Origin of the sequence: Bradyrhizobium sp. TM239 (genome assembly GCF_036247985.1) — a bacterium.
Lineage (GTDB): Bacteria > Pseudomonadota > Alphaproteobacteria > Rhizobiales > Xanthobacteraceae > Bradyrhizobium > Bradyrhizobium ottawaense.
The window spans coordinates 115,344-229,836 of sequence record NZ_BTIR01000022.1 but is presented as its reverse complement, the minus strand read 5'-3'; the positions used below and the strand labels follow the sequence as shown (position 1 = coordinate 229,836).

The window sequence follows — 114,493 nt, the reverse complement described above, 5'->3', positions numbered from 1 at the left end:
CCGGCGTCGGCGCGTTGCGCCGCACGCCCTTGGGATGGCCTGTCGTGCCCGAGGTGTAGATCATGTTCATCGGCTGCGGCACGACGGGGCCGTCATAGGGCTCGAATTGCGCGAGCCAGGCTTCGAAATCGACGGCGAAGTCCGGCGCCGTCAGATGGTCAGGATCGATCTTGTAGTTGGACAGGATCTCCGGCGGCGTCGGCATGCTGAGCACGGTGACGCCCTCAGGAATCGCATCGCGCAAGGCGTGCAGCATGTCGGCATGTCCGATCAGCACGGAGGTGCCGGTATCGTTCAGGATGTAGTTAATCTCCTCCGGCTTGAAGTGCCAGTTGATCGGCACGCCGTAGGCCCCGAGCCGCATCGCGGCGTAGGCGGCCTCCAGGAAGGCGATGTCGTTGCGCATCAGCATGCAGACGCAATCGCCTTGGCGGACGCCGATTTTGGCGAGGCCGCTTGCGATGCGGTCGGCGCGACCGGCGACCTCAATGTGGGTGCGGCGGCGTTCGCCGGAGACGATTCCGAGGAATTTTGACGTTTCGCTCATTGTTGTTTTCCGATCTTTCGTCGGGTTGAGAACGTAAGCACAGATCAGGCCGTCATTCCGGGGCGATGCGAAGCATCGAACCCGGAATCCATTTCACAGCAGAAGATGCGGCTCGATGGATTCCGGGCCTGCGCCTACGGCGCATCCCGGAATGACGGCGGAGAACTAATCCGCATATTTCGCCGCGCGCTTCTCCAGGTTGGAGCGCACCGCTTCGGTCTGGTTGGCGCTGCCGATCAGCTTCTGCTGCTCGACCGACTCCGCGAGCAGCGCCGGACCCGGATCGACCGAGAGATTGTTCAGCAGACGTTTTGCCGCGCGGATCGCATCGGGGCTCTTGCCGGCGATCTCGCGTGCGGTCTCCAGCGCGGCGGCGCGCGGGTCGTCGCAGATGCGCGTGGCGAGGCCGTAAGCCATCGCCTCCTGCGCGGAGAAGATGCGCCCCGTATAGGTGAGATCGCGCAAAATGTCGTCGCGCACGAGGCTCGCAAGGATCGGCGTGCCCGCCATGTCGGGCACGAGGCCCCATTTGATCTCCATGATCGACATCCGTGCGTCCGCCGAGAGGAAGCGCATGTCGGCGCCGAGCGAGAGCTGGAAGCCGCCGCCGAAGGCGACACCGTGCACGGCCGCGATCACGGGAACCGGAAGCTGGCGCCAGCCCCACACCGCCTGTTGCGGGAAGTTCGCCTGGCCGTGCGTGCGCTTGGTGAGATCGCGATTTTCGCCACCCGGAATTCCGTTGCCGCCCTTCTCCTTCATGGCGGCAAAACGCCCCATGTCGAGCCCGGCGCAGAAGGCGCGGCCTTCGCCGGAGAGCACGACGACGCGCACGCTCTTGTCCTTCGAAAGCCGGTCCGTTGCGGCGACAAGTGCCTCGAACATGGCCTGATCCAGCGCGTTCATCTTGTCCGCGCGCACCAGGCGCACGTCGGCGACGCCTTCCGAGATCGAGATCGAGACGCGCTCTTCCATGGATGAATTCTCCCCTAGTTCTTGCCTGTTCTTGTTCAGTGCCGCTTTACAGGACGCTGGCGGCCGGATTTAGTCAATCGACCAATTAACTGACAATCCGTACGGGAGAAACAGCCATGTTCAAGGAAAATCTTCTCGCTGGACGGCGCATTCTCGTGACCGGCGGCGGCACAGGTCTCGGCAAGGCGATGGCGGCGCGCTTCCTCCAGCTCGGCGCCGAGGTGCACATCTGCGGCCGGCGCAAGATCGTCTGCGACGAGACCGCGACCGAGCTGATGGATCTCTATGGCGGCCGCGTCACCAGCCACGGCGTCGACATCCGCAACGCGCTCGCGGTCGAGGAGATGGTGGAGACCATCTTCCGCGACGCGCCGCTGACCGACCTCATCAACAACGCCGCCGGCAATTTCATCTCGCGCAGCGAGGAGCTGTCGCCGCGCGGCTTCGATGCCGTCGCCAACATCGTCATGCACGGCACGTTCTACGTGACGCAGGCGATCGGCAAGCGCTGGATTGCCTTGAAGCAGCCCGGCAACGTGGTGTCGATCACCACGACGTGGGTGCGCAACGGCTCGCCTTACGTGGTGCCGTCGGCGATGAGCAAGTCGGCGATCCATGCCATGACGATGTCGCTCGCGGCCGAATGGGGCCGCTACGGCATCCGACTCAATACCATCGCGCCCGGCGAAATCCCGACCGAGGGCATGAGCAAGCGCATCAAGCCCGGCGACGAGGCCGGCGCGCGCACCAAGGCGATGAACCCGATGGGCCGCGTTGGCACCATGGAGGAACTGCAGAACGTCGCAGTGTTCCTGATCTCCGGCGGCTGCGACTGGATCAACGGCGAGACCATCGCCATGGACGGCGCGCAAGCGCTCGCCATGGGCGGCAATTTCTACCAGCTCCGCGACTGGAGCGACGACGACTGGAAAACCGCGCGCGAGAGCATCATGGCGCAGAACGAGAAGGACCGGGCGAAGCGGGGGTAGTACTCTCTCGTGCCCCGGACGCAGTGCAACGCGCCGCCTTCGGCGTGGTGCACTGCTGAGCCGGGGCCCAGATTTCCTGCACGCGGAGAGAATGGGTCCCGGCTCTGCGCAACAGCGCAAGAGGCGCTGCAGCGCGTCCGGGACACGAAACCATCTCTTCACTTCTCCCGTCTTGCCTCCGCCCGCGGATGTCGCCACACTCCCAGGCATAAAAACAAGACGCCACGGGAGAAACATGTCCACACAGCCATTGGCAACTCTTGCCGACATGGTGCGCGAGCGCGCCAGGAGCCGCGGCAACGCCATCGCCTACGAGTTCGAGGGCCGCCTCACCAGCTTTGTTGAATTCGACGCGAGGACCAACAAGGTCGCCAATGCGTTGATTGCGATGGGCGTCAGACACGGCGACCGCATCGCCTATCTCGGCAAGAACAGCGACCTCTATTTCGAGCTGCTGATGGGCGCGATGAAGGCCGGCGTCGTGACGGCGCCGGTGAACTGGCGGCTTGCCGGGCCCGAGGTCGCCTTCATCGTCGACGATTGCAAGGCCGCGGTGCTGTTCGTCGGGCCGGAGTTCGTCACGCAGGTCCGCCAGATCAGGGATCAGCTGCCGGGCGTGCGCACCATCGTCACCACCGAGGGCGGTGCGCCGGAATGGCAGGATTTTGCGGCGTGGCGGGATGCGCAGAGCGGCGACGATCCCGGGGTGCCGATCGATACGAAGGACATCGCGATCCAGCTCTACACCTCGGGCACCACGGGCAAGCCGAAGGGCGCGATGCTGAGCCACGCGAACTTCCTCAACCTCGTGCAATCGGGCAACGCCGAGGACAAGCCGGAATGGAACCGGTGGTCGACCGACGACGTCTCGCTGGTGGCGATGCCGATCTTCCACATCGGCGGCTCCGGCTGGGGCGTGATGGGGCTCTATCACGGCGCCCGCGGCGTGATCGCGCGCGAATTCGATCCGACCAAGGTTCTGGATTTCTTCGAGCAGTCGGGCATCACGAAGCTGTTCATGGTGCCGGCGGCGATGCAGTTCGTGGTGCGGCAGCCGCGCGCGAAGGCGGTCGATTTCTCCAGGCTGAAATACATGCTCTATGGCGCCTCCCCCATTCCCGCAGCGCTGCTGAAGGAATGCATCGAAGTCTTCAAATGCGGCTTCGTGCAGATGTACGGCATGACCGAGACCACGGGCACGATCGTCGCGCTGCCGCCGGAGGATCACGTCGAGGGGCTCGAGCGGATGCGCTCGGCCGGCAAGGCGCTGCCCGGCATCGAGCTCGCGATCCTCGATGTGGACGGCAAGCCGTTGCCGCCGCGGCAGGTCGGCGAGATCGCGACGCGCTCGGGCTCGAACATGGCCGGCTACTGGAATTTGCCGGAGGCGACCGCCGCGACGCTTCGGTTCGACGGTTGGCTGCGCACCGGCGATGCCGGCTATATGGACGAGGACGGCTATCTCTACATCCACGACCGCATCAAGGACATGATCATCTCCGGCGGCGAGAACATCTACCCCGCCGAGGTGGAGAGCGCGCTGTGCGATCATCCTGACGTCGCGGAGGCCGCTGTGATCGGTATCCCCGACGACAAATGGGGCGAGGCGGTGAAGGCCGTCGTCGTGATGAAGCCCGGCAAGGAGGCGAGCGCCACCGACATCATCAACTTCACCCGGACGCGCATTGCCGGCTTCAAGACGCCGAAGAGCGTGGAGTTTTTGCCGGCGCTGCCGAGGAATCCGAGCGGCAAGATTTTGCGGCGGCAATTGCGCGAGCCGTATTGGGCGGGGAAGGACCGGCGGGTGAATTAGGATGCAGTGCCGTAGGGTGGGTTAGCCGTAGGCGTAACCCACCTGTTTGCTGTCCACGCGGATGGAGGTTGGTGGGTTACGCCACGCAATTGCGCTTCGCGCAATCGCACGGCTAACCCACCCTACGGGAGCGGTGCAGGCCTCAATGCTTTCCCGGCCCCATATAGCCGAACAGGAATCCCGCGACCTTGCGCATCTGGATCTCCTCGCTGCCTTCGGTGATGCGATATCTCCGGTGGTGGCGGTAGATGTGCTCGAACGGCTTGTGGCGTGAATAGCCCATGCCGCCGTGGACCTGCATGGCGCGGTCGGCGGATTCGCAGCAGAGGCGGTTTGCCCAGTAGTTGCACATGGAGACGCGGTCCGAGAGCGTGCGCTCGATCTGCTCCTCGGTGAGCTGGTCCATCTCCCAGGCGGTCTTGCGGATCAGAAGGCGCAGCATCTCGGCCTGCGTCGCCAGCTCGACCAACGGAAACTGGATCGCCTGGTTCTCGGCCAGCGCCCGGCCGAACGGCTTGCGCTCGCGCGCGTATTTCACACTCTCGTTGATGCAATAGACCGCCGCGCCGAGCGAGCTTGCGGCTTGCCGGATGCGGTTCTGATGCACGAAGCACTGCGCCAGCGACAGGCCGCGGCCGACCTCGCCGAACAGGGCGTCCTCAGGCACGAACACGTCGGTGAAGCTGACGCGGGGATGATCGGTCGGCATGTTGAAGGTCCACATGTATTCCTCGACCTTGACGCCATGGCTCTTGGCCGGCACCAGGAAACAGGTGATACCGCGGGCATCGCCGTCATTACCGCTGGTGCGCGCGAACAGCGCGCAGTGCGTGGCAACATGCATGCCGGTGGTCCACATCTTCTCGCCGTTGATGATCCAGCCCTTGACGTTGTCGCGGGTCGCGGGCACCGCGCGCGTCTCCATGTGGGTGGCGTCCGAGCCGTGATGCGGCTCGGTCAGGCCGAAAGTGATGCGGTACTTGCCCTTGATCGAACCGTCGATCATCGCCTTCTGGTCGTCGCGGCCGTAGCGGTCGAGCATGGTAACGACGGGGAAGTTGCCGACGACGGAGTGCTCGTTCTGGAGGTCGTTGTGCAGGCCGAGGCCTTTTGCGGCGAAATGCTCGCGGATCACCGCCATCCAGAGATTCGAGCCGTCCTTGCCGCCATATTGCTTCGGTACGGGAAAGCGCAGATGTCCGGCGGCGTCCGCAAGATCCTTGGCCTTGCGCAACAGCGCCTCCCATTCGTGGCGCGGCAGGCCGCCATTCTCGAAATCGGTGCGCGCCCATTCGCGGCGATGATCGAAGAAGCGGATGTTGTCGTCAGCCTCCTCCAGCGGCTTGATCTCGCGTTCGATGAAACGATCGAGCTCCGCGAGATAGGCGACGAGATCGGCAGGCAATGAGAAGTCCACAGGTTCTCTCCCGGATTGATTTTATCGTTTTGCGTTAAGGCGCTAGGCGCGTTTCTGCTTCGTGCGATTAAGCTGAGAAGAGCGCGCGCAAGTCAAGCAAAGCGAGGCGTGTGACGCGCGCAAGGCGCATCAGCGCAATTCGATGGTGCTCCAGCGCCGACGCGCGGTAGTATGCCGCCCATATTCCTTGACGAGAAAATGCGGGAGCGCGCGATGGAGCTGAAATTCTCAAAGGTCGAACGCAAGGGGCCGATCACGATCGTCACGCTGTCGCGTCCCGAGGTCTACAACGCGCTGCACACCGACGCGCATTTCGAGCTGCAGAAGGTATTCGACGATTTCTCCGCGGATGCCGAGCAGTGGGTCGCGATCGTCACCGGCGCCGGCGACAAGGCGTTCTGCGCCGGCAACGATCTGAAGTGGCAGGCGGCGGGGGGCAAGCGCGGTTGGGACAAGGACGGCTTTGCCGGCCTCACCGCGCGCTTCGACTGCGACAAGCCGATCATCGCTGCGGTGAACGGCGTTGCCATGGGCGGCGGCTTCGAGATTGCGCTCGCCTGTGACCTCATCATCGCCGCGGAGAATGCGACCTTCGCTCTGCCCGAGCCGCGCGTTGGACTAGCCGCACTCGCCGGCGGCCTGCACCGGCTGCCGCGGCAGATCGGCCTGAAGCGCGCCATGGGCATGATCCTCACCGCGCGCCACGTCAGCGCCAAGGAAGGTCATGAGCTCGGCTTCGTCAACGAGGTGGTGCCGCAGGGCGAGGCGCTGTCGGGCGCGCTGCGCTGGGCGGAGATGATCACCAAGAACTCGCCGATGTCGATCCGCGCCTCCAAGCAGGCGATCCAGAAGGGGCTCGGCGTGTCGCTGGAGCAGGCCATCGAGGAACAGCGGGAGTATCCGGCGGTGAAGGCGATGGTGGCCTCGCAGGACTACATCGAGGGCCCGAAGGCGTTCTCGGAGAAGCGGCCGCCGAAATGGGTGGGGAAGTGACCGCGCTTTGCGCGGTCATTCCGGGGCGCGCCGACAGGCTCGAGCCCGGAATCCATCGGGCGGCAGAACGCGCGGATCAATGGATTCCGGGCTCGTCGCTACGCGACGCCCCGAAATGACGGCAGCTTCGTAGGATGGGTAGAGCGCAGCGAAACCCATCAATGACGGGACAAGGTGTGAGATGATGGGTTTCGCTGCGCTCTACCCATCCTACGGATTGCGCCCGAGCTCGCGCTTGTACGACGCGTAGCTCGGCTGATCCACCGCGAGCTTGTCCATCGTCGTTTGCCACAGGTGCTCGGCGAGGCCCGGCGTTGCGAGGTCAACCTCGCCCTTGGCGATCCGGTCGGCAAGCGCGCGGTTGAGCTCGGTCACCGAGCCGTGGATACCGAGCAGCGCGCGCAGGCGCTCGACCTCCGCCGCATCGCTTCCCTCCTCCCGCGTCAGCTGCCGCGTCACGAGGTCGAGAATGTTGATGGCGACGCGCAGCTTGAAGGCCTGGTGGCCGGAGATCAGCGGCGTGATGTCGTTGCGCAAGAAATCGGCGACCGATTTGGTCAGCTCGATCGGGGTCGGTTCGTCCTGCATGCCTCAGCTCCCGCGCGGCGCCAACAGCCGCAACAGATCGATCTCGGTCTCGGAGGCGCGGCGGCCAATCATCGCGCGTTCCATGGAATGATCCGGCCCCTCGCGAAACCGCTGCATCATGCCGCCGCACATGATGCCCCAGCGCAGCGTCCCCATCACTTCCCAGAATTTGACGCGCGACGGATCGACCTTGCGGCCCGCGGCCTCATAGCCCGCGAACAGCTCTTCGCGCGAGCCAAAGCCGCCGACGGGCTTGTCGATCTCGCCGAAGCGCCAGGAGTTGACGCAGACCCAGCCGAGATCCTCCATGGGATCGCCGAGATGGGCAAGCTCCCAGTCGAGCACAGCGCGCACGCCATCGGCACCGATGATGAGATTGCCGTTGCGGAAATCGCCGTGCACCAGCGTGGTTTCGGTCGACGGGCCGGGATCGTGGTCGCGCAGCCAGCGCAGCGCCAGCTCGAACACGGGCTTTGGCCAGTTCAGGCTGCGATAGTCGCGCTCGAACTCGGAAATCTCCTGGGTCGCCGACCTGCCGCGAAGCTCGGGCAGCCTGTCCTTTGGCAGTCGATGCAGGCCAGCGAGAATGCCGCCGATCTGCCGCGCGAGATGGGGGCGCGCCGCCGCATATTCGTCATCGCGAAGAATCTTGCGCGCGATGGTCTCGCCTTCGATCCGTTGCATGATGAAGCCGGTCCCGAGATCATCTTCCGGCACAAGCACATGCATCACGCGCGGCGACGGTACGCCGGCCTCATAAGCGAGCTGCATCAGCTGCGCCTCAGCCGCAAGGCCCGCCGCGCGCGTCGGCGCTGCGCCATACCCCTTCGGCGAGCGGCGCAGGATCGCGCCGATCACGCCATCGGGATGCACGATGTCGAAGCGCCAGGTTTCCTGACTGGCGCCGCCGGACAATTTAGCCGCAGAGGTCGCGCTGGTCGCGCCCTTGCACCAGCGCTGGACGCTGCGGGAAAGCTCGACCTCGATCATTTGCCTTTGAACTGCGCGGGCCGCTTCTCCAGGAATGCGCCGACGCCCTCGCGGAAATCCTGGGTGTCGCCGGCGCGGAGCTGGCACTGGAATTCGAGGTTGAGCTGATCCTCGAAGGAATTTTCCGGGCTGTCCCAGTACAACTTGCGGATCAGCGACAGCGCGACCGTCGGACCGCTGGCGAGGTCGCGCGCGAGCTTCATCGCCTCCTCCATCAGCACGCCGTCATCATAGACGCGGTTGACGAGGCCCCATTCCAGCGCCTTCTCGGCCGGCAGCCGCTCGCCCATCAGCGACAATTCGATCGAACGGGCACGGCCAATGAGGCGCGGCAACAGCCAGGTCGAGCCGCAATCCGGCACGAGGCCGATGCGCCGGAAGGCCTGAAGGAAGTAAGAAGACCGCGCGCACAAGATCATGTCGCCGAGCAGCGCGAAGCTCATGCCGGCGCCGGCCGCCGGGCCGTTGACCGCCGTGACAATCGGGCAGTGCAGATTGCGGATGCGGCGCAGGAACGGGTGAAAGCCGGTCTCCAGCGTCAGGCCGGCCTTGGTCTTCTTCGACTGGTTGTTGCGCCCTTGCAGATTGGCGCCGGTGCAGAACGCGCGGCCCGCGCCGGTCAGCACCACGCAGCGCACCTCGTCCTTCTTCTCCTCGATCGTATCGAGCGCTTCGGCGAGCCCGCCCAGCATGTCCACGGAGACCGCGTTCATCACCTCCTGATGGTCGAGCCTGAGGATCGCGACCGAGCCATCGAAATCGAGCGTGACGTGTTTGAACTGCATGGCTTCCTCGTGAGTTGCGGCCTGCGTCAATTTCGCAGACCGGAATTGCTTTTGCCGGGGCGCATATTTGATTTTTGGCGCGGTCTTGTCCATGGTGATCAGAGCATAGCAAGCAATCTTGCGCGCAGCGGCTGATGCGCCGCATCCCAAGATGTCTCGCCCAAAAACAGGAAACGCGGCATGAACCTTTTCGACCTCTCCGGCCGCGTCGCCGTGATCACCGGCGGCAATGGCGGCATCGGCCTCGGCATCGCGCAGGCGCTCGCCGGCCAGGGCTGCAACGTCTCGATCTGGGGCCGCAATCCCGACAAGAACAAGGCTGCTGCCGCGAGCATGGCGGGGTTGTCAGGCAAGGTGGACAGCCGGGTCTGCGACGTCACTGACCCGGCTTCGGTCAATGCCGCGATGAAGGCGACGCTCGACATCTTCGGCCGCGTCGACGGCTGCTTCGCCAATGCCGGCATCGGCGGCGGCGGCCGGCGCTCCTTCATCGAGCGCACCGAAGAAGAATGGCGCACGATGTTTTCGACCAATCTCGACGGCGTGTTTCACGCCTTCCAGGCCGCGGCGAGACACATGACCGATCGTGCCAATGCCGGCGATCCCTTCGGCCGGCTGGTCGCGACCTCGAGCCTCGCCTCGATCTTCGGCACCGCGCGCAACGAGCATTATGCGGCAACCAAGGCCGCGATCAACGCGCTGGTGCGCGCGCTCGGCGTCGAGCTCGCCCGCCACGGCGTCACCGCGAACGCGATTCTTCCGGGCTGGATCAAGAGCGACATGACGTCGGGTCTCATGGCCAACGAGAAGTTCGTCGCCAACGTGATGCCCCGCATTCCGATGCGCCGCTTCGGCGAGGCATCCGATTTCGGCGGCATCGCGGTGTACCTGATGAGCAAGGCCTCGTCGTATCACACGGCGGACACGTTCGTGATCGACGGCGGCTATACCGCGTTTTGATTCTCGTAGGGTGGGCAAAGGCGCTCTTGCGCCGTGCCCACCGTTAGCATTTTCGAATGTCGTGGTGGGCACGCTGCGCTTTGCCCACCCTACGGCTTCTCGTTTTGTCAGCGCAGAAGGGAATGGGCAAATGTTCTCACACATCATGATCGGCACCAACGATCTCGACAAGGCCAAGACGTTCTACGACGACCTGCTGAGCACGCTCGAAGTGCGGCCGGCCAGGGTCGACGGTCACCGCATCTTCTACATCACCAAGACCGGCGTGTTCTCGGTGTCGAAGCCGATCAACGGCGAGCCGGCGACGTGCGCGAACGGTGGCACGATCGGCTTTGCCTGCAATTCGCCGGAGCAGGTCGACAAATGGCACGCAGCCGGTATCGCGGCCGGTGCCAAATCGATCGAGGATCCCCCGGGCGTCCGCCAGGGTCCGGGCGGCAAGCTCTATCTCGCATACTTGCGCGATCTCGACGGCAACAAGATCTGCGCGATGCATCGGATGCCGAACTAGCCACACATCCAGTGTCGTCCCCGCGAAAGCGGGGACCCATAACCACAGGGAGAAATGAGGGCACGACGCTCTCAACTCCGAGTCATCGCCAAACCACTCCCTGTGGCATCGCGACGAGCGCCAAGCGCTCGCGCGGAGGTCCCGGATCTGCGCTTCGCTTGTCCGGGACGACACCGGCGAGGGAGCGCCGCCCTCCACGCCATTCAAACAACATTTCAAACGCCCTCGCCATATTCCATCGCATGGCAAGACTCCGCGTGAAAAATGCGCGCTCGCACTTTGGCCGCGCTGCGACTATTCTTGCGCCCAGAACGAACGCAGCGTCCCCGGGAGGAACAATGACAAAACACACCTACATTCCCCGCACCACCAACTACACCCTCAATCCCGGCGACGAGCTCAACGACCTCCGCATGTCGGACCAGGTCCGGCCGCTCTACGACCACGTCAAGAAATTCATCCGCGACACCGTCGAGCCGATGTCGATCGAGTTCGCCAAGGCCGGTGAAGGCAAGGAGGATCGCTGGAGCTTCACGCCGAAGCAGCTCGAGGTGCTGGAAAAGGCCAAGAACAAGGCCAAGCAGGAAGGCCTCTGGAACTTCTTCCTGCCCGATGACGAGACCGGCCAGGGCCTGAAGAATCTCGACTACGCCTATATCGCCTCGGAGCTCGGCAAGAGCCCGCTGGCGTCCGAGAGCATGAATTGCTCGGCGCCCGACACCGGCAACATGGAGGTGCTGGAGCGCGTCGGCACCAAGGAGCAGAAGGAGAAGTGGCTGAAGCCGCTGCTGAACGGCGAGATCCGCTCGGCCTATGTCATGACCGAGCCGAACGTCGCCTCCTCCGACGCCAAGAACATCTCGACGACGGCAAAGCTCGTCGGCGACGAATGGGTGATCAACGGCGAGAAGTATTACATCTCCGGCGTCGGCGATCCCCGCTGCAAGATCCTGATCGTGATGGTGAAGACCAATCCGGACGCGGCGCCCAGCAAGCAGCAGTCGCAGATCCTGGTGCCGCGCGACACGCCCGGCGTCGAGGTGCTCGGTCCCATGTATGTGTTCGGCCAGGACCACGCCCCGCGCGGCCACATGCACATGCGCTTCAACAATGTCCGCGTGCCCAAGGAGAACATGCTGCTCGGCGAAGGTCGCGGTTTCGAGATCTCGCAGCTCCGCCTCGGCCCCGGCCGCATCCATCACTGCATGCGCACCATCGGCAAGGCCGAGAAGGCGCTGGATCTGATGGTGCAGCGTGGCCTCACCCGCGAAGCCTTCGGCAAGAAGATCGCCCATCTCGGCGGCAACATGCAGATCATCGCCCAGGCGCGCTGCGAGATCGAGGCGATGCGGCTGATGGTGCTGAAGGCGGCCAAGGCGATGGACGTGCTCGGCAACAAGGAGGCCCGCGTCTGGGTCTCCATGGTCAAGGCCATGGTGCCCGAGCGCGCCTGCAAGATCATCGACCAGGCCATCCAGATGCACGGCGCCACCGGCATCTCGCACTGGACCCCGCTCGCGGAGATGTATCAGGACGTGCGCCACCTGCGCTTCGCGGATGGTCCGGACGAGGTGCACTGGATGGTGGTCGGCCGCCACGAGCTGAGCATGGCGTGAACTATCTTCTCCCTCTCCCCGTTCTTACGGGGAGAGGGTTGGGGTGAGGGGCTCTCTCCACACGTGAGATTGTCGAGGGACCTGTACCCCCTCACCCGGATCGCAAGAGCGATCCGACCTCTCCCCGCAAGCGGGGCGAGGTGAAGTGTGCACCGTCCTATGACGCGACGGCCTCGACCTTATCCTGCGTCTTAGTCTCGAAATCGCTGGCATCATGCCGCTCGTGGAGCTGGCTAGCGGGATCGCCGGAGACGCGGTTGACCATGCGGCCGCGCTTCACGGCGGGGCGCTGCGCGATCTGGTCGGTCCAGCGCTGCACGTTCTTGTAGTCCTGCACCGAGAGGAATTCGCCGGCGCCATAGACCAGCCCCTTGGCGAGCGCGCCGTACCAGGGCCACACCGCCATGTCGGCGATCGTATACTCCTTGCCCGCGAGATAGTCGTTGTCGGCAAGGCGCCGGTCCAGCACGTCGAGCTGGCGCTTGGTCTCCATCGCGAAACGGTCGATGGCGTATTCGATCTTGGTCGGCGCATAGGCGTAGAAATGGCCAAAGCCGCCGCCGAGATAGGGCGCGCTGCCCATCTGCCAGAACAGCCAGGACATCGCCTCGGTGCGGCTCTTGATATCCTTCGGCAGGAAGGCACCGAACTTTTCCGCGAGATAGAGCAGGATCGAGCCGGACTCGAACACCCGGATCGGCTCCCGACCGGAGCGGTCCATCAGCGCCGGAATCTTCGAGTTCGGGTTGATGTCGACGAAGCCGCTGCCGAACTGGTCGCCGTTGCCAATTCTGATCAGCCAGGCGTCGTATTCGGCCCCATTGTGGCCGAGCGCCAGAAGTTCCTCCAGCATCACCGTGACCTTCACCCCGTTCGGCGTCGCCAGCGAATAGAGCTGGAAGGGATGCTTGCCGACCGGCAGCTCCTTGTCGTGGGTGGGACCGGCGATCGGGCGGTTGATGCTGGCGAACTGCCCGCCATTTTCCTTGTTCCAGGTCCAGACCTTGGGCGGCACGTAGGCGGGGGTATCGGTCATGCGGGGGGCTCCGGCGGGGAAAGATGCGCCTGCATTAATTGGCCCGGGAACGGCCAATAACAAGGGTACCCAGCGCATTGACCGGCGGGACAACGCTACTTTTTCGTATGGCATCCCCTCACCCGTCATTCCGGGGCGCCCGCAGGGCGAGCCCGGAATCCATCAAGCCTCAGGATTGCTCTGAAAAATGGATTCCGGGTTCTCGCTGACGCGAGCCCCGGAATGACGGCCCACCCAGGACGCCGGGGCCAGCGGGTAGGGCGCGACGTCTACACACAAGATGCCCTGCCGAATCCGGCATGTCATCGATCGGCTAGCGTCACCTTGCTTCGCGAGCGAAAGCAATGAGAACGCGACGGTTGCCGCTGGGGGAGAGAGCCATGAAATCGCCGATCTGCGACATGCTGGGCATCGAGTTCCCGCTACTGGCCTTCAGCCATTGCCGCGATGTCGTCGCCGCCGTCAGCCGCGCCGGCGGCTTCGGTGTGCTCGGCGCCACCGTGCACACGCCCGATACGCTCGAGCGCGAGCTGAAATGGATCGACGACCACGTCGACGGCAAGCCATATGGCATCGACGTGCTCATTCCCGAAAACATTTCGACCTCAGGCGAGAAGGACGTCACCTGGAAGAGCCTGGAAGCGCGCGTGCCGCAGGAACATCGCACCTATACGCGCGAGCTCCTGAAGAAGTACGACATCGAGTTGACTTCCACGGAGGTGGCGGCCGATCAGCCGCAGCCGTTCGACGGAAAGACGGCGCTGCAATTGCTCGAAGTGTCCTTCAATCATCCGATCCGGCTGATCGCCAATGCGCTGGGCGTGCCGCCGAAGGCGATGATCGAGATGGGCAAGAAGCACGGCGTGCCGGTCGCAGCGCTCGTCGGCGCCAAGGAGCATGCGCTGCGCCAGGTTGCGGCCGGCGTCGATATCCTCGTGGTGCAGGGCACCGAGGCCGGCGGCCATTGCGGCGAGGTCTCGACCATGGTGCTGGTCCCCGAGGTGATCAAGGCGATCAAGCCCATCCGCGACGTGCCGGTGCTGGCGGCCGGCGGCATCATGACGGGACGGCAGATGGCGGCCTGCATGGCGATGGGCGCGGCCGGCGCCTGGACCGGTTCGGTGTGGCTTGCGACGGTGGAAGCCGAGACCACGGAGATTTTTCGCGAGAAGATGATCGCGGCCTCTTCCCGTGATGCAGTCCGCTCGAAAGGCCGTACCGGCAAGCCGGCGCGCCAGCTCCGCTCGGTCTGGACCGATGCCTGGGACCGCGCGCCGGACAGCCCCGGCGCGCTGCCGATGCCGCTGCAAAGCATCGTCAGCCGCGATGCCTTCAACTCGATCGACCGCGCCGCCGCGAGCGGCAATGCCAAGGCGCGCGATCTCGTCAGCTATTTCGTCGGCCAGGGCGTCGGCCTGATCGACAGCGTGAAGTCGGCGGGCGCCGTGGTGCAGGAGTTCAAGGAAGATTTCGCCGAAGCCGTCGAGCACATGAACGCGCTGGTGGCGGAGTGATGGCTCTTGGCCGGCATGGTGCTCGTGGCCCATCCTTCGAGGCTCGCGGCGCGATGCTAGCGCATCGTGCCACTCGCACCTCAGGATGACGCCGTATCCGTAGCCGTCATCCTGAGGTGGCCGCTTCTTCAGCGGCCCTCGAAGGACGACGGCGTGCCCCAAGATTTAAAACGAAAAGCAAGAAAACATGACCAATACCCCCGAAGACCGCATCCCCGTCATCGTCGGCATCGGCGAGATCGTCGATCGTCCGAAAGACATCACCGACGGCCTCGAGCCGCTCGATCTGCTCGAGCAAGCGCTGCGGCGGGCCGAAGCTGACGCTAGCGCAAAGCTGCTGGGCGAGGTGCAGTCGCTCGACGTCGTCAACTTCCTGAGCTGGCGCTACCGCGATCCGGAGAAGCTGTTGGCTGGGCGCCTCGGCATCACGCCGTCCCATTGCTATTACGGCCCGGTCGGCGGCGAGAGCCCGATCCGCTACATCCACGAGGCCGCCAAGCGCATCGCGCGCGGCGAATGCACCGTGGCAGCCGTGTGCGGTGCCGAGGCGCAGTCGACCGCGACCAAAGCCGAGCGCACTGGTGCAAAGCTGCCGTGGACGCCGTTCGCCCATGACGTCGAGGAGCCCAAGCGCGGCGCAGCATTCCAGAAGCCGCTCGCCGTGAAGTTAGGGGTGTTCCGGCCCGTCACGGTCTATCCGTTCTATGAGGCGGCTTCCTCCGCGCATTGGGGCCAGACGCCGCGCGAGGCGATGGCGGAATCAGGCACGCTGTGGTCGCGCTATTCCGAAGCCGCCGCGCAAAATCCCAATGCCTGGCTGAAGCGGCGCTATGCACCCGAGGAGATCACGACGCCGACCGCAGACAATCGGCTGATCGCCTGGCCCTACAACAAGCTCATGGTCGCCAACCCCAGCGTCAACATGGGCGGTGCGCTGCTGCTCACGAGCCTTGCCAAGGCACGTGCGCTCGGTATCGCGGAGAACAAGCTGGTCTATCCGCTCGGCGGCGCCTCGGCGGAGGAGCCGCGCGACTATCTGTTGCGCGATCAGTTCTACGAGAGTCATCCGCAGAACGCGGTGCTGAAAGCGGTGACTGATCTCGCCGGCGGCGACGGCAAGTCGTTCGACGCCATCGAGCTCTATAGTTGCTTCCCCTGCGTGCCCAAAATGGCGCGGCGAACGCTCGGGCTCGGCGCCGACGTGCAGCCGACCGTGACCGGCGGCCTCACCTTCTTCGGCGCCCCGCTCAACACCTACATGACGCACGCGGCCTGCGCGATGGTGCGGCGTGTGCGCGACGGCGCAAAACTCGGCCTGCTCTACGGCCAGGGCGGTTTTGTTACCAAGCACCACGCGCTGGTGGTGGCGAAGGCGCCGCCGCGTGAGGCGTTGGCGCAGGAGACCAGTGTGCAGACCGAAGCCGACCGCAACAAGCGCGCGGTGCCGGAGTTCGTTGCCGACGTCTCGGGCAAGGGCCAGGTCGAGAGCTTCACGGTGCTCTATGGCCGTGGCGGTGAGGTCGAGCACGGCGTGGTGATGCTGCGGACGGAAGATGATAGGCGCACGCTGGCGCGGATTCCGGCGAACGATGCGACGACGCTGGCGCATCTGCTGAACATGGATCGTACGCCGGTGGGATCGCTCGGCGAGATCGCCATGGCTGCGGACGGCGTGCCGGAGTGGCGGGTGGCGTGATCTCTCGTGTCCCGGACGCGGTGCGGCGCGAAGTGCCGCTCCGCAGAGCCGGGACCCAGAAAGCGACACTGTACTTTGAGGAGAGATGGGCCCCGGCTCTGCAGCGCATCACTGCGTGCTGCGCTGCGTCCGGGGCACGAGACCGCCCTACCCCTTCGGCGCCTGCTTCTCCGACGCGGTCGCCGGCTTGGCCTTGGCGCCGACCACGCGCACTGCATCGCCGTCCGACAACCCGTCCGGCGGGGCCGTGATGACGCGATCGTCCGCGGCGATCCCCGAGGCGAGCTCGATCTCGCGGCCGAGGTCGCGGGCGATGGTCACCGGCTTGAACAGCACCTTGTCATCAGTCCCGACGGTCGCGACGCGCAGGCCGTTGCTGTTGAAGATCAACGCGCTGGCGGGGATGCTGAGCGGGGCGGAATCGCGCTGGAGGTTGAGCTTCACGCTGGCATAGCCGCCGGGCATCAGCTCTCCGTTCGAATTGTCGAGCCCGAGCTGCATGCGCGTGGTGCCGGAGGCGACGTCGACGGCTTGCGAGGACGCCTCGACCGTCGCCTGGAACGTCCGGTTCGGATACTCCGGCAACGCGATGGTGGCCTTGGCGCCGATCTTGATCGCCGGCACGTAGTTCTGGGGCACGTTGACGTAGACACGCAGCTTGGTGATGTCGGAGATCACGAACATCGCCGGGCCGGAGCCGCCGCCGGCATTGATCAGCGCGCCGACGTCGGTGTCGCGCGCGGTGACGACGCCGTCGAACGGCGCGGTGATCTTCTTGTAGCCGGCCAGCGCTTCCAGCCGCTCGACATTGGCCTTGCCCGAATTGACGGCCGCGTTCTTGTTGGAGAGATCGGCGGTGCGCTCGTCGATCTCCTGCGCGGAGACGAAGTTGGAGGCGACCAGCGTCTTGCGCCGGTTCAGCGTCGCCTCCGACAGCCTGGCGCTGGCCTGCTGGCTGGCGAGGTCGGCTCTAGCCTGCAGCAGCTGCTGATCGAGGTCCGGCGCCTCGATCTCGGCGATCACCTGACCGGCCTTGACGCGGGCGCCGATGTCGGCGCTCCAGCTCTTCAGATAGCCCGACACGCGGGCGAAGATCGGTGCGCGATAATAGGCTTCCAGCCGGCCCGGCAGATCGATGGTGGCGTTGAGCGCCTTGGCGCTGGGCTGGGTCACCGCGACGCTGGGAACGGCCTGATCATCGGTCCATTCCTTCAACTGGGAGCTCTGCTCCTCGCGGGCGCGGATGCCGGTGCCGACGACGAGGCCCGCCGCGATCAGCGCCACCACGCCGAAGATGCCCAGTTTCCGGTGCGACACCGGCGAGCGGGGTTCAGTGGGCGACATGCGGGGTCTCCAGTGGGGCGGCGGCTTTGGCGCCTTGTTTCTTGTGGACCATGCTGAATACCACGGGAACGAACATCAGCGTGGCAAAGGTTGCAAAGATCAGGCCGCCGATCACGGCGCGGCCGAGCGGCGCATTCTGCTCGCCGCCCTCGCCCAGACCCAGCGCCATCGGCGCCATGCCGATGATCATGGCGAGCGCGGTCATCAGCACCGGGCGGAACCGGACGAAGCCGGCTTCCAGCGCCGCGGCGACGGGATCGCCGAGCTCCTCGTAGCGTTCGCGCGCGAAGGAGATCACGAGCACGCTGTTGGCGGTGGCAACGCCCATGCACATGATGGCGCCGGTGAGTGCGGGGACCGACAGCGTGGTCCCGGTCGCGAACAGCATCCAGACGATGCCGGCGAGCGCGGCCGGCAGCGCCGTGATGATCACGAACGGATCGGACCAGGACTGGAAGTTCACGACGATCAGGAAATAGATCAGCACGACGGCACCGAGCAGACCGAACAGGAGGCCGGTGAAGGCGCTGTTCATGGTCTGCACCTGGCCGAGCAGCACCACGGAAGAGCCCTTCGGCACCTCCTTGGCAGTGTCGGCGATCACCTTTCGGATATCGGCGGCGACGGCGCCGAGATCGCGGCCCGAGGTCGTTGCGAAGATCTGCACCATCGACTGGATGTCGTATTGCGAGACGACCGCGCTCGACGTCGAACGCTTGATGTCGGCGATGCCGCCGAGGATCGGCGACTGCGCATTGCCGGCGGCGGTGATCGGCAGCGTCTGCAGCGCGCTGAGCGAATCGATCTGGTATTGCGGCGTCTGCATCACGATCGAATAGGACACGCCGTTGTCGGGGTTGAGGTAGTAGGTCGGCGCCACCTGCGAGGAGCCGGCGAGATTGACCACGAGGCTGTTGGTGACGTCGCGCTCGGTCAGGCCGACATATTGCGCGCGGGTGCGGTCGACATCGATGTTGAAGGTCGGCGCGTTCGGCGACTGCTGGATCCGGGCATCGGCAACGCCGGGAATCCTGCGGACCTTGGCCAGCAGATTGTTGGCGTAGACAAAATTGGCACCGAGATTGGCGCCGCGGATCTGCAGGTCGATCGGCGCCGGCGCGCCGAAGTTCAGGATCTGGCTGACGATGTCGGCGGGAAGGAACGCGAAGCTGACGCCGGGGAACAGTCGCGGCAGCTGCTCGCGCAGCACCTTCACGTGCTCCTCGGTCGGCTTGTGGCCTTCCTTCAACTTGATCTGGATGTCGCCGTCCTGCGGGCCGATCACGCCGGTGTTGTTGTAGGTCATGTTGATGCCGGAGATCGGCATACCGATGTTGTCGGTCATGGTCTCGATCTCGCCCGGAATCAGCTTGCGGACCGCCTTCTGCACGTCGGCCAGCTGGTTGGCGGTCTCCTCGACGCGGGTGCCGACCTGGGTGCGGACATGCATCAGGATGTTGCCGGCATCGACCGCGGGAAAGAAATTGCGGCCGAGGAACGGCACCAGCGCGAAGGATATGCCGACCACGCAGAGGAAGCCGATCACGAACACCGCGCGATGCGCCAGCGCGAGGCCGAGGAAGCCATGGTAGCCGCCGCGGATGCGCTCGAACCGTGCCTCGAAGCCGCGCTGGAACCAGACGAGAGGATTGCGCGATTTCGGCGGCCCGCCTTCGTGATGGACATGCGCCTGCAGCAGATAGTTCGCCATGGTCGGCACCAGCGTGCGCGACAGGATGAACGACCAGATCATCGCGAACATCACCGCTTCCGCCATCGGCACGAACAGGAAGCGCGCGACGCCCGAGAGGAAGAACATCGGCACGAACACGATGCAGATGCACAGCAGCGACACGAAGGCCGGCGTCACGATCTGGTTGGCGCCGTCGAGGATCGACTGCTCGACCGGCTTGCCCTGCTCCAGATGGTAGTTGATGTTCTCGATCGTGACGGTGGCGTCGTCGACGAGGATGCCGACCGCGAGTGCGAGCCCGCCGAGCGTCATGATGTTCAGCGTCTCGCCGATCGCCGACAGCATGATGATGGCGCCCAGCACCGACAGCGGGATCGAGACCGCGATGATGATGGTCGAGCGCCAGCTGCCGAGGAACAGCAGGATCATGACGCTGGTGAGCAGCGCCGCGATCACCCCCTCGATCGCGACGCCTTGAATCGCGCCGCGGACGAACACCGACTGGTCGCCAATGAAGCCGATCTTGAGCGCGTCGGGGAGCTGGTCCTTGACGTCGATGACCTTCTGCTTGATGCCGGCGATGATGTCGAGCGTCGAGGTCGCGCCCGCCTTCAGCACCATCATCAGCACCGAGCGGTTACCGTCGACATGGACGATGTTGGTCTGCGGCGGATTGCCGTCGCGTACGGTGGCGACGTCGCGCACATAGACCATGGCGCCATTGACGGTCTTGATCGGGAGGTTGCCGAGTTCGTCGATCTTCAGTGGCGAGTTGTTGAGCTGGATGTTGTACTCGAACTGGCCGATCTTCTGGGTGCCGACCGGCGTGATCAGGTTCTGGGCGGCGAGCGCATTGGCGACGTCCTGGCCGGACAGGCCGCGGGCCTGCAGCGCGGTGGGATCGAGGTCGATCTGGACCTGGCGCTGCTTGCCGCCGAATGGATAGGGGATCGCCGCGCCCGGCACGGTGACCAGCGGCGTGCGCAGATTGTTGATGCCGATGTCGGCGAGGTTCTGCTCGGTGAGGCCATCGCCCGACAGCGCCACCTGGATGATCGGCACGGTGGAGGCGGAGTAGTTCAGGATCAGGGGCGGCGTCGCGCCCGGCGGCATCTGCTTGATCAGCGTCTGCGAGATCGCGGTGACCTGCGCGTTGGCGGTGCGGATGTCGACGTTGGGCTGGAAGAAGATCTTGATGATGCCAAAGCCGTTGTAGGAATTGGCCGTGATGTGCTCGATGTCGTTGACCGTGGTCGTCAGCGCCCGCTGGAACGGCGTGGTGATGCGGCCGGACATCTGGTCCGGCGGCAGGCCGGTGTACTGCCAGACCACGCCGATCACGGGAATGCGGATGTCCGGAAAGATGTCGGTCGGGGTCCGCAGCGCCGCGAGCGGTCCGATGATCAGCAGCAGAAGCGCGAGCACGACGAACGTATAGGGCCGGCTCAAGGCAATACGGACCAGAGCAATCATGCGCCAGGAAAATCCAGGTCAAGGAGGATACGGAATCTGCCCCCACGGCGATCCCTATTCCCCTTTACCCGAGCACCGCCGGAAACGCTAATAACCAGAACTATCCTGCATTCACTTCCCTGCTACCGCACTGCGAAATCGACATCGCAGCTATGCGGCGGCCTGTCTCAGGCGGCGCGGACCGCGTTCAGGAACTTGCCGACCTCAAGCTTGAGGCGATTGGAATCGCGCGAGAGCATCTGCGCCGCCGACAGCACTTGCGAGGACGACGCGCCGGTCTCGGCGGCGCCCCGCTCGACCTCGCCGACATTGGACGAGGCCTGCTGCGCACCTTTGGCCGCCTGCTGCACGTTTCGTGTGATCTCCTGCGTCGCCGCACCCTGCTCCTCCACCGCCGCGGCAATGGCCGCAGCGATTTCGGACAGCCGCGCGATGGTGCCGCCGATGTCGCGGATCGCCGCGACGGATTCCTGGGTCGCCGACTGGATGCCGGTGATCTGCTGCGCGATCTCACCGGTCGCCTTCGCGGTCTGCGCGGCGAGGGCCTTGACCTCGGAAGCCACCACCGCGAAGCCGCGACCGGACTCGCCGGCCCTCGCCGCCTCGATCGTTGCGTTGAGCGCGAGGAGATTGGTCTGCCCCGCGATCTGGTCGATCAGTTCGACGACGTCGCCGATCTTCGCGACCGCTCGCGACAATCCGTCGATATGCCCGTCGGTCAGCCGTACCTGGTCGACGGCTTCGTTGGCCATTCGCGCCGAATCCTGCACCCGGCGGCTGATCTCGTTGACGGAGGACGACAACTGCTCGGTCGCGGACGCGACCGACTGAACGTTTGCGGAGGCTTCCTGCGAACCGTCGGCGACGGTGACGGCGAGCTCCTGCGCCCGCGCGGCCGTCACGTTCATCGCACCGGCGGAGGCTTCCAGCTCGGTCGACGCCGAACTCACCGCGTCCACGATCTCGCCGACTGCAGTCTCGAACTGACCGGCAAGCCGGTGCATGTCGGCACGGCGCTGTTCGGCCGCGATCTGGTCCTGCCTGATCTTGGCGTCCGCGACCTCATGCGCCTTCTGCTCGGCCTTGACCTTGAACGTCTCCACCGCGTGGGCCATGTCGCCCACCTCGTCCTTGCGGCCAAGCCCGGGGAGAACCACTGCGAAATTGCCGCCGGCCAATTCGTCCATCGCGGCCGTCAGTGCCGCAAGCGGACGCACGATCCTTGAAACCGCGATCCAGAAGCTCAGCAATGTGAGGCCGAGGCTCGCAAGCAGGATTGCAGCACTGATGATCAGGTTGGAGGCGCTCGCCTTCGCCTGTTCGGCAGCCTCCGTATCCGCCGCCGCGCCGATTGCGCCCGCCAGTCCGAGAATGGAATTGATGGCCGTCGTCGCGCGGCCCACATAGTCGTGGCCGCTGATCTTGTATTCGCCGCTCGGACCTGCGGCGAGGATTTCGGCACGCAGTGCGCCATAGGTCTGAAAGTAATCCTCATTCACCGACTTGATGGCCCGCGCGAGCGCCGCCGGAACGTCGGTGCGGTCGGCGATCGGGGCGACCGTCTCCCAGGCGAGCTCCACGTGGCCGCGGAAGGTCGCGATCCGGCCGATGCCGTCCGCGGCGAGCTTCGCGTGCGAACTGATCAACCCGCCGAGAAGCGCACGTTCGCGCCCGGCGTTCTCTGCCATCTCCGCTGTCAGGTGCCGGAGGCCGACGAGGCGTGCCATGGCGGCCGAAGGCGAACTGGTCAGCGTTTCCAGCGTCAGGCGCAGTCTGTTGGCCGCGACCTCGATCAGATCGGTGATCGCCGGGGCAAAGGCCTTGACCACCTCGGCGTCCCGCTCCGACCCAGGCTTGGCCAGATTCGCATCGACCCTGCGGCGCAGGCTCTCGAAGCTTTGGAATGCCCGTTCGGCTTCCGAGATGCGTTGTTCGGCGCCCTTCATCGCCGTGACGCCACGCAAGCGCTGCACAGCATCGCGGAAGGCCCGATCCGACGTCGCGCGCACAGCGTCGATTTCGGAGCGGCGATCGGCCGGAAGCACCTCGGGCGAATTCAACGCCGCATTGGTCATGCCGCGCTCCTTCGCCCATTGCCCGGCGCTGTGCAACAACGATTGCGAAATGCCGTTGAGACCGACGAAGATCTCGGCCTCCTGACGGTCGTGGTAGGCGTGAATGGCCGTGTAGCCGGTGGCCGCCACTCCCATCAAGGCAAGCGCCGAAATGATGACCGGTAGGACCGTGCCAATTCTGAGATGCACCGCTGGCTTCCTTTTCCCGAGCGCCGCTTCCTCCGAATGGAGGGATCGACCCCCACGAGAGATATAAGAAGCCTGCAACGCGATGTTGTCTCACGTCAAAGTGCGGTCTCGCTGCCGGGGGCGCCACCGCATATGCTTATCAAAACGTTGCCCGCGACAACGCGCGATGCAACGCTGCGGCGTCGTGCTCCCCTCAGGCAGCGCGGACGGAGTTGAGGAACTTGCCGACCTCGAGCTTGAGCCGATTGGAATCGCGGGACAGCATCTGCGCCGCTGACAGCACCTGCGAGGACGCCGAGCCGGTTTCGGAGGCGCCGCGCTGGACGTCGCCGACATTGGACGAGACCTGTTGGGTGCCCTGGGCGGCCTGCTGAACGTTGCGGGCAATCTCCTGGGTGGCCGCGCCCTGTTGCTCCACGGCCGCGGCGATCGCCGCAGCAATCTCCGACAGGCGCGCGATGGTGCCGCTGATCTCGCCGATCGCGCTGACCGAATCCTGTGTCGCCGCCTGAATGCCGCCGACCTGCTGGCCGATCTCGCCGGTGGCCTTGGCCGTCTGCTCGGCGAGCGCCTTGACCTCGGAAGCCACGACGGCGAAGCCGCGGCCGGCCTCGCCGGCCCGTGCTGCCTCGATCGTGGCATTGAGCGCCAGCAAATTGGTCTGGCCGGCGATCGCATTGATGAGCTCGACGACGTCACCGATCCGCGACGCGGCCCGCGACAATTCGCTGACGCGCTCGGTGGTGGCCTGTGCCTGGCTGACCGCCTCACCTGCGATCCGGGAGGAGTCCTGCACCTGACGGCCGATCTCGCGCACCGAGGACGACATCTCTTCGGCGGCCGATGCCACCGAGTGGACATTGGTGGACGCTGCTTCCGAGCCGGATGCCACCACTGTGGCCAGCTCCTGCGCCCGGCCCGCGGTTGAGGACAGGGTCGAGGCCGACGCCTCGAGCTCGGTTGCGGCCGACGACACGGTCTCGACGATCTCGCCGATCGCGGCCTCGAAGCCGTCGGCGAGCTTGGTCATGTCGGATTTGCGCTGCGTCTCGGCACGACGCTGCACTGCCTGCACCTCGTCGCGGCTGAAGCGGATGATGGTCTGCACGGTCTGAAGGTTGCGCAGCGCCTCGCCGATCTCGTCGTCGCGCTCGATCACGATGCGGTTGTCGAGCTTGTCCTGCACGAGGTTGACCAGGGTGTCGTTGAGCTGCTGCATCGGCCCCTGGATCGCACGCATGGTTGCAAGGCCAGCGAAACCGACGACGGCGGCGCCAACGACGGCCAGCGCCGACAGCATCAGGCTGGCCGACCCGCCGGAAGCGAGCGCGCCGCCGCTGCCGAGCGCGAGCATGAACAGCGCCTGGAGCGCCATGGTCGTGACGAGGCGCGCCTTCAGCGTGCCGGTAAAGACACTGAAGCGGTCGAGCCACGAGCGACGACGGATGATGCCGGCGTCGACGCGATAGCCGTGCGGCTTCTTCTCGCGGATCGCGGCGTAGACCTCCTCGGCGAGCTTGCGCTGATCGGCCGGCAGTTTTGTGCGGATCGAGGTGTAACCCTTGACCTGGCCGTTCTCCCGGATCGGCGAAGCCGTCGCCAGCACCCAGTAGAAGTCGCCGTTCTTGCGGCGGTTCTTCACCGCGCCGAGCCACGGCTTGCCGGCCTTCAGCGTGTCCCAGAGATTGTCGAACGCCTCCGGCGGCATGTCGGGGTGGCGGACGATATTGTGCGGCTGGCCCATCAGCTCGGCCGATGTGAACCCGGCCGCGGCGAGGAAGTCTTCGTTGAAGTAGGTGAGCTTGCCCTTGAGATCGGTCCGCGAAACGATCAGCGTCTCGTCGCTGACCGGATATTCGACATCAGTGACCGGAAAATTCTTGCGCATCGGGGCCCCCAGCAGACCGCTCTCAGGATGAAATCATTCCAATCGGGACCCGCCATGCACGAGGCTCCGCTCTCTCAACCTTCGTGAATCCGATTTAACCATCGATGAAACGGCCCGCCCGTAAGATTACGGCCAGTTCCCGAGATGACCGCCTGCGGCCGATCTCATGCTGCCCGGCAAGACAAACGAGCGGCGCTTTCGGCGCCGCCCGTGGTTTTGATCGGGCGAAGGTTTACGCCGCGCGGACGTTGGTCAGGAACCTGCTGACCTCGTTCTTCAGCCGGCCCGAGTCGTTCGACAGCATTTGCGCCGCCGACAGCACTTGTGAGGAGGCCGTGCCGGTCTCGGTCGCGCCGCGCTGCACGTCGGTGATGTTGGAGGAGACCTGCTGGGTGCCTTGCGCGGCCTGCTGCACGTTGCGGGCGATCTCCTGGGTCGCGGCGCCCTGCTCTTCCACCGCCGCTGCGATCGCCGACGAGATCTCCGAGAGGCGCTCGATGGTCGAGGAAATCTCCTTGATGGCGCCGACCGAGTCGTTGGTCGCCGCCTGGATGCCGGAGATCTGCTGGCCGATTTCACCGGTCGCCTTCGCGGTCTGCTCGGCGAGCGCCTTCACCTCGGAAGCCACCACGGCAAAGCCGCGGCCGGCCTCGCCGGCACGTGCCGCCTCGATGGTCGCGTTCAGCGCCAGCAGGTTGGTCTGGCCGGCGATGGTGTTGATCAGTTCGACGACGTCGCCGATGCGGGACGCCGCCTTGGAAAGCTCGCTGACGCGCTCGGTGGTGGCACGGGCCTGGCCGACGGCATCGCCCGCCATCCGCGCCGATTCCTGCACCTGACGGCTGATCTCGCCGACCGACGAAGCCATCTCCTCGGTCGCCGAGGCCACCGACTGCACGTTACCAGATGCCTGGTCGGACGCGGTGGCGACGACGGAGGCGAGCTCTTGCGCCCGCTCGGCGGTCGAGCTCAGCGATCCGGCCGAGCTTTCCAGCGCGCCGGACGCGGCGGACACCGTTTCCACGATACCGCCCACCTGCGCTTCGAAGCTGTCGGCCAGCTCGTTCATGGTGCGCTTGCGTTCGCGATCGGCAGCGGCCTGGTCCTGGGCGCGCTGCTCGATGCTGCGCTTGATGTCGTCCTGCATCGAGCTCAGCGACGTCGCGAGCCTGCCGACCTCGTCGGCCTGATCGATCTTGAGCTGCTGGTTGAAGTCGCCCTTGGCGATGCCGTCGGCGAAATTGGCGCAGTCCTGGATCGGCCGCGCGATCTTTCGTGCAGCGAACGAGATCAGGAAGATCGCCGCCAGCACGATGACGAGGCCGACACCGAGCTGCCAGAACGTGCTCGACGTCGCACGGGCACTGAGCGAGGCATCCAGCTGCCGTGCGGACGCCAGCACGACCTCGCGCGGGACCGAGATCACGACCGACCACGCATTCTCGGTGAGCCCGAAGCGGATCGGCGCATAGATATCGATGTTGGCGAACTTCGGATCGTCCTGCACCGCGCTCTTGCCGGCCTTGACGATGGCGAGGCTCTCGCTCCAGCGCGGATCGGCTGCCGAAGCGTTCTTGCCGATCACGTCCTGATTGGCGCTGTTGGCCACGATCAGGCCGGTGTCGTTGAGGATCGCGACCTTGCCCTTGCCCTCGAACAGCGAGGCATTGATCTTGAGGGCCAGCTTCTGCACGAAGTCGAGATTGTAGTCGGCGCCGGCAACGCCGCGGAACTTGCCGCCGATCATGACCGGCACCGACATGGTCGCCAGGAAGACGGCCTTGCCCTGCACGATATAGGGCAGCGGACCGAGGATGTTCTCCTTACCCGTCGTGTTCGGATTGATGTACCAGGCGCCCTTCACCAGACCGTTGGGATGCCGCTCGCCGCTGTCGTACTCGACCAGCGGCTGAACCGCGATGTCGCCGTTGGCATTGCGCGTCCAATAGGGCAGGAACCGGCCGGTATTGTCCGATCCGACCTCCTTGCGGCCCTTGAACGCCGCGTCATCGCCATCCAGCGCGCCGGGCTCCCAGGCCGAGTAGGTGCCGTTGAAGGCAGGATTGAGCTCGAGCACGTGGCGGAGCAGCGCGTTGAACTGAGCGCGCCGGGCTGCGATGGGGGTGCCGGTCTTCTCGTCTGCCAGCGTCGCGAACGCATGCGCGATGGTGCGCGCGGCATCGAATCCGACCTCCAGCTCGGCCTTGATGGCGCTGGCTTCAGTGGTAGCGCGGTTGGTCAGGCTTTCCTTGGTCTGATTGTCGACCAGCTGCATGACCTCGTGGGTCACGTACTGGTTCATGCTCTGCGTGGAGAAGAGGCCGTAGCCGATCAGCACGACGCAGGTGACCGCGAGGCAGAGGCCGGCGATCAGGGCAATCTTCAATTGGATGGAGCGAATGGCAGAGAACGAAAACAGCTTCACGATGGGCCTCCGAAATGCTGCAAGGAGTTAAAGTTCCCCGCGTTCGGAACCCGTAAAGATTTGGAACCGTATGACCCACGTGAAAAATAAGTCCGGGGCCGGGCGGTGCGCCAAAAGCAAAGAGCGGCGCCGATGACGCCGCTCTTGCGTAGTCTGATACCTGTCCGGAAGGATCAGGCCGCGCGGACGTTGGTCAGGAATTTGCTGACCTCGTTCTTCAGCCGGCCCGAATCGTTCGACAGCATTTGCGCCGCCGACAGCACTTGTGAGGAGGCCGTGCCGGTCTCGGTCGCGCCGCGCTGCACGTCGGTGATGTTGGAGGAGACCTGCTGGGTGCCCTGCGCGGCCTGCTGGACGTTGCGGGCGATCTCCTGCGTCGCGGCGCCCTGCTCTTCCACCGCCGCTGCGATCGCCGACGAGATCTCCGAGAGACGCTCGATGGTCGAGGAAATCTCCTTGATGGCGCCGACCGAGTCGTTGGTCGCCGCCTGGATGCCGGAGATCTGCTGGCCGATCTCGCCGGTCGCCTTCGCGGTCTGCTCGGCAAGCGCCTTCACCTCGGAAGCCACCACGGCAAAGCCGCGGCCGGCCTCGCCGGCACGTGCCGCCTCGATGGTCGCGTTCAGCGCCAGCAGGTTGGTCTGGCCGGCGATGGTGTTGATCAGTTCGACGACGTCGCCGATGCGGGACGCCGCCTTGGAGAGCTCGCTGACGCGCTCGGTGGTAGCACGCGCCTGGCCGACGGCATCGCCCGCCATCCGCGCCGATTCCTGCACCTGACGGCTGATCTCGCCGACCGACGAAGCCATCTCCTCGGTCGCCGAGGCCACCGACTGCACGTTGGTCGAGGCTTCCTCCGAAGCGCTGGCAACGGTGGTCGCCAGTCGCTGGGAACGGTCGGCGGTCGAGGTCAGCGTCGAGGCGGAGGCCTCCAGCTGGGTCGAGGCCGACGACACGGTCTGGACGATCTCGCCGATCATGGTTTCGAATTCGCGGGTGATGTTGTCGACGCGGCGGCCGCGCTCGATCTTGGCTTCGGCATCCGTGGCCGCGGCCTCATCGGCGGCCTTCTTGGCGATCAGAGCCTCCTTGAAGATCTGGAGCACGTCGGCCATGGCGCCGATCTCGGTCTTCTCGCCCCGGTGCGGGACTTCGGCGGAGAGGTCGCCCTTGCCCAGCGCCTGCATCGGCTCAATGATCGAGTTGATGCCCTTCGAGACGTCCTGGACGAGATAGAAGCCGACGCCGATGCCGATGATGACGGCAGCGCCGAGGATGATCGAGACCAGCATGAAAGCATAAGAATAGCTGTCCGCAGCATCCTGAGCCGCCTGATCGCCACCCTTGGTGTTGAGTTCGATGTCCTTCATCAGGACCTCATCCGACGCAAGACCGATCTTGTTGACCGTCTTGGTGTTCAGCTCCTGTGCGTCGTGCGGGACCTTGCCGGCCTCCTTGCGCGAGAGCGCCATCACCTCCTCGGTGCCCTTCTTGTAGTCATCCCAGAGTTTTGCCCACTGGTTGTAGAGCGCCCGCTCCTCCGGCGAGGTGATCATTGGCTCGTACCGGCCGCGGATCTTGGCGAGCGCCTCGATCACTGTCACACCCGTCTTCTCGTTGGCGAGTTTTTCGTCCAGCGTTTCGGAAAGCATGTGCTGGCGGACCACGTTGCGATAGGTGATGACGCTCGCACGAAGCTCGCCAAGCACCCGCACGCTGGGCATCCAGCTCGTGGTGATGTCGATGGTGTTGGCGTTCATCGACCGCATTTTCATGACGGCCAGGAGACCCATGCCGGCCATTGCGACCAGCAGGAACGCCACGACACTGATGATCTTGGCGCGGATGGAAATGGTGGCAAGCATAATGGGGTCTCTTTGTGCTGGCGCGGTGCGCTTATTACGAATCAACCAAAGGGAGCAGCACCAACATCCAACACCAGAGCACCTGCGCAGATGTTAACTACGACTCCGTACGAGTACGGAGCCTGAAAGAGATGAACAGGCCGCTAAAAATGCTCTGCGCTTAGCGCATGAGCCTAAGCGCATCGGAGAAAAATTCAGCGCCGCCGAAATTTCCGGACTTCAGAGCGAGCAGCATGTCGGCTTCGGCGCCCACCGAGTGGAGCACCGGGACACCCGCCGCGATCTCCACTCCTACGAGAAATCCGGGGATCTTCAACCGATCGACGACGGCACCGGATGTCTCGCCGCCGGCAACGATCAGTCGCCGCACGCCTGATTTTACGAGGTTTTCTGCAATGTCGGCCATGGCCTGCTCGATCGCGTGGCCGGCCGGGTCGCGACCGTGCCGCGCCTGCAGTGCGGCGACCTGACCAGGCGTCGCGCTCGAGGCGATCAGCACCGGCCCCTCCGCAAGCCGCGGCCTCGCCCAATCCAGCGCGCGCTGCGCTTCGCCGCCCCCCGTAATGATACGGTCCGGATCGAGGTGAAGCACCGGCATGACCCGTTCGGCGTTGACGATCTGCTGAAGCGTCGCCTGAGAGCAGCTCCCGGCGAGGCAGGCCGCCGGTCCGCCGACGGCAATGCCGGTCTCGCCGTTCGCCCCGGCTGATTTGACTTTACCAGTCGACGCCAGCGCACGCGCGAGCCCGAGGCCCATGCCGGAGGCGCCGACCGACAGCCGGTGCTCGGCGGCGACGAGGCCGATGGTCTCGAGGTCGCGGTCGAAGACCGCGTCGATGATGGCGGCGCCGATGCCCTTGGCCGCGAGTTCGGCCAGCCGGGCCCGCACGGCATCTGCGCCGCGCGTGACGGTGGCGAGGTCGACGAGACCGATCTGCGTCCCGCTCTGGCGCGCAAGCACGCGCACCAGGTTGGAATCATGCATCGGGTTGAGCGGATGGTCCTTCAGCGGACTCTCGTTGAGCGGCACCGCGCCGACGAAGAGGTTGCCCTGATAGACGGTGCGGCCGGTCTCCGGGAACGCCGGCGTCACCAGCACGGCGCCCTCGCCGCTATCGGCGCGCAGCGCGTCCATGACAGGGCCGATATTGCCGGCGTCCGTGGAATCGAAGGTCGAGCAGATCTTGAACAATACGTGGCCGGCGCCGCGGCCGCGCAGCCACTGATCCGCCGCGCGCGAACGCGACACGGCGAGGCCGGCCTCGATCGAGCGGCTCTTCAGCGACACCACGACGGCATCGACCTCGGGCAGTGCGAGATCGTCGGCGGGCACGCCGATGGTCTGCACGGTGCGCAGGCCCGCGCGCGTCAGCGTGTTGGCGAGATCGGAAGCGCCGGTGTAATCGTCGGCGATGCAGCCCAACGCAAGCGTCACGGCTTCACTCCAGCGTAAGGCTTGAACCAGGCAAGACCGTCGGTGGTCTTGCCGCGCGGATTGTATTCGCAGCCGACGAAGCCGGCATAGCCGAGCCGGTCGAGCTCTTCGAACAGGAACGGATAGTTCAGCTCCTCCCCGTCGGGCTCGTTACGCGAGGGGACGCTGGCGATCTGGATATGGCCGATGATCGGCATCATCTCGCGCAGCCGCATCGTGACGTCGCCATGGATGATCTGGCAGTGATAGATGTCGAACTGGAGCTTGAGGTTCGGAAGCCTCAGCTCCTGAATCAGGTCGCGGGCGAAGCCGAAGTCGTTGAGGAAGTAGCCGGGTACGTTGCGCGCATTGATCGGCTCGAGCACGATGTCGATGCCGTGCGGGGCGAAGAACTCCGCGGCCCATGCCACCGATTTGTAGAACGCCTCGATCGCGACGCGCTCGCCGCGATTGGCGATGCCGGCCATCAGGTGCAGTCGCTTGACGCCGGTCGCCTTGGCGTAAGGCAGCGCCGTCTCCAGGCCCGCCTTGAGATCGGAGAAGCGCGAGGGGAGCGCCGCAAAGCCCTTCTCACCGGCGTTCCAGTCGCCTGGAGGCAGGTTGAACAGCGCCTGGGTCAGGCCGTTGCGCTTGAGGCGCTCGCCGACCGCCTCGGCCGGATGCTCATAGGGAAAGAGAAACTCGACCGCGGTGAAGCCAGCCTGGGCTGCGGCATCGAAGCGATCGAGGAACGGCACCTCGGTGAACATCATCGAGAGATTGGCGGCAAAACGGGGCATTGGCGTCCTCTTCGTTACTTGTCGCCGGGCAGCTTGACGCCGGTGACCTGCGCATACATCCGCGCCACCGAGGCGTCGTCGTCCCGGCCCATGCCGGCGGCTGATGTCATCAGGAACATCTGGAGTGCGGCGGCGGAGACCGGCACCGGGAATCGCGCGCTGCGCGCCATGTCCTGGATGATGCCGAGGTCCTTGACGAAGATCTCGACGGCGCTGCGCGGTGTGTAGTCGCCGTCGAGCACGTGCGGCATGCGGTTCTCGAACATCCAGGAATTGCCGGCGGAGGCGGTGATCACCTCGTAGACCTTGCGGATGTCGAGGCCCTGCTTGGCCGCGAACGCAATCGCCTCGCTGGCGGCAGCGATATGCACGCCGGCGAGCAGCTGGTTGATCATCTTGAACGCGGCGCCCTGGCCGGCGGCATCGCCGAGCTCGTAGAGCTTCGCGGCCATGGCGTCGAGCGCGGGTCGTGCCTTCGCGAACGCTGTGGGGCTGCCGGAGGCGAGGATCGTCAGCTCGCCTTGCGCGGCGCGCTGAGCTCCGCCGGAAATCGGCGCATCCAGATAATGCCGGCCGGTCGCCTCAAGCTGCTTTGCCAGACGCCGCGCCACGTCGGGGTCCATCGTGGCGGAGGATACGAAGACGCTGCCTTCGGGCATGGTCTCGGCGGCACCATCCTTGCCGAACAGGACCGCTTCAGTCTGCGCGGCGTTGACGACGACGCTGACGACGATGTCCGCGCCCTTGGCCGCCTCGGCCGGCGTTTTGGCACCCGCGCCACCATCCTTCGCGAAACGCGCCACGGCCTCGGCCGAAACGTCGCAACCGGTGACGGCGTGGCCGGCGCGCTTCAGCGAGGTCGCCATGCCAAACCCCATCGAGCCGAGCCCGATGACCGCGATGCGCTGATTTTGTGACGTGGAGGCGGACATACAACTAACCCTTGCGAACGTTTCCCGGACGGCCGGCTTCTGCGGCGGCTCGGCGAACCGATATCACGGCTTGGCCGCGCTGCCAAAGCGTGAGACAAGCGGGCATGACGGCCATGAAACCTGAAGCGAGCAACGAGACGCGGCTGCGCGAGGACATCTGCCGCTTCGGACGGTCCCTGTTCGAGCGCGGGCTGACGCCCGGCTCCTCCGGCAATATCAGCGTCAAGCTGGACGGCGGCGGCTGGCTGGTGACGCCGACCAATGCCTCGCTCGGTTTCCTCGATCCTGCGAAGCTGTCGCGGCTCGACGAGAGGGGCCAGCTGGTGTCGGGCGATGCCCCGACCAAGGAAGTTCCGCTGCACAATGCGCTCTATGACACGCGCGGCAGTGCACGCGCGATCGTGCATCTGCACTCCACCCATTCGGTCGCGCTCTCGATGCTGCCGGAGATCGACCCGCGTGCCGCGCTGCCGCCGATGACGGCCTATTACCTGATGAAATGCGGCGCCACCGCGCTCGTGCCGTACTACCGCCCGGGCGACCCGGCGGTGGCGACCGCGATCAAGGGACTGGCGGGAAAATACTCGTCCGTGCTGCTCGCCAATCACGGGCCTGTCGTCGCCGGCGACACGCTGGAAGCCGCCGTGTTCGCAACCGAGGAGCTGGAGGAGACGGCGAAGCTGTACCTGCTGCTGCGCGGGATGAACCCGCGCTATCTATCGCCGGAGCAGGTGGCGGATCTGGTGAAGGTGTTTGGGGTAACGTTGCCGGAACACGGGCACGGGCATTGAACCACACCCACCGCCGTCATCCTGAGGCGCGCAAGAGCGCACACCTCAGGATGACGGCGGAGATTGCGGCGACGGCGTCAACGCCTACAGCCCCAGATACGCCTTCCTCACGTCCGGATTGCCCCGGATCTCGGCCGCGGGCCCCTGCATCAGCACACGGCCGGTTTGCAGGATGTAGGCACGGTCGGCGATCTCCAGGCACTCGGCCATGCGCTGCTCGACGATCAGAACGGTCATGCCGGCGTCGCGGATGCGCTTCACCGCCTGGAAAATCTCGTCGACCAGCTTCGGCATGATGCCCTGCGAGGGCTCGTCCAGCATCAACAGGCGCGGGCGCGTCATCAGCGCGCGGCCGATGGCGAGCATCTGCTGCTCGCCGCCGGAGAGCGTTTCGGCGCGTTGCTCGAGGCGTTCGGACAGGCGCGGGAACAGCTCGAAGACGAGACCGAGCGGTTCTTCGCGGTTCGCTTCGCCGCGGTAGAGATAGCTGCCGAGACGAAGGTTGTCGCGCACCGAGAGGCGCGGAAACAGACGGCGGTTCTCCGGCACATAGGCGATGCCGGTGGCGGTGATGTGGTGCTGCGCCATGCCGTCGAGGCGCTTGCCGTCGAAGGTTACGGTGCCGGAACGCGGACGCTCGGCGCCGGCGATGGATTTGAGCAGCGTCGACTTGCCCGCGCCGTTGGCACCGGCGACGCAGACGATCTCACCCTTCTGGACCTCGATCGAGACCGCGGAGATCGCGACCAGGCCCTGATAGGCGGTCGTGACTTCACGCACGCTGAGCATGACGATCTCCCAGATATGCGCTGATCACCTTGGGATCGCGGACGACATCGGCGGGCTTGCCCTCGACCAGCACCTTGCCGAGATCGAGCACGATCGCACGGTCGACCAAGGGCATCACGATCTCCATGACGTGCTCGACCATCAACACGGTGATGCCGGCATCGCGCACCTTGCGCACCAGCGCGACACCGGTCTGCGCCTCGGTCGGCGTCAGGCCGGTGAGGACTTCGTCGAGCAGCAGTAGTTTCGGTTCGGTGGCGAGCGCGCGGGCGACTTCGAGGCGGCGCTTCTCGGCCGGCACGAGGTCGCTGGCGAGCACGTCCGCGCGCGCGGCAAGGCCGGTGAACTCCAAGACCTCATGCGCCTTGCGGCGCGCCTCGCGCATCACGGTGTTGCGCACGAGGGCACCGACGATGACGTTGTCGATGACAGTCATGGTCTCGAAGCTCTTGACCACCTGGAAGGTGCGCCCCACCCCGCGCTGGCAGCGTTCGGCCGCCGGCATGTGGGTGACGTCCTCGCCGTCGAAGAGAATCGAGCCTTGCGTCGGCGGCAACACGCCGGCGATGAGATTGAACAGCGTCGACTTGCCGGCACCGTTGGGTCCGATCAGGCCGACGATCTCGCCGCGGCCGACCGAGATCGAGACGTCGCTGTTGGCGACGAGGCCGCCAAACCGCTGCCAGACGCCGCGGGTTTCAAGAAGCGCGGTCATCGGGCGGCCCCCGTCTTCTTCGGGCGGGAGAACAGGCTGAGCAGCCCCCGCGGCAAGGCCAGCGAGATCAGGACGATCAGCGTGCCGTAGACGATGAGGTCGACACCGCGCCCCGAGCCGCCGAACTTGAAGCGGGTCAGCTCCGTCAGCGGGATCAGAATGGCAGCCCCTAACACCGGGCCCCACAGGGTGCCGATGCCGCCGAGCACGGCGGGCAGCGCCATCAGCAACGAAAACTGGAAGCCCATGACGCTTTCAGGATCGATGTAGGAGACGAACTGGGCATAGAAGCTGCCACCCACCGCGACCAGGAAGGCGGAGACGGCGGCCGCGCCCATCTTGGAATTGAACACGTCGACACCCAGGCTCTCGGCCGCGTCCGGATTGTCCTTCACCGCACGCCACCAGAATCCCCATTTGGAGTTCTCCAGCCACCAGGTGACGAACCAGGCCAGGCAGCACAGCGCCAGCGCGAAATAGAAGTACGGCAGCTTGGTGCGCAGGAACTGGAATTTCAGCCAGCTGTCGCCGCGGATTGGAATGGTGATGCCCATCGCGGCGCCGGCCCATTCCCAGTTGTGGAACAGCAGCAAGCCGATCTCGGCGATGACGATGGTGGCGATCACGAAGTAATGGCCGCGCAGGCGGAAGAAGGGATAACCGAGCCCCATCGCGATCAGCGCCGACACCACGCCGCCCGCCAGCATGCCGAACCATGGCAGCACGCCGAACTTCGTGAACAGCAGCTCGGTGGTGTAGGCACCCAGACCGAAATACAGCGCGTGCCCGAGCGAGATCTGCCCGCAATAGCCGGACAGGATGTTCCAGCTCTGCGACAGTCCCGCGTACATCAGCGTCAGGATCAGGATGTTCTGGACGACGACGTCCTTCACGAACAATGGCGTCGCTGCGGCAATCACGGCGAGCACCGCGGCGATGATGAGGTCGCGGCGGCGCCGCGCTGCAAAATCCTTGTCCATCAGATCGATCCGAACAGGCCGCGCGGCCGGATGAAGACGACCAGCAGATAGACCGCGTAGATGCCGACCGATTTCAGCGACGGCGGCAGCACCAGCGCGGTGACCGCTTCGACGAGACCGACGATGATGCCGCCGGCGAAGGCGCCGAACACGCTGCCGAAGCCGCCGAGCGCCACGGTGACATAGGCGATCAGCGCAAAGGACGCGCCGACATCGGGATAGATGTAGAAGAAGCTCGCCATGATCGCGCCGGCGAGACCGACCAGCGCGGCACCAAGGCCCCAGCCGAACGCAAACACGCGGTTCTTGTCGATGCCGACCAGCGCGACCGCACCGGGATCTTCACGAGTGGCTTCCAGCGCGCGGCCGAAATCGGTGCGATGGATGAAGAAGTAGAGGCCGGCAAAGGCGAGGATCGAGACCAGGGCACCGACCAGCTGCGGCTCCGGCAGGAAGATACCGGCGATCGAGATGGTTTTGCCGCCGAGCCAGGATTGCGGAATGCTGCGATAATCCGGCGTGAAGAAGAACTGCGCCAGGCCCCTCATCACGATGGCAAGGCCGAAGGTGGTGAAGATCTGCACCATGCCGGCGTTGGCCTTGGCCCGCATGGCGAAGCGCACAATGAGCAAGTAGATCACCGCTCCGAAGATAAAGAGCGCCGCGGCGACCAACGGCGCCGACAGCAAGGGGTCGATGGCGAAGAACGCGAACAGGAAGAAGGACAGGTACATCGCGATCATCAGGAACTCGCCATGGGCGAAGTTCGTGACATCCATCAGGCCGAAGATCAGCGCGAGGCCGACCGCGATCAATCCGTACAGCAGCCCCATGAGGAGGCCGCTGGCGAGACTTTGAATAATGGCTTGGGCTGTCAAAAGTCCGTCCCCCGAAATAGATCCTCATCCCGAGGAGCGCGCACAAGCGCGCGTCTCGGAGGATGGCCAGCCCCCGTCCTTCGAGACGCGGGCTACGCCCGCTCCTCAGGATGAGGGCGGGAGCTGCATCTAAGCTCCCGCGTCCCAGTCTTACTTCATCGGCCAGACCGCCTCGGCGATCGCGGCCTGCGGCGGGAAGATGGTGACGAACTTGCCGCCGATATATTGCAGCAGCACCGGGTCGGCGTCGTTGTTCTGGCCCATCTCGTCGAACTTGACGCGCTTCCAGGGCATGATGGTCTGCTCGCCCGGGATGTCGGTCGCCGCCAGCGCGTCGCGGATCTTCTCGCCGTCGGTCGACTTGGCGCGGCTGATGGCGTCGGCGAGGATGATCAGGCCCATGAACTGGCGCGAGGTGAGGTCGTTGAAGTCCTTGCCCGACCGCGTCTTGAACATCTCGTTGATCTTGCCGACCATCGGGCGCTTCTGCGCGAGGTCGAGCGAGAACGTGCCGCGCGAGATCACGCCTTCGAGCTTGTCGCCGACGGCATCATAGAGCGCCTTCTCAGAGAAGCCGGCGTCCTGCGCCACGATCGCATTCGGCTTGTAGCCGAGCTCGGCCATGGTCTTGACCAGCAGGATGCCGTCGGTGGTGTAGCTGGAGGGCATCAGCACGTCGGCATTCGCGGACTTGAGCTGCTGCACCTCGGCCGAGAGCGAGGGCGAGTTGGCGCGATACTTGATGTCGGTGACGATCTTGTAGGCGCGCTCACCGGCGATCTTGGCCTGGGCGTTGCCGGAATCGGTACCGAAGATCGTGTCCTCGTGGAACAGCGACAGCGTCTCGATCTTTTTGCCCTTCTTCTTCATGGCGTCGAAGAAGTCGAACATGGCGGCCGAATACATCTCGTCATGCGGCGCGGCGCGGAAATAATACTTCAGGCCTCGGCGGTGCAGGCTGGGCGAGGAATTGTCGGCGGAGACGAACGGGACCTGGTAGCGCTCGCAGATCTGGCTCACCGTGACGGCGACGGCGCTCTGATAGGTACCGATGATGGCGGAGACCTTCTCCTGCGTGATCAGGCGCTCGGCTTCGGCGCGGCCCTTCTGCGGATCGGCCTGGTGATCGGCGAACACGAGGCGGACCTTGGCGCCGCCGAGGCCCGGCAGGCCCTCGCCCTTCGCCAGCGGCAGGTCGAAATCGGTGTCCTTGTTGATGACCTCGAGCGCGGTCTCATAGGCCTTCTGCGCATCGACGCCCTGCTGCGCGCTGCCGCCGGAGAACGGATAGATGACGCCGATCACGACTTCGGAAGTCTGTGCGCGCGCCGCCAGCGGCACCAGTGCGGCAGTCGCGGTGGCTCCCAACAACACGTCGCGGCGAGTGATCGTCATGGCAAAGTCCCCTGTACTGAATTTCGGCTGATCGAATGAAGCGATTGATGGATGCAGTAAAGCCCGAACATGCAGCATACGCTGCCCATTAAATCACGGCCATGGTCCTGTTCTTGAGATCCGTCACCAGCATCAGGCCGGGCGAATGCGTGATCGCGAACGGGAGCTTGGCGGCGTTGATCACCGATTGCGGCGTCACGCCGCAGGCCCAGAACACCGGAATCTCGTCGTCGGCGACCGGCACCGGATCGCCATAGTCCGGCTTGGCGATGTCCTTGATGCCGATCAGATGTGGATGGCCGAGATGGACGGGCGCGCCGTGCACGGCGGGATAGCGCGAGGTGATCTGCACCGCGCGGATCGCATCCGCCGGCTTGAACGGGCGCATCGACACCACCATGGGACCGGCGAACGGACCGGCCTCGCCGCAGGCGATGTTGGTACGATACATCGGCACGCGCACATTGCGCTCGATGTGCCGGATCGGCATGCCCTCGTCGAGCAGCGCCTCCTCGAACGAGAAGGAGCAGCCGAGCACGAAGGTCACGAGATCGTCGCGCCAATGCTTCGTCACGTCGGTCGGCTCGTCGACGACCTCGCCGTCGCGCCAGACGCGGTAGCGCGGCACGTCGGTGCGAATGTCGAGATCGGCGCCGAGCGAAGGGATGTACGGACTGCCGACATCGGACATGCCGATGATCGGGCACGGCTTCGGATTGAGCTGGCAGAAGCGATGAAAGGCGCTGGCATATTCCGCCGGCAGGATCGCCAGATTGCCCTGGACGAAGCCCGGGGCGATTCCGGCGGTGGAGGCGACCAGCCCTTGCCGGTAGGCAAGCCGCGCCTTGCGGCTCGGAAGGGCGTCGGGCGTTTCAGTTTGCTGCACTGCCACCAAAACAGTCATGTAATCGACCTGCCTATAAACTCGACAAAGACAGCCAACACCAAGCGTGCTATAAAGTCTAATCGTCCTTTCTAATCGATATCGATAAATCTATTTTATCGACGAGGAAAATCCTTCCAATGCTGGACTTCAGGTCGATCGAGACTTTTCTCTGGGTCGTAAAGCTCGGCAGCTTCCGCGGCGCCGCAGCACGGCTCAATACGACCCAGCCGGCGATCTCCCAACGCATCGCCCAGCTCGAGCGCGAGATGGGCGTCAAGCTCCTCAACCGCGACCATCGCGTCGCCTCGCCGACACCGAGCGGCCGGCAAATGATGGTCTATGCGGAGAAGCTGATCGGCCTGCGCGCGCAGATGATGGCCGAGGTTGGCGACCGCTCGGCGATGCGCGGCGTGATGCGCCTCGGCGTCGCCGAGACCATCGTGCACACCTGGCTGCCGCGCCTCGTGAAGAGCGTGAACCAGGTCTATCCGAACCTGTCACTGGAGATCGAGGTCGACATCACGCCGAACCTCACCGCGCGCCTGCTCGCGCAGGAGATCGAGCTTGCCTTCGTGGTCGGACCGCTGTCGGCGTCCGGCGTGCATAATCGCGTGCTCGCCGATTACCCGATCGGCTTCCTCGCAAGCCCTTCGCTCGGCCTCGGCAAGGGCCGGGTGACACCGGCGGAGCTCGCGCGGTTTCCGATCATCACCTTCCCGCGCAAGACCAAGCCTTACGAGGTCGTGCGCGAGGTATTCGACCGGCCGGAGCTGCCGCCGATCCGGCTGCACGCGTCCGCATCGCTCGCGACCGTTATCCACATGGCGGTCGAAGGCCTCGGCGTCGCCGTGATCCCCGATGCGATCGTCGAGAACGAGCTCGCCGACGGGCGGCTGCAATTGCTCGACACCGATCTTGCGATCGCACCGCTGACCTTCACCGCAAGCTGGCTCGCCTCGCCTGACGTCGTCGCCGTGGAGCGCGTCGCCGAGCTTGCACGGCAGATTGCGCAGAGCAGCCTCGCAGTTGACGCGCCCGCGCTGGCGCGTCATTGAAAAAGGCGCCGGACAATCGAGAGACCCACCGCATGAGCCGAGCCGCCACCAATCTGCAAATCGATTCCGCCCGCCTCTGGGGCTCCATCCACGAGACCGCGCAATTCGGCGGGACGGCCAAAGGCGGCGTGCGGCGGCTGACACTGAGCAGCGAAGACAAGATGGTGCGCGACTGGTTCCGCAAGGCCTGCGAGGACGCTGGTCTCGAAGTGCACACCGACGCACTCGGCTCACAATTCGGCCTGCGCAAGGGCCGCGACATGTCGAAGCCGCCCGTCGGCATCGGCTCGCATCTCGACACGCAGCCAACCGGCGGCAAGTATGACGGCATTCTGGGCACGCTCGGCGCGCTGGAGGTGATCCGCACGCTGAACGATGCCGGCATCGAGACCGAAGCACCTATCTGCGTCGTCAACTGGACCAACGAGGAAGGCTCGCGCTTCGCGCCCGCGATGATGGCCTCCGCCGCCTATGTCGGCGACTTCACCACCGACGACATTTTGTCGCGCAAGGACGCCGAGGGCACGACCGTCGGCCAGGCGCTGGACAGCATCGGCTATCGCGGCGACAAGCCGGTCGGCTTCCAGAAGCTCGGCTGCTTCGTCGAATTGCACATCGAGCAGGGCCCGATTTTGGAGGCCGAGGGCAAGACCATCGGCGTGGTCGATTCCGGCCAGGGCGTGCTGTGGTATGACGGCAAGATCTCCGGCTTCGAGAGCCATGCCGGATCAACGCCGATGCCGCTACGCCGCGACGCGCTGGCGACGCTGTCGGAGATCGTGCTGGCGATGGAATCCATCGCGAAGAAGCTCGGACCGAACGCGGTCGGCACCATCGGCGAGGCCGTGATCGCAAACCCCTCGCGCAACGTCATTCCCGGCGAGATCGCCTTCACCATGGATTGCCGCAGCGCGGACGGTGCCATCATGGACGCGCTCGATCGCGATCTGCGCACCGCGATTGCGGAGATCGCCGCGCGCCGCAAGGTCGAGGTCAAGATCGACCTGGTCTGGCGCAAGCCGCCGACGCATTTCGATCCCAAGCTGATTGCGGCGGTCGAGAACGCGGCGAAGACGCTCGGCTATTCCTCGCGCCGCATCACCTCCGGTGCCGGTCACGACGCCTGCAACCTCAACACGATCATGCCGGCGGCGATGGTGTTCGTGCCCTGCAAGGACGGCATCAGCCACAACGAGCTGGAGGATGCCACCCAGCCGGACTGCGCCGCGGGCACCAACGTTCTCATGCATACCGTGCTGGCGATCGCCGGCGTCGCGTCCTGACCGGAGAGAGCCATGCGCGGAGTTTTCGTCGACGCCAATGAGGCGCTTGCCGTGATCATGGAACGGCTGGAGAAGCCAGGGGATCCCAAGGTGCGGATCCACAGGGACCCCGATATCAAGCCCGAGCAATACCCTGACATCCTCGACGGCGCTGAGATCGCCATCGTCGACCACACCGCGCTGCCGACCGAGGTCGCAAAGAAGTGCACGGGTCTCAAGCACGTCGTGTTCCTCGGCACCGGCGCGCGCAGCTACATGAATCCGGAAGAGCTCGCTGAGCTCGGCATCTCCGTGCATCTGATCAAGGGCTATGGCGACACGGCGGTGGCTGAATCCGCGATCGCGCTGATGTGGGCCTCGGCCCGAGTGATCGCCATGATGGATCGCGAGATGCGCGGTGGCAATTGGCTGCGCGAGGATGGCATGCAGCTCACCGGCAAGACGCTCGGTCTGATCGGCTTCGGCGGCATCGCCGCCGAGGTCGCGCGGATCGCGTCGGGCAGCGGCATGAAGGTGATCGCCTGGAACCGCTCGCCGAAGAGCCATCCGAATGTGGAGTTCACCGATCTCGACAGCGTGCTGGCCAGGAGCGACGTCGTGTCGCTGCATCTGCTGCTCAACGACGAGACGCGCGGCATGATCACGCGCGAGAAGATCGCAAGAATGAAGCCCGGCGTCATCCTCATCAACACAGCCCGCGCCGCCGTTGTCGACGAGGCCGCCATGATCGATGCGCTGAAGTCCGGCCACATCCGCCATGCCGGCCTCGACGTCTTCAACGTCGAGCCGCTGCCGGGCGATCATCCGCTCACAAAACTGCCGAACGTGACGCTGTCGGCGCATTCGGCGTTCCGTACGCCGGAGGCAAGCGAGAACCTGATTGGCGCGGCATGGGAGCACTGCCGCCGGATCGTGAATTCGTAGGGTGGGTTAGCCCTGCAGATGCGCAAAGCGCATCTGCTTGGCGTAACCCACCTCTTTGGTTTCCGCGGAGACAGAAGTGGTGGGTTACGCCTTCGGCTAACCCACCCTACGCTCCTGCCAAATCGTGAAGGGACAAGAGCAACAACAATGGCCGACTATCGTACCATCAAGGCAGAGCCGCTCACCAACGCCATCCACGCCATCGTCAAGGCCGGCGGCTCCTCGGACCGCGAGGCCGAGCTCGTCTCCACCAATCTCGTCGAGGCCAATCTCAGAGGACACGACTCGCACGGCGTCGGCATGATCCCGCGCTATGTCCAGAGCGTCACCAATGGCGGCCTCGCCGTCAACGCGCACGTCAAGATCGTGCTCGACACCGGTCCGCTCCTCACTCTCGACGGCCTCACCGGCTACGGGCAGGTCATCGGCCATGAAGCGATGGAGCTGGCGGCCGAGCGCGCCAAGAAAAACGGCGTGTGCCTCGTCGGTCTTTCCAACTCGCACCACATCGGCCGCATCGGCCACTGGGCCGAGCAGTGCATCGATCACGGGCTGGTCTCGATCCACTTCGTCAACGTGATCTCGCGCCCGATCGTGGCGCCCTGGGGCGGCAGCGATGCGCGCCACGGCACCAACCCGTTCTGCGTCGGCATCCCGCGCAGGGGCAAGGATCCGATCGTTCTCGACTTCGCCACCAGCCGGATCGCGCAAGGCAAGACCCGCGTCGCCCACAACAAGGGCGTCGAGCTGGATCCCGGCACCATCATCGACAATGATGGCAAGCCGACGGTCGATCCGCGCTACACCGTGATCCCGCCGTACGGCGCCATTCTCCCCTTCGGCGAGCACAAGGGCTCGGGGCTCGCGCTGGTATGCGAAATTCTCGGCGGTGCGCTGTCCGGCGGACAGGTGGTCAAGGGCCCTTCAGACGGCAAGTACAACGTCCTCAACGGCATGCTTTCGATCATCATCGACCCGGGCAAGCTCGGCACCGGCGAAAACCTCGCGCGCGAGGTCGAGAGCTTCGTCGCCTGGCACACTGGCTCTCCGCCAGCCCCCGGCGTCGACAAGGTGAAGATCGCCGGCGACCCCGAACGCGAGACCAAGAGGAAGCGCCTCGCCGAAGGCGTTCCAGTCGACCCGACCACCTGGCAGGAGATCATCGAGGCCGGGAAGAAGTTCGGGCTGGATCAGGCGGCGATCGAGAAGATCGCGGGTTGATCGAGAACGAAATAGAAATCGTAGGGTGGGTTAGCCGCAGGCGTAACCCACCCTACGCATTCTCCGTCAATCCACCATATCCGCAACCGCCTTGCCGCAAGCGGTCGTGTCGGCATTGCCACCGAGGTCCTTGGTGCGAAGCGTGCGTTCGGCGAGCGTCCGCTCGATCGCCTCGACGATCGACTTGCCCGCGACCTTCTCGCCGAGATGCTCCAGCATCATGGCGCCCGACCAGATCGCGCCGATCGGATTGGCAATACCCTGCCCCGCGATGTCGGGCGCCGAACCGTGCACCGGTTCGAACACGGAGGGGAAATCGCCGTCGGGGTTGATGTTGCCGGATGGCGCGATGCCGATCGTGCCGGTGCAGGCCGGACCGAGGTCGGAGAGGATGTCGCCGAACAGATTGGATCCGACCACGACGTCGAACCAATCCGGATGCAGCACGAAGTTCGCGGTGAGAATGTCGATGTGGTACTTGTCCCACTTCACGCCCGGAAACTTCTTGGCCATCGCCTCCACGCGCTCGTCCCAATAGGGCATGGTGATGGAGATGCCGTTGGACTTGGTCGCCGAGGTCAAGTGCTTCTTCGGCCGCGACTGCGCGAGTTCGAAGGCGAACTTCAGGATGCGGTCGACGCCGGTGCGGGTCATCACCGTCTGCTGGGTCACGAACTCGCGGTCGGTGTCGGGGAACATGCGGCCACCGACGGAGGAATATTCACCTTCGGTGTTCTCGCGCACCACCCAGAAATCGATATCGCCGGGCTTGCGGCCCGCCAGCGGCGACGGCACGCCGGGCATCAGCCGCACCGGGCGCAAATTCACATACTGGTCGAACTCCCTGCGGAATTTGATCAGCGAGCCCCACAGCGAGACGTGGTCCGGAATCTTGGCCGGCCAGCCGACTGCGCCGAAATAGATCGCATCATGCTTGCCGATCTTCTCCTTCCAGTCGTCGGGCATCATCTGGCCGTGCTTCTCGTAATAGTCCCACGACGAGAAGTCGAAATGGTCGAAATGCAGGGAGACCCCGTGCTTCTTCGCCGCCGCCTCCAAGACGCGCAGGCCCTCGGGCATCACTTCCTTGCCGATGCCGTCGCCGGGAATGACCGCGATCCGGTATTGTTTCTTGCTCATCGAGAACGTCCTTGGTTGGTCCGGCAGCCGCCGCCTTTTTGACCGCACTGCAATGGACCAAACGCAGCGGCAGCGCAACGCTGCACTGCAATGTTGACCATGGCGCGGCCGAGCGCCTACTGATTTCATCCTGTTCCTATCCTGCGAGTACCCTCATGGATCTGCATCTGCGTGGCAAGCGCGTCCTGATCACCGGCGCGTCCAAGGGCATTGGCGCTGCTGCGGCCGAGGCGTTTGCCGAGGAAGGCGCGCACCTCCTGCTCGCCGCCCGCAACGGCGACCAGCTCAAGGCGCTGGCCGAGCGCCTGCGCTCCGCCCACCAGATCGATGCCGCAACGAGTATCGTCGATCTTCGCAAGGCCGAGGATCTGGCGCGACTCGCGAAGGAAGCCGCCGACATCGACGTGCTCGTCAACAATGCCGGCGACATCCCCGGCGGCTCGATCGACAAGATCGACGAAGCCACCTGGCGCCACGCCTGGGAATTGAAGGTGTTCGGCTATATCAACCTCACGCGGCAAATCTACGCGCAGATGAAGGGACGCGGTGGCGGCGTCATCGTCAATGACATCGGGGCGGCCGGCGAAAAGTTCGACGCCAACTACATCTGCGGCAGCGCCGGCAATGCCGCGCTGATGGCCTTCACCCGCGCGCTCGGCGGAAAGAGCCTCGCCGACAATATCCGCGTCGTCGGCATCAATCCCGGCCCTGTCGGCACCGATCGCCACGTCACCCTGCTCAAGACGCGGGCCAAGCACCAGTTCGGCGACGAGAGCCGCTACAAGGAATTCCAGAAGAGCCTGCCACTCGGCCGTCCCGCGCATGCGCGCGAGATCGGCGACCTCATGGCGTTCCTGGCGTCGGATCGTGCCGGGTATACGTCGGGCGTGATTTACACGGTCGACGGCGGCATCAGCGCTGGCTGGGGCTAACTCTATCCTCGTCATTGCGAGCGCAGCGAAGCAATCCAGGAATGTATCCGCGGTGACAGTCTGGATTGCTTCGCTGCGCTCGCAATGACGACAAAAATGAGCATAGGAGTAGAATAATTGTCTCAAGACCTGATCCACGAAACCGCCTGCGCCGTCGTCGACAAGCTGCGGTCCGGCGATGTCTCGCCGCTCGAGCTCCTGGAGGTCGTGGAGAAGCGCATCAGCGAGGTCGACGGCAAGGTCAATGCGCTGCCGACCCTGTGTTTCGACCGCGCGCGGGACAGCGCCAAGGCCTTGATGCGGAAACCCGCCGGGGCGCGGGGGCTGCTCGCGGGCCTGCCGGTGCCGATCAAGGATCTGACCGACGTCGCGGGCGTCTTGAACACGCAGGGCTCGCCAATCTTCAAGGACAACATCCCCGCCAAGTCCGACCTCATGGTCGAGAACCTCGAAGCCAATGGCGCGGTCGTCTACGCCAAATCCAACACGCCGGAATTCGGCGCCGGCGCCAACACCTTCAACGAAGTGTTCGGCGCAACCCTCAATCCCTGGGATACTTCAAAATCCGCGGCGGGCTCGTCCGGCGGTGCGGCGGTGGCGCTGGCCACCGGCATGGCCTGGCTGGCGCAGGGCTCTGACATGGGCGGCAGCTTGCGCAGCCCAGCGGCTTTCTGCGGCATCGTCGGCATGCGCCCGAGCATCGGCCGCGTCGCACATACCCCCAAATCCGGCATCGATCGCAATCTCGGTGTGGTCGGCCCGATGGCGCGCAACGTCGAGGATCTCGCGCTGCTGCTGGATGCGATGAGCGGCGACTATGCGGACGATCCGCTGTCGCTGCCGGCGCCCACGACCTCGTTCCTGTCGGCGACTCAGGCGGGCAGGAAACCGAAGCGCATCGCCTATTCGCCCGATCTCGGCATCACGCCCGTCGATCCCGAGGTGAAGGCGATCACGCGCAAGGCGGCGGAACGCTTTGCCGAGGCCGGCGCCATCGTCGAGGAGGCGCATCCGGACTGGCGCGAGGCGCACGAATGCTTCCACGTGCTGCGCGCCTTCGATTTCGCGATCACCAAGGCCAATCTGCTGCGCACCAAGCGCGACCTGCTCAAGCCCGAGGTGATCTGGAACATCGAGGAAGGCCTCAAGCTCACGGTCGAGCAGCTCGAACGAGCCGAGGCCCAGCGCGTCGGCATGACTGCGCGGGCGGTCGAATTCTTCAAGAGCTACGATCTGTTGCTGACGCCGACCACGATCGTGCCGCCCTTCCCGATCGAACACCGCTATGTCGCCGAATGCGCCGGCAAGAGGTTCGACAATTACGTCGAGTGGCTCGGCATCGTCTACGCCATCACGCTCGCCTGCTGCCCCTCGCTGTCGTTGCCGTGCGGCTTCACGGCGTCCGGCCTGCCGGTCGGCGTGCAGGTCGTCGGCGCACCAAGGGGCGATGCGCAGGTGCTCGCCGGCGCGAAGGTGCTGGAGGATATTCTGGGCCTGCGCGGCACGACGCCGATCGATCCGAAGGTGAAGAAGTAATCTCACTCTCGTGCCCCGGACGCAACGCAGCGCCTCCTCGGTGGTGCGCTGCTGAGCCGGGGCCCATCCTTCCACGACTTCCCGTGCATCTTCTGGGTCCCGGCTCTGCGGCGCAGCGCTGATGCGCTGCACCTTGTCCGGGACACGAGATCCTCACGTTCGACTCGTCGCCTCGAGGCTGCGGCTGTAGCGCGACATCGCGAAGCAGAAGATGAAGTAGATCGCGGCGACGAAGATATAGACCTCGACCGAGAACTGCTGCCAGGCGGGATCGATGATCGCGGTCTTCGCCGTCGTCAGCAGGTCGAAGATGCCGATGATGAGGACGAGGCTGGTGTCCTTGAAGAAAGCGATGAAGGTGTTGACCAGCGGCGGGATGACGTGGCGGATCGCCTGCGGCAGGACGATCAGCCGGTGCTTGCGCCAATAGGACAGTCCCAGCGCGTCGGCCGCTTCATATTGCCCGCGCGGCACGGCCTGAAGGCCGCCGCGGATGACCTCGGCGAGATAGGCGCCCGCGAACAGGATGATCGCGATCTGTGCGCGCAAGAGCTTGTCGATGTTGAATCCACTGGGCATGAACAGCGGGAACATCACGCTCGCCATGAACAGCAGGCTCACCAGCGGCACACCGCGGATCAGCTCGACATAGAGCACGCTGAGCGAGCGGATCGCCGGCAGTTTTGAGCGCCGGCCGAGTGCGACGAGGATGCCGAGCGGAAAGCCGAATGCAAGGCCGAACGTCGCCAGGATCAGCGTGACCGGCAGGCCGCCCCAACGATCCTGCGAGACGAAGGAGAGGCCGAGCACGCCGCCCCACATCAGCACGCTGATGAGCGCGAGCGCGCCGATCCAGAGAAAGACCAGCTCGCGCCGCCACAGGGCGCGGCGGGTGGAGAGATAGAACAGCGCGATGAACAGCACGACCGACAGTGCCGGCCGCCACTGCTCGTCGAACGGATAGGTGCCGAACAGGATGAAGCGGTACTTTTCCGGAATGATAGCCCAGCAGGCGCCGAGGCCGCGCACCGCGCGGCAGGCGCTGGAATCGTTCGCCGGCGTCAGCCACACGGCATTGGCGATGCCCCACTGCACGAAGCTGACGATGCCCTTGGCGAGGATCGCCAGCAGCACAACCGAGAGAATGCCGTTCGGGATCGACGAGAACAGATTGGTGCGCAGCCAGCGCAGCGCCGGGTTGCCGACCTGCGGTCGGCGGGCGGCGCGGGGCACGTCCGGCATGTCGGTGATCGCGGTCATGCTCAGCGCTCCACCAGCGCGATGCGCGAATTGTACCAGTTCATGAAGAAGCTGATGGAAAGGCTGATGGTCAGGAACACCGCCATGATCAGCGCGATCGCCTCGATCGCCTGCCCCGTCTGGTTCAGCGTGGTGTTGGCGATCGAGACCACGTCCTGGTAGCCGATCGCGACTGCAAGCGAGGAATTCTTGGTGAGGTTGAGATACTGGCTCGTCATCGGCGGCACGATGACGCGCAGCGCCTGCGGCAGGATGATCTGTCGCAGCATGAAGCTGCGGCGCAGGCCGAGCGCGTTGGCGGCATCCCACTGTCCGCGTGGCACCGACTGGATGCCGCTGCGCACGATCTCGGCAATGAAGGCCGAGGTGTAGGTGACAAGTGCGATCAGCAGCGCGAAATATTCCGGGGCAAGCGTCAGCCCGCCGACGAAATTGAAGCCGCGTAGCGCCGGCCACTCGATTGTCCAGGACACGCGAAGCAGTATGGACACCAGCACGGGCAACGCGAGGATGAAGCTCACCGCAAAGGGCCATAGCGGCCGCGGTTTGCCGTCGCGCATCTGCTGCACGATCAGCCATCGCCGGATGAGATAGACCACGGCAAGGCCGAACACCGCCGTGCCGAGCACCCAAAGCTGCGGCGGACCAAGCGGAATTGCCGGGAGGATCAGGCCGCGATTGGACAGGAACACGCCCTCGAGCGGCCGCCAAGCCGCGCGCGCGGCCGGCAGCGCCTGCATCAGCACGTACCAGAACAGGAGTTGAAGCAGCAGCGGGATATCGCGGAGCGTTTCGACATAGACGGCGGCGAGTCGTGACAGCAGCCAGTTGGCCGACAATCGCGAGATGCCGATCAGCGTGCCCAGGATGGTCGCGAGCACGATGCCGATCACGGCGACGCGCAAGGTGTTGCCGACGCCGACAACGAAGGCCCAGAGATAGGTGTCTCTCGGATTATAGGCGAGCAGGCTGTCGGCGATCGGCATGCCGGCCTCGCGGCCGAGAAAGGCAAAGCCGGTCGTGATGCGGCGCGCCGAGAGGTTGGTGACGGTGTTGGACCAGAGAAACGCGATAACCGCGACCGCGATCCCGACCACCAGCACCTGCCAGAACAGGCCCTGCAGCTCGCGGCGTCCCCATGCGCCGAACAGGCGGCGGCGCGGCGGTCTCCGAGCGTCCGTGGTCACAGCGCAAAAATCCTTCTTGAAGAGCGACGATTTCCGGCCAACGCACGTCAACTGTTGCACCAATCTATAATTCGTGCAACAAATGTTTCATGGCCGAGCCCGCGAAATCCTCGCCGCTGAGCGAACTGCGCATTGCATTGCCATCGCTCCCGATGCGACTGCAGGAAGTCGGACGCTTCGTCGCCGCCAACGATTATGACGCCACCACCCGCTCGATGCGTGACCTCGCGGCCGAAGCCGGCGCCGATCCCGCCGCGTTCACGCGCCTCGCCAAGGCGATCGGCTATTCCGGTTGGGACGAATTGCGCGCGGCGCTGACCGAGGCGCGGCGACCATCACAGACTTCGCCTTTCTCCGGCCGCGCCAGAAGCCGCCGGCCCGGCCCGAATGCCGATGTCGCGCTCGTCGCCGACAAGCTCGAAGCCGAGGCCGCCGGTCTCCCGCGCATTCCGGCCCAGCCGATTGCGGAGGCCGCGCGCTCCCTGCATGAGGCCAAGCGGATCTGGATCGCAGGCTATCGCAGCTGCCGCAGCGTTGCCGAACTCCTGAACTACGAGCTGCGGCTGTTCCGTCCCGAACAGGTGCAGCTCGTCGGCGTATCCGGCCCGGACGATCTCGATCTCGGCGCTTTTCGGCCCGGCGAGGCCGTCATCGTCATCGGCTTCCTGCCCTATACCCATGCGAGCGTCCGCGTCGCGCAAGCCGCCCATCACAGCGGCGCAACGCTGATTGCCATCGCGGACAGCCTCTCTGCACCGATGGCCGAGGGTGCCGACCACGTGTTGCTGTTCGAGGCGGCCTCCTCTCCCGGCTTCTTCCCGAGTCTCACCGGCGCGATCGCGATCGCGCAGTCGCTCGCTGCGGTGACGTTCTCGCTGGGCGGCATGGCTGCGAAGAAGCGCCTGGAGACTACCGAGGCGCGGCTCACTGCTGCCTCCATCTACGTTTCGGAGAAAGGTTGACCCATGGCCCCTCGCACCAGCCGCGTGCTGCACCGCTCGTTGCGCGAGACGCCGCCCAAGGCGATCGGCGGCGAAGGCGTCTATCTCTTCGCCGAGGATGGGCGCCGCATCATCGACGCCTCCGGCGGCGCGGCCGTCTCGTGCCTCGGCCACCAGCATCCACGCGTGATCGCGGCGATGGCGAAGCAGGCCTCGACGCTGGCCTATGCGCACACCGCCTTCTTCTCGTCCGAGCCCGCCGAAGCCCTCGCCGAGACGCTGGTCGGGCACGAACCCGGCGGTCTCGCTTACGCCTATTTCGTCAGCGGCGGATCCGAGGCGATCGAAGCGAGCATCAAGCTCGCGAGGCAATATTTCATCGAGCGCGGTGAGCCGCAGCGGCAACATTTCATCGCACGGCGACAGAGCTACCACGGCAACACGCTGGGCGCCCTTGCGGCCGGCGGCAATGCCTGGCGCCGCGCGCCCTATGCGCCGCTGCTCTCGGCCGCCTTCAGTCATGTGACGCCGGCCTTTGCCTATCACGAGAAGCGCGACGGTGAATCCGATGCGCAGTTCGTGGCACGGCTGGCGGCCGAGCTGGAATCCGAGTTCCAGCGGCTTGGCCCTGATACGGTGGCGGCGTTCCTCGCCGAGCCGGTCGTCGGCGCCACCGCTGGCGCCGTGACGGCCCCGGACGGCTATTTCAGGGCGGTGCGCGAGATCTGCGACCGGCACGGCGCGCTGCTCATTCTTGACGAGGTCATGTGCGGCATGGGCCGCACCGGCACCACGCATGCCTGGGAGCAGGAAGGCATCGCGCCCGACATCCAGGCGATCGCAAAGGGCCTTGGCGGAGGCTACCAGCCGATTGGGGCGATGCTCGCCAGCGGCAAGATCATCGACACCATCCGCGCCGGCTCAGGCGCCTTTCAGCACGGCCACACTTATCTGGCACATCCCCTCGCCTGCGCCGCCGCACTGGCGGTGCAGGAGGTGATCCGCGAGGATCGCCTGCTCGACCGCGTCAAGGAGCGCGGCAAGCAGCTCGAACAGCGCCTGACCGAGCGCTTCGGCAATCACCGCCATGTCGGCGACATCAGGGGACGCGGGCTGTTCTGGGCGATCGAGCTGGTTTCTGATCGCGCCAGCCGCAGCTCGTTCGATCCCGCGCTCAAGCTCAATCAGAAGATCAAGGCGGAGGCCTTCGCCAACGGGCTCGGCTGCTATCCCGGCGGAGGCACCGTGGATGGCGTACGCGGCGACCACGTGCTGCTGGCACCGCCCTATATCGCCTCGGCCGACGAGATCGACCTGATCGTCGACAAGCTCGGCTCGGCCGTCGACAACGTGTTGCGTAGTGTCAATCACTGAGGGGAGAGTAGCATGATGAGGAAAGTGGTTATCGCAGCGAGCATCCTCGCGGCATCGACGGTTGTCGCATCCGCCGCGACGCTCGACACGGTGAAGAGCCGCGGCACGCTGGTGTGCGGCGTCAGTGCCGGTTTTGCCGGTTTCTCGGCGCCGGACTCGCAAGGCAATTACAAAGGTCTCGACGTCGATTACTGCCGCGCGCTCGCAGCCGGCGTGCTGGGTGATGCCAACAAGGTACGTTACGTCTCGTTGACCGCGCAGAACCGCTTCACCGCCCTGCAATCGGGCGAGATCGACGTGCTCTACCGCAACTCGACGCAGACCTATCTGCGCGGCGTGACGCTGGGCTTGCGGCAAGGCCCGATCAACTTCTACGACGGCCAAGGCTTCGTCGTGAAGAAGGATCTGGGCGTCAAGGACATCAAAGACCTCAAGGGCGCCACCGTCTGCGTGGCTCAAGGCACCACGCACGAGGTGACGCTCGGCGATTACGGCCGCGCCAACGGCATCGACTGGAAGCCGCTGGTGTTCGACCGCGTCGACACCATGTACCAGACTTTCTTCGGCGGCCGCTGCGATGCCATGACCCAGGACGCCTCCGCGCTCGCGGGCGCGGTGACGACCGCGGCGCCGAACCCGGCCGACTACGTCGTGCTGCCGCAGACCATCAGCAAGGAGCCGCTCGGGCCCTTCACCCGCAACGGCGACGAGGTCTGGAGCGACATCGTCACCTGGCTGCATTACGGCCTGATCGAGGCCGAGGAGCTCGGCGTGACGCAGGCCAATGTCGAGGAGATGGCGAAGTCGCAGACGCCGGCGATCCAGCGGCTGCTAGGCGCCTCCGGCGACCTCGGCTCGCGGCTCGGGCTCGACAACAAATGGCTGGTCACTGCGATCAAGGTCACCGGAAATTACGGCGAGATCTACGAGCGCAATGTCGGCAAGGCGAGTCCGCTCAAGCTCGACCGCGGCCTCAATGGCCTCTGGAGCAAGGGCGGCTTGATGTACGCGGTGCCGTTCAAGTAGGGAGTTCACCTCTCCCCGCCTGCGGGGAGAGGTCGACCACGCAGCGGTCGGGTGAGGGGGGACTCTCCGCGAGTCCAACTCTCACCGTCCCCGCGGAGACTCCCCCTCACCCCGACCCTCTCCCCGCAAGCGGGGCCGAGGGAGACGAGACATCCCATGCGCATCGCCCTGATCCACGCCCTCAAGCATTCCATCGCCCCGATCGAAGCGGCGTTCGCCAAGGCCTGGCCAGAGGCGCGGCTGATGAACCTGCTCGACGACAGCCTGTCGGCGGATCTGGCCCGCGACGGCGCGCTCACCGATGCCATGACCGAGCGGTTCCTCGCGCTCGGCGATTATGCGGCGGCGACCGGGGCGAACGCGATCCTGTTCACCTGCTCGGCCTTCGGCCCCTGCATCGAGGCGGTCGCACGCGCACATGCGCCGATGCCGGTGCTCAAGCCCAACGAAGCCATGATCGCGCGGGCGGTGACAATGGGCACACGGATCGGCCTGCTTTCCACCTTTCCGCCGACCCTGGCGTCGATGCCGCCGGAGTTTCCGGCCTCCGTCCAAATCGTGCCGAAGCTTGCCGAGGGCGCGCTGGCGGCGCTCGACCGCGGCGACCGCGCTACGCACGACCGGCTGATTGTGGAAGCTTCGCGCGATTTGCGCGATTGCGACGTCATCGCGCTGGCCCAGTTCAGCATCGCCTCGACGGCGCCTCTGGTGGCGGAAGCAACCGGCCGTCCCGTCGTGACCACGCCTGATAGCACCGTCGACAAACTGATGACGCTGTTGGCGATGAGAGCTTAGGTGCCGGTCTTTTTCCGACGCCGCTCGCCCTTGATCGCAGCGGCAAGCGCGGCCTTCGTTTCGCTGACGAAATCCTCGACCAGTTCCTCGCGGGTGGCATGCGCGGCCTCGCCGGTGAACAGGCCCTGCTCGGCCAGCATCACCACGCCGTGCAACGCCGCCCAGATCTTGAGCGCCTGGCGTTCGCGCAAATAGCCGACGGCGGGCACTTCCAGGGCTTCGATCACGAGCGAAAAGGTCTCGCGCGTGGCCTCATGCAGCTCACTGCCCTTGGTAGCGCACGACACGGTGCGGGACGCGAACATCAGGCGGTAGATGCCGTTCCGTCGCAATCCGAATTCGAGCATGGCCTGCGCCAGCCGCGACAGTTTCGATTGCTTTGACGGTTTCGCCATCGCCTCCCGAAAGATCCCGCTGAGCTGCCGGAATGCCTCCGCCGTCACCGCCGCGAGCAATGCCTCGCGGTCGGCGAAATGCCGGTACGGCGCGGGCTGCGAGACGCCGAGTTGCTTCGCCAGCGCCTTGATGCTGATCGCCTCGGCACCGCCCTGCTCCGCCTCGCGCAATGCGGCCTTGATCAGAGCATCGCGAAGGTCGCCATGATGGTACGTGTTCGCGGGCTTGCGGGCGAGTTGTGAGCGCATGTTGTAGTCGAGCCTACAAGTTTACCCTTGACAGGGAAAGGCTGGCGCGAATGTAATAGGATATAACTTAAAGCCCGCGGTCAATGCCGCGGATAAAATTGACATGAGGAACGCGCCGCCCTGCAGGCCCCGCGCGCGCACGACCGAGGATGCTGCCATGACAGAGCGACTGAGGGTTCACGTCGATCCCGACAAATGCCAGGGCCACGCGCGTTGCAAAGCGCTCGCGCCGGAACTTTTCGAGCTCGACGAGTTTGGCAACGCACACGAAGCCGGCGACGGCACGGTCCCACCCGGGCTCGAAGACAAGGCCTGGCTTGCGAAATCCAACTGCCCTGAAATCGCAATCGATGTGATCGAGGAGTAGCGCGGCCTTAGCCCGCGTCGTCCTTTCAGCGAACACGAGCAAGAGATCCCCTACATGTCCGACGTCAGCCAGCCCGCCGCCCATCCGCCCGTGACCGACTGGGTCCATGATTTCGACCACACCGATCCACAATGGACGGAGGATCCCTTCCCGATCTGGGACGAGCTGCGCGTAGCGAGCCCGGTCGTGCACACCGAGCGTTTCCTCGGCTGCTACATGCCGACGACCTACGAGGCCGTGCGCGAGATCGCCAACGACACCGAGCATTTCTCCTCGCGCCGCATCATCGTGCGCGACGTCCGTCCCGAGGTGGCGAGGAACGCCGCGCCGCCGATCACTTCGGACCCGCCCGTGCACAAGCCGGCCAAGCAGCTGCTGCTGCCTCCTTTCACGCCGGACGCGATGAAGAAGCTGGAACCGCGGATGCGCGCGATCTGCAACGAGCTCATCGACGGGTTCATCGCCGATGGCAAAGTCGACGCCGCAGCGCGCTACGCCAAGTACATCCCGGTTCGGGCCATCGCACACATGCTCGGCATTCCCGAGAGCGATAGCGATCTCTTCATCAACTGGATCCACATGATCCTCGAGCTCGGCATCAAGGACGAGAGCAAGCTGCTCCAGGCCGTGCAGGAGATGAGCGCCTATTTCAGGACGCATATCGAAGAGCGCAGATCGAGGCCGACCAACGATCTCATCTCTTACCTGATGAACGCCAAGGACAAAGAAGGTCAGCCGCTGGAAGAGTCCCACGTGCTGGGCTCGCTGCGCCTGCTTCTGATCGCCGGCATCGACACCACCTGGAGCGCGATCGGTTCCTCGCTCTGGCATCTTGCTAAGACGCCGGCCGACCGCGAGCGGCTGATCGCCGAGCCCGCGTTGATCCCAACTGCGGTGGAGGAACTGCTGCGCGCCTATTCGCCGGTGACGATGGCCCGCGAGGTGGTCAAGGAGACAACGATCTCGGGCTGCCCGGTCAAGGCGGGCAACATGGTGCTGTTGTCCTTCCCGGCTGCAAATCGCGATCCCAAGATGTTTCCGGACGCTGACAAAGTCGTGATCGACCGTCGCGAAAATCGCCACGCCGCCTTCGGCCTCGGCATTCACCGCTGCGTCGGTTCCAACCTGGCGCGCATGGAGATGCAGGTTGCGCTGGAGGAATGGCTGAAGCGCATTCCAGACTTCCGGCTCGATCCGGCAGGCACCGTGACCTGGTCACAGGGCACGGTGCGGGGCCCCCGCCAGTTGCCATTCTTGTTCGGAAAGGCGATGTAGGCCTTTCCAGACAACGGAGAGGCCGGACGTGACTAAACAAGCAATCCAACCGGCCTCCGACCACATCGATATCGCCGACGCCAAGCGGCGGATCAAGGCGATCTTCATCGGCTCGATCGGCAATCTCGTCGAGTGGTACGATTTCTACGCCTATACGGCGTTCGCGCTCTATTTCGCTCCCGCCTTCTTCCCCGGCAACGACCCCGTCGTGCAGCAATTGAATGTCGCCGTCGTTTTCGCGGCGACGTTCCTGATGCGGCCCCTGGGCGGCTGGTTCTTCGGCTATCTCGCCGACCATTTCGGACGACGCATCTCGCTCACGCTCTCTGTCGTCTTCATGTGCTTTGGTTCGCTGATCATTGCGCTGACGCCGACCTATGCCACGATCGGGTTCGCCGCGCCCGTCATCCTCGCGCTCGCACGCGTCATCGAGGGCCTGAGCCTCGGCGGCGAATATGGCGCCAGCGCCACCTATCTCAGCGAGGTCGCCGATCCCAAGCACCGCGGCTTCTATTCGAGCTTCCAATACGTCACCCTGATCGGCGGCCAGCTCACCGCGATCATCGTGCTGCTGCTCCTGCAAAAGGTCTTTCTCACCCCGGAGGAGCTGAAGGCCTGGGGCTGGCGTATTCCCTTTGCGATCGGCGCAGCGCTCGCGATCTTTGCCGCGGTGATGCGGCGCGGCCTGCACGAGACGGAGGCGTTCGAGGAGGCCAAGAAGGTGGTGAAGCCGACCGGTTCGATCACCAATTTGCTGCGTTATCCGCGCGAGCTGTTGCTGGTGGTCGGCCTCACCGCCGGCGGTACCGCAGCGTTCTACACCTTCACTACCTACATGCAGACCTTCGTCAAGCTTTCGGTCGGGCTGACTGAGGACCAGACCACTTTCGTGATCTTCGGCACTTTGGTCTTCGCGACCGTCCTCCAGCCGATCTACGGCGCGATCTCCGACAAGATCGGACGCAAGCCGCTGCTGATCTTCTTCGGTGTAGCCGGCACGCTCGCGACCGTACCGCTGTTGATGACGCTGAAGGAGACCAAGTCGCCCTTCGTCGCGTTCGTCCTGATCTGCTGTGCCTGGCTGTTCGTCGCCGGTTATACCTCGATCAACGCGGTGGTGAAGGCCGAGCTGTTCCCGACCAATGTCCGCGCGCTCGGCGTCGGCCTGCCCTATGCCATCACGGTCTCGGTCTTCGGCGGCACGGCGCCGGCGATCGCGCTCTATTTCAAGAGCATCGGGCACGAGGAATGGTTCTATTTCTACCTCAGCGGCATCATCTGCCTGTCCTTGATCATCTATGCTACCATGCGCGACACCAAGCACACTTCGGCAATGCACCGGCACGAGTAGACCATGGCTGACGAGACGCCATCCGACAGCAAGCTGACGCGCACCAAGGAGAAATGGGCGCGCGAGGGCCGCTTTCTCACAGGGAAGATCACGCGACCGGAGGATCAAAGGCTGCCGCCCGGCCAGCACCTGACCAAGGACTGGCCTGTGCTCGACCTCGGAGTCGTGCCGCCGGTGTCGCGCGACCGTTGGCGGCTCGACGTCTATGGCGCGATCGAGAGCCCCGTGTTCTGGACATTCGCCGAATTCATCGCGCAGAAGCAGGCGCGGTTCACCTCCGACATCCATTGCGTCACCACCTGGTCGCGCTACGACAACGAGTGGGAAGGGCTCGCCACGCGCGAGCTGCTCGCGGCTTGCCAGCCGCGCGAGGATGCACGCTTCGTGACGCTGCATTCCCATGACGGCTACACCACCAACCTCGCGCTGGAAGACTTTGCCGCCGAGGACGCGCTGCTCGCCCATAGCTGGTCCGGCCAGCCGCTGACGGAGGAGCATGGCGGCCCGGTGCGGCTGGTCGTGCCGCATCTCTATTTCTGGAAGAGCGCGAAATGGCTCCAGGCCATCGAATTCCTGACCGCGGACGCGCCGGGCTTCTGGGAAGTCCGCGGCTATCATAACCGCGGCGACCCCTGGGCCGAGCAGCGCTACTCAGACGATTAGAATACAAGCAGGAACGGGGGAAGCCCATGCCGACGGAACGCTTTCAATTCACGGGCGAAGGCGGCCATCAGCTTGCGGCCGCGCTGGAGCTGCCGGACGGCGAGCCCGCGGCCTACGCGCTGTTTGCGCACTGCTTCACTTGCGGCAAGGACACGCTGGCCGCCAAGCGCATCTCGGTCGCGCTGGCCGCCAGGGGCATCGCGGTGCTGCGCTTCGACTTCACCGGGCTCGGCTCGAGCGAAGGCGATTTCGCCAATTCGACGTTTTCGTCCAACGTCGCCGATCTCGTCCGCGCAGCCGATCATCTGCGTTCGACCCGTAAGGCGCCGTCGCTTCTGATCGGCCACAGCCTCGGCGGCGCTGCCATCCTGGCGGCAGCCGGAAGAATTCCCGAGGCCACAGCGGTCGTGACCATCGCGGCCCCATCCGATCCGGCGCATGTGACCGGCCTCTTCAAGGAGCATATCGACAACATCCGCGCGCACGGCGAGGTCGAGGTCTCGCTCGCGGGACGCCCGTTCCGGATCAAGCGCGAGTTCCTCGAGGACATCGCCGAGCACGAACTGATGAAAGACATCACGGGGCTGCACAGGGCGTTGCTGGTGATGCACTCGCCGGTCGACGACACCGTCGGCATCGACAATGCGACCAAGATCTTCGTTGCAGCCAGGCACCCCAAGAGCTTCGTCTCGCTCGACCATGCCGACCATCTGCTCGCCAGGCCCGCCGACGCGCTCTATGCGGCCGATCTGATCGCGGCCTGGGCCAGCCGCTACATCGACACCGCAAAACCCGCGAAGGCGATGGATCTACCCGAGGCGTCGCGCCAGGTCGTGGTACGGGAGACCCGCAAGAGCAAGTTCAACCAAGTCATCAGCGTCGGCCCGCATCGGCTTGTGGCGGACGAGCCGGTGGCTGCCGGCGGCGAGGACGCCGGCCCCGGGCCCTACGATTTCCTGCTCGCCGGCTTGGGCGCGTGCACCTCCATGACCATGCGTCTCTATGCCGACCGCAAGTCGCTGCCGCTCGACCGCGTCACCGTCACGCTGAAGCATTCGAAAATCTACGCCAAGGATTGCGCGGAGTGCGAGACACGCGAGGGCATGCTCGACCAGATCGAGCGCGACATCGCGATCGACGGCGCGCTGGATGCCGAGCAGCGCAGGAAGCTGATGGAGATCGCCGACAAGTGCCCGGTGCACCGGACATTGACGTCAGAGATCCGCATCGTGACGAAGGCCGTGGATTAGCCGGCTGCGCTAGAAGCAGGATGCCATTGTCCGCACTGCCGCGCTGATCTCGTTCTCGCGCCAGGCCGCAAAACCGAGCAGCAGGCCGTGATCCCGCGGCCGGTCCAGCGCCAGGCTGGACAGCGCCCGCGTTTCGACGCCCGCGGCAGCCAGTCGTTTGACTGCCGCCCGATCGGCGGTGCCGCGTTTGAAACGGGCGACGAGCTGGATGCCGCCCGCGGGCACTTCGACCGAGAGCATCTCGCCCAGATGGCGCTGCAGTCCTGCAACGAGGTGGTCGCGGCGCGCGTGATAGAGCCGGCGCATCCGGCGCAGATGCGCGAGGAAATGCCCGTCAGCGATGAACTCGGCCAGCGCTTCCTGGACGTGACTCGCGGCGATCAGCCCGATGTGCCGCTGTGCGATTTCAAACGCGCCGACCAATGCCGGCGGCACGACCAGATAGCCGAGCCGGATGTCCGATGTCATCACCTTCGAGAAGGTACCGACATAGAACACGCGGCCAAGGGCATCGAGCCCCTGCAGCGCCGGCACCGGCCGGCTGTCATAGTGGAATTCGCCGTCGTAATCGTCCTCCACGATCCAGGTCCTGCCGGGCCTGCACAGCCTGAGAAATTCGGTGCGGCGCGCCAGCGACATCAGCCGTCCGGTGGGATGCTGGTGCGATGGCGTCATGAAGATCAATTTCGGGGCCGCGAGACCCGGCATCCGCTGCATGCCCTGCGCGTCCAGCCTCATGCCGGTCACGCGCGCGCCGGAGGCACGGAACGCGGCGGCCGCGCCGGGATAGCCGGGATCCTCGACCCAGACCTCGTCGCCGGGGGAGATGAGAACAGCCGCGATCAAGGTCAGCGCGGCCTGCGCGCTCGGCAGGATCATGATCTGCTCTGCCGTGGCGCGAACGCCTCTGCCGGCGGCCAGATAATGCGCGAGCGCCTCACGCAGGCGCGTTCGGTTGAGCGGTCCGAGCTCGCGTTTGGCCGCACGCACGGCGCTGCGGCGCAGGCAGCGAGCCCAGATCTCGTTCGGAAACTCCCGCGCATCTCCAAGCCCTGGACGCAACGGTCTTAGCGGCGCCTGATAGGACATCGGCCAGTCGGTCTGCTTGAGCTGCGAGGCCCAGGGCGAAAGCCGCGGCTTGCCGATGCGCACGCGCGCCGCAACGGCCTCCGCTCCTTGACGCCGTTCGCCGCCGTCGACGATGACCACCGGACGGCGGCCGTGCGACGCCTCGAGATATCCCTCCGCGGCGAGCTGCTCGAACGCATAGGTGACGGTGTTGCGGGAAACGCCGAGATCGCTGGCGAGCCGGCGGCTTGACGGGAGCGTGCGGCCTTTGCCGAGGCGGCCCGTCGCGATCAAGCCTCGGAGCTGGCTCGTCAGTTGAGCCACTAGGCCGTCGTCGCCGGCCCGCTTCAGGCCGATCAGGGCCGAGATCATATCATCCGGAACTGGCACCTTGATCCTTTCTGATCTGGCGCTTTTGTGGGTACCAGCGTGGATGCTATCTGCCAGACCGGACTGCTTCAAGGATCTTGCGATGAACTCCCTGTCCCCCCGCGCGGCCGTCGGCCTGTTCCTCATCGTCGTGCTGGCCTGGGGCGTGAACTGGTCGGTGACGAAGCAATTGGTGCAGCTCGTCCCGCCGCTGTGGAGCTCGGCGATCCGGAGCTGGATCGCGCTCGCAGGATTGTTTGTCATCCTCGGACTGAGCAACAATCTCGTGATTCCGGAGCGGCGCGACGTGCCGGTTGTCCTCAGCGTCGCGCTGCTGCACATGACGCTCTTCTCCATTCTGGTCGCGGCCGGCCTGCGCTTCCTGCCCGCGAGCAAGGGCATCGTGCTCGGCTACACCACGCCGCTCTGGGTCGCGATTGCGGCGCCCCTGCTCGGGAAGGACACACTGACCGCACCCAAGCTTGCCGGCGCCCTGCTCGGACTGATCGGTCTCGCCGTGATCCTGAATCCGTCCTCAATAGACTGGAGCAACGCCAACGTCGTGCTCGGCGCCGGCATGGTCATCCTGGCCGCGATCTCGTGGGCTGCGAACATCATCTACATCCGCGCGCATCGCTGGATCGCCTCCCCGCTCCAGCTCCTGATCTGGCAGGTGCTCGTGGCCACGGTCATACTCTCGACCCTGGCGATGGTCATCGACGGGCTGCCGCACGTGGAATGGTCATGGCGGCTGGCCATGCTGTTCCTTTACTCCGGCCTGATCGGAACCGCGCTGGCCTATTGGGCGATGTCGATGGTCAACAAGAGCATCTCGGCGCTGACGACGTCGCTTGGCACCACTGGGACGCCGCTCGTCGGCATCGCCAGTGCGGCGATCCTGCTGGGCGAGCCCCTCGACATGAGCCTCGCCGTCGCGGCCGGATTGATCGTCACCGGCATCGGACTTGCGACGCTCGGCGACCGGCTGTTGCGCGGTCAAGCCATCGCGAGCGGTTGAACCCGCAGCACGCCACGCAAACCTGCGGTCGTGCCGAGCAGTATGCCGGCGAGCGCGACGAACGAGCCCAGCGCCAGCGTCGACACGCCCGTGAGCCCCTGCCCGATCGAGCAGCCGAACGCCATCACACCACCGATGCCCATCAGCGCGGCGCCGCTGCCCGAGCGCAGCATGTGGCGGGGCGAGGAATAGCCTTCAAGCTTGAAGCGGCCCGTGGCGAGTGCGGTGATGAGGCTGCCGGCGAGGACGCCGGCGACCGTCGCAATGCCGAAATTGAGCGCCAGGCCGGTCGAGAGCATGGCATATTGCAGCGCGTCCGCGATCGGCGCGATGAAGGTGAGCGAGGTCACCGGAACCGGATTGAAGTCGTCGGCACCGAGATAGCCGGTGACAAACCAGCCGGCGGCGACGAGCAGGCCTACGACGACGCCCGCCGCGATCTGGCCCGGCGAGCGCCGAAACATCGGATGCGCGAAGGCGAACAGGATCAGCACGACGACGAGCACCGCGGTAGCCAGCGCGCGCGAAAGAGCTTCAGCTGGACCAAGCGTCGCCAACAGGGACGGCAGCGAATTGGCGCTGACGGTGGTTTGCGAGGCCTGAACCAGCGCGATGCGCGCCGGTGCGATCAGACCCTTGAGCGTCATCTGCGCAGCGATGGCGAGCACGATCACGACGACGAAGGAGCGGAGATTGCCACGGCCGAGCAGCACCAGCGCGCGCGAGCCGCAGCCGTTCGACAGCACCATGCCGTAACCAAACAGCACTCCGCCGAGGAACAGCACCGGCACCGAGAACGTCTGCTGCAGGTAGATCGACTTGCCCAAATCGGCCATGCCGTTGCCGGCGAGGAACTGGCTGGCGGCGATCGCAACGGCGATCGCCAGCGCATAGGTCCGCACCAGCCGCCCGTCTCCCTCCGCGAGCCAGCCGCGCATGCTGCTCATCAGGCAGAAGCCGCTGAGCAGACCGACGGCGCCGTAGACAAGGCCGATGGCGAGGCCGGCGAAGGTGACGAGTGCTGCGGACGAATCCATGATTACGGCTTCAGGACCACGCGATCCCGCGAAGAGCCGGCAACCGCGACATACGCCTCCTTGGCGCGCTCCAGCGGATAGACGGCATTCGCCTTGATCGGGAACGGCTTCAGCTGGCCGCTCGCAAAGCCCGGGCCGAGATCGCGCAACACCGCGCCTGTCGCGGCCGACGACAGGCCGAGGGTGTCGATGCCGACATAGGTGTGCTGGCCCCGATAGAATTCGAGGATGTTGAACTGCACGATGCGGTCGATCGCGGCGATCAGTATCTGACGGCCACGCAATGCGAGCGACTTGTGCGCGGCCTGGAAATAGGGATCGCCGACGGTATTGAAGACGATGTCGGCCCCCTTGCCGCCGGTCAATTCGCGCACGCGCGTGGCGACGTCGGTCGCGGACGCGTCGATCACCTCGATGGAAGCGTTGGTGTGGCCTTCGTAAGCCTCTGCCTTGCGTACCACGCCGATGACGCGCGCGCCCTGCCAGGTCGCGATCTGCACCGCGGCCTGGCCGACCTTGCCATTGACGCCGAACACCAGAACCGTCTCGCCGCTCTTCGGCACGCCCGCGCGGCGAAAACCTTCCATCGCGGTGACGAAGGGCACGCCGATGCCGGCGGCCTCCTCCCAGGACACTGCCTTCGGCTTATCGACGACGGCGTCAGCTTCGACGACGAGATGGGTTGCGTGAGTGCCGTCGCGGCGGATGCCGAGATCCCCGGAGGAGCCGAACACCTCGCGGCCGACCGTGCCGGCCGGCCCGTCGATCACCACGCCGGAATAGTCGCGGCCCGGCGTGCGCGGGAACACGGCATAGGGCATCAACCCGGTCGCGGCCTTCACGTCGGAGGGATTGACGGCGGCGGCCTTCACCTCGATCAGGAGATCATTGGGGCCGCGCGTTAGCGTGTGGCGCTCGACCACCGGCGCGACCGCGGCGGCGTTCTCGGCCTTGGCATTGAGGCGCACGCAACGCGCTTCGACGGTTTTGGTATCGGCTGGCGACATGGAAAGACCCGCGATTTCTCGCGGGCCTTGTCGCCTTTGGGGCCGATCAAGTCAATCGGTCAAGTCAATCGGTCAAATCAGTCCTTGGGCCGCTTATCGTAGAGGCGTTTGGCCTTGCCCAGCGAGCGTTCCAGCGTGGCGGGCGCGACCACCTGCACCCTGGAGCTGATGCCGATGGTGTTCTTGATGTGCGTCGAAATCCGGCCGGCGTGGTCGAGGAGACCGCGGCCGTCCCAGCTTTCGGATCGCGCCTCCGCGATGATGGTCAGCTCGTCCATACGGCCTTCGCGGGTCAGTTCCAGGATGAAGTGGCCGCCGCACCAATCGGTCGCGAGCAGCACCTCCTCGATCTGGGTCGGGAACAGGTTGACGCCGCGCAGGATGATCATGTCGTCCGAGCGGCCCGTCACCTTCTCCATCCGCCGCATGCCCGGCCGCGCCGTACCCGGCAGCAGCCGCGTCAGGTCGCGGGTGCGATATCGGATCACCGGGAAGGCTTCCTTGGTGAGCGAGGTGAAGACCAACTCGCCCTTCTCACCATCCGGCAGCACCGCACCCGTTTCAGGGTCGATCACCTCGGGGTAGAAATGATCCTCCCAGATGTGCAGGCCGTCCTTGGTCTCGATGCACTCCTGCGCGACGCCGGGGCCGATCACCTCGGAGAGGCCGTAGATGTCGGTCGCATCCATGTCGAAGGCGTCCTCGATCTCGCCGCGCATCGCATTGGTCCAGGGCTCGGCGCCGAAGATGCCGACCTTGAGCGAGCACTGGCGCGGGTCGAGCTTCTGGCGCTTGAACTCGTCCAGGATCGCCAGCATGTAGCTCGGCGTCACCGTGATGATGTCGGGCCGGAAATCGTTGATGAGCTGCACCTGCCGCTCGGTCATGCCGCCCGAGATCGGCACCACGGTGCAGCCGAGTCTTTCAGCGCCGTAGTGCACGCCGAGGCCGCCGGTGAAGAGCCCATAGCCGTAGGCGTTGTGGATGATCATGCCGGTACGGCCGCCGGCCGCGCGGATCGAGCGCGCCATCACGTCCGACCAGGTGTCGATGTCGGCCTGGGTATAGCCGACCACGATCGGCTTGCCGGTCGTGCCCGAGGACGCATGCACGCGCACCAGCTTTTCGCGCGGCACGGCGAACATGTTGAAGGGATAGTTGTCGCGCAGATCCGTTTTCACCGTGAAGGGGAATTTCGCGAGATCGGAGAGCTCGCGAAAATCGGACGGATGCACGCCGGCCCCGTCGAAGGCCTTGCGATAATGCGCGACGTTGTCATAGGCGTGCTTCAGCGACCAGGTCAGCCGCTGCTTCTGCAGCGCCCTGATCTCGTCGCGCGAGGCACGCTCATGCGCGTCCATCTCGGCGCTATAGGCGCTGCCACCTTCCTTGAGTCTCGTCAAAGCCATCCTCGTTTCCCACCATCGATTTGTTTTTCTTGATTGATTATTGGTCTTGCGTCGGCAGCCACGTGCCGGGAATGACGCGCGAATGTCCGCGGAATTCCGCAATGACGGTGTCGCTGACGGTGACGCGCACGTCATAGATGCCGGAGCGACCGCCGCGCGTGATCTCACGTGCCTTCGCAACGAGGCGATCGCCGAGCTTGCCCGGCTTGATGAAGGTGATCTGCCCCTGCGCGGCGACCACGCGTTCGTTGTGCGAGTTGCAGGCAAAGGCGAAGGCGGAATCGGCGAGTGTGAAGATGAAGCCGCCATGGGCGATGCGCTGGCCGTTGACCATGTCCGGCCGCACCGTCATCGCGAGCGTCGCGAAGCCGGGGCCGATCTCGACGATCTCCATGCCGAGCCCCTTGGAGGCATCGTCCTCCGCCCACATCGCCTCAGCGCAGGCGCGGGAAATATCCTCGGGCGACAGGGCAGCTTTGACGTTCACGCGCTTCTCCCGGCCAGATGTTTGCCCATGATGTTCTGCTGGTTGGCCAAAACTGTCAAATAATGCGACGCATTTGCATCGTCAGCGTCTGACATGCCTGCTCAGACATGGTCATAATCGACCACGACCCGCTCCGATGACGGCTTGGCCTGGCAGGTCAGGACGAACCCGGCCTTCAGCTCCCACGGCTCCAGCGAATAGTTGATGTCCATCGGCGCCTCACCTTCGACCAGCTTGGCGCGGCAGGTCGAGCACATGCCGCCCTTGCAGGCGAAGGGCAGATCGACGCCGGCGCGCAGCGCGGCATCGAGGATCGCCTCGTCCTCGGCGACCGGAACGTCGCGGCGCTTGCCGTCGATGATCAGCGAGGCGATCGCTTTCGGCGGCGCGTCGGGCGCCACCGCCTTCTTCGGCCGCGGCTTGCCGCCGAACTCGGAGACGAAGCGCTCGACGTGGATACGCTCTTCCGCGATGCCGAGCTCGCGGCAGGTGGTCTCGATGTCCTCGCTCATGCCAAGAGGGCCACAGATGTAGAGATGATCGACGCTAGCCGCCGGAACCAGCGAGCGCAGCAGCACCCTCACCTTGTCACCGTCCAGCCGGCCATGCAGGATCGGAATGTCCTGCTCCTCGCCGGAGATGACGTGGAAGATCGACAGGCGATCGATGAAGCGGTCCTTCAGCTCCTCCAACGCCTCGAGGAACATGATGTTGTCGGTGGTGCGGTTGCCGTAGAACAGGAAGAAGCGGCTGTCCGGCTCGCGCGCGAGCGTGCCCTTCACGATCGACAGGATCGGCGTAATGCCGGAGCCTGCGGCGAAGCCGACATGGATGCGTGCACTATCCGCCGGCGGGACTGCACCGAAGCGCCCGGTCGGCGTCATCACGTCGAGCTGGTCGCCGCATTTCAGCTCGTCCGCCGCCCAGTTCGAAAACGCGCCGCCGTCGATCTTCTTCACGGCGATACGAATCTCGCCGTCATCAGGGCCGGAACAGATCGAATAGGAGCGGCGCACCTCCTCTCCGTCGAGCGTCGTGCGGAGCGTGAGGTACTGGCCGGGCGTGAAAGCGTAATCGCCGGCGAGATCGCCGGGGATGGCGAAGGTCATCGAGACGGCGTCGGACGCCTCGCGGCGAAGGTCGCTGACGGCCAGTCGATGGAAGCGGGGTGCGGCTGCTGACATGGTCAATGACACTTGAAATAATCGAAAGGTTCGCGGCAGGCCTTGCAGCGCCACAGCGCCTTGCAGGAGGTCGAGCCGAATTCGGAGAGCAGCTCGGTGTCTCCGGAGCCACATTGCGGGCACGCCACGGCCTGCGCGCCGAACAGCGCGCGGCGCGAGCTCGAGGCTTGCGGCGGCGCGATGCCGTAGGCCCGCAGCTTCTGGCGGCCCTCCTCGGTCATCCAATCGGTGGTCCAGGCCGGCGACAGCACGGTCCGGACTTTTGGACTGCTAAAACCGGCGCGCTCCAGCGCCAGCTCGATCTCCAGCGCGATCATGTTCATCGCCGGGCAGCCGGAATAGGTCGGCGTAATCGCGACCTCGACGTGGTCGCCGGCCAAGGCGACATCCCGGAGCACGCCGAGATCGGCGATGGTCAGGACCGGAATCTCCGGATCGACCACGCTCGCCGCAGCGTCCCAGGCGCGCCGGTGCAGCTCGCTGTCACGGTCGAGCACGCTCACCATGTCAGCCCCGGAAAGGTGCGCTGCATCGATTGCAGCTCGGACAGGAGATGGCCGAGATGTTCGCTGTGCCGGCCCGCGCGGCCGCCCTGCTGCATCCAGTCGTTCTGCGGCAAGACCAGCGTGGCTTCGCTGGCGACACTGGAAAGCGTCTGCAACCAGCGACCACGCAAGGTGCCGGGATCGATCGCGATACCGGCATGGATCAGGGCGCGCTCGCCGTCGTCGACGGCAAACATCTCGCCGGTGAAGGCCCAGAGATGATCGATCGCGGCTTGCGCGCGGGCGTGGCTCTCATCGGTGCCGTCGCCGAGGCGGATGAGCCACTCCGAGGCGTGGCGCAGATGATAGGCGCTCTCCTTCTCCGACTTGGCGGCAATCGCGGCCAGGGTCGTGTCGCGCGAATTCATCATCGCGCGCCAGTAGAGGTCGGCGAACGCGGAATAGAAGAACTGTCGCACCAGGGTCTGGGCGAAGTCGCCATTGGGCTGCTCGACCAGCAGCAGGTTGCGGTACTGCCTGACGTCGCGCAAGTAAGCGAGCTTGTCCTCGTCGTTATCCCCGCCTTCGGTCTTGGCGGCGTAGGTGTAGAGCTCGCGCGCCTGGCCGATCAGGTCGAGCGCGATGTTGGAGAGCGCCATGTCCTCTTCCAGCATCGGCGCATGCCCGCACCATTCTGACAGCCTATGGCCGAGGATCAACGCATCGTCGGCACGGCGCAGCGCGTAGAGCACCAGCGGTGTTTGGGAGACCTCGATGTTGGCGACCGCCATCACATATGTCCCACTTCTTCCGGCACCTCGTAAAAGGTCGGATGCCGGTAGATCTTCGATTCCGCCGGTTCGAACATCATGGCCTTCTCGGCGGGATCGCTCGCGGTGATCGCAGTCGACGGCACGACCCAGATCGACAGGCCCTCGCCGCGGCGGGTGTAGATATCGCGGGCGGCTTGCAGCGCCATGGTGGCATCGCTCGCGTGCAGCGATCCCACATGCTTGTGCGCGAGCCCGTTCCGGCTGCGAATGAAGACTTCCCACAGCGGCGTGTTCGGCGTGGCCATATCGATCTCCCTACTCGGCAGCTTGCGCAGTCTGGCGATGCGCACGTTTGGCGGCATAGGCCGCCGCAGCCTCGCGCACCCAGGCGCCGTCGGCGTGCGCCTTGCGGCGCGCGGCCATGCGGTCGCGATTGCAGGGGCCGTTGCCGGCGAGCACCTGCTTGAATTCGGTCCAGTCGATCTCGCTGTAGCGCCAGTGGCCGTCCGCATCCTGAATCATGCCGGGATCGGGAATCGTGAGGCCGAGATATTGCGCCTGCGGCACGGTTGCATCGACGAATTTCTGGCGCAGCTCGTCATTGGAGAAGCGCTTGATCTTCCACTTCGTCGAGGTGTCGCTGTGCTGGCTCGTGCTATCTGGCGGGCCGAACATCATCAGCACCGGCCACCACCAGCGGTTCAGCGCATCCTGCGCCATCGCCTTCTGCTCGTCCGAGCCGCGGCACAGCGTCAGCATGATCTCGTAGCCCTGGCGCTGGTGGAACGACTCCTCCTTGCAGACCCGGATCATCGCGCGTGCATAGGGGCCGTATGAGCAGCGGCACAGCGGGATCTGGTTCATGATTGCGGCGCCGTCGACCAGCCAGCCGATGGTGCCGATATCAGCCCAGGTCAGCGTCGGATAGTTGAAGATCGAGGAGTACTTGGCTTTGCCCGCGAGCATGGCATCGACCAGCTCCTCGCGCGATGAACCGAGCGTCTCGGCGGCGGCATAGAGATAGAGCCCGTGGCCGCATTCGTCCTGCACCTTGGCGAGCAGCGCGGCCTTGCGGCGGAGGGTCGGCGCACGCGTGATCCAGTTGCCTTCCGGCAGCATGCCGACGATCTCGGAATGGGCGTGCTGGGAAATCTGGCGTGTCAGCGTCTTGCGATAGGCCGCGGGCATCCAGTCGTTCGGCTCGATGCGTTCCTCGGCGTCGATGCGGCCCTGGAACTGCGCAGCTCTGGCCGCGTCCTCAGGGCTGCGGTCATCCGCCTCGGCCGTGTTGAGCGCCTGGGTATACATGCGCATCCTCCCGTTTTATTGGGAGGCAATGTATAACAAAAATCATGTCATGCAAGATATTTCTGTAACATAAAATCAGACCCCGAACCTCCTTTCCAGAAGCTTTCGCGCCGGCGGCAATGGCCCCTTCTCGTTGGTTCCATGTTCATCAAGCCATTGTTCGGAAGAGGCAAGCAGCGCGCGATAGATTTCGCCGCACAGGTTCCGTGCCGCCCTGCCCGGCCAGTTCGTCGGCAGCAGGCTTTCGGGCAATAGCGGATCGCGCAGCACGACGCGGCGATAGTAGTGGATCAGGAGGATGCGCGCCGTGAACGCGTCGGCCTCGGACAAATCCGTGCCGCGGCCGATCGCGGCGCGCAGCGGCTCGAACGTCTTCATGAATTTCAGATAGGCATCCGCGGTGCGATCCAGCGGCCAGCTTGCGCTGAGCAGGCGACGCCCGCTGTCATCCTCGGCCGAGACTTCGAGGCGGATCGCGCCCGAGGCTTCATCCGGCACCGGCAGGCCCGACGGCGCGACCCAAACCCCCGGCAGCGGACTGCCGAAGCCGGCGTTACGGAGCGCTTCGCGCGAGACGTCGCGATCTCCGCCATTGCCGATCAGGAGCAGCTCGAAGCGCCCGGTCCAGTCGGATGGCGGCGGATCGTAGATGTGGCGTGTCGCGGCCTCGAAGGTCTGGCGGCCCTTCTCAGCGAGCCGATAGAAGCTGTTGCGGCCGACCTTTTCCCGCGTGAGCCAGCCATCGGCCGCAAGCCGCGACATCGTGGTGCGCACCACGCCGCTATCGATGTCGAGACCGTCGAAGAATTCGAGCAGCGTGCCGAGCCACACCGAACCGCCGCGGGGCACGATGGCATCGCCGAACACGGTGATGACGATGGAGCCGGTGCGCGACGGTTCACGCTTGAGCTGGTCGATGATGCGGGAAAGCGGATGCGCCATACGCGAGGCATAGCGCGTTTGATGCGGGCGCGACAATGGACGGGTGCGACGCCCTTACTCCCCCACTCCCCGTTCTTACGGGGAGAGGGTTGGGGTGAGGGGCTGCTTCAGCAAACTCGCCGATGGATGGACTCGCGGAGACTCCCCCTCACCCGGAATTTGCTGTTCGCAAATTCCGACCTCTCCCCGCACGCGGGGAGAGGCGAAGAAAGAGCTCACCGATGCGGATCTGGATAGGCCAAGCTGCGCCAGCCGCTGCGGTCGAACGGCCGCCACTGGCCTTCCTTCTGTGCGAGCCGGTCGGCGACCGCATAGACCGCGGCGGGATGATGGCCCATGCCGCAATGGCTGCTCTCGACCTCGATGCTCTCGGTCTGGGCTCCCTTCTTCTCCATGCAGCCCTGCCAGGCGCAGACGCCGTCGGTGCGGCTGAAGATGGCGGTGGTCGGCACCGGCGGGGGCACCGCGAGCTCGCCGCCGAACCGCGGATCGACCTCGTCCGACTTCCGACCGCTCGCCCATTCATAGACGCGCCAGGCATTGGTCGAACGGGGATTGCCCGCGAAGGGGCTGCCAAGCGTGATCACCTGACGCACGCGCTCGGGCATCATCTTGGCGAGCTGGCGCGCATAGAGGCCGCCGAGGCTCCAGCCGACCAGGCTGATCTTGCGGCCATGCGTGTCGCTGAGCTCCTCGACCAGATCGACCATGGCATGCTGCACGCCCTCGCGCAGGCCATAGTTGCGGCCCTGGCGCCAGCCGCTCACCGCATACCCCTTGCTGGTCAGAAACGTGCGTAACGCACGCGTGGATTCATCGGAGGCGACGAGGCCCGGCAGCACCAGCACCGGGTGCCCATCGCCGCGCGGCGCGAGGCTCAGCAGCGGCAGCGCGCCGAGGAATGCACCGAACTCGTGGATCGCGCGCCCTTCCATAAACATCAGTGTTCGGGACGGCGGACGCAGCGTCTGGGCAGTAGCGGTCATCAATGTTTCCCCTGAGAAGGCGCCGGGCGCGATGCCGGCAAATGGGCATGAATTCCAATACGCCGGCTTCTTGATCGTTCCGCAGCGCAACATGAATCAGCTAGGCGGCCGGTTCCCGACATTCAAGCGGGAGAGACGAAAGCCGACAATAGGCCCGCGCGTTAATGCTAACGGCCGTGACGCAAAAGTCACAGCAATCGAAGCAGGAATTCTACGGAGTAGAGCGCAAGCCCGGCGAGTCCACCGATCAGCGAACCGTTGAAGCGGATGTATTGGAGGTCGCGCCCGATGTTGATTTCGATCAGCGAAATCAGCTGCGCCATGTCCCAGGCCTTGACCTGGTCGGAGATGAAGATCGAGACGCCGCTCTTCTGGTCGGCGACGAAGCTGCGCAGCACCGTCACCAGCCCCTTGTTGATCTCGTCGCGCAGCTCGGCATCGCCGGCGAGCGCATCGCCGGCGGAAACGAACATGCCGGCGAGATGATGCTGCAGCACCTGCGTCTCGCCGCTCGCGCTGCGCTCGATGAAGGAGCGTGTGTTGGCCCAGACGGTGCGGGCGAGGTCGGCAAGCTCAGGCCGCGCGAGGAGGTCACGCTTCAAGCCGGCGATGCGGTCGATATAGGCCTGGTCAGTGCCGAGCCGGTCGACGAAGCTCAGCACCATGCGGTCGAACTCGCCGCGGAAGGGATGCTTGGGATCGCTGCGCACTTCATTGAAGAACGCGGTGGCAGAGGCCACGATCTTGTTCACCAGAAACTTGTCGGCTCGGTAGAGCCGCAGCAGGGTCGGCAATTCCGCGCGCACCTTCTCGCGGATCATCCCCATCGTCTCTTTCTGGTTCAGCGTCTCGTGCATCACGCGCAGGAGATCGTCGAACAGGATCTGATGGCGCCCCTCCGCCACGAAACCGCGCAGCGTGCCGGCGGCAAGCGGCGCAAGGTCGATGGCCTGGAGCTGCGATGACATGCGGCGGATGATGAAGGTCATCAGGCCCGAGCTCTCCGTCGCCGAGACGGCCTCAGGCAACAGACGGAGCGCAAAGCGCGCGAGATCGTCGCTGCGCTTGCGGTCGCGCAGCCAGTCGGCAACGAAGGAGCCGAAATCGATCTCCTTCAGCTTGGCCTCGACCGGACCCGCCTCGAGGAAATGTACCTGGATAAATTCGCCGAGCTTGTCGGCGATGCGGGCCTGGTTGCTCTGGATGATCGCGGTATGCGGGATCGGCAGGCCGAGCGGCCGCTTGAACAGGGCAACCACGGCATACCAGTCGGCGAGGCCGCCGATGGTCGCGGCTTCCGCAAAGGCGGCGATGAAGCCGAACACGGGATGCGCATTCAGCAGCAACTTCGCGACGACGAACAGGGCAAGCGTCGAAGCCAGCACCAGCGTCGCCAGCGCTTTCACGCGGCGCAACTCGGCCGCGCGTTCGGCATCGCCGGGGGTGTCGAAGGAGAAGGCGGCGGGAGGGGTCATAGCGGATACTTAGCGTGTCAGTCTCCGCGTGTCCCGGACGCGGTGCAGCGTGCAAACGATGCACCGCAGAGCCGGGATCCAGCAAGCATCCGATGCAGGATGGCCCCCGGATCAGCAGTGCACCACGCCACTGGACGATGCTTCGCATCGCCAGGGGGCGCGCTGCACTGCATCCGGGGAACGCAAGAGAAGAACAAAAGGCCCGCCGAAGCGGGCCTCAAATTCAGTTTTGACTCAGGGCGCCGGATCAGGCGGTCTTGTTGTAGACCTTGGCAAAATTGTCCTGAGCGGACTTCGCACCGTTGGCGGCGAGCTGGCCGAAATAGTCGGCGGTCGCCTTGGCGCGCGAGACGAACACTTCGCCGCGGGCGCGGAGCAGGCTCGACTGGATCTCGACGGCTTCGCTGACCGACTTGGCGGAAGCAAGCTTGTCGATGCCGGCGAAGAACGCCTGGGCGTCGTCATAGATCGCCTGCTGGATATTGCGGCTGATCTTGCCGGCCTCGGTGACGGACTCGGTCACCGCGTTCTCGACGGCGGCGGTCACGCGCTCGGAGCCAGCGAACACCTCGGCAGCACGGTCCTTGGCGGTGTTGGCGGTCTTCTTGACGAACTCGCGGGCGGCCTCGGGAACCTCCAGGTTCTGGATGTTCTTGAAAGCGTCCTTGAAGCCCTCGAAAGCGGTGTTGGTTTCAGTGGTCATGGGGTTCTCTCCATCCTCATTGGTCTGAGCTATGGGCTCACCCCGTCCTCGATGGCCCGGGGCACGACTTATATGGCATAGTTAATTGTGCGATGCAATATTCATATTGCAGTGCGACATCACGAAACTGTGAACAGCCTTAACGGGAAGCAATATGATGCCTCCGTGGCCAGGCCGGTTCCCGGACAACGGTCGGACCGTCTCTCCCCGATGCTGGACGGCGGTCCTGGTGCTGGACGGCGCGTTTTAGTGCTGGACGGCGCCTGGCAGCCCGTAAGCCTCCATCTGGGCCTGGACCTGCGCGATGTTGTGGCCGAGCACGACGATGTCATGGGTCTTGCCGTCGACGTCCCGGACGTGGTCTCGCAGCAACGCTTCGGCCTTGAAGCCGAGGCTCTCGAACACCGCAATCGCCGCCTGCTGATCGACCGTCATCTGGACCGAGAGTTTTTCCAGGCCCGCGCCGAGCGCGAGCGCGAAGGTCTCCTGCGACAGCGCCCGCCCTACCCCCTTCCCGCGCACATCGAGCGAGACCACCATGCGGATCTCGCCGACATGGGGCGACCAGGAATGCGGATCGCGCACCAGCGTGCCGCAGCCCACGACCTTGCCGTCTTTCACCGCGAGCAGGCTCGTGATCGCGCCACGCTCGATCTCCTTGACCCAGGCCGACAGCACCTTCGGCTCGCTGATATTGCGCGGCAGGAACAGCAGGTCGTGGGTCGGCAGCCCCTTGCCGAACGCGAGCACCGCGGCCTCGTCCGCGGGCGACATCAGGCGGATCTCGATATCGCCGGCGTCGGTCTTGACGTGGCGCGGATAGGTACGCTGCTCGCTCATGTCGATCTCTTTCCCAGCCAGGAGTCCAGTTTCGGCCATAGCCGCTTCACCGCGTTGGCGCCGGCGACAAGCGAGACGTGACCGCCCTTCAGCATCACCTCTTCCTTGTCCGCAGAACCAATCTTCGCGATCAGGTGCTTGGCGGCCTCATACGGCACGATGTGATCGTGCTCGGCGACCGCATGCAGGATCGGCACCTTGATGTCCTCGAGCTTCGCGGTGCGGCCGCCGACCGAGATGGTGTCGTTGAACAGCTTGTTGTCCCACATCAGGTCTTTGGTGATGGTGCGGAAATACTCGCCCGCCAGCGGCAGCGTGTCGGTCGCCCAACGGTCGAACATGCGGTAGGACTTCACGAACTCGTCGTTCCAGATGTTCTCCCAGAGCTGGATCTGGCTCACCGTGCGCGAAGCCGGACGCAGCATCTCGAACGAGGACAGGATCATCTCCGGCGGCACGTTGCCGACACTGTCGACGAGACGGTCGACATCGAAATAGCGGCGGTCCGAAAAATTCGAGAACAGCTTCATCTCGCGGAAGTCGATCGGCGTGGTGAAGCAGATCAGATTCTTCATCGGCCCGTTCTGGTGGATCGCGCCGTAGAGCAGCGACAGCACACCGCCGAAGCAATAGCCGATCACGGAGACGTCCTGCTCGCCGGAATCAGCTTGCACCCGGCGAACACAGTCCGGAATGAAGTCGAGAACATAGTCCTCCATCCGCAGGCTCTTCTCCTCCGGCCGCGGCGCGCTCCAGTCGAGCATATAGACGTCGTAACCGCGCTTGAGCAGGAATTCGATGAAGCTCTGGCCGGGCACGAGGTCGAGGATGTAGCCGCGATTGGTGGTGGCCATCACGATCAGCACCGGTATGCGGTAAATCTCGTCCGACATCGGCCGATAGTGATAGAGATTCATGGTGCCGCGTGAATGCAGCACGTCCTTCGGCGTCGAGCCGAGCGAGGGGCCCGAGGTCGAGAAATATTCAACGCCCTTGATGCTGCGCTGGATCGCGCGCTGGACCTCGCTCTGAATGCGCTCCGGGATGGATGCGAAATCAAGTCCGGGAGCTGCATTCATGCCTGCTCTCCGCCCTCAGACGGCGGACGCTTGGTGCGCGGCGGCCGCAATGCGGAATCGGCGCCCTGAGACACGCCGGCGCTTGCAGCCATCTGGCTCAGCAGCGACTTGATCTCACCGATCTGGCCTTCGATAGCTTGCAGCCTTTCGGCAAGGCCAGTGACCTGCTCCCGGCTCGGCAGGTTCATGGAGACCAGATACTTTTCCATAAGCTCGCCGAGCTGCTTCTGAGCACCTGCAGCAACTCCCCCCGCACGGTTCATCGCCTGTGAAAACTCGGGCGACGACATGGCCTGGTTGGCGAAGGAATTGAACCCCTTCTCCATCTCGCCCATCATCTTCTGCCACATGGCGACCGGGTCATTGGTCTTGTCGGTCATCGGCGTCCTCCAGATGTCGAGAGCTGCGATGCCCTTCTTTTTTGCCATACCACACCGTTGCGCCGTGCCGGTCAACCGGCAAGCAGCGGCTCGGTGCCGCGCGCGGCTTTCATTGCAACGGGAAACCGTGCGATACAGCATCAGTCAAACGCTTGAGGGAACGCGCCCGTGAACGCCCATCAGCCGCCCCAGACCGCCCGCGCCAACGGCATCGACATCTGCTACGAGATCTTTGGCAACGACAATGCCGAGCCGCTGCTGCTGATCATGGGGCTCGGAGCGCAGATGATCCATTGGGACGATGCGTTCTGCGAGCAGCTTGCCGCGCGCGGCTTCCGCGTGATCCGCTTCGACAATCGCGACATCGGCAAGTCGAGCCATCTGACGGGCGGCAAGCGGTTGACGCCGCTCGAGCTGCTCAAGCTGCGCTTCCTCAGGATTCCCGTCGCCGCGACCTACAAGCTGATCGACATGGCGAAAGACACGGTCGGGCTGATGGATGCGCTCGGCATCAGATCGGCGCATCTGGTCGGGGCGTCCATGGGCGGCATGATCGCGCAGGAGGTCACGCTGTCGTTTCCGCACCGCGTGCGTTCGCTGACCTCGATCATGTCGACGACAGGAAATCCGCGCGTACCGCCGCCGACGCGCGAGGCCGCCGCAATGCTGATGGCGCCGCCGCCGCGCAGCAAGGAAGAGTTCATCGTCCGCTACGGCCAGACCTGGAAGGTGTTGCGCGCCGGACATTTTCCGGAAGAGGAAGCGCTCGACCCTGAACGCGCCGAGCGCGTGTTCGCGCGCGGGCTCAATCCGGCCGGCGTCGGCCGCCAGCTCCGCGCGGTGCTCGCGTCCGGCAGCCGCAAGGAGCGGCTGCATGCCGTGCAGACGCCGACGCTCGTGATCCACGGTACCGTCGATCCCTTGGTGCGGCCTGAGGGCGGCAAGGACACGGCGGCGTCAATCCCGAACGCAAGATTGTTGATGATCGACGGTATGGGCCATGCACTGCCGATGCGGTTCTGGCCTGAGATCATCGGCGCCATCGACAAGCACGCGCATGGCGCGGCGGCGCAGGCAGCTTAACTCTTCTTCGCCATCCAGATCACATGGCGCGCACCGCCGCCCCTGCCGGTCGCGCGGACATTGACCTCGTTGACGTCGAAACCGGCGCTGCGAAGTCGCTTGGTGAAGGCCGGGTTGGGTCCCGACGACCAGACCGCGAGCACGCCGCCCGGCCGCAGCGCCGTCTTCGCCGCCTTCAGCCCGCTCGAACTATAGAGCGCATCATTGCCCTTGCGGGTCAGTCCCTCCGGCCCGTTGTCGACGTCGAGGAGAATGGCGTCGAAAGCCGTCCGCTGCGCCCGGATGATTTCGCCGACGTCGGTTTCCCGAATGCTGACCCTGGCATCGTCGAGGCTGTCGCCGAACACCTCCGCCATCGGGCCCCGCGCCCACGTGACCACCGCGGGGACCAACTCGGAGACCACAATCTTTGACTTGGCTCCAAGCACGGTGAGCGCTGCACGCAGCGTAAAGCCCATTCCGAGGCCGCCGATCAGGACGACGGGCTTGGCGACTTTCTCGATCTGCTTCGCTGCAAGCGTCGCGAGCGCAGCTTCCGAGCCCGACAGGCGGTTGTTCATCAGCTCGTTGGTGCCGAGCTTGATGGAAAACTCCTTGCCCCGCCGCATCAGGCGGAGCTCTTCGTCGGAGCCGGGGATTTTGGCGGTGTCGATTTTTTCCCAGGGAATCATGCCAGAGGTTTAGCACGACCGGGAAGACAGTCACCCTCCCGCCCAGACGTCCAGCACGTAGCGGTTCTTCGCGCCCATTTCCTCGATCCAGCGCGCACTGACGGCGGCGTCGCGGCCGCTCTTCTCGCGGTGGATCGCGACCAGTGCCGCCTTCACGTCCGGCTCCATCTTGCCGCCGTCGCCGCAGACATAGATGATCGCGCCCTGCTCGATCAAAGGCCAGACCTTGTCCTTCTGCGCGGCGAGCACGTGCTGCACATAGGTCTTCGGTCCGTCCCCGCGCGAGAACGCCGTGAACAGCTCGGTGATGCCGCTTGCCGCCAGCGCCTTCAGCTCGTCCGCGTAGAGAAAATCCTGGTCGGGATGACGACAGCCGAAGAACAGCATCGCGGGTCCGAGGGTGGCGCCCTTCGCCTTGCGCGCGGCGCGCTCCTGGAGGAAGCCGCGGAACGGCGCAAGTCCCGTGCCGGGGCCGATCATGATGATGGGCACAGACGAATCGTCGGGCAGACGGAAGCCGGCCTTGGTCTCGCGTACGGTGGCGTAGATCGCATCGCCGGCGCGCCGGTTGGCGAGGTAGTTCGAGCAGATGCCCTTGTAGGTGCCGCGGCCGGAGGCGGCCGGCCCTTCGACCACGCCGACCGTGACGCTGCAGCGCGCCGGGTCGACCGACGGCGAGGACGAGATCGAGTAATAGCGCGGCGCCAGCAGCGAGAGCATTTCCAGATAGACGTGGAACGGCAATTCGCAGGCCGGATATTCCAGCAGCAGGTCGAACACCGATTTGCGTCTGGCGAGAATCTCATTGCGGTAACGCTCGAGCGGCGCAGCCTCCTCGCCGACGAAGGCCAGCAGCTTCGGCTTGGTGACCGGGCAGCGGGTGTGCTCCGCCATGATCTGGATCTGCTTGCGCGTCGCCACCTGCTGCAGCTCGACGAACTCACTGAGCAGGCGGCCGACCGACACGGCGTCTCCCACCGGCAACTGTGCGCGGCGCCCCTCGGCGACCTGCAGCCTGATCTGGTCGCCCGGCAGGAAGCCGAAGCGGCGGGCGACTGAGTCCACCAGCGTCGGATCGTTGCGCGGGACGACACTCAAATGATCGCCGACCCGGTAGCTGACGTTGGACGGCAGTTGCACCTCGATGTGGCGCGTCGAGCGCTCCGACGGATTGAGCCCGCTCTTGTTCTGAAGCTCGTCGTTGGCGAGCACCTTCATCGCCACCGCGCCGCCCTGCGCGACGATGGTGTTGACGGCGCTCACCGCGACCGGCTCGATCGCATAGAGCGGATCGTCCTCGGCGGTGCGGGTGAAGTTCCAGTCGATGCCGAATTCCTTGGTCGCGACCTGGGCCGCCGCCGGGAACCATTTCTGGAACTGGCCGTCGAGATCGCTGCGCGCATCGCCCTCGCCGCGCGGATAGACCGCGCGCGCGCCATGCGCCGACAACTGCTCGTCGATCAGGCGCGGGACCGATTGATAGGTCGCAGCCCAGTCGCTGTTGCCGCAGCCGAACACGGCATAGCGCACATTGGCGAAAGCATCCTTCGGCAGATCGCCGCCGAGCCATTTGACGAACTGCGTCGCGTTGTCGGGCGGCGCGCCGTTGTAGGAGGCGCAGATGATCAGAACGCCGCCGTCCTGCGGCAGCTTGCCGACGTAGTCGTCGAGCGGGCCGAGATGCACCGCAAAGCCGTTGATCTCGGCGAGATCGGCCATGCGCGTCGCGAGTTCCTCGGCGGTGCCGAGATTGGAGCCGTACAGCACCAGCATCGGCGTGTTGTGGCCGGGCCGCGCGGTCGGCTGACGCGGTGCCTTTGGCGCCGAAGACGTAGCCGCGACAGGTCCGCCATAGGCGCCACGCTCGCGATCGGCGCGCGGACGCACCTTGATCTTGAAGCCTTCCGGCTTCATCGTCAGGGTTTCCTTCAGGTGCATCTGGTAGCGCTGGTGATCGATCAGCTTGAAGCGCTGCAGGATCATGCCGAGCGCGAGCGCGGCCTCGTGCATGGCAAAGCCGCGGCCGATGCAGGCGCGCTGGCCGTTGCCGAACGGCTTCCAGGCATTGACCGGCCGCTTGGCTTCCGCTTCGCGGCTGAAATTCTCGGGATCGAACGCATCCGGATTCGGACCCCAGACGCTGGGATCGCGATGCAGCGCCGTCACCAGGATCGTCGTGAACGTGCCCTTGCGAAGCTTGTACTTGCCGCCGCCGAGCGTCTCGTCCTTCAGCGGCGAGATGCCATAGGCCGGCGCGGGCGGCCAAAGCCGCAGCGCCTCTTTCAGGATCTGCGTGATGTAGGTGAGCTGCGTCACCTGCTGATAGGTCGGCTTCGCGTTGACGTCGGGGCCGAAGACGCGATCGACCTCGTCATAGGCCTTCTTGAGGATCTCCGGATGCTTGAGCAGCGCATAGAGCGTGTAGGACAGCAAGCCGCTGGTGGTCTCGTGGCCCGCGATCAGGAACGTGTTGATCTGGTAGCGGATGTTGACGTCGTCGAGCTGCTCGCCGGTCGAACGATCTACGCCGGTCATCATCGCCGCGAGCATGTCCTTCTTGTCGTCGATCCCTTCCGCGCTCTTGCGGCGCTCGGCAATGATCTCGTCGACCATCTTGTTCATGAAGGCGACGTCTTCGGCGAGCGTCTTGCGCCGCTTCTGCATCCAGAGCTGCTCGAACGGCAGGCCGCGCGTCATCATGATGGTTTCGAGCGAGCGCACCAGCGACTCGACAAAGGGATGGTAGTCGCGCCGGTAGAACGAGTTGAAGCGGTACTCGAAACCGCACAGGCCGATGGTGTCCAGCGTCAGCGCCGTCATGTCGTGGACGACGTCGATCTCGTCGTCCGCGTTGAGCCGCTCCCATTTCTGGACGAGCTGCTCGGCGATATCGACCATGCTCGGATGATAGGACTGCATGGCGCGGTTGCCGAACGGCTGCAGCAGGATGTTGTGCGCCTTGCTCCAGTTCGGCTCTTTGGTATCGGCCGTGAACAGGCCGTCGCCGCCGACCGCGCGCACGCGCCGCAGCGCGCCGCGCACCGTCTTGTCGAAACGCTTCTCGTCGGAGAGCTCGTCGACGAGATCGTGGCCTGACACGACCACGATCGGCGAGCCCATCATGTCGAGCCAGAAGATCGGACCGAGTTCCTTGGCGAGCCGGGTCAGATGCTGAACGGGGGCTGCCGAGTCCAGCGACAGCATGTTGCCGACCACGGGCTTGGTCGGCGGATGCGGGATCGGGTCCAGACGATTCTTGGATGACATTGACGTGCGTTTCCCCTGCCTTGCGTCATTCCGGGATGGTCCGAAGGACCAGACCCGGAATCTCGAGATCCCGGGTTCGACGCTACGCATCGCCCCGGGATGACGACTGCGTCGTCACCCAAACCGCCTTCTACGCCATTCGATCAGCTTGGCGCTGACCTCTTCCGGCTTCTCCTGCTGCGTCCAATGGCCGCTGTCCTTCACCAGATACTTCTCGAGATCGCCGATCAGCTTCTCCATGCCGTCGGCCGCCGAGGGCGGCAGCACGGCATCGTTCTCGGCCATGATCATCAGCGACGGCACATGGACGTGATGATCCAGCCCCTTCGCGCGCTCCCAGTTGCGCGTGAAGTTGCGATACCAGTTGATGCCGCCGGTGAAGCCGGTCTTCGTAAACGTGTCGACGAACACCTTCTTCTCGTCGGCCGACAGGATCGGCGTGCGCGGATCGACCTTGGCGTCATAGGCCGCGATCATCTGCGGGAAGGCCAGATTGGTTTTTGCCGAGGCGCCGACGCCGGCGATCGGCGGCTCTTCCGGCTTCGCCGGCGGCCGGGCCAGCGGCTTGCGCATGAAGGCGTCAAACGTCTGCTCGACGCGGCTGCCGAAGATCTTGTCCGGCTCGCGCGCCGGATCCTGGAACTGGACGATGTACATCTGGTCGCCGAAGCGCTGGCGGAACAGCGCAATGGGATCGATCGGCGAGCGGTCCCAATGCGGGGTGTTGACGCCGACGACACCGGCAACGCGCGAGGGGTGCCGCAGCGGCATCTGCCAGACGACGAAGCCACCCCAATCGTGACCGACGAAGATGGCCTTCTCGATGTTGAGATGATCGAGCAGCCCGACGAGATCGCCGGTCAAATGCTCCATGTCGTAATCCTCGACCTGCTCGGGCCGGTCGGTCGCGCCATAGCCGCGCTGGTCCGGCGCGATCACCCGGATGCCGGCCTCGCTCAGCGCCTTGATCTGGTGACGCCAGGAAAAGGCGAGCTCGGGCCAGCCGTGGCACAGCACGATCGGCGGCTTGTCGTCGGCCGGGCCCGCCTCGTAATAGCCCATGCGGATTCCGTTCGTCGTCGCGAACTTGAGCGGCGGCATGTCAATCATCACGAGATTCCTATTCCGCAGCGCCCTTGATGTCGGTCGCCGGCGGCGCGTAGGCCGCCTCCAAAGCGGCAAACTCCTCCGGCAGCATGTCGCACATCACCTGCACATGCGGAATGATGTTGGCGCCGACGATGAAGCCGAAATCGAGCTGGTCGCGGTAGCTCTGCACGGTGATGTTGAGCGCCTGCCCGTGCGTCGAGATCGACACCGGGAAGATGTGCAATAGCTCCGCGCCGGCCGCATAAAGCGTCTGCCGCGGCCCGGGCACGTTGGACACAGTGATGTTGGCGGCCGGCGGCAGCACGTCCGACAGGTTCGAGCGGCTATAGAGCAGCGCCAGGATCTGCACCATGATCGGCGCGCCCAGCATCGAGATGTTGGAGACCTGGGGCATCAGCGCGCGCAAGGGATGCGACATCTCCTTGGACTTGGTCGATTGCGCGATGATGGCTTCCAGCCGCGCCTTGGGATCGTCGATGTTGGTCGCGATCGCGCAGATCATGCCGAACACCTGGTTGTTGGCCTCGGTGTTGCCCTCCTCGCGCAGCGAGATCGGCACCGCCGCGGTCAGCGATTTCGCCGGTAGCGTGCTGTACTCCTTCAGGTAACGCCGGACCACGCCGGAGGCGAGCGCCAGCACGACGTCGTTGAGCTTGCCGCCGGCCTGCTTGGCCAGCGCCTTCGCCCGCGACAGCGGGATCGACACGCCGGCAAAGCTTCGCTCCGAGGAGATGGTCTTGTTCAGCATGGTCGGCGGCGACACCATGCTGGCGAGGCTCTCGCGCGACTTGGGATCGGAGACTTTGCCGAGCACCTCGGAGACGCTCTTGACCATGGTCGGGATATTGCCGGCAAAGCGCACCGCGCTCTCGATCTGGTACATCGCGTTGTCGAACAGGATCGAGCCGATGTCGCTCTTGCCGGTACGCGGCAGTTGCAGGTTCTGAGCGGCCTTGCCGGCGTCGAGCGGCTGGTTGAACAGCTGCTGGTAGGAATCCAGCAGGTTCGCCGCGATGTCACGCGGCTCCTGTCCCGGCTTGCTGCCAGCCGCTGGCGGATCGACCTTCCGTGGGATCGGCGAGATATCGTAGATCATGTTGGTCAGCGCCGCACCGGCGCCGCCGTCGATGGCGGCATGGTGCATCTTGGAATAGAGCCCGACCTCGTTGTCCTTCATGCTCTCGAACACGTAGAACTCCCAGAGCGGGCGGGCGCGGTTCAACAGCTTGGCGTGCATCCAGCCGACGATGCGCTCGAGCGTGGCGCGGTCGCGCGGTTGCGGCAGGCTGGCGCGGAAGATGTGACGGTCGATGTCGAACTGATCGTCCTCGACCCAGGAGGGATGATCGATGTCGAGCGGCGCCTTCTCCAGCCGCGCCTTCAGGATCGGCGCGATGTGCAGGCGCGAGACGATCATCGCCTTGAAGTCTTCGAAGAAGTCGCCCTTGTAATCGTCGGGCAGGCGAAAGATCGCCATGCTCCCGACATGCATCGGCATCTCCGGCGTTTCCAGATAGAGAAACGACGCGTCCAGCGACGACAGCTTCTTACCGTCAGCCATAATTCCCTCCCGCAACAATTTGACGGGCGCCTTCTGGCGCTTCTCGTCAGGCCGATATTGCCTGTTCCGGCGGGGCATATGCAATGGCAAACGGCCCTGCCCGGTCAAATGGCGAGAATTCCCCTTCCGGTTGCGCCAGCCGGTCCGCCACGGCCCATAGCGCCGCGGGGTTCACCCCGAGCCCGATATGGCTCGCCAGGAGCACCTCGATGTTCTCGGCACGATCGGAGGGACGGAGCAGGCAGGTCCGCCAGTTCACGACCCCGTCGGCTCGCGAATAGATCGACGTCGCCGGCACCGGCAGATCGCCGGCGATCGCCTCGCGCGCCTCAGCAAGATCCTCGACCCGTTCGCCGGACAGCGCCTCGTAGAGCCGCGTCGCGTTGGTCGCCCGCACGTCGTTGGCAAACGGGCTGCCGAGCGTGATGACATAGCGAACCATGTCGGGTGCCCACAGCGCGAGATCTCGGGCATAGACGCCGCCGAGGCTCCACCCGACCAGGCTGACCTTGCGTCCGCTCGCGCGATGGATCTCGGCGAGACGGGCGCGCAGGGCGTCCCGCATCCGCCCGAGGCCGCCGAGATTGCGGCCCATCCGCCAAGCCTGTGCCTCATAGCCGAGCTCGCTGAGATAGCGCCGCATCGGCACCATCGAGAGGTCGCTGGCGAGAAAGCCCGGCAGCGCCAGCACCGGATGGCCATCGCCCCTCGGCGCTCGCATCAGGATCGGCGACAGCAACAGGCTTGCATTGAGCTCGAACAGGCCGCGCGCTTCTGCAAGCAGCAGGGCGAGGCCCGGCGGACGAAGCCCGCCCGGGGCCTGCCGCCCGTCTGGCCCGGACGGCATTATTTCTTCTTGTCGCTGCTGCGCGTGCCGCCGAGGCCCGCCATCGTGACGAACATGTCCTGAAACCGCTCCGCGATCTTGGGATCGAAGGTGAACCAGCTCTGGATCAGCGATTCCGGCGAGACCTTCTCGATGTTGCTGAGCACCTGCTGCTGCAGCTTGTCCATCACCGCCGTCTGCATCGGTCCCACGTCAGGCAAACCGAAGAACTGGCGGGCCTCGAGGGGGGTGCAGTCGATTTCGATATTAACTTTCATGTCCCCTCCGGATGAGATTCGAGCAGCCTGTCGGCAGTATCGCCGCGAGTTGTGGTGCGACGCAAGCGACCTGATGCAGGCGCGACATGCCCCGTCCCGCAATCCGCCGATATAGTCAACCAAAGTCGAAAGACGCGGTCCTCCATGCCGGGCGGCACGGTCAGCATTGCTGCACAGCGGTGCAACTTGGCGCGTTCCTTGCTGGAATGGCGCTTGCACCGGTCGAGAACTCTGGGCAACATGGATCAATCAGCCCTGCCGAACAATCAAAAATCATCGGCACGGCAGAGTGGAGAGGGTCAAGAATGTCAGTCGGTCGAAGTCTGTTTGCGGCGACGCTCGCCGGTACGCTTGCGTTGACGGTCGCGCCGGCGTCGAGCCAGACGCTGCGTTATGCCAACCAGGGTGACCTGAAATCCCTCGATCCCTATACGCTCAACGAAAGCACCACCCACGCCCATCTCGGTCACGTCTATCAAGGCCTCACCGCGCGCGACAAGGACCTCAAGATCATTCCGGCGCTGGCGGAAAGCTGGGAAACTCCGGAGCCGACCCGCTGGCGTTTCCATTTGCGCAAGGGCGTGAAATTCCACAACGGCGACCCCTTCACCGCCGACGACGTCGTATTCTCCGCCGATCGCGTCCGCAAGAAAGGGTCCAATATGCAGACCCGCCTTGCGCCCGACGTCAAGGTCGTCAAGGTCGACGACTACACCGTCGATTTCGTGCTGCCCTCGCCCAATCCCATCCTGCATAACTCGTGGGATGTCTGGTACATCATGGACAAGAAATGGGCCGAGGAGAACAACGTCGTCGATCCGACGCCGGTGGCGGCGACCACGCCGAGCTACGCCTCGCTCCACGAGAACGGCACCGGTCCGTTCACCATCGAAAGCCATCAGCCCGGCGTGAAGACGGTCTTCAAGGCCAACCCCAATTACTGGGGCAAGGTCGAGGGTAACCTGAAAGAGATCGTCTTCACCCCGATCGCTTCGGACGCCACCCGTGTCGCTGCGCTGCTCTCGGGCGAAGTCGACGTCATCGAGCCGGTGCCGATCCAGGACATCTCCCGCGTCGATTCCAGCCCCAACGCCCAGGTGCTGAAGGGGCCGGAGCTGCGCACCATCTTCATCGGCTTCGATCAGATGCGCGACGAGCTGCTCTACTCCAACATCAAGGGCAAGAACCCGTTCAAGGACGTCCGCGTCCGTGAAGCCTTCTACAAGGCGATCGACATCGAGCTGATCAAGAAGCGCGTGATGCGCGAGCTGTCGACGCCATCGGCGCTGATGATCGCTCCGGAGTTGTTCGTGCTGTCCAAGGAGTTCACGCGGCCGAAATTCGACCCCGATGGAGCCAAGAAGCTCCTCACCGAAGCCGGCTATCCCGATGGCTTCGAGGTCACGATGGATTGTCCGAACGACCGTTACGTCAACGACGCCGCGATCTGCCAGGCCGTCGTCGGCATGCTTGCCCGCATCGGCGTCAAGATCAATCTGCTGGCGCAACCGAAGGCGCAGTACTTCGCCAAGGTGTTGAAGCAGGGCGGCTACCAGACCTCGTTCTACCTCCTGGGCTGGACGCCGAGCACGATGGACTCCCACAACGTGCTCTACGACATCATGGGCTGCCGCGACGATGCGAAATCCTCACGCGGCGAGGCCAATCTCGGCGGCTACTGCAACAAGGAGTTCGACGCCATCACCGACAAGGTGCTGGTCGAAACCGATACCGCCAAGCGCAACCAGCTGATCAAGCAGGCCTACGAAATCGGCAACAAGGACTGGTCCTACATCCCGCTGCACCAGCAGGCGCTGGCCTGGGGCGTATCGAAAAAGGTCAACCTGCCGCAGCGCGCCGACAATCTGGTCATGTTCCATTGGGCGACCAAGAAGGAATAGCACCAGTTGAACACGAGGTCCCGGCGGCGTCAGGCATCCGGGACCTTTCCTTTTCCGGCTGACAAAGACGTCGACCGCACGCACACCCAAGGATAGTGGAAGGCATGCTCGCTTTCACTCTTCGCCGCGCCGTTCAGGCCATCGGCGTCATGTTCGCCGTCGGCATCATCGCCTTCTCGATGTTCCGTTTCGCCGGCGACCCCGTCAACCAGATCGTCTCGATCGACACATCGGCGGCCGAACGCGAAGCCGTGCGCAAGTCGCTCGGCCTCGACGATCCCGTGCCGGTGCAGTTCGTGCGCTATTTCGCCGACGCCGCGCAATTCAAGTTCGGCGTCTCCTACCAGTTCCGCCAGCCGGTCTCGACGCTGTTGATGGAACGTATGCCGGCCACGCTGGAACTTGCGATCTGCGCCACCGTGTTTGCGATGGTGTTCGGCATCCTGATGGGCGTCTATTCGGCGCTGAGGCGCGACACCGTGCTGGCCAAATTATTCCAGGCGGTTTCGCTTGTAGGCATCTCGTTGCCGACTTTCCTGATCGGCATTCTCCTGATCTATCTGTTCGCGGTGACATTGGGCTGGTTGCCCTCGTTCGGCCGCGGCGAGGTGATCAAGCTCGGTTGGTGGAGCACGGGCCTGCTCACGCTGTCGGGACTGAAGGCATTGATCATGCCCTCGATCACGCTCGGCCTGTTCCAGATGACCCTGATCATGCGGCTGGTGCGCGCGGAGATGCTGGAAGTGCTGCGAACCGACTATATCCGCTTCGCCCGCGCCCGCGGGCTGACCACCCGCGCCATCCATTTCGGCCACGCGCTGAAGAACACGCTGATTCCCGTGATCACCGTGGCCGGTCTTCAGTTTGGCTCGGTTATTGCATTTTCGATCATCACCGAAACCGTGTTCCAATGGCCGGGCATGGGACTCCTGTTCGTGCAGGCCGTGCAAAACGTCGATATCCCGATCATGGCCGCCTACCTGCTGATGGTCTCGCTGATCTTCGTCACCATCAATCTGGTGGTCGACATCCTCTACACCGTTGTCGATCCGCGCCTGCGCGCGACCGTCGGCCGCGCTACATAAGGCCCCTGCATGTCCGACGCCGTCGCCTCCAATTCCGACAAGCAGAGCGCGCCGCTCGCGCATGCCGGTCGCAGCTGGCTCAGCCGCGCCCTCGACAGCGACATCTTCTATTCGTTCCGCCGCTCCAAGCTGACCATGGCGGCGGCGGCCATTACCGTGCTGCTCTTCCTGCTCGCGATCTTTGCATCGGCGCTCGCGGTGCAGAACCCGTTCGATCCGGCGCAGCTCCAGTTGATGAACTCGCGCATCTCGCCGCTCTGGACCGCCGACGGCCAAAGCCCGTTCCTGCTCGGCACCGACGAGCAGGGCCGCGACGTGTTCTCCGCCATCCTCTACGGGATGCGCATCTCGCTCGCCGTCGGCGTCGCCGGCGTGGTCTTCGCCGGCGCGCTCGGCATCGCCCTCGGCCTGATCGCCGGCTATTTCGGCGGCGCGGTCGATGGCGTGATCATGCGGATCGCCGACGTGCAACTGACCTTTCCCGCCATTCTGATCGCGCTGCTGGTCAATGGCATCGCCAAATCGATCCTCGGCAACCGTCTGGATGCCACCAGCATGCTGGTGGTGCTGGTGATTTCGATCGGCCTGAGTTTCTGGGTGGGATATGCAAGGACGGTGCGCGGCTCCGTGATGGTCGAGAAGAACAAGGACTACGTGGCCGCCGCGCAGCTGATCGGCCTGCCCGCGCCAAAGATCATGCTGCGGCACGTGCTGCCGAACACGATGGGCCCGATCCTGGTCATCGCCACCATCAACCTCGCGCTGGCCATCATCACCGAGGCGACGCTGTCCTTCCTCGGCGTCGGCCTGCCCGACACCATGCCCTCGCTCGGCACGCTGATCCGCATCGGCAACAATTATCTGTTCGCGGGCGAATGGTGGATCGTCGCTTTCCCCGGCATCGCGCTGGCCGGGCTGATCCTGTCGATCAACCTGCTCGGCGACTGGCTGCGCGACGCGCTCAACCCGAAGCTCCGATGAGCAAAACTTCGACAAGAGCGCCCCACCCATGACCGAGCCCATCCTCTCCGTCCGCAACCTTCAGGTGGAGTTCGCCTCACGCCGCGGCACGCTGCGCGCCATCGACGGCGTCTCCTTCGACATCGCCAAGGGCGAAGTGCTGGGCGTGGTCGGCGAATCCGGCGCCGGCAAATCGGTCACCGGCCTCGCCGTGATCGGCCTGATCGACCCGCCCGGCCGGATCGCGGGCGGCGAGGTCCGCCTCGCCGGCCTGCGCATCGACAATCTGCCGCCGGAGGAGATGCGCCGCATCCGGGGAAAGCGGATCGGCATGATCTTCCAGGACCCCCTCACCTCGCTCAATCCACTCTATCGGGTCGGTGACCAGATCATCGAGACGATCCGAACTCACCTGAATCTATCCGAGACGGCCGCCCGCCGCCGCGCCATCGACCTGCTTGCCGAGGTCGGCATTCCCGCGCCGGAAAAGCGCATCGACGGCTACCCGCACGAATTCTCCGGCGGCATGCGCCAGCGCGTCGTCATTGCGCTGGCGATCTGCGCCGAGCCCGAGCTGATCATCGCGGACGAGCCGACCACCGCGCTCGACGTCTCCGTGCAGGCGCAGATCATCTCGCTGATCAAGCGGCTCGGCCGCGACCACGGCACCGCCGTGATGCTGGTGACGCACGACATGGGCGTGATCGCGGAGACCTCCGACCGCGTCGCCGTGATGTATGCCGGCCGTGTCGCCGAGATCGGCCCGGTGCAGGATGTCGTCAGAAATCCACTGCATCCCTATGCCAAGGGCTTGATGGGCGCGATCCCGACGCTGGCCGGCGACGACAAGCGTCTCATGCAGATTCCCGGCTCGATGCCGCGGCTGTCGGCGATCCCCCGCGGCTGCTCGTTCAACCCGCGCTGCGAGTTCGCGTTCGACCGCTGTCGTGTCGATCGACCCGAGCCGCTGCCGCGCGGTGCGCAATCGGTCGCCTGCCATCTCTATGACAACGTGCCGGCGGAGAGCGCGGCATGAGCGCTTCCTTCGTCCAGGCCACAAATCTGCGCCGCGTGTTCGACGTCTCGAAGCCCTGGCTCAACCGCGTGCTCGAAGGCGGGCATCTGGAATATCTCAAGGCGGTCGATCACGTCACCTTCGATATCAGGAAGGGCGAGACGTTTGCGCTGGTCGGCGAGTCCGGCTCGGGCAAGACCACGGTGGCGCGGATGGTCGTGGGACTGCTGCCGCCGAGCTCCGGCGATGTCTTGATCGACGGCGTCTCGATGACGGATCCGCGGCAGGCGCCGGCGCGCAGGAAGCTGCGCCGCCGCATCCAGATGATCTTCCAGGATCCATATGCGAGCCTGAACCCGCGCTTCCGCGTCGATGCCATCATCTCCGAGCCGATCCGCGCCTTCGACCTGATCCAGGGCGAGCGCGACATCCAGGCGCGCGTCGGCGAGCTGCTCAGCCTCGTCGGCCTGCATCCCGACGACCGGTTGAAGTTTCCGCACGAATTCTCCGGCGGCCAGCGCCAGCGCATCGCAATCGCGCGGGCGCTCGCCTCCGATGCCGAGTTCATCGTCTGCGACGAGCCGACCTCGGCGCTCGACGTCTCCGTGCAGGCGCAGATCCTCAACCTCATGCGCGACCTCCAGGACAAGTTCGGCCTGACCTACATGTTCATCAGCCACAACCTCGCCGTGGTCCGTCACATGGCGAGCCGCGTCGGCGTGATGTATCTCGGCCGCATCGTCGAGATCGCTGAAGGCAAGGAGTTGTTCGCACGTCCCCGCATGCCCTACACCAAGATGCTGCTGGGCGCCGTGCCTGATCTTGCCATGAGCGGCCGCCAGCGCATTCCGGTGAAGGGCGAGATCCCGAACCCGATCAATCCGCCGCCCGGCTGCGCCTTCAATCCGCGCTGCCCGCTGGCGTTCGATCTCTGCCGCAAGGAAACGCCGGAACTGATCGACGGCGTCGCCTGCCACGCCGTCAACACCGCGCCGGTGCCGGCGTGACGCGCGCGTGCCATGCCGGCAGCGCATTGGCCGTGCGGCATCGCCTGTGATCAATTGCGCGCGCCGCAAATGAGGTAATCCATGGCCAGCATCGTCAATCCGGATCCGTTCACGACCCGCCCCGAGATCGAAGGCACGTTCGGGGTCGTCGCCACCACGCACTGGATCGCGACCGCCGTCGGCATGGCCATCCTGGAGAAGGGCGGCAATGCCTTCGACGCCGGTGTCGCCACCGCCTTCACGCTGCAGGTGGTCGAGCCGCATCTCAACGGCCCCGGCGGCGACGTGCCTGTCATCGTCCATGACGTCAAGCGCGGCCGCACCGAGGTGATCTGCGGCCAGGGCCCGGCACCGGCACGCGCCACCATCGCGCACTACAAGAGCGAGGGCCTCGACATGGTGCCCGGCACCGGCCTGCTCGCGGCCTGCGTCCCCGGCACCTTCGAATCCTGGATGATGCTGCTGCGCGATTACGGCACGATGCGCGTGCGCGACGTGCTGGAGCCCGCGATTTCCTATGCGCGCGACGGCTATCCGCTGGTCGAGCGCGCCTGCGCCACGATCCAGACCGTCGAGCAACTGTTCCGCAAGCACTGGCCGACCTCCGCCGCCGTCTACCTGCCGAACGGCGAGGTACCGAAGCCCGGCACTCTCTTTACCAACGAGACGCTGGCCGCGACCTATGCACGGATCCTGAACGAAGCTGAAAGCGGCGGCGGTGGCCGCGATGCCGAAATCGAGCGCGCGCGCAAATCCTGGTCGCAAGGCTTCGTCGCCGAAGCCATCGACAAGTTCTGCCGGACCCAAGAGGTGATGGACGTCAGCGGCTCGCCGCATCGCGGCGTGCTCTCTGCCGACGACATGGCGCGCTGGCAGCCGACGGTCGAGGCGCCGCTCACCTACGATTATGGCCGCTACACCGTCTGCAAAGCCGGCGTCTGGAGCCAGGGTCCGGTGACGCTGCAACAGCTCGCGCTGCTGAAGGGCTTTGCCCTCGACGGGCTCGACCCGACCGGGCCTGAGTTCATTCACCTCCAGATCGAATGCGCAAAACTCGCCTTTGCCGATCGCGAAAAATTCTACGGCGACCCCAAATTCAACGAGATCCCGATCGGGACGCTGCTGTCGGATGCCTACAACGACGAGCGTCGCAAGCTCGTCACCGACAAGGCGTCGCTCGACTTTCGCCCCGGCGCGGTCGAGGGCTTTGGCGGCGTCGTCAAGCTGCGCCGTGCCGAAGGCCAACGCGAGGCCGTCGGCGCGCTCGGTGCCGGCGAGCCGACTGTGGGGCGCTTTGGTGAAGTGCGGGGCGACACCGTGCATTTCGACATCATCGACCGGGACGGCAATATGGTGTCCTCGACGCCGTCGGGCGGCTGGCTGCAATCGTCGCCCATCATTCCCGAACTGGGCTTCTGCCTCGGCAGCCGCGCCCAGATGTTTTGGCTGGAAGAAGACCATCCGGCCGCGCTTGCGCCGGGCAAGCGGCCCCGCACCACGCTGTCGCCGACCATGGCGCTCCGTGACGGCGAGCCGTATCTCGCCTGGGGCTCGCCCGGCGGTGATCAGCAGGATCAGTGGATCACCCAGTTCTTCCTGCGCCACGTCCATTGCAATCTCAATCTGCAGGAAGCGATCGACGCGCCGGCCTGGCATTCCGAGCATTTCCCGATCTCGTTCTGGCCGCGTACCGCGCGGCCCGGCGTGCTCGTGGTCGAGAACCGCGTGCCCAAGGCGACGATCGAGAATCTGCGCGAGCGCGGACACATCGTCGAGGTCGGCCCCGATTGGTCCGAAGGCCGCCTCACCGCAGCCTCGCGCGTGGGTCGGCGCCGGCGCGCCGCCGCCAATCCGCGCGGCATGCAAGGTTACGCCGCGGGACGCTGAAGGCAGCACATGACCTGGTCGATCATCGCGCGAGACCCTGCCACCGGCCAGTTCGGCATCGCCGTTGCGACCCGCTTCTTCGCCGTCGGCGCACGCGTGCCGTATATTACCGCCGGCGTCGGCGCCATCGCGACGCAGGCCTTCGTCAATCCCTATTACGGCATCGACGGGGTCAGGCTGCTGCGGGAAGGCCTCAATGCGCACGACGTGCTGGCCGCGCTGCTCGCGACCGATGATGGCCGCGAGAGCCGTCAGATCCACATCATGGATTCGAGCGGCGAGATCGCCGCGCATACCGGGCGCGACTGCGTCGACTGGTGCGGGCACATCGCAGGCAGCGGCTTTTCCATCGCCGGCAACATGCTGGCCGGCGCCGACGTGCTCGACGAGACCGCAAAGACCTATATCGCCAATAACAGCCTGCCCTTCCCGCGCCGCCTGCTCGCCGCAATGCGCGCCGGGGAAGCCGCCGGCGGCGACAAGCGCGGCAAGCAGTCCGCCGCGCTGTTGATCCACGGCGAGGAGGAATGGCCGGCGCTGGACATTCGCGCCGACGACCATCCCGATCCGCTCGGCGAGCTCGAGCGACTCGAACACGTCAGCCACGAGCTCTGGGTGCATTTTCGCGATTCCATGCCGACGCGACGGAACCCGGCCGGCAACACCGACCGCAGCGTCATTGACGCCAGCATCCAAGCAGCGCGTGCAAGGCAATCATGAGTTCGAGCCCTCTCATCGAGATCAGGGACCTTCGCATCCGCTTCCACGGCGACGACGGCCGCATCACCCACGCGGTCGACAGCGTCGATCTCAGCGTCGCCAACGGCGCGACGCTCGGCCTCGTCGGCGAATCCGGCTGCGGGAAGAGCGTGACCTCGCTGGCGATCATGGGCCTGCTGCCGAAGCAAAGCGCGGAAATTTCCGGCGCGATCCGCTTCGACGGCCTCGATCTCTTGCAGACGCCGGACCAGACCCTGCGCAATCTGCGCGGCAACCGGCTCGCGATGATCTTCCAGGAGCCGATGACCTCGCTCAATCCGAGCTTGACCATCGGCGACCAGATCATCGAGACCATTTTGCGCCACCGCGGCGGCTCGCGGAAAAGCGCGCGCGAGCGGGCGATCGAGCTGCTGCGCCGCGTCCACATCCCCTCGCCCGAGCGGCGGATCGACGAATATCCGCACAAGCTCTCCGGCGGGATGCGCCAGCGCGTGATGATCGCGATGGCGCTGGCCTGCGACCCGCGCCTGCTGATCGCGGACGAGCCGACCACCGCGCTCGACGTCACCTTGCAGGCCCAGATCCTGGAGCTGATGCGGGAGTTGAAGGCGGCAAGCGGCGCCGCCATCATCCTGATCACGCACGATCTCGGCGTGGTGGCCGAGGTCTGCGACGAGGTCGCGGTGATGTATGCCGGCGAGATCGTCGAGCGCGCGCCGGTCGACGAATTGTTCTCGGTGCCGCAGCACCCCTACACCGTCGGCCTGCTCGGCTCGATCCCGCGGCTCGACCATCGCGCCGAACAGCTTGCGACGATCGAGGGTATGGTTCCGAACATGGCGCAGCCGCCGGCAGGCTGCCGCTTCGCCGCGCGCTGCCCGTTCGTGCTGGACGCCTGCTCCACAGCGCCGCCACCGCTGATCGAAGTCAGCCCCGACCACCTCTCGCGCTGCATCCGCGCGCCGCTCGAACGCCTGGTGTCGTGATGGCCTCGTTCTCTCTTCCCGTTCCCCGGGCGCAGCGCAGCACAAGCGCGGCGCGGTGGTGCGCTGCTGAACCGGAGCCCATATGGCGGCAGACTGGGTCCCGGTTCAGCATCGCAACACTTCGCGTTGCGCCGCGCCCGGGACACGAGGCTGAGTTTCGTGGGGATCACGAACGATGACCGCTCTGCTCGAGGTTACAGGCCTGGTCAAGCATTTCGTCGCCGAGCGCTCGCTGTTCGGCAGGCCGCTGGCACATGTGAAAGCGGTCGATGGCGTCAGCTTCTCGCTCGACGCCGGAAAGACGCTGGCGCTGGTCGGCGAATCCGGCTGCGGCAAATCCACCGTCAGCCGCCTCGTGCTGCGGCTGATCGAGCCGGACGCAGGCACGGTCCGGTTCGACGGCCGCGATCTCCTCTCGCTTGATCCCTATGCGCTCCGGGCCTTCCGCCGTGAAGCGCAGATCATCTTTCAGGACCCCTACGCCTCGCTCAATCCGCGCATGACCGTCGGCCAGATCCTGACCGAACCGTTGGCGCTGCACGATCTCGTGCCACCGGCAGAGCGGCGCGCGCGCGTGGCGGAAATCTTGCGGCTGGTCGGGCTGGAGCCAAGGCTGGCGCGGCGCTATCCGCACGAATTCTCCGGCGGCCAGCGCCAGCGCGTTGCCATTGCCCGCGCGCTCGCGGTCGAGCCGAAGCTGATCATCTGCGACGAGCCGGTCTCGGCGCTCGACGTCTCGATCCGCTCGCAGATCCTCAACCTGCTGCGCGAGCTGCAGGACCGGCTCGGCCTCGCCTATATCTTCGTTTCGCATGACCTCGCCGTGGTCAAGCACATCGCCGACCACGTCGCGGTGATGAATCTCGGCCAGATCGTCGAGACGGCGGAGGCGGACGCGCTGTTCGCCGCACCCCGGCACCCTTATAGCCGCGCGCTGCTGTCTGCGATCCCCGTGCCTAAACCGCGGGCAAAGCGCAGCCGAATTGTGCTCCAGGGCGAGGTCCCCAGCGCGCTGAATCCGCCGCTGGGATGCCGCTTCCACACCCGCTGTCCCTATGTCGTGGACCGCTGCCGCAGCGAAATGCCTCAGCTTGTCTCGGATGGCATCGGACATGCAACGGCTTGCCACCGAACGTCGGAACTGCCCTCCTCCGCGGCCATCGTCCCCATGGACGGCGGTTTCTCGCCGGTTCTTGAAAAATTGGTTGCCGCCTTCAACGGCGGTCCGGAAGCAGCACGCGCCGGCGGGGTTAGTTCGTTGGGGACGGACCCCGCATAGACGTGAAACAGAGGTTGAGAGCGATGAGCTTTATGCGTTTGACAATCCTGGCGTCGGCCTTGCTGACGTCGCTGGTGGGCACAGCCCAGGCTCAGACCACGCTTCGCATCGGGATCGCCGAAGACCCTGATATCCTCGACCCCAGCGTCGGCCGCACCTATGTCGGCCGCATCGTGTTCTCCGCGTTCTGCGACAAGCTGTTCGACATCGACGAGAAGCTCAACATCGTGCCGCAGCTCGCGCTGTCCCACGAGACGTCGGCCGACGGCAAGGAGATGACGATCAAGCTCCGGCCAGGCGTCAGATTCCACGATGGCGAGCCGCTGGACGCCGAAGCCGCAAAATTCTCGATCGAGCGTCACATGACGCTGCCGACCTCATTCCGCAAATCCGAGCTCGCCAGTGTCGACCATGTCGAGGTCGTCGATCCCCTGACCATCAAGCTGGTGCTGAAGACGCCGTACTCGCCCCTGATCGCCCAGCTCACCGACCGCTCCGGCATGATGGTCTCGCCCAAGGCGGCGAAGGAGGCCGGTGACAAGTTCGGCCTGCATCCGGTCTGCGCCGGCCCTTATAAATTCGTCGAACGCGTGCAGCAGGATCGCATGGTGTTCGAGAAGTTCGCCGACTACTGGAACAAGGACAACATCCATATCGATCGCGTCGTGTTCCTGCCGATCGTCGACGCCACGGTGCGCCTCGCCAACCTCAAGTCCGGCGGACTCGATCTGATCGAGCGCGTGCTGGCCACAGACATCAAGGACGTCCGGGCCGATCCCAAGCTGGTGCTGTCGACGGCGCCCGAGCTCGGTTATCAGGGCCTGACGATCAACATCGGCAACGACAAGGCCAAGGGGCCACTCAGCCAATCGGCGAAGGTGCGCCAGGCACTCAGCCTGTCCATCGATCGCGAGGCCATCAACCAGGTCGTCTTCAACGGCGAGTTCACGCCGGGCAATCAATGGGTCAGCCCGACGCATCCATACTATCAGAAGGCTTTCCCCATTCCGGGGCGCGACGTCGCCAAGGCCAAGGCACTATTGAAGGAAGCCGGCGTCAGCCTGCCCGTCACCGTCGACTACATGGTGCCAAAGGGCACCGAGTACGAGGCCGTCGCCCAGGTCGTGCAGTCCATGGCCGCCGAAGCAGGCTTCGACATCAAGGTCCGCGTCGTCGAATTCGCGACCACGTTCAAGCAGGCGCAGGCCGGCGAGTTCCAGGTCTTCCAGATCAACTGGAGCGGTCGCATCGATCCGGACGGCAATTCCTACATCTTCATGCGCAGCAAGGCACCGCAGAACGACGGCGTGTACGCGAATCCGGAGGCCGACAAGCTGATGGAAGACGGACGGGCGACGTCCAATGTCGAGGAGCGCAAGGCGATCTACGCCAAGCTGACCAAGATCCTGCTCGACGACCTGCCGATCATCTACATCTATCATCGCACGCTCCTGATCGCACACACGAAGAAGCTCGAGGGCTACCGGCAGATGCCCGACGGCCTCGTGCGCGTGGTCGGGTTGAAGTTCAAGTGATCGCGGCATCAGCCGGGAAACGCGTGGGGCCATGCTGAACTTCCTTGCCCACCGCGTCGCGCAGATCGTGCCGACACTGTTCTTCGTGTCGGTGCTGATCTTTTCGCTCCAGCAATTGCTGCCCGGCGATCCGGCCCTGGTGATGGCCGGCGAGGAACGCGATCCCGCCGCGATCGAGCAGATCCGGCAGCAGTACAAGCTCGATCAGCCGATCCCCGTGCAATATGTCTACTGGCTCAAGGGAGTCCTCACCGGCAATTTCGGCGAGTCCTTACGCAACAAGATGCCGGTGCGCGAGCTGATCGCGCAGAAACTGCCGGTAACGCTCCAGCTCGGCTCGATGGCGATCGTGATCGCGTTCTGCATCGGCATTCCCGCCGGCATCGTCTCTGCGGTGAAGAAGGGCACGGCCTGGGATTACGGCGCGAACCTGTTTGCGCTGTGGGGCATCTCGACGCCGAACTTCTGGCTCGGAATCATGCTGATCTTCCTGTTCTCGATCGAGCTCGGCTGGTTGCCGGCCTCCGGCTACGTGCCGCTCACCGAGAATTGGCGCGCGAGCCTGGCTGCCACCATCATGCCGGCCTTCGTGCTCGGCAATGCCATTGCCGCGGTCCTGATGCGGCACACCCGCAGCGCCATGCTGCAGGTGCTGGAAAGCGATTACGTCCGCACCGCGCGCGCCAAGGGACTCCTGGAGCGCTCGGTCATCCTGAAGCACGCCATGCGCAATGCGCTGACGCCCGTCATCACGCTCGGCGCGCTCGAGCTCGGCACGCTGTTGTCGGGCGCCGTTCTGACCGAGCAGATCTTCTCCATCCCCGGCTTCGGCAAGCTGATCGTGGATGCCGTCTTCAACCGCGACTACGCCGTCGTGCAAGGCGTCGTGCTGGTGACGGCCACGATCTACATCACGCTGAATCTCGTTGCCGACATCGCCTATATTCTCGTCAATCCGCGGCTGCGGGGCTAGATCCATGACCGACGCCGCGCTGCCGGGCTCTCTCACGCAAGCCGACGAGCTGGATAGCCCGGCCCGCCGCGCGCGCCGGCGGCTGTTCAAGCGCAAGGCGGCGGTGTTCGGGCTCGCCGTGCTCACGATGTTCATCGTACTTGCAGTGCTGGCCCCGCTGATCGTGCCCTATGATCCCATCGCGACGAGCTGGAGCCTGGTGCGCAAGCCGCCCACGCCGGCGCACTGGTTCGGCACCGACGAGCTCGGCCGCGACATCTTCAGCCGGGTCGTCTACGGCGCGCGCGCCTCGCTGCTCGCGGGCCTCATCTCGGTTGCGATCGCGCTCGGCATCGGCGTGCCGCTCGGTCTCGTCGCCGGTTATCGTGGCGGCTTCGTCGATGCGCTGATCAGCCGGATCACGGATGCGATGCTGGCCTGTCCGTTCCTGATCCTGGCGATCGCGCTGGCGGCGTTCCTCGGGCCGAGCCTCGGCAATGCCATGATCGCGATCGGCATCTCCGCAACGCCGATCTTCATCCGCCTGACCCGCGGCCAGGTGCTCGTCGTCAAGGCCGAGGACTATGTCGAGGCCGCGCGCGCGCTCGGCAATCCGCCATGGCGCATCGCGCTGTCGCATATCTTGCCGAACATCCTGCCCGCGCTGCTGGTGCAGGCGACGCTCTCGATCGCCGCCGCCATCATCGCCGAAGCCGCGTTGTCGTTCCTCGGCCTCGGCCAGCAGCCGCCGGCACCGTCCTGGGGCAGCATGCTCAATGCCGCGCAACGCTTCCTGACGCAGGCGCCGTGGATGGCGATCTGGCCGGGGCTTGCGATCTTCCTCGTGGTGCTGTCGCTGAACCTGCTCGGCGACGGCCTGCGCGACGCGCTAGACCCGCGGCAGCGCTAGATCACCGCTTCCCGCATCACGCGGCGGCAATCCATCTCGTATTCGAGATCGACCACCGGCGGACGGGCAAAATGCCAGGTCAGGCCGGAGCGCAACGCGCCGCGGCGAACCAGTTCGTCGACGAGCGCATGGTGGAAGTCGTGCACGGAATAGGCCTGCACCGCGGTCGTGTCGTTCCAGCCGAAGCCGAAGGCCGCCATCCGGCTTTCCATCTGCGACGTCGCGGTGAAGCGCACCTTCTCCCGCAGCCCCTCCGGGCTGAGATCGCGGTAGCGCACGGTGCGCTCGACATAGGTGCCGCTGCCCTCGCGCGCCTCGGCACCGCCTGATATCACGAAGGACGGCGCTTTCGAGCGGGTCGGCCGCGTGAACGAGAACGCATAGAACGACGGCTCGGTCGGCGGATCGATCTCGGGACAAACATTACTGCGCGCCACCGGATTGGTGGTGCCGTCGAAGATGCCCCATTCGGACAGCGTCTTCACGTAGTGCAGGTTGAACGCGCGAAAGCCCTCTTCGCTGAAGGCTGCCGGTGAACGCAGCTCGCAGGCGCAGAACGCCGTCAGCGGACGCCCTGCCTCCTGAATGAATTTCGCAGCCAGTGCGAACCCTTCCGCGAGCGGGACCAAGCGGTCGAAGCGGACACGCTCGATTTCGTAGCCGTCGTCCGCGGCCGCGCCTGCCGAATACTGGAACACGGACGGAATGAAACGATAATTGCCGGCAGAGAAGTCACGCATCATGTCGAACCCCTATTCCAGTTGCATGCGAATGCCCTTGGCGCCGTTGAGCAGGCGCCTCAGGTGAAAGCCGGCCAGGGAATCGTCCGCGTGCATGCCGACAAGCGCGGCAAAGGCCGGCATGGCCGCGGCATCGCCGGCCTCCATCTTGGCAAAAGCCTCCGAATACAGCGCCGTCTCGGGGGCCTCGTATTTGGCCGGAGGCAGCGGCTCGAACGCGCGCAACGGCTCGCTGCGTCCGCGCAGCATCAGTTCGCCCACCGGGCGGCCTTGAAAATTCTCGGCCGCCTCGGCGACGCTGGCGCTGACGCAAATGCGGGTGCCCAGATGCTTGTTCGCGGCCTCCAGGCGCGCCGCAATATTGATGGAGTCCCCATACGCGGTGTAGTCGAAGAAGCGATTGCCGCCGAAATTCCCGACCAGCGCGGGACCGGCATGAATGCCGATGCGGGTGGCACCGAAGGCCACGCCCATGGCGCTCTGGCGCGCGCGAAAGTCCTGAGCCCAGGCATCGAGCTCATGGGCGCAAGCGACCGCGCGCGTGGCATAATCCGGCTGATCGCCGGGCGCATTGAAGAGCACCTGAATCGCATCGCCGATGATCTTTGCGACCGTTCCCTCATGGGCGAAGACGATTTCGGTCATGCCGCCGACATACTCGTTGAGCAGCTTGCCCAACGTCTCGGGCGGCGCGCTCTCGACCAACGAGGTGAAGCCGGTAATATCGGTGAAGATGGTGGCGACATCGCGCCACTGCACTTCGATGCCCTCGCCGTCGCCGCTGGCGGCCAGACGCTTGGCAAGCTCGGGCGAGAAATGACGCGACAGCGCGGCATGGGCGCGCTCGGCTTCCATCTGACGCCGCCGCACCTCGCGCAGCATCTCGATATGGCGGATGGTCTTCTCGATCGTGGCTTCCAGATCGGCGAAATCGATCGGCTTGGTCAGGAAGTCGAACGCGCCGCGGTTCATGGCGGTGCGGATGTTGCTCATGTCGCCATACGCCGAGACGATGATGGTCGACTTCTTGTCCTCGGCCTCCTGGAGTTTCGCGAGCAGCGATAGCCCGTCCATCCTGGGCATGTTGATATCGGAGACCACCATATCGACCTGCGGATTCCGCTCGAGCGAGGCCAGTGCCTCGAGACCGTCGCGGGCGAATATGATGGCGACCTGTCCGTCGCGGATCTGCCTGCGAAATTTTTGCAGGACCAGCGCTTCGAGATCCGGCTCGTCGTCGACGAAGAGGATGGTCGCGCTCATGCGGCTTGCTCGAGCCTCGTGTCGATCTCCTGCCGCAGCAAGGCAAAGTCGATCGGCTTGGTGAGGAGCCCGACGGCGCCGCGCTCGATCGCCTTCCGCCGCGTCTCGGCGTCGCCATAGGCCGTGATCATGATGACGGGAACGTCCGGATGCGCGGCACGCACCTTCGGCAGCATGTCGAGCCCGCTCATGCCGGGCATGTTGATGTCGGACAGGATCAGGATCAACGAGGGATCGCGAACCTCGGCGGCCCGCTTGAGTGCATCGGGCGCGGAGGAGGCGAACTCCATCTGGAAGCGGCCGGCGCGCAGCTCGCGCCGGAATTGCTGCCGGAACAGCGCCTCGACGTCGGGCTCGTCGTCGACGACCAGGATGTAAACGTTCACGACTTGCCTCCGGAAGTGCCGTCCGCTGCCATCGTGCGCGGCAGGGTGATGATGAACTCGGTGAATACACCGGGTGTGGTGTTCACGTCGATGGTGCCGCCGTGCTGCTTCACGACGATGTCGTGGCTCATGGACAGGCCGAGCCCGGTGCCCTCGCCGACCGGCTTGGTGGTGAAGAAGGGATTGAACATCTTCTCCTTCACCTCGGGCGGAATTCCCGTGCCATTGTCACGGATCCGGATCTCGACCCTGCCGCCGAGATCCCTGGTTGCAGCGCTCAAGGTCGGCTCGAAGGTCTCACCCGCGCTCTCCTTGCGTTTTGCAGTGGCATACAAGCCGTTCGAGATCAGGTTGAGGAGGACGCGCGTGATCTCCTGCGGATAGATGTCGACCATGCCGGCAGCGGGATCGAACGTGCGCTGGAGCGTGACGTTGAAGGAGGGACGTTCGGCCCGCGCTCCGTGATAGGCGAGATTGAGGCTCTCCTCCACGACCGCATTGATGTCGACGGCACGGTGCTCGCCGGAACCCTCGCGCGAATGCATCAGCATGTTCCTGACGATGGAATCGGCCCGCTTGCCGTGCTGCACCACCTTCTCGAGATTGCTCCTGAGCATGCCGGTCAGCTCGTCGACCTCTTCCCTGGTCTTGCCGTCAAGCGCAGCCGATTGCAGGGCCTCCTTGAGCTCGTCGATCAGCTCGGTGGAGACCGCGGAGAAATTGTTGACGAAGTTGAGCGGGTTCTTGATCTCGTGAGCAATGCCGGCGGTGAGCTGACCGAGCGAGGCCAGCTTCTCGGTTTGGACCAGGCGATCCTGGGCGGCGTGCAGATCGTTCAGGGATTGGCGGAGTTCCGCGGTCCGCTGCTCGACCTTGTTCTCGAGGTCGGCATAGGATTCCTGCAAGCGCGCGCCCATGTCGTTGAACTGGTCGGCCAGCCCTTCGAGCTCGTCGCCCGTCCGGATCGAGATGCGCTGGGAGAAGTCGCCACCGCCGATCCTTTCCGCGCCGCTGCGCAGCGCCTGGATCGGCCCGACCATGCGGCGAGCCAAAAATATCCCCGCAAGCACCGCGAAGATCGACGCCGCGAGCAGCACGATCGCAAGCCGCTGCAGCGAGGCATAGAGCGATGCATAGGCCTCCTCGACCGGCAGCTCGACGAACATGGTCCAGTGCAACGGCTCGATTGGCGCCGATGCGGTCAGGACTTTCTGTCCCTGGATGTTGCGCGCTTCCTCGAGCGCGTCCGGCATGGTGCCGCCGGCGGACTGCGCGGCGCGCACTTGCGCGAGGCCGGACATGTCGGTGTTGCGCAGCACGAGACTGATATCGGGATGCGCGATCAGGCGCCCTTCCGGGCCGACGACATAGGCATGCCCGTGCTGGCCGACCTTGATCTGCGAGACCACGTCCCAGATCAGCTTGAGATTGACCTCGGCAATACTGACGCCGGCGTCTCTGCGCGCTCCGGCCAGCGCCAGCGTCATGTAGGGCTCGGACTCCCGGCGGAAATAGACCGGGCCGTAATAGACCTTGTGCGCGACCGCCTCGGTGAACTTCGGATCCTTGGACAGGTCGATCCCGCTCTCGATCGCGTCCATGGCGAGCCGCGAGACCCGCAACCGTTCCTTGCCGGTCGAATCCACCTGGGCGAGCTCGGTGATCCCGGGCACCTGACGCAGCAGCCGCAGCGCGTCGAACCGGCGCTGCTCGATCGAGCCCGCCGACCACGGCAGTTGCGTGGTCCAGCCGAGCTGGCTCCCGATCTCCTTGACGAACTGGCCGATCTTCGCCGCGGCCGCCTCGGCCTGTTCGTGCTGGACCCGGATCAGCGAAGCCTTGTGCTCGCGATAATAGAAGAAGACCTCGAACAGGCCGTTGGCCAGAAGCGCGATGGCCACGACGGCCACGAACAGCGCGACATATTTGGTGAACAGCCGGGTCCTGATCCCTCGCCCCGTTCCCCCGCCGGCAGCGACGCCATCCGAGGCCACGCTCGGCAGCGTCCTGGCTTGCGGGGTGTCGGGATGGAGGGAAAGGCTCATCACCCGAAACCTAGCAAGAAGACGGGACCTTGTCTTTCGCAAGCGCGGGATAAGGCCCCCGCCCATTGAAACCGGCGCCCGGGCGCAACGAAAAAGGGCGGCAGCGGACCCGCCGCTGCCGCCCTCTGGATCGCTTGCTAGCCAGCGGCTTCAGGTCGGCCGCAGGGCCTTGGAGCCGAGGTCGAGCTCGTTGACCTGCTTGTTCCGCTCGGAATCGGCCGCCGCGCGATGGTCGGTCGCCAGCACCACGTAGACCGCGGGCAGCACGAACAGCGTGAACAGCGTGCCGATCGACATGCCGGCGACGACGACCAGGCCGATCGAGAAGCGGCTGGCCGCGCCCGCGCCGGACGCGGTCAGGAGCGGGATCAGGCCGGTCACCATCGCTGCCGTCGTCATCAGGATCGGCCGCAGGCGGATGCGGGCCGACATTTCGATGGCCGAGCGGCGGTCGAGCCGCTCGTTGACCTGGAGCTCGTTGGCGAACTCCACCATCAGGATGCCGTGCTTGGTGATCAGGCCGACCAGGGTGAGCAGACCGACCTGGGTGTAGATGTTCATGGTCGCCACGCCGAAGAACAGCGGGATCAGCGCACCGACGATCGCCATCGGCACCGAGATCATGATCACCAATGGGTCACGCAAGCTCTCGAACTGCGCGGCCAGCACCAGGAAGATGATGATCAGCGCGAAGCCGAAGGTGATCGCGAGCTGATTGCCTTCCTGCACGTACTGCCTGGAGTCCGCGAGATAGTCGTGGCTGAAGCCTTGCGGCAGCTTCTTGGCCTCGCTTTCGAGGAAGTCGACTGCCGCGCCGACGGTCACGCCGGGCATCGGCACGGCCGAGAACGTCGCCGAATTGAGCTGATTGTAGTGCGTCAGCGAATTCGGATCGGTCTTGGTCTCGATCGACACCACCGTCGACAGCGGAAGCTGCTGGCCGGTGTTGGTCGTCACATAGAAGCCGCCGAGCGATTCCGGCGACAGCCGCTTGGCGCGAGGCACCTGCGGGATCACCTGGTAGGACCGGCCCTCCAGATTGAAGCGATTGACGTAGTTGCCGCCGAGCAGCACCGCGAGCGTGGCGCCGAGGTTCTGCATGTTGACGCCGAGATCCTGGGCTTTGCTGCGATCGATCGTCACCTTCACGTTCGGCTGGTTGTAGGCAAGATCGCTGTCGGAGACGATGAACATGCCGCTCTTGCGCGCAGCGTCCTTCAGCTTCTCCATCTGCTCATAGACCGTCTGGAACCCGGCGGTGGAATTGATCACCATCTGCACCGGCAAGCCGCCGGGCCCACCCGGCAGCGGCGGCAGGTTGAACGCGAAGGCCTGCACGCCCTCGATCTTGGAGAGCTCGGCCTGCACCAGCGGCTTCAACTGGATCGACGAGCGCTTGCGCTCCTCCCAGGGCTTGAGCAGCATGCCGGCGATGCCGCCCTGCGGGCCGTTGATGCCGTTAAGTACGAAACGCAGATCGGTCTCGGGGAATTTCGAAAATTCCTTGTCGAGCTTCTCACCGTAGAAATCGACATAGTCGATGTTGGCGTATTTCGGCGCCTTGGTCACCGCGAACACGATGCCCTGGTCTTCTTCGGGCGCCAGCTCCTTCGACGTGTGCATGTAGAGGAAGCCGACGAGCCCGAGAATCGTCACCGCGAACAGGCCCGTGATGGCCTTGTAGTCGAGCGAGCGGTCGAGCCTGCGGCCATACCAGCGCGTCAGTGCACCGAATACCTTGTTGATGACCTTGGCGAAGCGGCCCTCTTCGGTGTTCTTGAGCAGCACCGAGCACATCATCGGCGACAATGTCAGCGCGATCACGCCCGACACGATCACCGAGCCGGCCAGCGTGAAGGCGAATTCGCGGAACAGCGAACCGGTGAGGCCGCCAAGGAAGCCGATCGGGGCGTACACCGCGGCGAGCGTGATGGTCATCGAAATGATCGGGCCGACGATCTCGCGCGCGCCTTCCAGCGACGCCTGGACCGGCGTCTTGCCCTCCTCCAGATGGCGATGGATGTTCTCCACCACGACGATGGCGTCGTCGACCACGAGGCCGATTGCGAGCACCATCGCGAGCAGGGTCAAAAGGTTGAAGCTGAATCCCAGCGCCAGCATCAGGGTGCAGACGCCGATCATCGACAGCGGGATGGTGACGACGGGAATGATGACCGACCGCAGCGAGGCCAGGAACAGGAAGATGACCACGATCACGATGATCACGGCTTCGCCGAGCGTCTTCTCCACCTCGTCGATCGAGGATTGGATGAACTTGGTCGAGTCGTAGGCGACCTTCATCTTCATCGACGGCGGCAGGTTGCGCTCGAGTTCGGGGAACAGCGCGCGCACGCCCTTGACCAGAGTCAATGGGTTGCCCTGCGGGGTTGCCTGCACACCGATGAAGATCGCGTGCTCGCCGTTGAAGGCGACGCTCGCATCCGTGCTTTGGGCGGCAAGCTCGACGGTGCCGATGTCCTCCATCCGCACGAAGCCGCCGTCCTTGGCCTTGACGATCATCTTCTTGAACTGGTTGACGTCGGTCAGGCCGGTGTTCGTCGAGACGTTCGAGACGATGAGATAGCCCTTGGTCTGACCGGCCGCGGACTGGAAGTTGTTGGCCGTGATCGCCGCCGCGACGTCGGCCGGCGACACGTTGCGGCCCGCCATCTTCTCGGGATCGAGCCACAGCCGCATCGCGAAGGTCTGCCCGCCGAGAATGTCGGCGGAAGCCACGCCGTCGACGGTCGACAGCACCGGCTGCACCACACGCGTCAGATAATCCGAGATCGCCGAGCCCGAGAGCTCCTCGGACGAGAAGCCGAGATACATCACGGCCGTGGTCTGGCCCGTGGTCTTGGTGACGATCGGGTCGTTGGATTCCTTCGGGATCAGGTATTTGACCGAATTCGTCTTCGCCAGCACCTCGGTGAGCGCCTGGTTCGGATCGAAGTTCAGCTTGATGTAGACCTGAATCGTCGAGGTACCGAGCACCGAGGACGAGGTGATGTAGTCGACGCCCTCGGCGGACGCGACCGCCTGCTCGATCGGCGTGGTGATGAAGCCCTGGATCAGGTCCGCGGACGCGCCCGGATAGACGGTCGTGATGTTGATGACCGTGTTCGACAGCTTGGGATATTGCCGGATCGGCAGCACCATCGCCGCGCGCAGGCCGATCAGCAGGATCAACAGGCTGACGACGACCGACAGGACCGGGCGTTTGATGAAGATGTCGGTAAAGCGCATCGCGGCGATCTCGATTTATATGTCTCAAGAAAAGTGATCCGGCCGAGCCGGATCACTTGAGTGTCATGGATCAGTAGCGCGGCGGCTGCGCCGGGATCTGCGGAGCCGGGTCGGTCGAAATCGACACCGCCGCGCCCGATTGCAGCTTGAGCTGGCCGACGGCGACGACCTTGTCGCCCGCCTTCACGCCCTTGATGATTTCGACGCGACCTTCGACCCGGCTGCCGGTCTGCACGAAGGTGCGCACCGCGGACAGGCTGGTCTTGCCGTCGGCTTCCTTCTTCTCGGTGATCACGAACACCGAGTCGCCGTACAGCGTGTAGTCGACCGCCGTCTCCGGAACGGTGATCACGGCCGGCTTGTTCGGCAGCACCACCGTGGTGCTCACGAACATGCCGGGCTTCAGGATCTTCTCCGGATTGGCGATCGTCGCCTGCACGCGGATGTTGCGGGTGTCGGTCGAGATCTGCGGTTCGATCGTGGTGATCTTGCCTTCGAAGATGCGGCCCGGATAGGCGTCGACCTTCAACCTGACAGTCTGGCCGACCTTGAGGCTGCCGGAATCCTTTTCCGTCACGGTGAAGTTGGCCCACAGCTCGGAAAGGTCGGTCAGCGACACGATCGCCGTACCGGCCGTCAGATATTGGCCGACCTCGACCTTGCGCATGCCGAGATCTCCGGAGAACGGCGCGCGCACCAGCTTCTGCGAAATCAGCGCTTCGGTCTTGGCGATGCCGGCCTGCGCCTGGTCATAGGCGGCCTGCGCGGTATCGACGGTCGCCTGCGGACCGAACTGGCGCGAGGCCAGCTGCTTGGCGCGATCGAGCGACAGCTGCGCCACGGTCGCCTGGGCCTTGTAATTGGCAAGGTCGCCCTGCTCCGGTGCGTCGAACAGCTGCACCAGCGGCGTGCCGGCCTCAATTCGCGTGCCCGGCTCGAACTTGATCTCGGTGACGCGGCCGTTGACGTCGGCACTCACATCGACCTGGTGCACGGCGACGAGGCCGCCGACCGCGGTGAGCAGGTTCGGCACCACCTCGGACTTGGCCTCGGCCGCGCTGACGGCGGTCGGCGGCGGCTTGTTGTTGGCGAAGAACTGCTTGATCATCTGGCCGCGGAAATAATTGAACCAGACGAGGCCACCGACCAGCGCCGCCAGCAGCGTGCCGATGATGACGAACCAGAGCACCGGCCGGACCGGACGCTTGGGAGCCTTGTTGTCGATCGGTTCGCCCGAAATCTTGTGTTCGGTTACGATGTTCATGTCATGCACTCTCTGCAATCGCCGTCTTGCCGGCATCCGCGACCTGATTGTGGCTCAGATGCGAAGCAATTGCGGCGTCGTTAAGTCCGATACCCCTCAGGAGAAACTCACACAGCTGCCGCTCGAGGTCGTCAGCCTTGCCGTAAGCGAGGCAGGGCGTGGCCGGCAGCCTGGTCAGCGCCGCAGTCACCACCGAGTGATGCGCAAACCAGAACAGGTTGAGCGGATCGCCGCTGCATAGCCGCGCGTCCCCGGCGGCAACGGCACGTTCGAGCGAGGAGACGAAGATCGCCCCGATCAGCGTCTCGATCTTGGCATACAGCAAGCGGGCGAATTCGCCATCATCCAAATGGCTGGTGGCCATCAGTCGCAGGCGCTGGGCCTCTTCCTGATCGGGACCATCAGCGATGTGCAGGAAATGCTCGACCATGCCGCGGATCACTTCGACCAGCGTGGCGGTCGAAGGCTCCCGTTCGAGAAGCTCGGTGAGCGCCGGGTCCGCCTCGCATTCGTCGCTGAGGATTTCGGCGTAGAGCGCCGCCTTGGACGGGAAATGCTTGAACAGCAACGCCTCGGAAATGGCAGCGGCAGCCGCCACGCTCTTGGTCGTGGTGCCGGTATAGCCATGTCGGGCAAAGCAGCGCTTCGCGGCTCCGAGGATCAATTGACGCCTCAGGTCGCTCGTCATACGCAATGAGCTCATGCTAGTGAGTAAGCACTCACCCACGCAAAAAGTCAAGCACTATGTTGCATCGCAACCTGAATGCATTGTTAATTTAGTCGAGATTGCCCCGCCTGCACGGCCTGCGCGCAGGACCTGGGCGCCGGTGGGACTGGACAGGCCCGCCCTAGATTGGCTGGAAGCCGAGGTCGCCGCGAATCCGGTTGACGATGTAAGTCCCGTCCCGGCTTGGCAAAATCCGCTCCAGGCTGGCGCTGTCGATCTTCATATTGGCAAAACGCGGCCCGGCAGAGACGTCGTGAACGGCTTTGGCAAAGGCCTCGACCCCGGCCATGGTCGTGATCGACTGGCTGTCTTCGATGCCGCAAGCCTTCGCGACACCGACGAGGTCAGCGGCAGCCGAGGTGTGGCTGGTCTGGCCGCCGGTCTCGCCATAGGCCTCGTTGTCGAGCACTGCGATCGAGAGGTTGGGAGGCTTTTGCAGGCCGATGGTGGCAAGGCTGCCCAGGCCCATCAGCATCTCGCCGTCGCCGGTGATGACCAGCACCGGCAGTTTTGGCTGCGCCAGCGCGAGCCCCAGCCCGATCATCGCGGCGCCACCCATGCCGCCCCAGAGGTAAAAGTTGCGGGCGTGGTCGCCGGCCGCGCAGATGTCGTTGGTCGAGGCCCCCAGGCCTCCGATCGCAACGACGTCCTTGCGGTCCGCGAGCAGCGTGGACACCACCTGGCGGCGGTCGAGGAGATTGGCCTTGCTCATTTGATGAAAACCTTGGCGCCGATCAGGCGCTGCGACAGCAGGACGGCGGTGGGCGTCAGCGCGTTGTAGGCTTGCGATGCCGCGGCTTCGATCACGGCGGGGACTTCAGCCGCGCTGGAGGCCCGCAGCACCTGGACACCCGACAGCTCGAACACGCCCTGCGTGGTCGATCCCATCGGCACCTGCCACGGATTGAACTCGCCCCACTCGCCGCGCATGGTCACGAGCGTGAGGAACGGAAAGCGCAGGATCGGGATCAGCGACAGCATGTTGATGCAATTGCCGACGCCGCTCGATTGCATCAGCAACGCGCCGCGCTGTCCGCCGGCCCAGGCGCCCGCGAGCAGCGCCACGCCCTCCTCCTCCGTCGTGAGCGGAATCCCGCGCATCGTGGAGGAGTCCAGCACGCGCTGGATCAGTTTCGAATGACCGGCGTCGGGCACGTAAGGTACCTGCCGGACGTCGAAGCGTTGCAAGGTCGCGAAAATATCGTCTGGCCAATTCGGGGCCGTGTCTGCAGCGTCAGCGCGGGCGTGCATTTTCCTGTCCGGTCGGCTAGCAAGGTAAGCAGACTGTAGACGCATGCATGCGCCGACCAGAACAACAAAAACGGCATAACGGCTTTAACCGGCGAGTATAACGGGATGAACGCAGACGCGAAGGAGCTGGCGGCGAGCTTCGACCTCGAGAAGCTGACGCCCGAGTTCTACGACAACCCCTACCCGACCTATCGTGCACTGCGGGAGAACGAGCCGGTCAAGCGCCTGCGCAGCGGCACCGTGTTCCTGACCCGCTATGACGATCTCGTCACCACCTACAAGAACACCAAGTCTTTCGGCTCGGACAAGAAGCGCGAGTTCGCGCCGAAATACGGCGACTCCCCGCTCTACGAGCATCACACCACCAGCCTCGTCTTCAACGATCCGCCGGCGCATACCCGCGTGCGCCGCCTGATCATGGGCGCGCTGTCGCCGCGGGCGATCGCCGGCATGGAGTCTGACATCGTCAAGCTGGTCGATGGCCTGCTCGACGCCATCGCGGCCAAGGGGGCTTGCGAGCTGATCGAGGATTTCGCCGCGTCCATTCCCATCGAGGTGATCGGCAATCTGCTCGACGTGCCCCACGACGAACGCGGGCCGCTGCGCGACTGGTCGCTGGCGATCCTGGGTGCGCTCGAACCCGTCGTGTCGCCCGAGCTCGCCGCGCGCGGCAACAAGGCGGTGACGGATTTTCTCAGCTATCTCCAGACGCTGGTTGCACGCCGGCGCGACAAGCCCGGCAATCCCGAGCGCGACGTGCTGACGCGCCTGATCCAGGGTGAGGAGAATGGCGAGCGGTTGACAGAAAAGGAGCTGCTGCACAATTGCATCTTCCTGCTCAATGCCGGGCACGAGACCACCACCAACCTGATCGGCAACGGCCTCGTGGCGCTGGACCGCAATCCGGACCAGAAGCAGCGCCTGATCGGCAATCCCGACATGATCAAGACCGCCGTCGAAGAGATGCTGCGTTACGAGAGCTCCAACCAGCTCGGCAACCGCATGACCACGGAAAAGGTCGAGCTCGGCGGCGTCACGCTCGAGGCCGGCACGTCGGTGACGCTGTGCATCGGGGCGGCCAACCGCGATCCCGCGCAGTTTCCGGACCCCGAGAGCTTCGACATCGCGCGCACGCCGAACCGGCATCTCGCCTTCGCCACCGGCGCGCATCAATGCGCCGGCATGGCGCTGGCGCGGCTGGAAGGCGCGATTGCGATCTCGCGCTTCCTGGCGCGCTTCCCGCATTATGCCGTGAGCGGGCAGCCGGTGCGGGGCGGTCGGGTGCGGTTTCGCGGCTTCTTGAGCGTCCCCTGTGCGCTTCGCTGAGGGCGCGACAACAAAAACTGCGAAAACAACCCCATGCACAGTAGGGAACCCTCTGATACTTTTGGCAAATCAGATCGGCTACACCATCGGACGCATGAAGACTTCCAAGGCGGCAGGTTGATACCCAGATCAAGCTGAAGGCCGGCGGTGCAGCCGGTTGGCACCGCCGCGCGCAGCAATGGAGTGACGACAGATGAGCTCGTCGGTCATTGATTTCGTCGCAACGGAACAACGCTTTGGGGCCCATAATTACGAGCCGATCGGGGTCGTCCTGTCGCGCGGCGAAGGTGTCTGGGTCTGGGATACCGAAGGCAACCGCTATCTCGATTGCCTCTCGGCCTATTCGGCGGTCAGCCAGGGCCACTGCCACCCCAAGATCCTGGCGGCGATGATCGAACAGGCGCACAGGCTGACGCTCACCTCGCGCGCCTTCCACAACGACCAGCTCGCCCCCTTCTACGAAGAGATCGCGGCGCTGACCGGCTCCCACAAGGTGCTGCCGATGAACAGCGGCGCCGAGGCGGTCGAAAGCGCGATCAAGTCGGTGCGCAAATGGGGCTATGAGGTGAAGGGCGTGCCGGACGGCCAGGCCGAGATCATCGTCTGCGCCAACAATTTTCACGGACGCACGCTGGGCATCGTCGGCTTTTCAACCGACCCCGACACACGCACACATTTCGGGCCGTTCGCGCCGGGCTTCAGGGTCATCCCGTTCGGCGACGCCGCGGCGCTGGAAGCAGCAATCACGCCAAATACCGTCGCCTTTCTGGTCGAGCCGATCCAGGGCGAAGCCGGTGTCATCCTTCCTCCAGCCGGCTATTTCACTGAGGTGCGGGAGCTCTGCACCGCCAACAACGTGATGCTGGTGCTCGACGAGATCCAGACCGGGCTCGGCCGCACCGGCAAGCTTCTCGCCGAACAGCACGAGGGAATCGAGGCGGACGTGACGCTGCTCGGCAAGGCCTTGTCCGGCGGCTTCTATCCGGTGTCGGCCGTGCTCTCGAACAACGACGTGCTCGGGACATTGAGGCCCGGCCAGCACGGTTCGACGTTTGGCGGCAATCCGCTGGCCTGCGCGGTGGCGCGCGCGGCGCTGCGCGTGCTGACCGAGGAAGGCATGATCGAGAACGCGGCCAGGCAGGGCGCGCGCTTTCTGGAAGGCTTGAAAGACATTCGCGCCAACACGATCCGCGAGGTGCGCGGACGCGGCTTGATGCTCGCGGTCGAGCTGCATCCCGAGGCCGGCCGCGCTCGCCGCTACTGCGAGGCGCTTCAGGGCATGGGCATCCTCGCCAAGGATACCCATGAGCAAACGATCCGTATCGCTCCGCCGCTGGTAATCACAAGCGACCAGGTCGACTGGGCGCTGGAGCGGCTCGCCAGCACCCTGACGCAGGATTTCTCCTGAGGCTGCCTGCGTCGGAAGATCGCAATGCCGGCCGCGGCCAACAACGAACGATTCCGCCAGCTGTGCGTTGAACGTCGTGGGCGATTACGAGCTGGGAGCGACAATCATGCTTCCGCATGGCGCTTGCCTTACGGCTGCTTTAGTCGGTGTCTCGATGCTGGCGACGAGCGTCGGCGCGCTCGCCCAAGGACCCGGCCAGGGACATGGAAGGGGCGGTCCGGCCGCAGCGCCGGCGGCACGGCCAGCAGCACCACCGGCCATGGCCCGACCGGCGGGGCCGCCAGCCATGGCACGTCCCGCCGCTCCGGCATTCCATCCACCGGCCATGCCGCAGCGACCGGCCATGGCGCCGCACCCGGCGCCCCACCTCGCCGCACCGCCGCCGCGTCCGGCTCCCCATTTTGTTGCAGCACCACCGCCGCGAGCGGCCCCGCACGTGGCGGCGCCGCGACCTGAATTCCACCGGGCGCCGGCAGCGCCACAACGTCCGGCCATGGCCCCGCGGCCGACGCCGCATATCGCCGCCCCCTCGCGCCCAAGCGCGCCACCGGCTGTGAGCGCGCGGCCGTCGCGACAGGAGCAGATGGAACAGCGCGCGCAGCAACACCAGCAGCAGATCCAGCAGCGACAGCAAATCGTGCAGCAGCGGCAGCGCGAGACGCTTACACGTCAGAGCTCGGAACGGCAAAGCCGTATCGATCGGATGCAACAGCGCGTGCAGCAATTGCAGTCGCAGAAGCCTGAAGGCGTGCGGGCGCAACGTGCACAGGAGCGGACGCTGCAGACCCAGAACCGCCTGCTCCAGCGCGAACAGAGCATGCAGCAGCGCGATCAGGCGCGCCTGCAGCGGTTGGGCCCTGAGTCCACCACAGTTGGGCGAGCCGCCACTGCCGCCGCCGTGCAGGCGGCCGAGCGCGGGCGATTTGCCGAGCGCTTCCGCGAGCAAGCCCCTGCGCAAGCCCAGGCAGCGCTCACCACCCGCCAGAGCGGCTGGGCTCCCCGGCAGGCCTGGCGACACCGCCATCCCGCGGTGTTCGTGGCGTGGCTTGGGCCGGTGTTCTGGCCTTACGCCTATTCCGACATTTTTGACTACACGTTCTGGTCCTATGCTTACGAGCCCGGCTATTGGGCGTACGCATATGACGACTTCGTCGACACCGTGTTCTGGGGTGGTGACAGCCCCTATTCCGCCTATGCCAGCACCAACCCGTATGACTATCCGCAAGCCGGTGGCAGCAGCCGCGCCCGTCCGCGCGCGAGCGTGAGCCCGCAAACACTACAGCAATTGTGCGGCACACCGGACAAGGGCGTCACCGCCTGGCCGCTTGCCGATATCGCGAAAGCGGTGCGGCCGACGCCAGAGCAACGCGCGTTGCTCGACGAATTGAAGACCGCGGCGGCCAACGCTGCCGGCGTGTTCAAGGACTCCTGCGCGGAGACTTATGCACTGACGCCACCTGGTCGCTTGCGCGCGATGATGAACCGCATCAGCGCGACGCTGGAAGCCGTCAAGATCGTGCGACCGGCACTGGAGAATTTCTACAACTCGCTCAGTGACGAGCAGCGGGCCAGCTTCAACGCGCTCGGTCCCAATGTCGGCGAGCGCTCGCCGCAGCAGCAAGCCAACGTCGAGGGCTGCGGTGATCCGAAATCCGGCCTGTCCCAGCTGCCAATCCAAAGGATCGAGGCTGTGCTGCACCCCGCCGGCAAGCAGAAGGAGGCGCTCGACCGCCTCGGCGAAGCGACGGCGAAGGGCGTTCAGGACCTCCAGGCAGCCTGCCCCAACGAAGTGCCCCTGACGCCAGTCGGGCGGCTGGAGGCGATGCAGCACCGGCTCGAGGCCATGCTGACGACCGCCAGGCTGGTCGAACCCGCCCTGGACGAGTTTTATGCCACGTTGAGCAGCGAGCAGAAGGCACGCTTCAACACGCTGCAGCAGGTCGCAAGCCCGTAAGGGAAGCGCTCGCATTCTCCCGTTGCAATTGCGCAGCGGCCTCACGTGGCGGAAATCGTCTCCCGTCGAGCGTCATTCGTGCTTGTGATCGTTTGAGGCCGCTCCATCTCGTTC

The 114,493-nt window shown here is 65.1% G+C and carries 100 protein-coding genes (2 of these 100 only partly in view); 41 read left to right on the top strand and 59 right to left on the bottom strand.

From position 1 onward, the window contains the following. Both AABA84_RS30785 and AABA84_RS30780 read right to left on the bottom strand, forming a co-directional pair. On the bottom strand, positions 1 to 547 hold the 5' portion of the coding sequence (locus AABA84_RS30785) for an acyl-CoA synthetase (RefSeq protein WP_338313999.1). The gene continues 998 nt to the left of window position 1, outside the view; the window shows 547 of its 1,545 coding nt (coding positions 1-547); its start codon is at positions 545 to 547; the stop codon falls past the left edge of the window. Positions 548 to 712: 165 nt separating this feature from the next. Next, the gene (locus AABA84_RS30780) at positions 713 to 1,522 is read right to left on the bottom strand and encodes a crotonase/enoyl-CoA hydratase family protein (RefSeq protein ID WP_212253815.1); all 810 of its coding nucleotides are present in this window, start codon (positions 1,520 to 1,522) and stop codon (positions 713 to 715) included. A gap of 116 nt (positions 1,523 to 1,638) precedes the next feature. Here AABA84_RS30780 and AABA84_RS30775 point away from each other — a divergent pair, with 116 nt between their 5' ends. Beyond that, positions 1,639 to 2,511, top strand: a complete 873-nt coding sequence (locus AABA84_RS30775) for an SDR family oxidoreductase (protein ID WP_038971590.1) — start codon at positions 1,639 to 1,641, stop codon at positions 2,509 to 2,511. 235 nt (positions 2,512 to 2,746) lie between these two features. Continuing rightward, entirely contained in the window at positions 2,747 to 4,324 is a 1,578-nt protein-coding gene (locus tag AABA84_RS30770) for a fatty acid--CoA ligase (RefSeq protein WP_338313998.1), read from the top strand. A 142-nt stretch (positions 4,325 to 4,466) separates the two neighbouring features. Here the strand turns inward: AABA84_RS30770 and AABA84_RS30765 are convergent, their stop codons facing one another. Beyond that, positions 4,467 to 5,741 (bottom strand): acyl-CoA dehydrogenase family protein, encoded by a 1,275-nt coding sequence (locus AABA84_RS30765; RefSeq protein WP_212253813.1) that lies wholly within the window; start codon positions 5,739 to 5,741, stop codon positions 4,467 to 4,469. A gap of 213 nt (positions 5,742 to 5,954) precedes the next feature. Here AABA84_RS30765 and AABA84_RS30760 point away from each other — a divergent pair, with 213 nt between their 5' ends. Next, positions 5,955 to 6,734, top strand: a complete 780-nt coding sequence (locus AABA84_RS30760; protein WP_338313997.1) for an enoyl-CoA hydratase-related protein — start codon at positions 5,955 to 5,957, stop codon at positions 6,732 to 6,734. A gap of 210 nt (positions 6,735 to 6,944) precedes the next feature. On the opposite strand, the gene AABA84_RS30755 is transcribed toward AABA84_RS30760, so the two are convergent. The 3 genes from AABA84_RS30755 to AABA84_RS30745 are packed head-to-tail and all read right to left on the bottom strand — an operon-like array spanning position 6,945 to position 9,097. After that, positions 6,945 to 7,322, bottom strand: a complete 378-nt coding sequence (locus tag AABA84_RS30755) for a DUF6285 domain-containing protein (RefSeq protein WP_338313996.1) — start codon at positions 7,320 to 7,322, stop codon at positions 6,945 to 6,947. A gap of 3 nt (positions 7,323 to 7,325) precedes the next feature. After that, on the bottom strand, positions 7,326 to 8,312 hold the full coding sequence (locus AABA84_RS30750; protein ID WP_338313995.1) for a phosphotransferase family protein: 987 nt from the start codon (positions 8,310 to 8,312) through the stop codon (positions 7,326 to 7,328). Beyond that, complete coding sequence (locus tag AABA84_RS30745; protein ID WP_212253809.1) at positions 8,309 to 9,097, bottom strand: enoyl-CoA hydratase/isomerase; 789 nt, start codon at positions 9,095 to 9,097, stop codon at positions 8,309 to 8,311. Before AABA84_RS30745 ends, AABA84_RS30750 begins: the two co-directional genes overlap by 4 nt. A gap of 180 nt (positions 9,098 to 9,277) precedes the next feature. Between AABA84_RS30745 and AABA84_RS30740 the strand changes: the two genes are divergently transcribed. From AABA84_RS30740 to AABA84_RS30730, 3 genes are all read left to right on the top strand, one after another. Further along, positions 9,278 to 10,057 (top strand): SDR family NAD(P)-dependent oxidoreductase, encoded by a 780-nt coding sequence (locus tag AABA84_RS30740; protein WP_338313994.1) that lies wholly within the window; start codon positions 9,278 to 9,280, stop codon positions 10,055 to 10,057. Positions 10,058 to 10,187: 130 nt separating this feature from the next. Then, on the top strand, positions 10,188 to 10,568 hold the full coding sequence (locus AABA84_RS30735) for a VOC family protein (RefSeq protein ID WP_212253807.1): 381 nt from the start codon (positions 10,188 to 10,190) through the stop codon (positions 10,566 to 10,568). A 338-nt stretch (positions 10,569 to 10,906) separates the two neighbouring features. Then, positions 10,907 to 12,184 (top strand): acyl-CoA dehydrogenase family protein, encoded by a 1,278-nt coding sequence (locus tag AABA84_RS30730; protein WP_028143270.1) that lies wholly within the window; start codon positions 10,907 to 10,909, stop codon positions 12,182 to 12,184. Between the two features lie 157 nt (positions 12,185 to 12,341). Here AABA84_RS30730 and yghU read toward each other — a convergent pair whose 3' ends face one another. After that, positions 12,342 to 13,220 carry a glutathione-dependent disulfide-bond oxidoreductase gene (gene yghU / locus AABA84_RS30725; RefSeq protein WP_338313993.1) on the bottom strand — a complete coding sequence of 293 codons (879 nt, stop codon included), beginning with the start codon at positions 13,218 to 13,220 and terminating at the stop codon, positions 12,342 to 12,344. Between the two features lie 380 nt (positions 13,221 to 13,600). Between yghU and AABA84_RS30720 the strand changes: the two genes are divergently transcribed. Further along, positions 13,601 to 14,734: a nitronate monooxygenase gene (locus AABA84_RS30720; protein WP_338313992.1), complete on the top strand. Its 1,134-nt coding sequence runs from the start codon at positions 13,601 to 13,603 to the stop codon at positions 14,732 to 14,734. A 187-nt stretch (positions 14,735 to 14,921) separates the two neighbouring features. Then, on the top strand, positions 14,922 to 16,430 hold the full coding sequence (locus AABA84_RS30715) for an acetyl-CoA acetyltransferase (protein WP_338313991.1): 1,509 nt from the start codon (positions 14,922 to 14,924) through the stop codon (positions 16,428 to 16,430). 147 nt (positions 16,431 to 16,577) lie between these two features. On the opposite strand, the gene AABA84_RS30710 is transcribed toward AABA84_RS30715, so the two are convergent. The 9 genes from AABA84_RS30710 to ltnD form a co-directional block, all read right to left on the bottom strand. Continuing rightward, positions 16,578 to 17,774: an efflux RND transporter periplasmic adaptor subunit gene (locus tag AABA84_RS30710; RefSeq protein ID WP_338313990.1), complete on the bottom strand. Its 1,197-nt coding sequence runs from the start codon at positions 17,772 to 17,774 to the stop codon at positions 16,578 to 16,580. Further along, positions 17,761 to 20,940 (bottom strand): efflux RND transporter permease subunit, encoded by a 3,180-nt coding sequence (locus AABA84_RS30705; RefSeq protein WP_338313989.1) that lies wholly within the window; start codon positions 20,938 to 20,940, stop codon positions 17,761 to 17,763. The genes AABA84_RS30710 and AABA84_RS30705 overlap by 14 nt, the downstream gene beginning before the upstream one ends. Before the next feature lie 167 nt (positions 20,941 to 21,107). After that, the gene (locus AABA84_RS30700; protein ID WP_338313988.1) at positions 21,108 to 23,204 is read right to left on the bottom strand and encodes a methyl-accepting chemotaxis protein; all 2,097 of its coding nucleotides are present in this window, start codon (positions 23,202 to 23,204) and stop codon (positions 21,108 to 21,110) included. 193 nt (positions 23,205 to 23,397) lie between these two features. Then, the gene (locus tag AABA84_RS30695) at positions 23,398 to 25,092 is read right to left on the bottom strand and encodes a methyl-accepting chemotaxis protein (protein ID WP_338313987.1); all 1,695 of its coding nucleotides are present in this window, start codon (positions 25,090 to 25,092) and stop codon (positions 23,398 to 23,400) included. 232 nt (positions 25,093 to 25,324) lie between these two features. Next, positions 25,325 to 27,517, bottom strand: a complete 2,193-nt coding sequence (locus AABA84_RS30690) for a methyl-accepting chemotaxis protein (protein ID WP_338313986.1) — start codon at positions 27,515 to 27,517, stop codon at positions 25,325 to 25,327. 173 nt (positions 27,518 to 27,690) lie between these two features. Beyond that, on the bottom strand, positions 27,691 to 29,382 hold the full coding sequence (locus AABA84_RS30685; RefSeq protein WP_212248123.1) for a methyl-accepting chemotaxis protein: 1,692 nt from the start codon (positions 29,380 to 29,382) through the stop codon (positions 27,691 to 27,693). Positions 29,383 to 29,542: 160 nt separating this feature from the next. Further along, positions 29,543 to 30,817, bottom strand: coding sequence for a 3-oxo-tetronate kinase (otnK, locus tag AABA84_RS30680; protein ID WP_338313985.1), 1,275 nt, complete (start codon positions 30,815 to 30,817; stop codon positions 29,543 to 29,545). After that, a complete protein-coding gene (gene otnI / locus AABA84_RS30675) occupies positions 30,814 to 31,596 on the bottom strand; it encodes a 2-oxo-tetronate isomerase (RefSeq protein WP_338313984.1) in 783 nt (260 codons plus the stop codon). Before otnI ends, otnK begins: the two co-directional genes overlap by 4 nt. Positions 31,597 to 31,610: 14 nt before the next feature. Beyond that, positions 31,611 to 32,528: an L-threonate dehydrogenase gene (ltnD, locus tag AABA84_RS30670; RefSeq protein ID WP_338309779.1), complete on the bottom strand. Its 918-nt coding sequence runs from the start codon at positions 32,526 to 32,528 to the stop codon at positions 31,611 to 31,613. A gap of 104 nt (positions 32,529 to 32,632) precedes the next feature. Here ltnD and otnC point away from each other — a divergent pair, with 104 nt between their 5' ends. Continuing rightward, positions 32,633 to 33,319 carry a 3-oxo-tetronate 4-phosphate decarboxylase gene (otnC, locus tag AABA84_RS30665; RefSeq protein ID WP_338313983.1) on the top strand — a complete coding sequence of 229 codons (687 nt, stop codon included), beginning with the start codon at positions 32,633 to 32,635 and terminating at the stop codon, positions 33,317 to 33,319. An 84-nt stretch (positions 33,320 to 33,403) separates the two neighbouring features. On the opposite strand, the gene AABA84_RS30660 is transcribed toward otnC, so the two are convergent. The 6 genes from AABA84_RS30660 to AABA84_RS30635 all read right to left on the bottom strand — a co-directional run bounded on the left by AABA84_RS30660 (position 33,404) and on the right by AABA84_RS30635 (position 38,980). Continuing rightward, on the bottom strand, positions 33,404 to 34,108 hold the full coding sequence (locus AABA84_RS30660) for an ABC transporter ATP-binding protein (RefSeq protein WP_212248113.1): 705 nt from the start codon (positions 34,106 to 34,108) through the stop codon (positions 33,404 to 33,406). Further along, complete coding sequence (locus tag AABA84_RS30655; RefSeq protein WP_028143389.1) at positions 34,092 to 34,823, bottom strand: ABC transporter ATP-binding protein; 732 nt, start codon at positions 34,821 to 34,823, stop codon at positions 34,092 to 34,094. The genes AABA84_RS30660 and AABA84_RS30655 overlap by 17 nt, the downstream gene beginning before the upstream one ends. Further along, positions 34,820 to 35,803, bottom strand: coding sequence for a branched-chain amino acid ABC transporter permease (locus AABA84_RS30650; RefSeq protein WP_212248111.1), 984 nt, complete (start codon positions 35,801 to 35,803; stop codon positions 34,820 to 34,822). The genes AABA84_RS30655 and AABA84_RS30650 overlap by 4 nt, the downstream gene beginning before the upstream one ends. After that, entirely contained in the window at positions 35,803 to 36,636 is an 834-nt protein-coding gene (locus AABA84_RS30645) for a branched-chain amino acid ABC transporter permease (protein WP_246550223.1), read from the bottom strand. The genes AABA84_RS30650 and AABA84_RS30645 overlap by 1 nt, the downstream gene beginning before the upstream one ends. 195 nt (positions 36,637 to 36,831) lie before the next feature. Next, positions 36,832 to 38,076: an ABC transporter substrate-binding protein gene (locus AABA84_RS30640; RefSeq protein WP_212248107.1), complete on the bottom strand. Its 1,245-nt coding sequence runs from the start codon at positions 38,074 to 38,076 to the stop codon at positions 36,832 to 36,834. Positions 38,077 to 38,164: 88 nt separating this feature from the next. After that, complete coding sequence (locus AABA84_RS30635) at positions 38,165 to 38,980, bottom strand: putative hydro-lyase (protein ID WP_212248105.1); 816 nt, start codon at positions 38,978 to 38,980, stop codon at positions 38,165 to 38,167. Between the two features lie 119 nt (positions 38,981 to 39,099). Between AABA84_RS30635 and AABA84_RS30630 the strand changes: the two genes are divergently transcribed. From AABA84_RS30630 to AABA84_RS30615, 4 genes are all read left to right on the top strand, one after another. Beyond that, the gene (locus tag AABA84_RS30630) at positions 39,100 to 40,017 is read left to right on the top strand and encodes a LysR family transcriptional regulator (RefSeq protein WP_094975306.1); all 918 of its coding nucleotides are present in this window, start codon (positions 39,100 to 39,102) and stop codon (positions 40,015 to 40,017) included. A gap of 32 nt (positions 40,018 to 40,049) precedes the next feature. Then, positions 40,050 to 41,300, top strand: a complete 1,251-nt coding sequence (locus tag AABA84_RS30625) for a Zn-dependent hydrolase (RefSeq protein ID WP_212248104.1) — start codon at positions 40,050 to 40,052, stop codon at positions 41,298 to 41,300. 12 nt (positions 41,301 to 41,312) lie between these two features. Further along, positions 41,313 to 42,224 (top strand): NAD(P)-dependent oxidoreductase, encoded by a 912-nt coding sequence (locus AABA84_RS30620; RefSeq protein WP_212248101.1) that lies wholly within the window; start codon positions 41,313 to 41,315, stop codon positions 42,222 to 42,224. A gap of 147 nt (positions 42,225 to 42,371) precedes the next feature. Beyond that, positions 42,372 to 43,445: a malate/lactate/ureidoglycolate dehydrogenase gene (locus AABA84_RS30615; RefSeq protein ID WP_212248099.1), complete on the top strand. Its 1,074-nt coding sequence runs from the start codon at positions 42,372 to 42,374 to the stop codon at positions 43,443 to 43,445. A gap of 66 nt (positions 43,446 to 43,511) precedes the next feature. Here the strand turns inward: AABA84_RS30615 and AABA84_RS30610 are convergent, their stop codons facing one another. Then, positions 43,512 to 44,585, bottom strand: coding sequence for a tartrate dehydrogenase (locus AABA84_RS30610; RefSeq protein WP_338313982.1), 1,074 nt, complete (start codon positions 44,583 to 44,585; stop codon positions 43,512 to 43,514). Positions 44,586 to 44,740: 155 nt separating this feature from the next. Here AABA84_RS30610 and AABA84_RS30605 point away from each other — a divergent pair, with 155 nt between their 5' ends. Together AABA84_RS30605 and AABA84_RS30600 are read left to right on the top strand one after the other, a co-directional pair. Beyond that, positions 44,741 to 45,517, top strand: a complete 777-nt coding sequence (locus tag AABA84_RS30605; RefSeq protein WP_212248095.1) for an SDR family oxidoreductase — start codon at positions 44,741 to 44,743, stop codon at positions 45,515 to 45,517. Positions 45,518 to 45,634: 117 nt separating this feature from the next. Next, entirely contained in the window at positions 45,635 to 47,053 is a 1,419-nt protein-coding gene (locus AABA84_RS30600) for an amidase (protein WP_338313981.1), read from the top strand. Between the two features lie 153 nt (positions 47,054 to 47,206). Here the strand turns inward: AABA84_RS30600 and AABA84_RS30595 are convergent, their stop codons facing one another. Further along, complete coding sequence (locus tag AABA84_RS30595) at positions 47,207 to 48,313, bottom strand: amino acid ABC transporter permease (protein ID WP_338313980.1); 1,107 nt, start codon at positions 48,311 to 48,313, stop codon at positions 47,207 to 47,209. A 2-nt stretch (positions 48,314 to 48,315) separates the two neighbouring features. After that, on the bottom strand, positions 48,316 to 49,500 hold the full coding sequence (locus AABA84_RS30590; RefSeq protein WP_338313979.1) for an amino acid ABC transporter permease: 1,185 nt from the start codon (positions 49,498 to 49,500) through the stop codon (positions 48,316 to 48,318). Positions 49,501 to 49,589: 89 nt separating this feature from the next. Here AABA84_RS30590 and AABA84_RS30585 point away from each other — a divergent pair, with 89 nt between their 5' ends. The 4 genes from AABA84_RS30585 (at position 49,590) to AABA84_RS30570 (ending at position 53,636) form a co-directional block, all read left to right on the top strand. Continuing rightward, on the top strand, positions 49,590 to 50,462 hold the full coding sequence (locus tag AABA84_RS30585; RefSeq protein ID WP_212248090.1) for a MurR/RpiR family transcriptional regulator: 873 nt from the start codon (positions 49,590 to 49,592) through the stop codon (positions 50,460 to 50,462). Positions 50,463 to 50,465: 3 nt separating this feature from the next. Beyond that, positions 50,466 to 51,815 carry an aspartate aminotransferase family protein gene (locus AABA84_RS30580; RefSeq protein WP_212248089.1) on the top strand — a complete coding sequence of 450 codons (1,350 nt, stop codon included), beginning with the start codon at positions 50,466 to 50,468 and terminating at the stop codon, positions 51,813 to 51,815. Positions 51,816 to 51,827: 12 nt separating this feature from the next. Then, positions 51,828 to 52,841 carry an amino acid ABC transporter substrate-binding protein gene (locus AABA84_RS30575; RefSeq protein WP_338309079.1) on the top strand — a complete coding sequence of 338 codons (1,014 nt, stop codon included), beginning with the start codon at positions 51,828 to 51,830 and terminating at the stop codon, positions 52,839 to 52,841. A 156-nt stretch (positions 52,842 to 52,997) separates the two neighbouring features. Next, positions 52,998 to 53,636, top strand: a complete 639-nt coding sequence (locus AABA84_RS30570; protein ID WP_338313978.1) for an aspartate/glutamate racemase family protein — start codon at positions 52,998 to 53,000, stop codon at positions 53,634 to 53,636. Here AABA84_RS30570 and AABA84_RS30565 read toward each other — a convergent pair. After that, positions 53,633 to 54,280 carry a TetR/AcrR family transcriptional regulator gene (locus tag AABA84_RS30565; RefSeq protein ID WP_338313977.1) on the bottom strand — a complete coding sequence of 216 codons (648 nt, stop codon included), beginning with the start codon at positions 54,278 to 54,280 and terminating at the stop codon, positions 53,633 to 53,635. The genes AABA84_RS30570 and AABA84_RS30565 overlap by 4 nt on opposite strands. A gap of 157 nt (positions 54,281 to 54,437) precedes the next feature. On the opposite strand from AABA84_RS30565, the gene AABA84_RS30560 reads away from it, so the two are divergent. The 5 genes from AABA84_RS30560 to AABA84_RS30540 are packed head-to-tail and all read left to right on the top strand — an operon-like array spanning position 54,438 to position 59,186. Beyond that, positions 54,438 to 54,647, top strand: a complete 210-nt coding sequence (locus AABA84_RS30560) for a ferredoxin (protein ID WP_100181354.1) — start codon at positions 54,438 to 54,440, stop codon at positions 54,645 to 54,647. 54 nt (positions 54,648 to 54,701) lie between these two features. Continuing rightward, positions 54,702 to 55,922 carry a cytochrome P450 gene (locus AABA84_RS30555; RefSeq protein ID WP_212248083.1) on the top strand — a complete coding sequence of 407 codons (1,221 nt, stop codon included), beginning with the start codon at positions 54,702 to 54,704 and terminating at the stop codon, positions 55,920 to 55,922. A gap of 28 nt (positions 55,923 to 55,950) precedes the next feature. Beyond that, entirely contained in the window at positions 55,951 to 57,273 is a 1,323-nt protein-coding gene (locus tag AABA84_RS30550; protein ID WP_338313976.1) for an MFS transporter, read from the top strand. 3 nt (positions 57,274 to 57,276) lie between these two features. Continuing rightward, on the top strand, positions 57,277 to 57,936 hold the full coding sequence (locus AABA84_RS30545) for a sulfite oxidase-like oxidoreductase (protein WP_212248080.1): 660 nt from the start codon (positions 57,277 to 57,279) through the stop codon (positions 57,934 to 57,936). 26 nt (positions 57,937 to 57,962) lie between these two features. Then, the gene (locus tag AABA84_RS30540; RefSeq protein ID WP_338313975.1) at positions 57,963 to 59,186 is read left to right on the top strand and encodes a bifunctional alpha/beta hydrolase/OsmC family protein; all 1,224 of its coding nucleotides are present in this window, start codon (positions 57,963 to 57,965) and stop codon (positions 59,184 to 59,186) included. A gap of 9 nt (positions 59,187 to 59,195) precedes the next feature. Here AABA84_RS30540 and pdxR read toward each other — a convergent pair whose 3' ends face one another. Next, positions 59,196 to 60,626 (bottom strand): MocR-like pyridoxine biosynthesis transcription factor PdxR, encoded by a 1,431-nt coding sequence (gene pdxR, locus AABA84_RS30535; protein ID WP_338314003.1) that lies wholly within the window; start codon positions 60,624 to 60,626, stop codon positions 59,196 to 59,198. 100 nt (positions 60,627 to 60,726) lie between these two features. Between pdxR and AABA84_RS30530 the strand changes: the two genes are divergently transcribed. Beyond that, entirely contained in the window at positions 60,727 to 61,641 is a 915-nt protein-coding gene (locus AABA84_RS30530) for a DMT family transporter (protein ID WP_338309085.1), read from the top strand. Here the strand turns inward: AABA84_RS30530 and AABA84_RS30525 are convergent. The 16 genes from AABA84_RS30525 to AABA84_RS30450 all read right to left on the bottom strand — a co-directional run bounded on the left by AABA84_RS30525 (position 61,620) and on the right by AABA84_RS30450 (position 75,736). Continuing rightward, a complete protein-coding gene (locus AABA84_RS30525) occupies positions 61,620 to 62,678 on the bottom strand; it encodes a YeeE/YedE family protein (RefSeq protein WP_212248077.1) in 1,059 nt (352 codons plus the stop codon). The genes AABA84_RS30530 and AABA84_RS30525 overlap by 22 nt on opposite strands. Positions 62,679 to 62,680: 2 nt before the next feature. Further along, positions 62,681 to 63,685, bottom strand: a complete 1,005-nt coding sequence (locus AABA84_RS30520) for a quinone oxidoreductase family protein (RefSeq protein ID WP_212248075.1) — start codon at positions 63,683 to 63,685, stop codon at positions 62,681 to 62,683. Positions 63,686 to 63,762: 77 nt separating this feature from the next. Then, positions 63,763 to 65,094: a phenylacetate--CoA ligase PaaK gene (paaK, locus tag AABA84_RS30515; protein ID WP_338313974.1), complete on the bottom strand. Its 1,332-nt coding sequence runs from the start codon at positions 65,092 to 65,094 to the stop codon at positions 63,763 to 63,765. A 37-nt stretch (positions 65,095 to 65,131) separates the two neighbouring features. Next, the gene (paaI, locus tag AABA84_RS30510) at positions 65,132 to 65,581 is read right to left on the bottom strand and encodes a hydroxyphenylacetyl-CoA thioesterase PaaI (RefSeq protein ID WP_212248072.1); all 450 of its coding nucleotides are present in this window, start codon (positions 65,579 to 65,581) and stop codon (positions 65,132 to 65,134) included. A gap of 101 nt (positions 65,582 to 65,682) precedes the next feature. Then, positions 65,683 to 66,765 carry a 1,2-phenylacetyl-CoA epoxidase subunit PaaE gene (gene paaE / locus AABA84_RS30505; protein WP_212248071.1) on the bottom strand — a complete coding sequence of 361 codons (1,083 nt, stop codon included), beginning with the start codon at positions 66,763 to 66,765 and terminating at the stop codon, positions 65,683 to 65,685. Positions 66,766 to 66,767: 2 nt separating this feature from the next. Beyond that, positions 66,768 to 67,271 (bottom strand): 1,2-phenylacetyl-CoA epoxidase subunit PaaD, encoded by a 504-nt coding sequence (gene paaD / locus AABA84_RS30500; protein ID WP_338309089.1) that lies wholly within the window; start codon positions 67,269 to 67,271, stop codon positions 66,768 to 66,770. Continuing rightward, positions 67,265 to 68,041 carry a 1,2-phenylacetyl-CoA epoxidase subunit PaaC gene (paaC, locus tag AABA84_RS30495; protein ID WP_338313973.1) on the bottom strand — a complete coding sequence of 259 codons (777 nt, stop codon included), beginning with the start codon at positions 68,039 to 68,041 and terminating at the stop codon, positions 67,265 to 67,267. Before paaC ends, paaD begins: the two co-directional genes overlap by 7 nt. Next, the gene (gene paaB, locus AABA84_RS30490; protein ID WP_028143420.1) at positions 68,041 to 68,328 is read right to left on the bottom strand and encodes a 1,2-phenylacetyl-CoA epoxidase subunit PaaB; all 288 of its coding nucleotides are present in this window, start codon (positions 68,326 to 68,328) and stop codon (positions 68,041 to 68,043) included. Before paaB ends, paaC begins: the two co-directional genes overlap by 1 nt. Before the next feature lie 10 nt (positions 68,329 to 68,338). Continuing rightward, a complete protein-coding gene (paaA, locus tag AABA84_RS30485; protein ID WP_212248068.1) occupies positions 68,339 to 69,331 on the bottom strand; it encodes a 1,2-phenylacetyl-CoA epoxidase subunit PaaA in 993 nt (330 codons plus the stop codon). A 75-nt stretch (positions 69,332 to 69,406) separates the two neighbouring features. Next, a complete protein-coding gene (paaX, locus tag AABA84_RS30480) occupies positions 69,407 to 70,273 on the bottom strand; it encodes a phenylacetic acid degradation operon negative regulatory protein PaaX (protein WP_212248067.1) in 867 nt (288 codons plus the stop codon). A 215-nt stretch (positions 70,274 to 70,488) separates the two neighbouring features. Continuing rightward, entirely contained in the window at positions 70,489 to 71,259 is a 771-nt protein-coding gene (locus AABA84_RS30475) for an esterase/lipase family protein (protein WP_338309092.1), read from the bottom strand. Between the two features lie 188 nt (positions 71,260 to 71,447). After that, on the bottom strand, positions 71,448 to 72,734 hold the full coding sequence (locus tag AABA84_RS30470) for a DUF445 domain-containing protein (protein ID WP_038947065.1): 1,287 nt from the start codon (positions 72,732 to 72,734) through the stop codon (positions 71,448 to 71,450). 247 nt (positions 72,735 to 72,981) lie between these two features. After that, on the bottom strand, positions 72,982 to 73,437 hold the full coding sequence (locus AABA84_RS30465; RefSeq protein ID WP_212248064.1) for a phasin: 456 nt from the start codon (positions 73,435 to 73,437) through the stop codon (positions 72,982 to 72,984). Between the two features lie 246 nt (positions 73,438 to 73,683). After that, positions 73,684 to 74,277 carry a GNAT family N-acetyltransferase gene (locus AABA84_RS30460; protein WP_338313972.1) on the bottom strand — a complete coding sequence of 198 codons (594 nt, stop codon included), beginning with the start codon at positions 74,275 to 74,277 and terminating at the stop codon, positions 73,684 to 73,686. Then, a complete protein-coding gene (locus AABA84_RS30455) occupies positions 74,274 to 75,356 on the bottom strand; it encodes a PHA/PHB synthase family protein (protein ID WP_338313971.1) in 1,083 nt (360 codons plus the stop codon). The genes AABA84_RS30460 and AABA84_RS30455 overlap by 4 nt, the downstream gene beginning before the upstream one ends. Next, complete coding sequence (locus AABA84_RS30450; RefSeq protein WP_338309093.1) at positions 75,353 to 75,736, bottom strand: hypothetical protein; 384 nt, start codon at positions 75,734 to 75,736, stop codon at positions 75,353 to 75,355. Before AABA84_RS30450 ends, AABA84_RS30455 begins: the two co-directional genes overlap by 4 nt. Positions 75,737 to 75,904: 168 nt before the next feature. Between AABA84_RS30450 and AABA84_RS30445 the strand changes: the two genes are divergently transcribed. Next, entirely contained in the window at positions 75,905 to 76,819 is a 915-nt protein-coding gene (locus tag AABA84_RS30445; protein WP_338313970.1) for an alpha/beta fold hydrolase, read from the top strand. On the opposite strand, the gene AABA84_RS30440 is transcribed toward AABA84_RS30445, so the two are convergent. The 6 genes from AABA84_RS30440 to AABA84_RS30415 all read right to left on the bottom strand — a co-directional run bounded on the left by AABA84_RS30440 (position 76,816) and on the right by AABA84_RS30415 (position 84,532). Beyond that, a complete protein-coding gene (locus AABA84_RS30440; RefSeq protein WP_212248060.1) occupies positions 76,816 to 77,490 on the bottom strand; it encodes a spermidine synthase in 675 nt (224 codons plus the stop codon). The two genes, AABA84_RS30445 and AABA84_RS30440, sit on opposite strands and share 4 nt — an antisense overlap. A 30-nt stretch (positions 77,491 to 77,520) precedes the next feature. Then, complete coding sequence (locus AABA84_RS30435; protein ID WP_338313969.1) at positions 77,521 to 80,757, bottom strand: bifunctional cytochrome P450/NADPH--P450 reductase; 3,237 nt, start codon at positions 80,755 to 80,757, stop codon at positions 77,521 to 77,523. A gap of 114 nt (positions 80,758 to 80,871) precedes the next feature. Next, entirely contained in the window at positions 80,872 to 81,867 is a 996-nt protein-coding gene (locus AABA84_RS30430) for an alpha/beta fold hydrolase (RefSeq protein ID WP_212248057.1), read from the bottom strand. A gap of 10 nt (positions 81,868 to 81,877) precedes the next feature. Then, positions 81,878 to 83,428, bottom strand: coding sequence for a wax ester/triacylglycerol synthase family O-acyltransferase (locus AABA84_RS30425; protein WP_338313968.1), 1,551 nt, complete (start codon positions 83,426 to 83,428; stop codon positions 81,878 to 81,880). 46 nt (positions 83,429 to 83,474) lie between these two features. Next, entirely contained in the window at positions 83,475 to 84,275 is an 801-nt protein-coding gene (locus tag AABA84_RS30420) for an esterase/lipase family protein (protein ID WP_338313967.1), read from the bottom strand. Beyond that, positions 84,275 to 84,532 carry a DUF6489 family protein gene (locus tag AABA84_RS30415; protein ID WP_028135213.1) on the bottom strand — a complete coding sequence of 86 codons (258 nt, stop codon included), beginning with the start codon at positions 84,530 to 84,532 and terminating at the stop codon, positions 84,275 to 84,277. Before AABA84_RS30415 ends, AABA84_RS30420 begins: the two co-directional genes overlap by 1 nt. A 305-nt stretch (positions 84,533 to 84,837) precedes the next feature. Between AABA84_RS30415 and AABA84_RS30410 the strand changes: the two genes are divergently transcribed. The 12 genes from AABA84_RS30410 (at position 84,838) to AABA84_RS30355 (ending at position 98,769) form a co-directional block, all read left to right on the top strand. Then, positions 84,838 to 86,433, top strand: a complete 1,596-nt coding sequence (locus AABA84_RS30410; RefSeq protein ID WP_038947053.1) for an ABC transporter substrate-binding protein — start codon at positions 84,838 to 84,840, stop codon at positions 86,431 to 86,433. Between the two features lie 104 nt (positions 86,434 to 86,537). Next, positions 86,538 to 87,518, top strand: a complete 981-nt coding sequence (locus AABA84_RS30405; RefSeq protein ID WP_212248055.1) for an ABC transporter permease — start codon at positions 86,538 to 86,540, stop codon at positions 87,516 to 87,518. Positions 87,519 to 87,527: 9 nt separating this feature from the next. Then, entirely contained in the window at positions 87,528 to 88,499 is a 972-nt protein-coding gene (locus AABA84_RS30400) for an ABC transporter permease (protein WP_338313966.1), read from the top strand. 28 nt (positions 88,500 to 88,527) lie between these two features. Then, positions 88,528 to 89,514, top strand: coding sequence for an ABC transporter ATP-binding protein (locus tag AABA84_RS30395; protein WP_212248053.1), 987 nt, complete (start codon positions 88,528 to 88,530; stop codon positions 89,512 to 89,514). Then, entirely contained in the window at positions 89,511 to 90,500 is a 990-nt protein-coding gene (locus tag AABA84_RS30390; RefSeq protein ID WP_338309099.1) for an ABC transporter ATP-binding protein, read from the top strand. Before AABA84_RS30395 ends, AABA84_RS30390 begins: the two co-directional genes overlap by 4 nt. An 81-nt stretch (positions 90,501 to 90,581) precedes the next feature. After that, positions 90,582 to 92,387: a gamma-glutamyltransferase family protein gene (locus AABA84_RS30385; protein ID WP_338313965.1), complete on the top strand. Its 1,806-nt coding sequence runs from the start codon at positions 90,582 to 90,584 to the stop codon at positions 92,385 to 92,387. Between the two features lie 9 nt (positions 92,388 to 92,396). Beyond that, positions 92,397 to 93,107: a DUF1028 domain-containing protein gene (locus tag AABA84_RS30380; protein WP_338313964.1), complete on the top strand. Its 711-nt coding sequence runs from the start codon at positions 92,397 to 92,399 to the stop codon at positions 93,105 to 93,107. Beyond that, positions 93,104 to 94,093 (top strand): ABC transporter ATP-binding protein, encoded by a 990-nt coding sequence (locus AABA84_RS30375; RefSeq protein ID WP_338313963.1) that lies wholly within the window; start codon positions 93,104 to 93,106, stop codon positions 94,091 to 94,093. Before AABA84_RS30380 ends, AABA84_RS30375 begins: the two co-directional genes overlap by 4 nt. Positions 94,094 to 94,268: 175 nt before the next feature. After that, the gene (locus AABA84_RS30370) at positions 94,269 to 95,372 is read left to right on the top strand and encodes an ABC transporter ATP-binding protein (RefSeq protein WP_338313962.1); all 1,104 of its coding nucleotides are present in this window, start codon (positions 94,269 to 94,271) and stop codon (positions 95,370 to 95,372) included. A 23-nt stretch (positions 95,373 to 95,395) separates the two neighbouring features. Continuing rightward, positions 95,396 to 96,907 (top strand): ABC transporter substrate-binding protein, encoded by a 1,512-nt coding sequence (locus AABA84_RS30365; protein WP_212248037.1) that lies wholly within the window; start codon positions 95,396 to 95,398, stop codon positions 96,905 to 96,907. Positions 96,908 to 96,938: 31 nt separating this feature from the next. Further along, positions 96,939 to 97,880 carry an ABC transporter permease gene (locus AABA84_RS30360; RefSeq protein WP_338309104.1) on the top strand — a complete coding sequence of 314 codons (942 nt, stop codon included), beginning with the start codon at positions 96,939 to 96,941 and terminating at the stop codon, positions 97,878 to 97,880. A 4-nt stretch (positions 97,881 to 97,884) separates the two neighbouring features. Next, complete coding sequence (locus AABA84_RS30355; RefSeq protein ID WP_212248033.1) at positions 97,885 to 98,769, top strand: ABC transporter permease; 885 nt, start codon at positions 97,885 to 97,887, stop codon at positions 98,767 to 98,769. Here the strand turns inward: AABA84_RS30355 and cnbZ are convergent. The 9 genes from cnbZ to AABA84_RS30310 form a co-directional block, all read right to left on the bottom strand. Further along, positions 98,766 to 99,512 carry a 2-amino-5-chloromuconate deaminase CnbZ gene (cnbZ, locus tag AABA84_RS30350; protein ID WP_338313961.1) on the bottom strand — a complete coding sequence of 249 codons (747 nt, stop codon included), beginning with the start codon at positions 99,510 to 99,512 and terminating at the stop codon, positions 98,766 to 98,768. The two genes, AABA84_RS30355 and cnbZ, sit on opposite strands and share 4 nt — an antisense overlap. Before the next feature lie 9 nt (positions 99,513 to 99,521). Further along, entirely contained in the window at positions 99,522 to 100,772 is a 1,251-nt protein-coding gene (locus AABA84_RS30345) for an adenylate/guanylate cyclase domain-containing protein (protein WP_338313960.1), read from the bottom strand. Further along, positions 100,769 to 101,158, bottom strand: a complete 390-nt coding sequence (locus AABA84_RS30340; RefSeq protein WP_018315558.1) for a response regulator — start codon at positions 101,156 to 101,158, stop codon at positions 100,769 to 100,771. Before AABA84_RS30340 ends, AABA84_RS30345 begins: the two co-directional genes overlap by 4 nt. Beyond that, entirely contained in the window at positions 101,155 to 103,203 is a 2,049-nt protein-coding gene (locus tag AABA84_RS30335; protein ID WP_338313959.1) for a sensor histidine kinase, read from the bottom strand. The genes AABA84_RS30340 and AABA84_RS30335 overlap by 4 nt, the downstream gene beginning before the upstream one ends. Positions 103,204 to 103,353: 150 nt before the next feature. Continuing rightward, positions 103,354 to 106,449, bottom strand: a complete 3,096-nt coding sequence (locus AABA84_RS30330; RefSeq protein ID WP_212248019.1) for a MexW/MexI family multidrug efflux RND transporter permease subunit — start codon at positions 106,447 to 106,449, stop codon at positions 103,354 to 103,356. 70 nt (positions 106,450 to 106,519) lie between these two features. Then, the gene (locus AABA84_RS30325) at positions 106,520 to 107,713 is read right to left on the bottom strand and encodes an efflux RND transporter periplasmic adaptor subunit (protein ID WP_212248017.1); all 1,194 of its coding nucleotides are present in this window, start codon (positions 107,711 to 107,713) and stop codon (positions 106,520 to 106,522) included. Position 107,714: 1 nt separating this feature from the next. Continuing rightward, a complete protein-coding gene (locus tag AABA84_RS30320) occupies positions 107,715 to 108,401 on the bottom strand; it encodes a TetR/AcrR family transcriptional regulator (RefSeq protein ID WP_212248008.1) in 687 nt (228 codons plus the stop codon). Between the two features lie 160 nt (positions 108,402 to 108,561). Beyond that, complete coding sequence (locus tag AABA84_RS30315; protein WP_212248006.1) at positions 108,562 to 109,152, bottom strand: thiamine pyrophosphate-dependent enzyme; 591 nt, start codon at positions 109,150 to 109,152, stop codon at positions 108,562 to 108,564. Then, the gene (locus AABA84_RS30310; RefSeq protein WP_212248005.1) at positions 109,149 to 109,691 is read right to left on the bottom strand and encodes a phosphonopyruvate decarboxylase; all 543 of its coding nucleotides are present in this window, start codon (positions 109,689 to 109,691) and stop codon (positions 109,149 to 109,151) included. Before AABA84_RS30310 ends, AABA84_RS30315 begins: the two co-directional genes overlap by 4 nt. Before the next feature lie 105 nt (positions 109,692 to 109,796). On the opposite strand from AABA84_RS30310, the gene AABA84_RS30305 reads away from it, so the two are divergent. From AABA84_RS30305 to AABA84_RS30295, 3 genes are all read left to right on the top strand, one after another. Next, positions 109,797 to 111,017 carry a cytochrome P450 gene (locus AABA84_RS30305; protein ID WP_338313958.1) on the top strand — a complete coding sequence of 407 codons (1,221 nt, stop codon included), beginning with the start codon at positions 109,797 to 109,799 and terminating at the stop codon, positions 111,015 to 111,017. Positions 111,018 to 111,210: 193 nt separating this feature from the next. Continuing rightward, a complete protein-coding gene (rocD, locus tag AABA84_RS30300) occupies positions 111,211 to 112,425 on the top strand; it encodes an ornithine--oxo-acid transaminase (protein ID WP_338313957.1) in 1,215 nt (404 codons plus the stop codon). 583 nt (positions 112,426 to 113,008) lie between these two features. Continuing rightward, complete coding sequence (locus tag AABA84_RS30295) at positions 113,009 to 114,379, top strand: Spy/CpxP family protein refolding chaperone (RefSeq protein WP_338313956.1); 1,371 nt, start codon at positions 113,009 to 113,011, stop codon at positions 114,377 to 114,379. A 41-nt stretch (positions 114,380 to 114,420) separates the two neighbouring features. Here the strand turns inward: AABA84_RS30295 and AABA84_RS30290 are convergent, their stop codons facing one another. After that, positions 114,421 to 114,493 carry the end of a hypothetical protein gene (locus AABA84_RS30290; protein WP_338313955.1) on the bottom strand. Its footprint extends 173 nt past the window's final position, so the window shows 73 of its 246 coding nt (coding positions 174-246); the start codon falls outside the window, past its right edge; the stop codon is at positions 114,421 to 114,423.

Excerpts from the sequence above, each read along its gene's own strand:
- AABA84_RS30540 (WP_338313975.1), top strand. The coding sequence starts at position 57,963 with ATGCCGACGGAACGCTTTCAATTCACGGGCGAAGGCGGCCATCAGCTT.
- AABA84_RS30345 (WP_338313960.1), bottom strand. The coding sequence starts at position 100,772 with ATGAGCGCGACCATCCTCTTCGTCGACGACGAGCCGGATCTCGAAGCG.
- AABA84_RS30380 (WP_338313964.1), top strand. The coding sequence starts at position 92,397 with ATGACCTGGTCGATCATCGCGCGAGACCCTGCCACCGGCCAGTTCGGC.
- AABA84_RS30620 (WP_212248101.1), top strand. The coding sequence starts at position 41,313 with ATGCGCGGAGTTTTCGTCGACGCCAATGAGGCGCTTGCCGTGATCATG.
- AABA84_RS30545 (WP_212248080.1), top strand. The coding sequence starts at position 57,277 with ATGGCTGACGAGACGCCATCCGACAGCAAGCTGACGCGCACCAAGGAG.
- AABA84_RS30440 (WP_212248060.1), bottom strand. The coding sequence starts at position 77,490 with ATGATTCCCTGGGAAAAAATCGACACCGCCAAAATCCCCGGCTCCGAC.
- AABA84_RS30580 (WP_212248089.1), top strand. The coding sequence starts at position 50,466 with ATGGCCCCTCGCACCAGCCGCGTGCTGCACCGCTCGTTGCGCGAGACG.
- paaD (WP_338309089.1), bottom strand. The coding sequence starts at position 67,271 with ATGGTGAGCGTGCTCGACCGTGACAGCGAGCTGCACCGGCGCGCCTGG.
- AABA84_RS30385 (WP_338313965.1), top strand. The coding sequence starts at position 90,582 with ATGGCCAGCATCGTCAATCCGGATCCGTTCACGACCCGCCCCGAGATC.
- ltnD (WP_338309779.1), bottom strand. The coding sequence starts at position 32,528 with ATGTCCGCCTCCACGTCACAAAATCAGCGCATCGCGGTCATCGGGCTC.
- AABA84_RS30715 (WP_338313991.1), top strand. The coding sequence starts at position 14,922 with ATGACCAATACCCCCGAAGACCGCATCCCCGTCATCGTCGGCATCGGC.
- AABA84_RS30645 (WP_246550223.1), bottom strand. The coding sequence starts at position 36,636 with ATGGGGCTGCTGTACGGATTGATCGCGGTCGGCCTCGCGCTGATCTTC.
- AABA84_RS30635 (WP_212248105.1), bottom strand. The coding sequence starts at position 38,980 with ATGACTGTTTTGGTGGCAGTGCAGCAAACTGAAACGCCCGACGCCCTT.
- AABA84_RS30520 (WP_212248075.1), bottom strand. The coding sequence starts at position 63,685 with ATGTCGCCAGCCGATACCAAAACCGTCGAAGCGCGTTGCGTGCGCCTC.
- paaE (WP_212248071.1), bottom strand. The coding sequence starts at position 66,765 with ATGTCAGCAGCCGCACCCCGCTTCCATCGACTGGCCGTCAGCGACCTT.
- AABA84_RS30420 (WP_338313967.1), bottom strand. The coding sequence starts at position 84,275 with ATGCCGTCCGGGCCAGACGGGCGGCAGGCCCCGGGCGGGCTTCGTCCG.
- AABA84_RS30415 (WP_028135213.1), bottom strand. The coding sequence starts at position 84,532 with ATGAAAGTTAATATCGAAATCGACTGCACCCCCCTCGAGGCCCGCCAG.
- paaX (WP_212248067.1), bottom strand. The coding sequence starts at position 70,273 with ATGGCGCATCCGCTTTCCCGCATCATCGACCAGCTCAAGCGTGAACCG.
- AABA84_RS30730 (WP_028143270.1), top strand. The coding sequence starts at position 10,907 with ATGACAAAACACACCTACATTCCCCGCACCACCAACTACACCCTCAAT.
- AABA84_RS30735 (WP_212253807.1), top strand. The coding sequence starts at position 10,188 with ATGTTCTCACACATCATGATCGGCACCAACGATCTCGACAAGGCCAAG.
- AABA84_RS30390 (WP_338309099.1), top strand. The coding sequence starts at position 89,511 with ATGAGCGCTTCCTTCGTCCAGGCCACAAATCTGCGCCGCGTGTTCGAC.
- AABA84_RS30330 (WP_212248019.1), bottom strand. The coding sequence starts at position 106,449 with ATGCGCTTTACCGACATCTTCATCAAACGCCCGGTCCTGTCGGTCGTC.
- cnbZ (WP_338313961.1), bottom strand. The coding sequence starts at position 99,512 with ATGATGCGTGACTTCTCTGCCGGCAATTATCGTTTCATTCCGTCCGTG.
- AABA84_RS30745 (WP_212253809.1), bottom strand. The coding sequence starts at position 9,097 with ATGCAGTTCAAACACGTCACGCTCGATTTCGATGGCTCGGTCGCGATC.
- AABA84_RS30630 (WP_094975306.1), top strand. The coding sequence starts at position 39,100 with ATGCTGGACTTCAGGTCGATCGAGACTTTTCTCTGGGTCGTAAAGCTC.
- AABA84_RS30585 (WP_212248090.1), top strand. The coding sequence starts at position 49,590 with ATGGCCGAGCCCGCGAAATCCTCGCCGCTGAGCGAACTGCGCATTGCA.
- AABA84_RS30310 (WP_212248005.1), bottom strand. The coding sequence starts at position 109,691 with ATGCACGCCCGCGCTGACGCTGCAGACACGGCCCCGAATTGGCCAGAC.
- AABA84_RS30295 (WP_338313956.1), top strand. The coding sequence starts at position 113,009 with ATGGAACAGCGCGCGCAGCAACACCAGCAGCAGATCCAGCAGCGACAG.
- AABA84_RS30660 (WP_212248113.1), bottom strand. The coding sequence starts at position 34,108 with ATGCTCAGCGTGCGTGAAGTCACGACCGCCTATCAGGGCCTGGTCGCG.
- AABA84_RS30435 (WP_338313969.1), bottom strand. The coding sequence starts at position 80,757 with ATGTCATCCAAGAATCGTCTGGACCCGATCCCGCATCCGCCGACCAAG.
- AABA84_RS30425 (WP_338313968.1), bottom strand. The coding sequence starts at position 83,428 with ATGGCTGACGGTAAGAAGCTGTCGTCGCTGGACGCGTCGTTTCTCTAT.
- otnI (WP_338313984.1), bottom strand. The coding sequence starts at position 31,596 with ATGCCCCGTTTTGCCGCCAATCTCTCGATGATGTTCACCGAGGTGCCG.
- AABA84_RS30325 (WP_212248017.1), bottom strand. The coding sequence starts at position 107,713 with ATGAACATCGTAACCGAACACAAGATTTCGGGCGAACCGATCGACAAC.
- AABA84_RS30605 (WP_212248095.1), top strand. The coding sequence starts at position 44,741 with ATGGATCTGCATCTGCGTGGCAAGCGCGTCCTGATCACCGGCGCGTCC.
- AABA84_RS30555 (WP_212248083.1), top strand. The coding sequence starts at position 54,702 with ATGTCCGACGTCAGCCAGCCCGCCGCCCATCCGCCCGTGACCGACTGG.
- AABA84_RS30695 (WP_338313987.1), bottom strand. The coding sequence starts at position 25,092 with ATGCGCAAGAATTTTCCGGTCACTGATGTCGAATATCCGGTCAGCGAC.
- AABA84_RS30455 (WP_338313971.1), bottom strand. The coding sequence starts at position 75,356 with ATGAATGCAGCTCCCGGACTTGATTTCGCATCCATCCCGGAGCGCATT.
- AABA84_RS30375 (WP_338313963.1), top strand. The coding sequence starts at position 93,104 with ATGAGTTCGAGCCCTCTCATCGAGATCAGGGACCTTCGCATCCGCTTC.
- rocD (WP_338313957.1), top strand. The coding sequence starts at position 111,211 with ATGAGCTCGTCGGTCATTGATTTCGTCGCAACGGAACAACGCTTTGGG.
- AABA84_RS30610 (WP_338313982.1), bottom strand. The coding sequence starts at position 44,585 with ATGAGCAAGAAACAATACCGGATCGCGGTCATTCCCGGCGACGGCATC.
- AABA84_RS30625 (WP_212248104.1), top strand. The coding sequence starts at position 40,050 with ATGAGCCGAGCCGCCACCAATCTGCAAATCGATTCCGCCCGCCTCTGG.
- AABA84_RS30595 (WP_338313980.1), bottom strand. The coding sequence starts at position 48,313 with ATGACCGCGATCACCGACATGCCGGACGTGCCCCGCGCCGCCCGCCGA.
- otnC (WP_338313983.1), top strand. The coding sequence starts at position 32,633 with ATGACGGCCATGAAACCTGAAGCGAGCAACGAGACGCGGCTGCGCGAG.
- AABA84_RS30775 (WP_038971590.1), top strand. The coding sequence starts at position 1,639 with ATGTTCAAGGAAAATCTTCTCGCTGGACGGCGCATTCTCGTGACCGGC.
- AABA84_RS30400 (WP_338313966.1), top strand. The coding sequence starts at position 87,528 with ATGTCCGACGCCGTCGCCTCCAATTCCGACAAGCAGAGCGCGCCGCTC.
- AABA84_RS30465 (WP_212248064.1), bottom strand. The coding sequence starts at position 73,437 with ATGACCACTGAAACCAACACCGCTTTCGAGGGCTTCAAGGACGCTTTC.
- AABA84_RS30460 (WP_338313972.1), bottom strand. The coding sequence starts at position 74,277 with ATGAGCGAGCAGCGTACCTATCCGCGCCACGTCAAGACCGACGCCGGC.
- AABA84_RS30335 (WP_338313959.1), bottom strand. The coding sequence starts at position 103,203 with ATGAGCCTTTCCCTCCATCCCGACACCCCGCAAGCCAGGACGCTGCCG.
- AABA84_RS30470 (WP_038947065.1), bottom strand. The coding sequence starts at position 72,734 with ATGACCCCTCCCGCCGCCTTCTCCTTCGACACCCCCGGCGATGCCGAA.
- AABA84_RS30740 (WP_338313994.1), top strand. The coding sequence starts at position 9,278 with ATGAACCTTTTCGACCTCTCCGGCCGCGTCGCCGTGATCACCGGCGGC.
- yghU (WP_338313993.1), bottom strand. The coding sequence starts at position 13,220 with ATGACCGATACCCCCGCCTACGTGCCGCCCAAGGTCTGGACCTGGAAC.
- AABA84_RS30755 (WP_338313996.1), bottom strand. The coding sequence starts at position 7,322 with ATGCAGGACGAACCGACCCCGATCGAGCTGACCAAATCGGTCGCCGAT.
- AABA84_RS30780 (WP_212253815.1), bottom strand. The coding sequence starts at position 1,522 with ATGGAAGAGCGCGTCTCGATCTCGATCTCGGAAGGCGTCGCCGACGTG.
- AABA84_RS30615 (WP_212248099.1), top strand. The coding sequence starts at position 42,372 with ATGGCCGACTATCGTACCATCAAGGCAGAGCCGCTCACCAACGCCATC.
- AABA84_RS30360 (WP_338309104.1), top strand. The coding sequence starts at position 96,939 with ATGCTGAACTTCCTTGCCCACCGCGTCGCGCAGATCGTGCCGACACTG.
- AABA84_RS30770 (WP_338313998.1), top strand. The coding sequence starts at position 2,747 with ATGTCCACACAGCCATTGGCAACTCTTGCCGACATGGTGCGCGAGCGC.
- AABA84_RS30640 (WP_212248107.1), bottom strand. The coding sequence starts at position 38,076 with ATGACGATCACTCGCCGCGACGTGTTGTTGGGAGCCACCGCGACTGCC.
- AABA84_RS30305 (WP_338313958.1), top strand. The coding sequence starts at position 109,797 with ATGAACGCAGACGCGAAGGAGCTGGCGGCGAGCTTCGACCTCGAGAAG.
- AABA84_RS30720 (WP_338313992.1), top strand. The coding sequence starts at position 13,601 with ATGAAATCGCCGATCTGCGACATGCTGGGCATCGAGTTCCCGCTACTG.
- AABA84_RS30710 (WP_338313990.1), bottom strand. The coding sequence starts at position 17,774 with ATGTCGCCCACTGAACCCCGCTCGCCGGTGTCGCACCGGAAACTGGGC.
- AABA84_RS30355 (WP_212248033.1), top strand. The coding sequence starts at position 97,885 with ATGACCGACGCCGCGCTGCCGGGCTCTCTCACGCAAGCCGACGAGCTG.
- paaB (WP_028143420.1), bottom strand. The coding sequence starts at position 68,328 with ATGGCCACGCCGAACACGCCGCTGTGGGAAGTCTTCATTCGCAGCCGG.
- paaC (WP_338313973.1), bottom strand. The coding sequence starts at position 68,041 with ATGGCGGTCGCCAACATCGAGGTCTCCCAAACACCGCTGGTGCTCTAC.
- pdxR (WP_338314003.1), bottom strand. The coding sequence starts at position 60,626 with ATGATCTCGGCCCTGATCGGCCTGAAGCGGGCCGGCGACGACGGCCTA.
- AABA84_RS30320 (WP_212248008.1), bottom strand. The coding sequence starts at position 108,401 with ATGACGAGCGACCTGAGGCGTCAATTGATCCTCGGAGCCGCGAAGCGC.
- AABA84_RS30405 (WP_212248055.1), top strand. The coding sequence starts at position 86,538 with ATGCTCGCTTTCACTCTTCGCCGCGCCGTTCAGGCCATCGGCGTCATG.
- AABA84_RS30395 (WP_212248053.1), top strand. The coding sequence starts at position 88,528 with ATGACCGAGCCCATCCTCTCCGTCCGCAACCTTCAGGTGGAGTTCGCC.
- AABA84_RS30430 (WP_212248057.1), bottom strand. The coding sequence starts at position 81,867 with ATGATTGACATGCCGCCGCTCAAGTTCGCGACGACGAACGGAATCCGC.
- AABA84_RS30570 (WP_338313978.1), top strand. The coding sequence starts at position 52,998 with ATGCGCATCGCCCTGATCCACGCCCTCAAGCATTCCATCGCCCCGATC.
- AABA84_RS30450 (WP_338309093.1), bottom strand. The coding sequence starts at position 75,736 with ATGACCGACAAGACCAATGACCCGGTCGCCATGTGGCAGAAGATGATG.
- AABA84_RS30565 (WP_338313977.1), bottom strand. The coding sequence starts at position 54,280 with ATGCGCTCACAACTCGCCCGCAAGCCCGCGAACACGTACCATCATGGC.
- AABA84_RS30365 (WP_212248037.1), top strand. The coding sequence starts at position 95,396 with ATGAGCTTTATGCGTTTGACAATCCTGGCGTCGGCCTTGCTGACGTCG.
- AABA84_RS30575 (WP_338309079.1), top strand. The coding sequence starts at position 51,828 with ATGATGAGGAAAGTGGTTATCGCAGCGAGCATCCTCGCGGCATCGACG.
- AABA84_RS30560 (WP_100181354.1), top strand. The coding sequence starts at position 54,438 with ATGACAGAGCGACTGAGGGTTCACGTCGATCCCGACAAATGCCAGGGC.
- paaA (WP_212248068.1), bottom strand. The coding sequence starts at position 69,331 with ATGTATACCCAGGCGCTCAACACGGCCGAGGCGGATGACCGCAGCCCT.
- AABA84_RS30760 (WP_338313997.1), top strand. The coding sequence starts at position 5,955 with ATGGAGCTGAAATTCTCAAAGGTCGAACGCAAGGGGCCGATCACGATC.
- AABA84_RS30530 (WP_338309085.1), top strand. The coding sequence starts at position 60,727 with ATGAACTCCCTGTCCCCCCGCGCGGCCGTCGGCCTGTTCCTCATCGTC.
- AABA84_RS30315 (WP_212248006.1), bottom strand. The coding sequence starts at position 109,152 with ATGAGCAAGGCCAATCTCCTCGACCGCCGCCAGGTGGTGTCCACGCTG.
- AABA84_RS30655 (WP_028143389.1), bottom strand. The coding sequence starts at position 34,823 with ATGACCGCGCTTCTTGAAACCCGCGGCGTCTGGCAGCGGTTTGGCGGC.
- AABA84_RS30650 (WP_212248111.1), bottom strand. The coding sequence starts at position 35,803 with ATGGACAAGGATTTTGCAGCGCGGCGCCGCCGCGACCTCATCATCGCC.
- paaK (WP_338313974.1), bottom strand. The coding sequence starts at position 65,094 with ATGGCTTTGACGAGACTCAAGGAAGGTGGCAGCGCCTATAGCGCCGAG.
- AABA84_RS30475 (WP_338309092.1), bottom strand. The coding sequence starts at position 71,259 with ATGACCGCTACTGCCCAGACGCTGCGTCCGCCGTCCCGAACACTGATG.
- AABA84_RS30705 (WP_338313989.1), bottom strand. The coding sequence starts at position 20,940 with ATGATTGCTCTGGTCCGTATTGCCTTGAGCCGGCCCTATACGTTCGTC.
- AABA84_RS30685 (WP_212248123.1), bottom strand. The coding sequence starts at position 29,382 with ATGCTTGCCACCATTTCCATCCGCGCCAAGATCATCAGTGTCGTGGCG.
- AABA84_RS30525 (WP_212248077.1), bottom strand. The coding sequence starts at position 62,678 with ATGGATTCGTCCGCAGCACTCGTCACCTTCGCCGGCCTCGCCATCGGC.
- AABA84_RS30410 (WP_038947053.1), top strand. The coding sequence starts at position 84,838 with ATGTCAGTCGGTCGAAGTCTGTTTGCGGCGACGCTCGCCGGTACGCTT.
- AABA84_RS30750 (WP_338313995.1), bottom strand. The coding sequence starts at position 8,312 with ATGATCGAGGTCGAGCTTTCCCGCAGCGTCCAGCGCTGGTGCAAGGGC.
- AABA84_RS30370 (WP_338313962.1), top strand. The coding sequence starts at position 94,269 with ATGACCGCTCTGCTCGAGGTTACAGGCCTGGTCAAGCATTTCGTCGCC.